Annotated in this window: 112 protein-coding genes, 19 tRNA genes, 3 rRNA genes and 1 riboswitch (2 of these 135 only partly in view); of the genes, 16 read left to right on the top strand and 118 right to left on the bottom strand. The window is 42.4% G+C overall.

From position 1 onward, the window contains the following. The 6 genes from pheT to FD735_RS01405 all read right to left on the bottom strand — a co-directional run. Window positions 1-198 carry the start of a phenylalanine--tRNA ligase subunit beta gene (gene pheT / locus FD735_RS01430; protein ID WP_139658312.1) on the bottom strand. It extends 2,208 nt beyond the left edge of the window, so only the first 198 of its 2,406 coding nucleotides appear in the window; it begins with the start codon at window positions 196-198; its stop codon lies beyond the left edge, outside the window. Between the two features lie 76 nt (window positions 199-274). Next, window positions 275-784, bottom strand: coding sequence for a GNAT family N-acetyltransferase (locus FD735_RS01425; RefSeq protein ID WP_139658311.1), 510 nt, complete (start codon window positions 782-784; stop codon window positions 275-277). Next, window positions 784-1,830, bottom strand: a complete 1,047-nt coding sequence (gene pheS, locus FD735_RS01420) for a phenylalanine--tRNA ligase subunit alpha (RefSeq protein WP_000103743.1) — start codon at window positions 1,828-1,830, stop codon at window positions 784-786. The genes FD735_RS01425 and pheS overlap by 1 nt, the downstream gene beginning before the upstream one ends. 272 nt (window positions 1,831-2,102) lie before the next feature. Next, window positions 2,103-2,753 carry a phosphatase PAP2 family protein gene (locus FD735_RS01415; protein ID WP_139658310.1) on the bottom strand — a complete coding sequence of 217 codons (651 nt, stop codon included), beginning with the start codon at window positions 2,751-2,753 and terminating at the stop codon, window positions 2,103-2,105. Next, entirely contained in the window at window positions 2,743-3,306 is a 564-nt protein-coding gene (locus tag FD735_RS01410) for an ECF transporter S component (RefSeq protein ID WP_139658309.1), read from the bottom strand. The genes FD735_RS01415 and FD735_RS01410 overlap by 11 nt, the downstream gene beginning before the upstream one ends. 153 nt (window positions 3,307-3,459) lie before the next feature. After that, a riboswitch (FMN riboswitch) is annotated at window positions 3,460-3,798 on the bottom strand. 40 nt (window positions 3,799-3,838) lie between these two features. After that, a complete protein-coding gene (locus FD735_RS01405; protein ID WP_000181365.1) occupies window positions 3,839-4,342 on the bottom strand; it encodes a tRNA (cytidine(34)-2'-O)-methyltransferase in 504 nt (167 codons plus the stop codon). A 399-nt stretch (window positions 4,343-4,741) separates the two neighbouring features. Between FD735_RS01405 and trkA the strand changes: the two genes are divergently transcribed. Together trkA and FD735_RS01390 are read left to right on the top strand one after the other, a co-directional pair. After that, window positions 4,742-6,091, top strand: coding sequence for a Trk system potassium transporter TrkA (gene trkA, locus FD735_RS01395; RefSeq protein WP_139658308.1), 1,350 nt, complete (start codon window positions 4,742-4,744; stop codon window positions 6,089-6,091). Window positions 6,092-6,094: 3 nt separating this feature from the next. Beyond that, window positions 6,095-7,534, top strand: a complete 1,440-nt coding sequence (locus FD735_RS01390) for a TrkH family potassium uptake protein (protein ID WP_139658307.1) — start codon at window positions 6,095-6,097, stop codon at window positions 7,532-7,534. Window positions 7,535-7,622: 88 nt separating this feature from the next. Here FD735_RS01390 and FD735_RS01385 read toward each other — a convergent pair whose 3' ends face one another. The 5 genes from FD735_RS01385 to FD735_RS01365 all read right to left on the bottom strand — a co-directional run bounded on the left by FD735_RS01385 (window position 7,623) and on the right by FD735_RS01365 (window position 14,107). Beyond that, window positions 7,623-8,552, bottom strand: coding sequence for an ATP-binding cassette domain-containing protein (locus FD735_RS01385; RefSeq protein WP_001291311.1), 930 nt, complete (start codon window positions 8,550-8,552; stop codon window positions 7,623-7,625). 10 nt (window positions 8,553-8,562) lie between these two features. Further along, entirely contained in the window at window positions 8,563-9,630 is a 1,068-nt protein-coding gene (locus tag FD735_RS01380) for an ABC transporter ATP-binding protein (protein ID WP_139658306.1), read from the bottom strand. Between the two features lie 8 nt (window positions 9,631-9,638). Beyond that, window positions 9,639-10,565: an oligopeptide ABC transporter permease OppC gene (gene oppC, locus FD735_RS01375; RefSeq protein WP_000103692.1), complete on the bottom strand. Its 927-nt coding sequence runs from the start codon at window positions 10,563-10,565 to the stop codon at window positions 9,639-9,641. Then, window positions 10,565-12,061 (bottom strand): ABC transporter permease, encoded by a 1,497-nt coding sequence (locus FD735_RS01370; protein ID WP_000759891.1) that lies wholly within the window; start codon window positions 12,059-12,061, stop codon window positions 10,565-10,567. Before FD735_RS01370 ends, oppC begins: the two co-directional genes overlap by 1 nt. 66 nt (window positions 12,062-12,127) lie before the next feature. Further along, window positions 12,128-14,107 (bottom strand): peptide ABC transporter substrate-binding protein, encoded by a 1,980-nt coding sequence (locus FD735_RS01365; RefSeq protein ID WP_049505183.1) that lies wholly within the window; start codon window positions 14,105-14,107, stop codon window positions 12,128-12,130. Between the two features lie 298 nt (window positions 14,108-14,405). On the opposite strand from FD735_RS01365, the gene FD735_RS01360 reads away from it, so the two are divergent. Then, a tRNA-Cys gene (locus tag FD735_RS01360) sits at window positions 14,406-14,476 on the top strand. Between the two features lie 133 nt (window positions 14,477-14,609). Here FD735_RS01360 and FD735_RS01355 read toward each other — a convergent pair. The 11 genes from FD735_RS01355 to FD735_RS01305 form a co-directional block, all read right to left on the bottom strand. Further along, a complete protein-coding gene (locus tag FD735_RS01355) occupies window positions 14,610-15,941 on the bottom strand; it encodes a hemolysin family protein (protein ID WP_071851874.1) in 1,332 nt (443 codons plus the stop codon). Between the two features lie 140 nt (window positions 15,942-16,081). Further along, on the bottom strand, window positions 16,082-16,906 hold the full coding sequence (locus FD735_RS01350; RefSeq protein ID WP_049505185.1) for a DNA/RNA non-specific endonuclease: 825 nt from the start codon (window positions 16,904-16,906) through the stop codon (window positions 16,082-16,084). A 40-nt stretch (window positions 16,907-16,946) separates the two neighbouring features. Further along, window positions 16,947-17,141 (bottom strand): DNA-directed RNA polymerase subunit beta, encoded by a 195-nt coding sequence (locus tag FD735_RS01345; protein ID WP_000739701.1) that lies wholly within the window; start codon window positions 17,139-17,141, stop codon window positions 16,947-16,949. Then, complete coding sequence (gene murA / locus FD735_RS01340) at window positions 17,128-18,411, bottom strand: UDP-N-acetylglucosamine 1-carboxyvinyltransferase (protein WP_049505186.1); 1,284 nt, start codon at window positions 18,409-18,411, stop codon at window positions 17,128-17,130. Before murA ends, FD735_RS01345 begins: the two co-directional genes overlap by 14 nt. A gap of 23 nt (window positions 18,412-18,434) precedes the next feature. Then, window positions 18,435-18,665, bottom strand: a complete 231-nt coding sequence (locus tag FD735_RS01335) for a DUF1146 family protein (RefSeq protein WP_002892633.1) — start codon at window positions 18,663-18,665, stop codon at window positions 18,435-18,437. 55 nt (window positions 18,666-18,720) lie between these two features. Further along, complete coding sequence (locus FD735_RS01330; protein WP_000730772.1) at window positions 18,721-19,758, bottom strand: SepM family pheromone-processing serine protease; 1,038 nt, start codon at window positions 19,756-19,758, stop codon at window positions 18,721-18,723. Continuing rightward, window positions 19,742-20,230: a pantetheine-phosphate adenylyltransferase gene (gene coaD, locus FD735_RS01325; RefSeq protein ID WP_139658305.1), complete on the bottom strand. Its 489-nt coding sequence runs from the start codon at window positions 20,228-20,230 to the stop codon at window positions 19,742-19,744. Before coaD ends, FD735_RS01330 begins: the two co-directional genes overlap by 17 nt. Next, on the bottom strand, window positions 20,220-20,759 hold the full coding sequence (gene rsmD / locus FD735_RS01320) for a 16S rRNA (guanine(966)-N(2))-methyltransferase RsmD (protein ID WP_000706945.1): 540 nt from the start codon (window positions 20,757-20,759) through the stop codon (window positions 20,220-20,222). The genes coaD and rsmD overlap by 11 nt, the downstream gene beginning before the upstream one ends. A 64-nt stretch (window positions 20,760-20,823) precedes the next feature. After that, the gene (gene asnA / locus FD735_RS01315; RefSeq protein ID WP_139658304.1) at window positions 20,824-21,816 is read right to left on the bottom strand and encodes an aspartate--ammonia ligase; all 993 of its coding nucleotides are present in this window, start codon (window positions 21,814-21,816) and stop codon (window positions 20,824-20,826) included. A 109-nt stretch (window positions 21,817-21,925) separates the two neighbouring features. Further along, the gene (locus FD735_RS01310) at window positions 21,926-22,609 is read right to left on the bottom strand and encodes a Bax inhibitor-1/YccA family protein (protein ID WP_139658303.1); all 684 of its coding nucleotides are present in this window, start codon (window positions 22,607-22,609) and stop codon (window positions 21,926-21,928) included. Window positions 22,610-22,663: 54 nt separating this feature from the next. After that, on the bottom strand, window positions 22,664-23,404 hold the full coding sequence (locus FD735_RS01305; RefSeq protein WP_139658302.1) for an RNA methyltransferase: 741 nt from the start codon (window positions 23,402-23,404) through the stop codon (window positions 22,664-22,666). 33 nt (window positions 23,405-23,437) lie between these two features. Between FD735_RS01305 and FD735_RS01300 the strand changes: the two genes are divergently transcribed. Continuing rightward, window positions 23,438-23,716: an acylphosphatase gene (locus FD735_RS01300; RefSeq protein ID WP_139658301.1), complete on the top strand. Its 279-nt coding sequence runs from the start codon at window positions 23,438-23,440 to the stop codon at window positions 23,714-23,716. 77 nt (window positions 23,717-23,793) lie between these two features. Further along, a complete protein-coding gene (gene yidC, locus FD735_RS01295; protein WP_139659089.1) occupies window positions 23,794-24,723 on the top strand; it encodes a membrane protein insertase YidC in 930 nt (309 codons plus the stop codon). A 72-nt stretch (window positions 24,724-24,795) separates the two neighbouring features. On the opposite strand, the gene pflA is transcribed toward yidC, so the two are convergent. The 20 genes from pflA to FD735_RS01195 form a co-directional block, all read right to left on the bottom strand. Continuing rightward, window positions 24,796-25,590 carry a pyruvate formate-lyase-activating protein gene (pflA, locus tag FD735_RS01290; protein WP_001288281.1) on the bottom strand — a complete coding sequence of 265 codons (795 nt, stop codon included), beginning with the start codon at window positions 25,588-25,590 and terminating at the stop codon, window positions 24,796-24,798. Window positions 25,591-25,714: 124 nt separating this feature from the next. Further along, complete coding sequence (locus tag FD735_RS01285) at window positions 25,715-26,968, bottom strand: diaminopimelate decarboxylase (RefSeq protein ID WP_139658300.1); 1,254 nt, start codon at window positions 26,966-26,968, stop codon at window positions 25,715-25,717. A 66-nt stretch (window positions 26,969-27,034) separates the two neighbouring features. Continuing rightward, window positions 27,035-27,862, bottom strand: coding sequence for a pur operon repressor (purR, locus tag FD735_RS01280; protein ID WP_139658299.1), 828 nt, complete (start codon window positions 27,860-27,862; stop codon window positions 27,035-27,037). Window positions 27,863-27,966: 104 nt separating this feature from the next. Then, entirely contained in the window at window positions 27,967-28,908 is a 942-nt protein-coding gene (locus tag FD735_RS01275; protein WP_000703210.1) for a 3'-5' exoribonuclease YhaM family protein, read from the bottom strand. After that, the gene (gene rmuC / locus FD735_RS01270) at window positions 28,898-30,154 is read right to left on the bottom strand and encodes a DNA recombination protein RmuC (RefSeq protein WP_176553044.1); all 1,257 of its coding nucleotides are present in this window, start codon (window positions 30,152-30,154) and stop codon (window positions 28,898-28,900) included. The genes FD735_RS01275 and rmuC overlap by 11 nt, the downstream gene beginning before the upstream one ends. Before the next feature lies 1 nt (window position 30,155). After that, complete coding sequence (locus FD735_RS01265; protein ID WP_001001255.1) at window positions 30,156-30,818, bottom strand: thiamine diphosphokinase; 663 nt, start codon at window positions 30,816-30,818, stop codon at window positions 30,156-30,158. Next, complete coding sequence (gene rpe / locus FD735_RS01260) at window positions 30,781-31,437, bottom strand: ribulose-phosphate 3-epimerase (protein WP_000084997.1); 657 nt, start codon at window positions 31,435-31,437, stop codon at window positions 30,781-30,783. Before rpe ends, FD735_RS01265 begins: the two co-directional genes overlap by 38 nt. Window positions 31,438-31,447: 10 nt before the next feature. Next, a complete protein-coding gene (rsgA, locus tag FD735_RS01255) occupies window positions 31,448-32,326 on the bottom strand; it encodes a ribosome small subunit-dependent GTPase A (RefSeq protein WP_013670157.1) in 879 nt (292 codons plus the stop codon). A gap of 1 nt (window position 32,327) precedes the next feature. Then, a complete protein-coding gene (gene rsmA, locus FD735_RS01250; RefSeq protein ID WP_001216846.1) occupies window positions 32,328-33,200 on the bottom strand; it encodes a 16S rRNA (adenine(1518)-N(6)/adenine(1519)-N(6))-dimethyltransferase RsmA in 873 nt (290 codons plus the stop codon). Continuing rightward, complete coding sequence (locus FD735_RS01245) at window positions 33,197-33,499, bottom strand: hypothetical protein (protein WP_255296289.1); 303 nt, start codon at window positions 33,497-33,499, stop codon at window positions 33,197-33,199. The genes rsmA and FD735_RS01245 overlap by 4 nt, the downstream gene beginning before the upstream one ends. A gap of 226 nt (window positions 33,500-33,725) precedes the next feature. Next, window positions 33,726-34,580 carry an SDR family NAD(P)-dependent oxidoreductase gene (locus tag FD735_RS01240; RefSeq protein WP_139658296.1) on the bottom strand — a complete coding sequence of 285 codons (855 nt, stop codon included), beginning with the start codon at window positions 34,578-34,580 and terminating at the stop codon, window positions 33,726-33,728. An 11-nt stretch (window positions 34,581-34,591) separates the two neighbouring features. Then, complete coding sequence (gene rnmV / locus FD735_RS01235) at window positions 34,592-35,155, bottom strand: ribonuclease M5 (RefSeq protein ID WP_139658295.1); 564 nt, start codon at window positions 35,153-35,155, stop codon at window positions 34,592-34,594. Next, window positions 35,155-35,925 (bottom strand): TatD family hydrolase, encoded by a 771-nt coding sequence (locus tag FD735_RS01230; protein WP_139659088.1) that lies wholly within the window; start codon window positions 35,923-35,925, stop codon window positions 35,155-35,157. The genes rnmV and FD735_RS01230 overlap by 1 nt, the downstream gene beginning before the upstream one ends. A 139-nt stretch (window positions 35,926-36,064) precedes the next feature. Continuing rightward, entirely contained in the window at window positions 36,065-37,204 is a 1,140-nt protein-coding gene (locus FD735_RS01225) for a site-specific integrase (RefSeq protein ID WP_061426628.1), read from the bottom strand. A gap of 62 nt (window positions 37,205-37,266) precedes the next feature. Then, a complete protein-coding gene (locus FD735_RS01220) occupies window positions 37,267-37,476 on the bottom strand; it encodes a hypothetical protein (RefSeq protein WP_045614723.1) in 210 nt (69 codons plus the stop codon). 52 nt (window positions 37,477-37,528) lie between these two features. Further along, the gene (locus tag FD735_RS01215) at window positions 37,529-38,380 is read right to left on the bottom strand and encodes a hypothetical protein (protein ID WP_061426626.1); all 852 of its coding nucleotides are present in this window, start codon (window positions 38,378-38,380) and stop codon (window positions 37,529-37,531) included. 226 nt (window positions 38,381-38,606) lie between these two features. Further along, window positions 38,607-39,173, bottom strand: coding sequence for a hypothetical protein (locus FD735_RS01210; RefSeq protein ID WP_139658294.1), 567 nt, complete (start codon window positions 39,171-39,173; stop codon window positions 38,607-38,609). An 11-nt stretch (window positions 39,174-39,184) separates the two neighbouring features. After that, window positions 39,185-39,550: a hypothetical protein gene (locus tag FD735_RS01205; protein WP_061426622.1), complete on the bottom strand. Its 366-nt coding sequence runs from the start codon at window positions 39,548-39,550 to the stop codon at window positions 39,185-39,187. Window positions 39,551-39,699: 149 nt separating this feature from the next. Next, window positions 39,700-40,122, bottom strand: a complete 423-nt coding sequence (locus FD735_RS01200) for a sigma factor-like helix-turn-helix DNA-binding protein (protein WP_139658293.1) — start codon at window positions 40,120-40,122, stop codon at window positions 39,700-39,702. Between the two features lie 194 nt (window positions 40,123-40,316). Beyond that, window positions 40,317-41,270 carry a hypothetical protein gene (locus tag FD735_RS01195; protein WP_139658292.1) on the bottom strand — a complete coding sequence of 318 codons (954 nt, stop codon included), beginning with the start codon at window positions 41,268-41,270 and terminating at the stop codon, window positions 40,317-40,319. Between the two features lie 152 nt (window positions 41,271-41,422). Between FD735_RS01195 and FD735_RS01190 the strand changes: the two genes are divergently transcribed. Together FD735_RS01190 and FD735_RS01180 are read left to right on the top strand one after the other, a co-directional pair. Next, the gene (locus FD735_RS01190) at window positions 41,423-41,755 is read left to right on the top strand and encodes a helix-turn-helix domain-containing protein (protein ID WP_139658291.1); all 333 of its coding nucleotides are present in this window, start codon (window positions 41,423-41,425) and stop codon (window positions 41,753-41,755) included. A 294-nt stretch (window positions 41,756-42,049) separates the two neighbouring features. Then, window positions 42,050-43,894, top strand: coding sequence for an APC family permease (locus FD735_RS01180; RefSeq protein WP_139658290.1), 1,845 nt, complete (start codon window positions 42,050-42,052; stop codon window positions 43,892-43,894). Between the two features lie 181 nt (window positions 43,895-44,075). Here FD735_RS01180 and rpmH read toward each other — a convergent pair whose 3' ends face one another. From rpmH to FD735_RS01165, 3 genes are all read right to left on the bottom strand, one after another. Next, a complete protein-coding gene (gene rpmH, locus FD735_RS01175) occupies window positions 44,076-44,210 on the bottom strand; it encodes a 50S ribosomal protein L34 (protein WP_000831905.1) in 135 nt (44 codons plus the stop codon). Window positions 44,211-44,354: 144 nt separating this feature from the next. Next, complete coding sequence (locus FD735_RS01170) at window positions 44,355-45,569, bottom strand: pyridoxal phosphate-dependent aminotransferase (protein WP_000666454.1); 1,215 nt, start codon at window positions 45,567-45,569, stop codon at window positions 44,355-44,357. Window positions 45,570-45,712: 143 nt separating this feature from the next. Then, window positions 45,713-46,012, bottom strand: a complete 300-nt coding sequence (locus FD735_RS01165) for a hypothetical protein (RefSeq protein ID WP_139658289.1) — start codon at window positions 46,010-46,012, stop codon at window positions 45,713-45,715. Between the two features lie 166 nt (window positions 46,013-46,178). On the opposite strand from FD735_RS01165, the gene FD735_RS01160 reads away from it, so the two are divergent. Further along, entirely contained in the window at window positions 46,179-46,631 is a 453-nt protein-coding gene (locus tag FD735_RS01160) for a universal stress protein (protein WP_000079161.1), read from the top strand. A gap of 36 nt (window positions 46,632-46,667) precedes the next feature. Here FD735_RS01160 and FD735_RS01155 read toward each other — a convergent pair whose 3' ends face one another. Next, on the bottom strand, window positions 46,668-48,053 hold the full coding sequence (locus tag FD735_RS01155) for a Cof-type HAD-IIB family hydrolase (RefSeq protein ID WP_139658288.1): 1,386 nt from the start codon (window positions 48,051-48,053) through the stop codon (window positions 46,668-46,670). Between the two features lie 65 nt (window positions 48,054-48,118). Between FD735_RS01155 and FD735_RS01150 the strand changes: the two genes are divergently transcribed. Next, entirely contained in the window at window positions 48,119-49,081 is a 963-nt protein-coding gene (locus FD735_RS01150) for an asparaginase (RefSeq protein ID WP_001124803.1), read from the top strand. Between the two features lie 53 nt (window positions 49,082-49,134). Here FD735_RS01150 and ccpA read toward each other — a convergent pair whose 3' ends face one another. After that, window positions 49,135-50,145, bottom strand: a complete 1,011-nt coding sequence (gene ccpA, locus FD735_RS01145) for a catabolite control protein A (protein WP_139658287.1) — start codon at window positions 50,143-50,145, stop codon at window positions 49,135-49,137. A 204-nt stretch (window positions 50,146-50,349) separates the two neighbouring features. Between ccpA and FD735_RS01140 the strand changes: the two genes are divergently transcribed. Continuing rightward, window positions 50,350-50,667, top strand: a complete 318-nt coding sequence (locus tag FD735_RS01140) for a DUF960 domain-containing protein (protein WP_000886044.1) — start codon at window positions 50,350-50,352, stop codon at window positions 50,665-50,667. Window positions 50,668-50,717: 50 nt separating this feature from the next. On the opposite strand, the gene FD735_RS01135 is transcribed toward FD735_RS01140, so the two are convergent. The 7 genes from FD735_RS01135 to FD735_RS01105 all read right to left on the bottom strand — a co-directional run bounded on the left by FD735_RS01135 (window position 50,718) and on the right by FD735_RS01105 (window position 58,141). Further along, window positions 50,718-52,001, bottom strand: coding sequence for a DUF308 domain-containing protein (locus FD735_RS01135; protein WP_139658286.1), 1,284 nt, complete (start codon window positions 51,999-52,001; stop codon window positions 50,718-50,720). Further along, the gene (gene folK, locus FD735_RS01130) at window positions 51,994-52,815 is read right to left on the bottom strand and encodes a 2-amino-4-hydroxy-6-hydroxymethyldihydropteridine diphosphokinase (protein ID WP_139658285.1); all 822 of its coding nucleotides are present in this window, start codon (window positions 52,813-52,815) and stop codon (window positions 51,994-51,996) included. The genes FD735_RS01135 and folK overlap by 8 nt, the downstream gene beginning before the upstream one ends. Before the next feature lie 240 nt (window positions 52,816-53,055). After that, window positions 53,056-53,610, bottom strand: coding sequence for a GTP cyclohydrolase I FolE (folE, locus tag FD735_RS01125; protein ID WP_000380916.1), 555 nt, complete (start codon window positions 53,608-53,610; stop codon window positions 53,056-53,058). Then, on the bottom strand, window positions 53,591-54,913 hold the full coding sequence (locus tag FD735_RS01120) for a folylpolyglutamate synthase/dihydrofolate synthase family protein (RefSeq protein ID WP_139658284.1): 1,323 nt from the start codon (window positions 54,911-54,913) through the stop codon (window positions 53,591-53,593). Before FD735_RS01120 ends, folE begins: the two co-directional genes overlap by 20 nt. A 1-nt stretch (window position 54,914) precedes the next feature. After that, the gene (folP, locus tag FD735_RS01115) at window positions 54,915-55,859 is read right to left on the bottom strand and encodes a dihydropteroate synthase (RefSeq protein ID WP_139658283.1); all 945 of its coding nucleotides are present in this window, start codon (window positions 55,857-55,859) and stop codon (window positions 54,915-54,917) included. 103 nt (window positions 55,860-55,962) lie between these two features. After that, a complete protein-coding gene (locus tag FD735_RS01110) occupies window positions 55,963-56,670 on the bottom strand; it encodes a CPBP family intramembrane glutamic endopeptidase (RefSeq protein ID WP_139658282.1) in 708 nt (235 codons plus the stop codon). Between the two features lie 52 nt (window positions 56,671-56,722). After that, the gene (locus FD735_RS01105) at window positions 56,723-58,141 is read right to left on the bottom strand and encodes an NCS2 family permease (protein WP_000359242.1); all 1,419 of its coding nucleotides are present in this window, start codon (window positions 58,139-58,141) and stop codon (window positions 56,723-56,725) included. Window positions 58,142-58,329: 188 nt separating this feature from the next. Between FD735_RS01105 and FD735_RS01100 the strand changes: the two genes are divergently transcribed. The 4 genes from FD735_RS01100 (at window position 58,330) to FD735_RS01085 (ending at window position 62,227) form a co-directional block, all read left to right on the top strand. Then, window positions 58,330-59,142 (top strand): Cof-type HAD-IIB family hydrolase, encoded by an 813-nt coding sequence (locus tag FD735_RS01100; protein ID WP_139658281.1) that lies wholly within the window; start codon window positions 58,330-58,332, stop codon window positions 59,140-59,142. A 281-nt stretch (window positions 59,143-59,423) separates the two neighbouring features. Next, entirely contained in the window at window positions 59,424-60,413 is a 990-nt protein-coding gene (locus FD735_RS01095) for a PTS sugar transporter subunit IIB (protein ID WP_042903131.1), read from the top strand. Window positions 60,414-60,488: 75 nt separating this feature from the next. Next, on the top strand, window positions 60,489-61,301 hold the full coding sequence (locus tag FD735_RS01090; protein ID WP_061426591.1) for a PTS mannose/fructose/sorbose transporter subunit IIC: 813 nt from the start codon (window positions 60,489-60,491) through the stop codon (window positions 61,299-61,301). A gap of 14 nt (window positions 61,302-61,315) precedes the next feature. Next, on the top strand, window positions 61,316-62,227 hold the full coding sequence (locus tag FD735_RS01085; protein WP_139658280.1) for a PTS system mannose/fructose/sorbose family transporter subunit IID: 912 nt from the start codon (window positions 61,316-61,318) through the stop codon (window positions 62,225-62,227). A 56-nt stretch (window positions 62,228-62,283) separates the two neighbouring features. Here FD735_RS01085 and FD735_RS01080 read toward each other — a convergent pair whose 3' ends face one another. From FD735_RS01080 to pbp2a, 26 genes are all read right to left on the bottom strand, one after another. Next, a complete protein-coding gene (locus FD735_RS01080) occupies window positions 62,284-64,512 on the bottom strand; it encodes an HAD-IC family P-type ATPase (RefSeq protein ID WP_139658279.1) in 2,229 nt (742 codons plus the stop codon). A 165-nt stretch (window positions 64,513-64,677) separates the two neighbouring features. Next, on the bottom strand, window positions 64,678-66,012 hold the full coding sequence (gene pepC, locus FD735_RS01075) for an aminopeptidase C (protein WP_139658278.1): 1,335 nt from the start codon (window positions 66,010-66,012) through the stop codon (window positions 64,678-64,680). A gap of 111 nt (window positions 66,013-66,123) precedes the next feature. Beyond that, window positions 66,124-66,846, bottom strand: coding sequence for a pseudouridine synthase (locus FD735_RS01065; RefSeq protein WP_139658277.1), 723 nt, complete (start codon window positions 66,844-66,846; stop codon window positions 66,124-66,126). Between the two features lie 224 nt (window positions 66,847-67,070). Further along, window positions 67,071-67,301, bottom strand: coding sequence for a GlsB/YeaQ/YmgE family stress response membrane protein (locus FD735_RS01060; RefSeq protein ID WP_000901578.1), 231 nt, complete (start codon window positions 67,299-67,301; stop codon window positions 67,071-67,073). Window positions 67,302-67,310: 9 nt separating this feature from the next. Continuing rightward, window positions 67,311-68,552: an aminopeptidase gene (locus FD735_RS01055; protein ID WP_139658276.1), complete on the bottom strand. Its 1,242-nt coding sequence runs from the start codon at window positions 68,550-68,552 to the stop codon at window positions 67,311-67,313. A gap of 21 nt (window positions 68,553-68,573) precedes the next feature. Further along, the gene (locus FD735_RS09800) at window positions 68,574-68,726 is read right to left on the bottom strand and encodes a hypothetical protein (RefSeq protein ID WP_000778898.1); all 153 of its coding nucleotides are present in this window, start codon (window positions 68,724-68,726) and stop codon (window positions 68,574-68,576) included. 19 nt (window positions 68,727-68,745) lie between these two features. After that, on the bottom strand, window positions 68,746-73,137 hold the full coding sequence (locus FD735_RS01050; RefSeq protein WP_139658275.1) for a PolC-type DNA polymerase III: 4,392 nt from the start codon (window positions 73,135-73,137) through the stop codon (window positions 68,746-68,748). A gap of 175 nt (window positions 73,138-73,312) precedes the next feature. After that, window positions 73,313-73,386 (bottom strand) — tRNA-Pro (locus tag FD735_RS01045). 15 nt (window positions 73,387-73,401) lie between these two features. Further along, window positions 73,402-73,475, bottom strand: a tRNA-Arg gene (locus FD735_RS01040). A gap of 11 nt (window positions 73,476-73,486) precedes the next feature. Then, a tRNA-Leu gene (locus FD735_RS01035) sits at window positions 73,487-73,572 on the bottom strand. A gap of 7 nt (window positions 73,573-73,579) precedes the next feature. Beyond that, window positions 73,580-73,651: transfer RNA gene (locus FD735_RS01030), tRNA-Gly, on the bottom strand. 27 nt (window positions 73,652-73,678) lie between these two features. Next, a tRNA-Thr gene (locus FD735_RS01025) sits at window positions 73,679-73,751 on the bottom strand. A gap of 12 nt (window positions 73,752-73,763) precedes the next feature. Continuing rightward, window positions 73,764-73,845 (bottom strand) — tRNA-Leu (locus FD735_RS01020). 5 nt (window positions 73,846-73,850) lie between these two features. Next, window positions 73,851-73,923 (bottom strand) — tRNA-Lys (locus FD735_RS01015). A 24-nt stretch (window positions 73,924-73,947) separates the two neighbouring features. Continuing rightward, a tRNA-Asp gene (locus tag FD735_RS01010) sits at window positions 73,948-74,020 on the bottom strand. A gap of 2 nt (window positions 74,021-74,022) precedes the next feature. Further along, window positions 74,023-74,095: transfer RNA gene (locus FD735_RS01005), tRNA-Val, on the bottom strand. Between the two features lie 4 nt (window positions 74,096-74,099). Beyond that, window positions 74,100-74,215 (bottom strand): 5S ribosomal RNA (rrf, locus tag FD735_RS01000). Between the two features lie 76 nt (window positions 74,216-74,291). Further along, window positions 74,292-77,195 (bottom strand): 23S ribosomal RNA (locus FD735_RS00995). Between the two features lie 122 nt (window positions 77,196-77,317). Beyond that, window positions 77,318-77,390: transfer RNA gene (locus tag FD735_RS00990), tRNA-Ala, on the bottom strand. A 51-nt stretch (window positions 77,391-77,441) separates the two neighbouring features. After that, a 16S ribosomal RNA gene (locus FD735_RS00985) occupies window positions 77,442-78,988 on the bottom strand. The 16S, 23S and 5S rRNA genes sit together here with 11 tRNA genes alongside, the layout of an rRNA operon. Before the next feature lie 231 nt (window positions 78,989-79,219). After that, a tRNA-Glu gene (locus tag FD735_RS00975) sits at window positions 79,220-79,291 on the bottom strand. A 65-nt stretch (window positions 79,292-79,356) separates the two neighbouring features. Further along, complete coding sequence (locus tag FD735_RS00970; RefSeq protein ID WP_049478144.1) at window positions 79,357-79,830, bottom strand: hypothetical protein; 474 nt, start codon at window positions 79,828-79,830, stop codon at window positions 79,357-79,359. A 119-nt stretch (window positions 79,831-79,949) separates the two neighbouring features. Further along, complete coding sequence (gene nusG / locus FD735_RS00965) at window positions 79,950-80,486, bottom strand: transcription termination/antitermination protein NusG (protein WP_000376728.1); 537 nt, start codon at window positions 80,484-80,486, stop codon at window positions 79,950-79,952. A gap of 57 nt (window positions 80,487-80,543) precedes the next feature. Next, complete coding sequence (gene secE / locus FD735_RS00960) at window positions 80,544-80,720, bottom strand: preprotein translocase subunit SecE (RefSeq protein WP_000505776.1); 177 nt, start codon at window positions 80,718-80,720, stop codon at window positions 80,544-80,546. A 9-nt stretch (window positions 80,721-80,729) separates the two neighbouring features. Next, window positions 80,730-80,882 carry a 50S ribosomal protein L33 gene (gene rpmG, locus FD735_RS00955; RefSeq protein ID WP_001809375.1) on the bottom strand — a complete coding sequence of 51 codons (153 nt, stop codon included), beginning with the start codon at window positions 80,880-80,882 and terminating at the stop codon, window positions 80,730-80,732. Between the two features lie 52 nt (window positions 80,883-80,934). Further along, window positions 80,935-83,130 carry a penicillin-binding protein PBP2A gene (pbp2a, locus tag FD735_RS00950; RefSeq protein WP_139658274.1) on the bottom strand — a complete coding sequence of 732 codons (2,196 nt, stop codon included), beginning with the start codon at window positions 83,128-83,130 and terminating at the stop codon, window positions 80,935-80,937. Window positions 83,131-83,216: 86 nt separating this feature from the next. On the opposite strand from pbp2a, the gene FD735_RS00945 reads away from it, so the two are divergent. Next, window positions 83,217-84,092 (top strand): RluA family pseudouridine synthase, encoded by an 876-nt coding sequence (locus tag FD735_RS00945; protein WP_139658273.1) that lies wholly within the window; start codon window positions 83,217-83,219, stop codon window positions 84,090-84,092. A gap of 66 nt (window positions 84,093-84,158) precedes the next feature. Here FD735_RS00945 and gap read toward each other — a convergent pair whose 3' ends face one another. The 24 genes from gap to tgt all read right to left on the bottom strand — a co-directional run bounded on the left by gap (window position 84,159) and on the right by tgt (window position 106,418). Then, window positions 84,159-85,166, bottom strand: a complete 1,008-nt coding sequence (gene gap, locus FD735_RS00940) for a type I glyceraldehyde-3-phosphate dehydrogenase (RefSeq protein WP_000260682.1) — start codon at window positions 85,164-85,166, stop codon at window positions 84,159-84,161. 319 nt (window positions 85,167-85,485) lie between these two features. After that, the gene (adhE, locus tag FD735_RS00935; protein ID WP_139658272.1) at window positions 85,486-88,137 is read right to left on the bottom strand and encodes a bifunctional acetaldehyde-CoA/alcohol dehydrogenase; all 2,652 of its coding nucleotides are present in this window, start codon (window positions 88,135-88,137) and stop codon (window positions 85,486-85,488) included. 298 nt (window positions 88,138-88,435) lie between these two features. Then, the gene (locus tag FD735_RS00930; protein WP_139658271.1) at window positions 88,436-88,846 is read right to left on the bottom strand and encodes an MORN repeat-containing protein; all 411 of its coding nucleotides are present in this window, start codon (window positions 88,844-88,846) and stop codon (window positions 88,436-88,438) included. Beyond that, on the bottom strand, window positions 88,833-89,276 hold the full coding sequence (locus FD735_RS00925; RefSeq protein WP_139658270.1) for a low molecular weight protein-tyrosine-phosphatase: 444 nt from the start codon (window positions 89,274-89,276) through the stop codon (window positions 88,833-88,835). The genes FD735_RS00930 and FD735_RS00925 overlap by 14 nt, the downstream gene beginning before the upstream one ends. 47 nt (window positions 89,277-89,323) lie before the next feature. Beyond that, window positions 89,324-89,644, bottom strand: coding sequence for a preprotein translocase subunit YajC (yajC, locus tag FD735_RS00920; RefSeq protein ID WP_025168800.1), 321 nt, complete (start codon window positions 89,642-89,644; stop codon window positions 89,324-89,326). Between the two features lie 128 nt (window positions 89,645-89,772). Next, on the bottom strand, window positions 89,773-91,749 hold the full coding sequence (gene tkt, locus FD735_RS00915; RefSeq protein ID WP_139658269.1) for a transketolase: 1,977 nt from the start codon (window positions 91,747-91,749) through the stop codon (window positions 89,773-89,775). Window positions 91,750-91,867: 118 nt separating this feature from the next. Then, entirely contained in the window at window positions 91,868-92,491 is a 624-nt protein-coding gene (locus FD735_RS00910; protein WP_139658268.1) for a ribonuclease P, read from the bottom strand. Window positions 92,492-92,546: 55 nt separating this feature from the next. Beyond that, the gene (gene jag, locus FD735_RS00905) at window positions 92,547-93,533 is read right to left on the bottom strand and encodes an RNA-binding cell elongation regulator Jag/EloR (protein WP_139658267.1); all 987 of its coding nucleotides are present in this window, start codon (window positions 93,531-93,533) and stop codon (window positions 92,547-92,549) included. 14 nt (window positions 93,534-93,547) lie between these two features. Then, the gene (locus FD735_RS00900) at window positions 93,548-94,375 is read right to left on the bottom strand and encodes a membrane protein insertase YidC (RefSeq protein ID WP_176553043.1); all 828 of its coding nucleotides are present in this window, start codon (window positions 94,373-94,375) and stop codon (window positions 93,548-93,550) included. Next, window positions 94,350-94,721, bottom strand: coding sequence for a ribonuclease P protein component (rnpA, locus tag FD735_RS00895; RefSeq protein WP_000748120.1), 372 nt, complete (start codon window positions 94,719-94,721; stop codon window positions 94,350-94,352). The genes FD735_RS00900 and rnpA overlap by 26 nt, the downstream gene beginning before the upstream one ends. Window positions 94,722-94,870: 149 nt before the next feature. Then, window positions 94,871-96,061: an acetate kinase gene (locus tag FD735_RS00890; RefSeq protein WP_139658265.1), complete on the bottom strand. Its 1,191-nt coding sequence runs from the start codon at window positions 96,059-96,061 to the stop codon at window positions 94,871-94,873. Between the two features lie 50 nt (window positions 96,062-96,111). Continuing rightward, a complete protein-coding gene (locus FD735_RS00885; RefSeq protein ID WP_139658264.1) occupies window positions 96,112-97,065 on the bottom strand; it encodes a class I SAM-dependent methyltransferase in 954 nt (317 codons plus the stop codon). Window positions 97,066-97,123: 58 nt separating this feature from the next. Then, window positions 97,124-97,714 carry a class I SAM-dependent methyltransferase gene (locus tag FD735_RS00880; RefSeq protein ID WP_176553042.1) on the bottom strand — a complete coding sequence of 197 codons (591 nt, stop codon included), beginning with the start codon at window positions 97,712-97,714 and terminating at the stop codon, window positions 97,124-97,126. A 32-nt stretch (window positions 97,715-97,746) separates the two neighbouring features. Continuing rightward, entirely contained in the window at window positions 97,747-98,160 is a 414-nt protein-coding gene (gene comGG / locus FD735_RS00875) for a competence type IV pilus minor pilin ComGG (RefSeq protein ID WP_139658263.1), read from the bottom strand. After that, window positions 98,138-98,599 (bottom strand): competence type IV pilus minor pilin ComGF, encoded by a 462-nt coding sequence (gene comGF, locus FD735_RS00870; protein ID WP_139658262.1) that lies wholly within the window; start codon window positions 98,597-98,599, stop codon window positions 98,138-98,140. The genes comGG and comGF overlap by 23 nt, the downstream gene beginning before the upstream one ends. After that, entirely contained in the window at window positions 98,562-98,864 is a 303-nt protein-coding gene (comGE, locus tag FD735_RS00865) for a competence type IV pilus minor pilin ComGE (protein ID WP_139658261.1), read from the bottom strand. Before comGE ends, comGF begins: the two co-directional genes overlap by 38 nt. Next, window positions 98,827-99,261: a competence type IV pilus minor pilin ComGD gene (gene comGD, locus FD735_RS00860; RefSeq protein ID WP_176553041.1), complete on the bottom strand. Its 435-nt coding sequence runs from the start codon at window positions 99,259-99,261 to the stop codon at window positions 98,827-98,829. The genes comGE and comGD overlap by 38 nt, the downstream gene beginning before the upstream one ends. After that, window positions 99,224-99,547, bottom strand: a complete 324-nt coding sequence (gene comGC, locus FD735_RS00855; protein WP_061421834.1) for a competence type IV pilus major pilin ComGC — start codon at window positions 99,545-99,547, stop codon at window positions 99,224-99,226. The genes comGD and comGC overlap by 38 nt, the downstream gene beginning before the upstream one ends. 1 nt (window position 99,548) lies before the next feature. Then, window positions 99,549-100,565, bottom strand: coding sequence for a competence type IV pilus assembly protein ComGB (comGB, locus tag FD735_RS00850; RefSeq protein WP_081102569.1), 1,017 nt, complete (start codon window positions 100,563-100,565; stop codon window positions 99,549-99,551). Then, a complete protein-coding gene (gene comGA / locus FD735_RS00845) occupies window positions 100,513-101,454 on the bottom strand; it encodes a competence type IV pilus ATPase ComGA (protein WP_061421835.1) in 942 nt (313 codons plus the stop codon). The genes comGB and comGA overlap by 53 nt, the downstream gene beginning before the upstream one ends. Window positions 101,455-101,515: 61 nt before the next feature. Then, window positions 101,516-101,881 carry a DUF1033 family protein gene (locus FD735_RS00840; protein WP_061421836.1) on the bottom strand — a complete coding sequence of 122 codons (366 nt, stop codon included), beginning with the start codon at window positions 101,879-101,881 and terminating at the stop codon, window positions 101,516-101,518. 151 nt (window positions 101,882-102,032) lie between these two features. After that, entirely contained in the window at window positions 102,033-103,184 is a 1,152-nt protein-coding gene (nagA, locus tag FD735_RS00835; RefSeq protein ID WP_001134437.1) for an N-acetylglucosamine-6-phosphate deacetylase, read from the bottom strand. A 140-nt stretch (window positions 103,185-103,324) separates the two neighbouring features. Then, window positions 103,325-105,142 carry an acyltransferase family protein gene (locus FD735_RS00830; protein ID WP_061421837.1) on the bottom strand — a complete coding sequence of 606 codons (1,818 nt, stop codon included), beginning with the start codon at window positions 105,140-105,142 and terminating at the stop codon, window positions 103,325-103,327. Between the two features lie 133 nt (window positions 105,143-105,275). Beyond that, window positions 105,276-106,418 (bottom strand): tRNA guanosine(34) transglycosylase Tgt, encoded by a 1,143-nt coding sequence (gene tgt, locus FD735_RS00825; protein ID WP_139658259.1) that lies wholly within the window; start codon window positions 106,416-106,418, stop codon window positions 105,276-105,278. A 116-nt stretch (window positions 106,419-106,534) separates the two neighbouring features. Between tgt and FD735_RS00820 the strand changes: the two genes are divergently transcribed. Beyond that, window positions 106,535-107,392 (top strand): DUF975 family protein, encoded by an 858-nt coding sequence (locus FD735_RS00820; RefSeq protein ID WP_139658258.1) that lies wholly within the window; start codon window positions 106,535-106,537, stop codon window positions 107,390-107,392. 40 nt (window positions 107,393-107,432) lie between these two features. Here the strand turns inward: FD735_RS00820 and FD735_RS00815 are convergent, their stop codons facing one another. The 14 genes from FD735_RS00815 to FD735_RS00750 all read right to left on the bottom strand — a co-directional run. Then, window positions 107,433-107,795 carry a DUF1304 domain-containing protein gene (locus tag FD735_RS00815; protein ID WP_045616566.1) on the bottom strand — a complete coding sequence of 121 codons (363 nt, stop codon included), beginning with the start codon at window positions 107,793-107,795 and terminating at the stop codon, window positions 107,433-107,435. Window positions 107,796-107,805: 10 nt separating this feature from the next. Next, window positions 107,806-108,231 (bottom strand): MarR family winged helix-turn-helix transcriptional regulator, encoded by a 426-nt coding sequence (locus FD735_RS00810; protein WP_139658257.1) that lies wholly within the window; start codon window positions 108,229-108,231, stop codon window positions 107,806-107,808. Window positions 108,232-108,427: 196 nt separating this feature from the next. Beyond that, complete coding sequence (locus FD735_RS00805; RefSeq protein WP_139658256.1) at window positions 108,428-109,639, bottom strand: LysM domain-containing protein; 1,212 nt, start codon at window positions 109,637-109,639, stop codon at window positions 108,428-108,430. 174 nt (window positions 109,640-109,813) lie between these two features. After that, window positions 109,814-110,425, bottom strand: a complete 612-nt coding sequence (locus tag FD735_RS00800) for an HAD family hydrolase (RefSeq protein WP_139658255.1) — start codon at window positions 110,423-110,425, stop codon at window positions 109,814-109,816. Window positions 110,426-110,428: 3 nt separating this feature from the next. Further along, complete coding sequence (locus FD735_RS00795; protein WP_139658254.1) at window positions 110,429-111,709, bottom strand: MATE family efflux transporter; 1,281 nt, start codon at window positions 111,707-111,709, stop codon at window positions 110,429-110,431. A 60-nt stretch (window positions 111,710-111,769) separates the two neighbouring features. Next, window positions 111,770-113,254 (bottom strand): threonine synthase, encoded by a 1,485-nt coding sequence (thrC, locus tag FD735_RS00790; RefSeq protein WP_139658253.1) that lies wholly within the window; start codon window positions 113,252-113,254, stop codon window positions 111,770-111,772. Between the two features lie 75 nt (window positions 113,255-113,329). Continuing rightward, window positions 113,330-114,607, bottom strand: a complete 1,278-nt coding sequence (locus FD735_RS00785) for a gamma-glutamylcysteine synthetase (RefSeq protein WP_125414851.1) — start codon at window positions 114,605-114,607, stop codon at window positions 113,330-113,332. A 183-nt stretch (window positions 114,608-114,790) separates the two neighbouring features. Beyond that, window positions 114,791-114,874: transfer RNA gene (locus FD735_RS00780), tRNA-Leu, on the bottom strand. A gap of 9 nt (window positions 114,875-114,883) precedes the next feature. Then, window positions 114,884-114,955 (bottom strand) — tRNA-Gln (locus tag FD735_RS00775). 13 nt (window positions 114,956-114,968) lie between these two features. After that, window positions 114,969-115,041 (bottom strand) — tRNA-His (locus tag FD735_RS00770). Window positions 115,042-115,055: 14 nt separating this feature from the next. Further along, a tRNA-Trp gene (locus FD735_RS00765) sits at window positions 115,056-115,126 on the bottom strand. 11 nt (window positions 115,127-115,137) lie between these two features. Continuing rightward, window positions 115,138-115,218: transfer RNA gene (locus FD735_RS00760), tRNA-Tyr, on the bottom strand. 17 nt (window positions 115,219-115,235) lie between these two features. Beyond that, window positions 115,236-115,308, bottom strand: a tRNA-Phe gene (locus tag FD735_RS00755). Window positions 115,309-115,311: 3 nt separating this feature from the next. Next, a tRNA-Met gene (locus FD735_RS00750) sits at window positions 115,312-115,343 on the bottom strand; it runs 42 nt beyond the window's last position.

The following is a 115,343-nucleotide window of genomic DNA, read 5'->3' as shown; positions in this document are numbered from 1 at the left end:
AACCTGACAGACATGCAAGTGTGTTTCTGGCACATCTTCGCAAGACAAAACCTCACCGACGACAATTTTTGAGAGACCAGCAGCCGGTGATTCGACACCTTCGACCTCGATCCCTGTAGTTGACATTTTCTCAGCCAACTCTTGTGATGGCACATCAATGTCCACCAATTCTTTTAACCATTTATAAGATACAAGCATAATTTAGTTCTCCAGAATGACAGTTGCCACTCTAGCTCTTTTCCTTTCCTATCATTTCAATAGAAGAATCCTCTTCTTACCTTAATTTCTTTTTCAGTAACCAATCTGTATCTACTTTTTGACCAACCATAAAACTATGTTGGCTAAATTTCTCAAAACCATATCGGTTATAAAACGCTTGAGCTTTTGTATTATGCTCCCAAACACCCAACCAAGCCCAGGAAAAACTATTTTTGGTAGCAAGTTCAAGAGCGAATTCAAACAGTTGCTTACCTAGTCCAAATCCTTGGAATTTTTGTAGCACATAGAGGCGTTGAATTTCAAAAGCATCCTCTAATTCTCTCTCAGTCTGAGCACTTCCCCAGTTGACTTTGAGAAAACCAGCTATCTCCTCTTCATGCATAATGAAATAGGTTTCGGAATCTGGATTTTCCAACTCAGTTGACAAAACTCTCGGACTATAAGTCTCTTCAAAGTATTCCTGTAACTGCTCTTCCGTATTATCATGAGCAAATGTTTCACGAAAGGTTTGTTTGGCAATTTTGGACAACGCCCCAATATCTGCCTTTTCTACTTTTCTAATCATTATTTAAACTGTTCTGAGAAGCGGACATCTCCTTGATAGAAACCACGAATATCGTTGATTCCGTAACGGAGCATAGCGACACGCTCTTGTCCAAGACCAAAGGCAAAGCCAGAGTAAACAGTCGCATCAATTCCACTCATTTCAAGGACACGTGGGTGAACCATACCGGCACCCATAATCTCGATCCAACCTGTTTTCTTACATACGTTACAGCCTTCTCCACCACACTTGAAGCAAGAAACATCCACTTCAACAGATGGTTCTGTGAATGGGAAATAAGATGGACGCAGACGGATCTGACGCTCTTCACCAAACATTTTTTGGACAATCAACTGAAGCGTTCCTTGAAGGTCTGCCATAGAGATGTTTTTCCCAACAACTAAGCCTTCGATTTGATGGAACTGGTGACTGTGGGTCGCATCGTCCGTATCACGACGGAACACACGCCCTGGTGAGATCATTTTCAAAGGACCTTTTGAAAAATCATGGGCATCCATGGCACGCGCCTGAACTGGAGACGTGTGAGTACGAAGCAAGATTTCTTCTGTGATGTAGAAAGTATCCTGCATATCGCGAGCTGGATGGTCTTTTGGAAGATTCATACGCTCGAAGTTATAGTAGTCTTGCTCCACTTCAAAACCATCCACGACTTGGTAACCCATCCCAATGAAAATATCTTCGATTTCTTCACTGGTTTGTGTCAAAACGTGACGGTGACCAGTCGCAACTGGGCGACCTGGAAGTGTCACATCGATGCTCTCACTTGCTAGTTGAGCTGCAACTTTCTTTTCTTCCAAGAGCTTAGCTGTTTCTTCAAAGGCTGCGGTCAATACATCACGAGCTTCATTGACGTGTTTCCCGATAATTGGACGCATTTCAGCAGAAACATCTTTCATTCCTTTGAGGATTTCAGTAAGGGAACCCTTTTTACCAAGGACAGAGACACGCAAATCTTGCATCTCTTTTTCATTTTCAGCAGTAATCTGCTTCAAGCTAGCCAGCGTTTCTTCACGAAGCGCTTTTAATTGTTCTTCAATAGTTGACATAATTCCTCCATCAGTCTCTCGTAGATAAAAAGAAAACCACATGCCAAAAACTCCACTCGGAGCGTTGACACGCGGTACCATCCGTTTTCATCTGACAAGTCAGACCTTCATTTCTAAATCCATGCGCAAGTGAATTCACCCAGCTTTCATATAGAGAGCTTGCAGTCACGGCTCTCCTCCCTGATATACTTCCCTTGAGTTACTAGTCTTGCGGATTTCTATTCAATTACTACTTAGTTTATCAGATTTTTACCATTCTTGCAAGACCTATCTCACTTCTGCTTGCCTTTAAATCGCCATTGGAAGCGAAGCTTGTCATAGAAAGGAAATTCGATAAACAAGACTCCCAAGCCCACACAGAAACTGGCAAGAACATCTGATGGGTAGTGAACTCCCAGATAGACCCGAGATAGAAGCACACTGACTAGGTAGACCCCAAGGACGATTTGCACAATTTTTCTCCAAACCAGATCTTTAATCCGTTGACTGAGAATGACAATCAAAGTCCCTACCATCAGAGTCACTGCCAGAGAATGGCCACTTGGAAAAGAAAATCCCTTCTCCTCTACCAAGTGTAAAATAGCTGGCCGTGGGCGCTGGTAGATATTTTTAAAGGTCACGATTAAAAGACCGGCTAAGGCTAGATTGCCCGCCATGAAGTAGCTTTCTATCTTCCACTGCTTACGATAAAAGATAAAGGCTGCGATGGCAACCCAGGTGATGATTACTGGAATATCAATCAAATGCGTAAGCGCACGGAACAGAACTGTCAAATAATCTGGCAAGTCTCCACGAAGAGCAGTCTGAAGAGGTTGATCAAAACCGACCAGCGTTTCAGGATAGAACTTAACCATATAGCCAAGAAGGACGAAAAGTAAAAGGGCAAAACTGCCCTTCATTAAAAATGTTTGTTTATCTCTCATAATGTTTTAAGGTTGGTTTCAAGAGGACATATAACAACCAGAATGAAACGGCAAAGATTAAACCTTCAATCAGGTTAAAAGGTAAAACCATGGTCATCAAGTAGTTAGAAAGTCCTATAATTTCTCTAATATCAAAGTTGGCAAACTGCGCGTATAAAGGAACCGCATAGACATAGTTGAGAACCAACATGGCAGAAGTCAACCCAATAGTTCCCGCTAGAGATGCTAGTAGGAAACGAAGGGTGTTGCGTTCCTTTTTCCAAATCAAACCAAAGACGATAACAAAAACTCCCAGAGCTACGATATTCATTGGCAAGCCAATGTAAGTGTTCACTCCTTGGCTATTCAGAAGCAACTTCAAGAGTGAGCGCATCAAGAGAATTCCTAGAGCAGCTGGCAAATCCATCACCACCAAGCCTACAAGGACTGGCAAGATACTAAACTCGATCTTGAGGAAGGTTGCCGCTGGCAAGAGCGGAAAGTCAAAGTACATCAGCACAAATGAAATGGCTGATAAAATCGCAATGGTCGAAATTCGACGTGTGTTTGTCATAACAGGTTCCTCCAATTTTCTATAAAATCAGAAGAAGTTGGAAAGGGTCCCTCTATCTATTCTCACTTTTTATATCCCAAAAGTTCCCCCTCACTCTTTTGAGCAAGCGGTTGCAATTTATCTATAAACTCATCCGAACAGACAAAGCTATTCTTTCGTCTTCTCCCATCCAGACTATACTGTCGGTTGTGGAATCGCACCACATCAGCTTGCGCTCGCGGACTTCTTTAAGAGAATGGAAATTGAGATTTTTCTTTTAGACTAGGCGACAAGCTGTAGGCATAACTTCTGGTTAGGCAAAGCTTGTCAACAAAGTTTTAAAGGAAAAATTTTTCCTAATGATACTCAATGAAAATCAAAGAACAAACTAGGAAGCTAGCCGCAGGCTGTACTTGAGTACGGCAAGGCGAAGCTGACGTGGTTTGAATTGGATTTTCGAAGAGTATTAAAGTCACCGCCGGTCGGGAATCTCACCCAGCCCTGAAGACCTTTTAATCATAACAAAAAACGCTTGCAAGTGCAAGCATTTTGATTATTTCAATTTATCTGCTTCATAGGTGTGAACAAGCTCAAGACCTGCAAAATTCTGCTGACGGAGCGCTTCATAGACAATCATGCATACGGTATTGGAAACATTGAGGCTGCGAACATGCTCATCGTTCATAGGAATACGGAGAGCTTTCTCAGGATGTTCTCGCATAAAGTCCTCAGGCAAGCCCTTGTCTTCACGTCCAAAGAGAAAATAATGATCCCAACCACTTGCCAAATCTGCTTCAGAATAGACCTTTTCCGCAAATTTTGAAATCAGATAGAGTTTACCCTTCATCTGAGACATGAAATCTTCCAAACTGTCATAAAAATAAATCTCAAGCTTATCCCAGTAGTCCAAACCAGCCCGCTTCATCTTCCGATCATCAATCGGAAATCCCATCGGTTTGATGATGTGGAGGGGAGAATTGGTCGCAGCGCAAGTACGCGCAATGTTACCTGTATTTTGTGGAATCTGAGGTTCAAATAATACAATGTGATTTGTCATGACTGGCTTCCTTTTATCATTGCAAAAAAATAGCCACACTGCCCGGAGTCAAGCTCAGCAAACAGCGTGGTTAAGGCATCGTTAACTTACCTCACAACAGGTTTGAAGTAAATCAGCGAAACTACTTCCTTAGTATAACACTTTCAGAATCATTGTCAATAGAAACGACTTGATTTTTTTACTTTTTTTAATGATATTTTCATGTTTGGTCATCCCCTTTCTGAAAAGGTATAGTAAAAGAGCCAAATCACTTCAAATCGGAAACATCGTCATAGAAGTTAAACAAATGTATCTTCAAAACGTGAAAAGGTCTTTCTTCCCTTAAAAATCGCCTTAGTAAGTGCATTTTTTGCTAAAAAAGGGTATGATAGTTACATCATGAAAAAGTAGGTTTTTTATATGAAAATTGTCCTTGTTGGTGGAGGGAAAGTTGGTTTCGCCCTCTGTCGTTCACTGGTTGCAGAAAACCATGACGTTGTCCTCATCGAACAAGATGAGGCTGTCCTCAATCACATTGTCAGTCGCTATGATATCATAGGTCTCCTTGGAAATGGTGCTGACTTTGCCATCTTGGAGCAAGCCAGTGTTCAAGAGTGCGATATCTTTATTGCTCTAACCGAACACGATGAAGTGAATATGATTTCAGCGGTACTTGCTAAAAAAATGGGGGCTAAAGAAACCATCGTTCGGGTACGAAATCCTGAATACTCTAATGCCTATTTTAAAGAGAAAAATATTCTTGGATTTTCACTTATTGTTAATCCAGAGCTCCTGGCAGCGCGTGCGATCTCAAATATCATTGATTTCCCTAACGCCCTCTCTGTCGAACGATTTGCTGGAGGTCGGGTCAGTCTCATGGAATTTGTTGTCAAGGATTCTAGCGGTCTTTGTCAAATGCCAATCTCAGACTTCCGTAAAAAGTTTGGGAATGTCATTGTCTGTGCCATGGAGAGAGATCATCAACTGATGATTCCAAGCGGTGATGTTATTATTCAAGACAAGGATAGGATTTTTGTTACGGGAAATCGTGTAGATATGATGCTTTTCCATAACTATTTTAAATCTCGTGCAGTGAAAAGCTTGCTTATCGTCGGAGCTGGAAAGATTGCTTATTATCTACTCGGCATTTTAAAAGACAGTCGCATTGATACCAAGGTCATCGAGATCAATCCTGAAAGAGCTCGTTTCTTCAGCGAAAAGTTCCCCAATCTCTATATTGTCCAAGGAGATGGAACTGCAAAAGACATTTTACTGGAAGAAAGTGCTCCCCACTATGATGCAGTCGCAACCTTGACTGGGGTTGATGAGGAAAATATCATCACCTCTATGTTTCTTGACCGAGTTGGTGTCCATAAGAATATCACCAAGGTCAACCGAACAAGCCTTTTAGAGATTATCCACGCGCCTGATTTTTCAAGTATTATCACACCAAAAAGCATCGCAGTGGATACCATTATGCACTTTATCCGTGGTCGAGTAAACGCTCAGTATTCAGATCTTCAAGCCATGCACCATCTCGCAAATGGTCAAATTGAAACTCTCCAATTCCAAATCAAGGAAGCTAATAAAATGACTGCCAAACCTCTATCACAGTTGAAATTAAAAAAAGGGGTTCTCATCGCAGCCATTATCCGAAAAGGAAAAACAATTTTCCCTACTGGAGAGGATATGCTTGAGGTGGGAGACAAGTTACTCGTGACGACCTTATTGCCAAATATCACCAAAATTTATGATTTGATTGAGAGGTAAAAAATGAATAAAAGTATGATTCGTTACCTCCTCTCAAAACTTCTCTTGATTGAGGCTGTTCTTCTCCTAGTCCCTGTTAGTGTAGCGATCTATTACCAAGAATCCAGTCAAGTATTTATCGCTCTCTTTTCTACGATTGGAATTTTAGTCCTTCTTGGTGGTCTAGGTGTTTTACGGAAACCGAAAAATCAACGGATTTATGCCAAGGAAGGAGTCTTAATTGTTGCCCTCTGTTGGATTCTATGGTCTTTCTTTGGTGGCCTCCCCTTTGTCTTTTCAGGACAAATCCCCAGCATCATCGATGCCTTCTTTGAAATCAGTTCTGGATTTACAACGACTGGTGCTACTATCCTAACAGATGTTTCCGTTCTCACTCGTTCCCTCCTCTTCTGGAGAAGTTTCACCCACTTAATCGGAGGGATGGGGGTACTCGTCTTTGCACTTGCCATTATGGACAATGCCAAGAATAGTCACTTGGAGGTGATGAAGGCTGAGGTTCCTGGACCTGTCTTTGGTAAGGTCGTATCCAAACTAAAAAACACTGCCCAGATCCTCTATCTGCTTTATCTGGCTCTCTTCTCCCTTTTTGTGCTTATCTACTATCTAGCAGGCATGCCTCTCTATGATAGTTTTGTCATCGCTATGGGAACGGCAGGAACTGGGGGCTTTACCGTCTATAACGACGGAATTGCCCACTATGGTAGCTCACTCATCACCTATCTAGTTAGTATCGGAGTTCTGGTTTTTGGAGTTAACTTCAATCTCTACTACTACCTCATGCTCCGTCGGGTTAAGGCTTTCTTTGGAGATGAAGAACTACGAGCATATATCATCATTGTCCTAGTTTCTACCGGCTTGATTACGCTTAATACGCTCCACCTCTACCAAGGTGTCTCTAAAAGTGTTGAAATGGCCTTCTTCCAAGTTTCCAACATCATCACAACAACAGGTTTTGGTTACGGAGATATTACCAACTGGCCCCTCTTCTCCCAATTTATCCTCCTCTTCCTCATGGGAATCGGTGGATCAGCAGGCTCAACTGCAGGTGGTCTTAAGGTGATCAGAGGACTTATCCTCTCTAAAATCGCAAAAAATCAGATTTTGTCCACTTTATCCCCTCACCGTGTTTTGACTCTACACGTCAATAAAACTGTGATTGATAAGGATACCCAGCACAAAATTCTTAAATATTTTGCTATCTATATGATGATTATTCTCTCTCTCATCTTTATCGTCAGTCTTGATAGCAATGATTTTCTAGTCGTGACCAGTGCGGTCTTCAGCTGTTTTAACAATATCGGACCTATTCTAGGTACAACCTCGAGTTTTGCCATCTTTAGTCCCATCTCTAAAATCCTCCTCTCCTTTGCAATGATTGCAGGTCGCTTAGAGATATACCCTATTTTGCTACTCTTTATGAAACGTACCTGGTCTAAACGTTAATTACAATACAATTCCCCTTTTACAAGCAAGTAAAAGGGGAATTTTTCTATTAAAAATGAGAAGACCTTTCGGTCCTCTCTTAGTCTGTTTATTTTTTAAGAGCTTCTTTGTATCGAGCAACTTCTGCTTGGTTAGCCCAAACATAGTGACCTGGACGAATTTCTACCATAGATGGCTTGTCTGTCTCATAGTCATGTTGGTCAGGATCGTAAACTTTCAAGACCTTCTTGCGTTCCAAGATTGGATCTGGAATTGGTACAGCAGATAGAAGCGCTTGAGTGTATGGGTGGACAGGATTGTTAAACAACTCCTCTGTCTCCGCCACCTCGACGATAACTCCCTTATAGATAACCGCGATACGATCTGAGATAAAGCGAACAACTGACAAGTCATGCGCGATAAAGAGATAGGTCAATCCCAACTCTTTTTGGAACTTCTTGAGTAAGTTCAAGACTTGCGCACGTACTGATACGTCCAAGGCTGAAATTGGCTCATCCGCAATAACGAAATCAGGTTCCATCACAAGGGCACGGGCAATCCCGATACGCTGGCGTTGACCACCAGAAAACTCGTGTGGATAACGGGTTAAGTGTTCTTTCAAAAGTCCAACTTCATGAATCATCTTTTGAACTTTTTCTTTTCGATCTTCTTCGTCTTTGAACAAATGGTAGTTGTAAAGACCTTCAGAGATAATATAGTCAACTGTTGCACGCTCATTCAAGCTAGCTGCAGGGTCCTGGAAAATCATCTGGATACGACGGATCAAGTCTGATGATTCCTTATGAGATTTTTTCCCATTAATTTTATGACCATCAAAGATGATCTCACCTTTACTAGTATTATTTAGACCAATAATGGCACGACCAATCGTTGTTTTCCCACTACCAGACTCACCAACAAGAGAGAAGGTTTCTCCCTTGTTGATAAAGAAGTTGGCGTTTTTAACCGCGACAAACTTCTTACTTCCTTCACCGAAGGAAATTTCTAAATCTTTAATTTCTACTAATTTTTCAGACATTTCCTTCCTCCTAGTCTTCTAGATGAGCAAAGCCCATTTTATCACGAATCTTGTCATGCAAATCTGCAATGACTCCAGGTTTTTCAACTTTAGGAGCATTCTCATGAAGCAACCAAGTCTTAGCCCAGTGGGTATCAGTGACTGAAAACTTAGGTGCTTTCTGTTCAAAGTCAATTTGCATCGCATAATCTGAACGAAGGGCAAAGGCATCACCTTTCAACTCAGTATAAAGAGACGGTGGTGTTCCTGGGATAGAGTACAATTCCCCTTTATCATCAGCAAGCTGTGGCAAGCTAGACAAGAGACTCCAAGTATATGGATGACGTGGATCGTAGAAGACTTCCTCAACAGTACCGTATTCTACAATTTCACCAGCATACATAACCGCTACCTTATCGGCAATACTTGCTACCACACCAAGGTCATGGGTGATGAAGATAATGGTAAAGTGGTACTCATTTTGCAAGGTTTTAAGCAAATCAATGATTTGCGCTTGAATTGTTACATCAAGGGCCGTTGTTGGCTCGTCACAGATCAAGATATCTGGACGACAGGCAAGGGCAATCGCAATAACGATACGTTGGCGCATCCCTCCAGAATATTGGAAAGGATACTCTTCAAAACGTTTTTCAGCATCTGGGATTCCGACCTTGTTCATATAGTCGATTGCCATCTCTTTGGCTTCCTTAGCTGTTTTCCCTTGGTGTTTAACGATCACTTCAGTGATTTGGCTACCGATTGTATTGATTGGGTCCAAACTTGTCATAGGATCTTGGAAGATGGTCGCAATTTTAGCTCCACGAATCTTCTCCCATTCCTTGTTAGAAGTAAGAGCGGTCAAGTCTTGTCCACGATAGTCGATGCTTCCTTGGGCAATACGTCCATTGTCTTCTAACATCCCTGTAAAGGTTTTTGTTAAAACAGATTTACCAGAACCGGACTCACCTACCAAGGCAAGAACTTCTCCTTCAATCAGGTCCAGAGAAACTCCTCGGATAGCCGTCAGAACTTTGTCACGAACGTCAAATTCCACGACAATATCGCGAGCAGTCAAAATTACATTACTTTCTTTTGTCATGTCTACTCCTATCTATGTGTACGTGGATCACTAGCATCCGCTAGGTTTTGACCAACAACAAAAAGAGATAGAGATACCAAAATCAAGGTAGTCAATGGAATCCAGAACAAGTAAGCGTTGGTCGTAACGTTTTGTGAGTAATCTGAGATCAAACGTCCCAAACTTGGCACTGTTACAGGCAGTCCCAATCCAAAGAAGGAAAGGAAGGCTTCATAAGAGATAAAGCTTGGCAACATCAAGGTCATTGTAGAAACAATAACAGATACCAATTGCGGCATGATGTTTTTAACAATGATTTTAAAGGTTGGTGTTCCAAGTGTTTGAGAAGCAAGGTTGTATTCCAAGTCACGGTAACGCATGATTTGGATACGAATCATATAAGCAATCCCAATCCAAGTTGTCACACTCATGGCAAAAATCAAATTCCAGAAACCAGCACCAATTGAGTAAGTCAAGACAATGACAATCAAGAGAGATGGAATGTTTGAAATAATGTTATAAACTTCCATCATGACGCGGTCAACGGATTTTGAAATCCCCCAAATTCCACCAACAATAACCCCGATCACAAGGTTGATAAAAGTGGCAATTACAGAGATAAGAATTGAATTACGCGCACCAAACCAAACCCCATCAAACAAGGATTTACCATTGCTATCTGTACCAAACCAATGTTCAGCATTGGGCTTGATAAAACGAGCAGAGAAGTCATTGACCTTACTTACATCGTTGAAGTCAAAATCTGAGAACATTGGGTAAATAAAGCTCATCAAAATAATGGCAACCAAAATTCCTAGCATAAAGACGGTTGATTTTTTCTTTAGAAATTGTCTAAATACAGAACCCCAGTATGAATAGGCAGGAGCATCAATTGTTTCAGAGGCAAAATCGTCACGTTTTACGAACTGAAATTTTTCTTTATCGATTGTTGACATTATTTGCCTCCTTTCTCTGTCAATTTAATACGTGGGTCAAGCATGGTCATCCAGATGTCTCCTACAAAGAGTGAGAAGATAGAAATACATGTGAAGATGAAGACAAGACCAACTACCATTGAGTTATTTGATGCCTTAACAGAGTCAATCAACATTTTACCCATACCTGGGAAAGCGAAGACTGTTTCTGTCAATGTTGCACCACCGATAACCCCGATTACGGCACCAGGAATACCTGAAACCAAAGGAACCATGGCATTTTTAAAGATGTGTTTATTTGAAATTTCTTTTTCAGACAAACCTTTTGCACGAGCAAAACGAACGAAGTCCTGAGATTGCAAGTCGATCATGTAACGACGAATCCAGATAGCTGTACTTGGCGCACCCAACAAACCTAGAATGACTGCTGGCAAGACATATGAACGCCAATCTCCAGCCCCCAAGATAGGGAATGAATCAGGCAGACCAATAGATGAGCCAATCAAACGCACGATATAAACCAAGGCAATCGTTGGAAGGGCAAGCAAGAAGGTAAGAGCACCTGTCGAGAAGCTATCAATCCAAGTATTCTTGTGGCGAGCCATGGCAGATCCAAGTGGAATCGCAATCGCATACGAAATAATCAAACCGATCAAACCAGCAACCGCTGAGCTTGCAATCATTGATGGATATTGATAATTGCTTTCTGTAGCTGTATATGGATCATCTTTACCATAGTTGGCTACCTCACGCGCATCTGCTTGACTTGGAGATTTGTAGGTACGAGAGTAAATATCTACAGATGAAGTCTTTTTACCTGTAGGGAATTGAACTTCTGATGTCTTAGTTTGTCCCTGACCTTGTGTGATAACTTGAAGCACTGGTGTGTTTGCATAAGTTGGGTAAGAATCTCCCAAGTTAATGTTCACAAAGTTTTGGTGTACAAATGGGAATTGATTGTTGAAATACAAAAGGTATTTATGTTTTGTACCTGAACCAACCAATGACCAACCGATAGCAGGGTCATTTTCAAAACGAAGATAACGTTGCAAGTTTGGATTTTCAGGGTCTTGAATCTTATTTGGATGATCAATATCAATCAAGTTCGCATAGAATTTGAAAACACGTTCAAAAATCGGAATTTCACGCGTAGCATAGAATTGACCACTTTCTGAGAACACACCAAGTGTCCAACCATTTCCTAGTTGGTTGATGTATTTTTCGTAGATTGCCTTATTAGTATCATTGGCATCCACTGTTACGGATGAGTCCATTGTGCTCGCTCTTTCTTGCAACTCTTTGGTATCGTAGTACTCGATATAGCCCATCCGTTCATAAACGGTATTTTCATAATTATCCCGCTTGTCCGGCGTCGTTGCAATCTTGTTATAGTTGGTATCCTGCTTGAAAATCAATTTTCGAGGAACCATCGTATAAATTATTGTGTAGGTCAAGGTTGTCACCAAGAAAATAGACAACAATGAACGCAATACACGCATAAAAATATATTTCTTCATATCGTTTCCTTTTAAAATCCCAAAAGAACCTTCTCCTCATGGAGAGAAAGTTCTCTTGAGAGTTATTTATTTAACGTGATTAGCCAATTCTTTTTGAACTTTTTCGTTTGATTCTTTTTTCTCTTTGAGCCATTTTTCACGAGCTTGTTCATAGTCAGCTTTTGTTACAACCTTATCTTGTAACTGAATATACTTGAAGTATACGTCTGAGCCCTTATCTCCAGATTGGCTGTATGATGCTGTGAATGGTACAACACGAGAAATGAATGGTGCAGCACCACTTGATGACATAGCTGGCAAGAAGAGGGAGCTGTCTGTCAACCAAGCTTGAGCAGCCGCATATTTTTCATAACGCACATTCAAGTCATTGGTTTCTTTTGCAGCTTCATCAACTAACTTATCGTATTCCTTCAAACCAACTTGGGCAGCTGCTGCATTTGCTGGATCATCATAACCCATGTAAGTTTTTGTTTGTTCGCTGTTAGTTGTTTTCAAGATATCAAGGTAAGTTGATGGATCTTCATAGTCTGGGCTCCATCCAACTGCTCCTGAGAGATCCCAATCTTCTGCTGCAGCGTTTGCGGCATAGTATGTGATATTGTGCAACTCATCTTTAGAAATTTGTTGAATATCAATGACTACGTTTCCTTCACCAAGTACTGTTTCAACGGATTGTTTGAAGGATTGAATACGAGCAATAAGACCCTTATTTGTTTGGTCAACTGGAATATCCAAGTGGATAGGGAATTTCACACCTTCTGCTTCCAAAGCAGTCTTAGCTTTGGCAAATTCAGCTTTGGCTTTATCGGCGTTGAAGAGTCCATCTTGACCATCCGCAAAGTTAACATTCTTCCACTCATCACCGTAAGCAGCCATCTTTTCAGTTACCAAGTCACCGAAAGTTTTTTCACCTGCAGAGACAAAACCTGGTTTCACAAAGAGGTTACGAACTGCAAGAGGAGCACCTTCTTTACCATTAATTTGTGCTGAGTAAGAAGTACGCTCAAAGGCGAAGTTCAAAGCCTGACGGAAGTCCTTGTTAAGAAGGGCTTTCTTGGTAGAAGTCTTCTCTTCATCAGTTGTTTTAGAAGTGTATTTGTAACCTTGACGGTCAATATTCACACCCAAACCAGCAATACCAGGTCCTGATGGAGTGTAGTAGATATTGTCTTTGTATGTTTCTTCTACCTTAGAGTAGTTTGAACTTGTTGGGAAGAGACGAGCATAGCTATAAGCTCCACTTGTAAAGTTACGTTCAAGAGACTCTTGGTCTGATCCATCATAGAAAGCAAGGGTTACTTTATCAATGTGAACATTATCTTTGTCCCAGTAGTTTTCATTCTTAGCGAACTCAATAGAAGATTTAGCAGTCAAACCTTTCAGTAAGAACGGACCATTGTAAAGCAATGATGTAGGGTCAGTTGCTTTGGCAAAGTCAGCCCCTTTTGATTTTTCAAAATCTTCGTTCAATGGCCAGAAGATTGAGTAGGCTAGCTTAGAGTTCCAGTATGGTTCTGGTTTGTTCAAAGTGTATTCAAGGGTATAATCATCAACTGCTTTTACACCGACTGAAGCAAAATCTTTATTGTTTCCAGCTTTATAGTCAGCTAGACCTTTAACTGAATCTTCTGCTAGATAAAGTGCTTCAGACTTGTTATCAGTTGCGTGTTTCAAGCCATTTACAAAGTCTTTAGCTGTCACTTCAGCATACTCTTCGCCATCTGATGTCATCCATTTGACACCTTTACGAATCTTGTAGGTATAAGTCAAACCATCTTTTGAAACTGACCAGTCTTCTGCAACTGCAGGGACTAGGTTCCCATACTTGTCGTTTGTGAAAAGACCATCGATACCATTTGAAGTGGCAACCTTAGTACTTTGTTTCCCTGAAATGAGGTAATCCAAAGTTTCTGGGTCAGCTGAATAAATATAGCCATAATTTTTTGGCGCTGTTGAATCAGATGATTTTGAAGAACCGCAAGCAGCTAGTACTCCTGCTGCTAATAAAGCAACTCCTGCTGCAACAAATACTCTACTTTTTTTCATGTTTTTAACTCCTCTTGAAAAATTTAGGCTTATTGGAAATTATAACATATATTTTTTAAAAAGTAAACGAATTTTCAGAATATTTAGGCGCATTTCCTCAAAAAACTTCTATTTGTCAAAATTCTTGCATTCTTTGTTTGTTTCTGCAAGAAATACTTTCTAGTCCAACCCTCTTTAGAACGGGATTTTTACAAGCTTTTTCTCACTTCTTCGATCATCATCTGTTTTCCTAAATTGGATTTTAGAATAAGAAACTATTGACGAGAAATGATTTTCAAGGTATAATAATAAACGTTGAGGCGGTATAGCCAAGTGGTAAGGCACGGCTCTGCAAAAGCTTGATCGTCGGTTCAAATCCGTCTACCGCCTTTCAGTACCTGAATTAACAGGAATTAACCAAATGAAAAGCTCGTAAAACCGGGCTTTTTTATTATTCCTAATAAGTGGGGATAACTGAACCTACCATCTAGATTTACAAAAAGCAGTGACTCAAGTCACTGCTTTATTCTGTTTCTTCTTCAGGTTCTAGTTCTGTGATTTGAACTTTTACCTTGGTAACACGTCCATTTTTCACCTTATCGTTGGTCAGGACGACTTGCTTGTTTTGACTGACCAGTTGGTAACTGATTTTCTCAGTGGTTGGAATCGTACCAACACCCGTCAAATAATAACCGGCGATGGTATCCACATCATCGCTTTCTAGTTCGACACCAAAGTAGTTATTGAAGTCGTTAAGATTCATGGTTCCCTGTGCAATATAGGTGTCCTCACCGATTTGATGGACTTCGATTTCTGCCCTATCGGTCTCGTCATCAATCTCACCGACAATCTCTTCTAAAAGATCTTCCAGAGTTACCAAACCAGCCATACCACCATATTCATCGAGCAAAATGGCCATTTGTCTTTGGGTATTTCGCAATTCTTTTAGCAAGTCATCCACAAAAATGGTTTCAGGAACAAAGAGTGGATCTTGTAAGATCTTCTTCCAGACAATATTTTCAAAGCCATCTGCATAGGCAGCGTTTAGCAAACGCTTGGTATGAATCAAACCAATCACATTGTCCTTATCCCCATCATAAACTGGGATACGGGAAAAGTTTTGTTTTAAAATACTTTGGATAATGGTTTGACTATCATCCTGAATATCCACCATAAAGGCATCTGTCCGAGGAACCATGACTTCTCTCGCCATCAGCTCATCTAGAGAGAAGATCCCTTGTAACATCTCGATTTCGTCTGCATCCAAAGTCTCCTCACTTTTGGTCAACATGTACTCAATTTCATCTCGAGTCATTTTTTCATCCGCATCATCAAAGGTCATTGGCGTTAAACGACTCAAGAGATTGGTTGAAGCAGATAACAACCAGACAAAGGGACTGACAATCTTCCCAAGCCCAATGATAATCGGAACAGAGCGAATGGCTAAGGCATCTTTTAGATTAAGGGCAATCCGTTTAGGATAGAGTTCACCAAAAACAATAGAGATGTAGGTCAAGAATGCCAAAGAGAGGAAACTTGCAATGGCATAAGTTGTTTCTCCATTCCCCATCCAAGAGGCAATTACTTGTCCAAGTGTATCTGCCAATTTTGCCCCTGACAAGATCGTGATCAAGGTGATACCGACTTGAATGGTTGATAAAAAGTGGTTAGGATTTTCAAGTACCTTTAACAAACGGACGTAACGTTTGTCTCCCTCTTCTGCTTTTTGCTCAACTCGGGAACGGTTTAGTGACACCATTGCCATTTCAGTGGCTGAGAAAAAAGCATTTAACAAGGTCAATACAACTAAAAGTACAAATTGCAGTAACAAATCCTGACTGCTCGGGTCTTCCATGGTCTTTCTCCTAAAATAGTATCTTGTGTTCCATTATACCATAAATCGGCCTAGGAATCACATTATTTTCTAATTTATACAATCGCTCCCTTATCAATGACGGACAAGGGAGCAATTTTTATTCCTTTAATAGATTGGCTCTAGTTTGTCACCGTGACCTGACCTGTTCGGTAATCAAGCTGGATACCCTTTTGAACATTTGGAATCAGGACGTTGAATTCCAATTCCCCATCTGAAGACTTGGCTTCAATTTGTGAAGCAGATGGAACCAAATTCTCATTCGTAGCATAGTGGAGAGTTACCCGATAACGGACTCTCTTATTCTGATCTAAGGCTTTCCTAACCAGACTCTCATAGTAGTTCTGCCCTGTCGAATCTTCCGCCTGAGCCTGGTTGGCCCAAGCCGTCTGAACTGCAATGTTCTTGGGATTGCTGGTAGAAGCATCAAAGCCATCTAATCCACCTATCAAGGCATAGCCCAGCAGGTGTCCTCTATCAACTGCATGTGTATAGACTCCCTTTAGATTCTTGACCTGATGCCATCCTGGTGGCGTCCAGGAGGTTGAGCCGTTGCCTGTTTCTTCACGATTTTTATACTGCCGAGTCGCTTTGGATAAGAGAGCATTGGCAACAGTTGGGACTGTTTCTTTTCCAACTATCTTTGTTTTATTATCCGCATAGGGTTTGCTGGAAACCTTGGCATCTAGATTGGTTTTATTGCCATTTACGACAAAGGCACCTGCCCCATTCCACTCGAGTCCCCCCTTGATTTGGTTTTTGAGCGACTCAGTTAAGACACTTTCTGCCAACTCCTGACTAGGAGCTTCTGAAGCTTGTTTTTTCTGACTAACCTTGGTTCTAGGGGTGTTTGGCGCTGTCTGCATCTGCTTGATATAGTAGCTTCCAGCAGCCAAGAGTAAGAATAGAAGTAACCCTATCAGAGCTTGTCTTGTTTTTTTGTCCATTTTTCTCCTTATTTCTTTAGAAAAAGACTGGTCTCCCAGTCTAATTTCCTGTAAATTTGCTAATCAATTCTTGCCATTTCGCTGGAGACAAGATAGCCCATGGATCCTGTCCCTTTCCTAGGATACCATAGCCAACCATCAAGCCGATTCCTAAAGCCAGAAAGCCTAGCAATAGTACGATAAAAATCAACAGTAAACGACGGAGTACATAGCGTAAGTTTTTATTCTTCTTCATCATTTGCCTCGATTCGCTGAATCTTCGCTCCTAGCTGAGCCAATTTCTCATGGAAACGGTAGTAACCTCTATCAAGGTGGACTAATTTACCAACAACTGTTTCTCCTTGCGCCACCAGACCTGTCAAAATCAAGGCAGCACTGGCACGAAGGTCCGTTGATAGAACTTCTGCCCCCTGTAAAGCCTGTCCCCCAACAATACGAGCTGTGTCACGGATAATCTCTGAATGCAAGCCCATACGGCGCATTTCTTCTAAGTGTTGGAAGCGATTCTCAAACACCGTTTCCACCATGGTGGATTCCCCTTTTGCGACTGTCATCAGAGCTGTAAATTGCGCCTGCATATCTGTTGGGAATCCTGGGTGCGGCAAGGTTTTTACATGAACAGCCTTGAGATTTTCCAGTTGAGAACGGACACGAATGCCTTCCGACTCCTCCGTTACCTCAACTCCCATTTCAAGGAGTTTAGCAATCAAGGGACGATTATGCTCCCAGACTGCATCTCGAATGAGGACATCACCGCCAGTCATGGCTGCCGCCACCATAAAGGTTCCAGCTTCGATACGGTCCTGTACCACATTGTGGGTCGTACCATGGAGTTCCTTGACACCAGTCACTGTGATGGTTTCGGTACCAGCTCCCTTGACCTTAGCTCCCATCTCATTAAGGAGAATAGCGAGGTCAACAATTTCCGGCTCACGCGCAGCATTTTCAATGACCGTCACACCGTCAGCTAGAGTTGCCGCCATCATCAGGTTTTGTGTCGCGCCAACACTAGGAAAGTCCATGTAGATATGAGCGCCATGCAGGCGTTCTGCCTTAGCTTCGATGTAACCAGCTGTCTGGGTGATCTTTGCCCCCATAGCTTCCAAACCTTTGAGGTGAAGGTCGATGGGACGACTCCCGATGGTACATCCCCCTGGCATAGAAACTTTGGCATGGCCTACACGAGCAAGGATTGGTCCCAAGACAACGATGGATGCACGCATCTTGCTGACATACTTGTATGGAGCCTCCTCTGTGATGTCACCAGTCGCATCAACCTCGACAACATGTGCTTCCTCATCAAAGTCCACCTTGGCATTCAGACCACGAACTACTTGATTCATGGTGAAAACATCTGACAAGATTGGGACGTTCTGCAAGACTGTCTTACCCTTGCTTGCTAGAATAGTCGCTGCCAACAAAGGCAAGACTGCATTCTTTGCTCCCTCGATCGTCACACTCCCGACCAGACGATTATCCCCGCCTTGAACCACAATTTTTTCCATAGTTGTTTCCTTTACTTTTGATTTTATAATAGTCCTCTAAGTGCTTCTTGCCACAGTTGGTACAAACTGATAAAGAATGAACTCAAGATGTAGCCCATTACAATACTAAAGAAGCCTACCAACAAACGAACTTTTTTTGTGTTAGTAGCGGTCACTTTTAAAACCTTTTCCCATCTTACAAGATCCTTCAAAAGGTAAAAACTCAAATAAATAAAGAGTATATGACTACTTAGAGTGAATAATAATTGAACCATTTGACTATTATACCATCTTATCCGCTTGCGCGCTAGTTTTCAATTTTTTTACAAATTAGGGATTGTTTTTAAGGTAATCAATCGCATCCTGCAAGGTCTTAACCGGAACGATTTTCATCTCTGTTTTGATCGTTTTAGCGGCTTCTAGGGCTGTTTCATAGTTGCTTTTCGCATTGGGATCCGCTTTTTTTGCTTCCTCGGTGACTGGATTGTCAGGAGCAAAAAAGATGTTGGCTCCCTGACGAGAGGCTGCAACCACTTTTTTGTCAATTCCACCGATGTCGCCAACATTTCCATCGCGATCAATAGTTCCCGTTCCCGCAACGATGCGGCCATTACGAAGTCCTGGATCTGCTATCTGGGTGTAAATAGCGAGACTAAACATGAGACCGGCACTTGGCCCGCCTATACCAGCTGTTGAAAAGCGAATCGGAACATCACTGGTCACTTCTGTACGGTCAATCAAACCAATCCCAATCCCGTTTTTCCCGTTTTCGAGAGTGATAATTTTACCTTCTGCAGACTTGACTTTTCCGTCTTCTTCATAGGTTACCTTGACCGTATCCCCTAATTGTTGAGAGTTGACATAGTCGACCAAGTCTTTTGAACTATCAAATGTTTTGTCATTAACAGCCGTCACGGTATCTGCAATGTTCAGAATGCCCTTAAAAGTTGAATTGTCCGTCACGGTCAAGACATAGACTCCCAGATACTTGAGTTCGATATCCTTTCCAGCCGTCTTCAATCCTTGATATTTGGCCATATTTTGAGAAGTTTGCATGTAGAACTGATTGATCCGCATAAACTCTGCATCAGTAGAGCCACCCGTAGTCTCCTTGGCACTTCTAATATCCGTGAAAGGCGTTAACCAAGCATAGACAAGATGCGATAGGGTTGCATGTCGAATGCCGACTGTTACAAACTGGTAAGCTCCTGCTTCTGTGTCTTCTGTTTCATTGACTTTCAAAACGCGACGAATATCTTCCGCTCCACCTGGAACTTCTATGTAGTAAGGTAAAGGTACTACAAAGGCTAAAAAAGTCAATACTAGTGCTAGGATGACATATAAGGGCCATCTAGTTTTTTTCTTCATGTTCTAATTCCTCCACAACACTGTTTGGGACATATTGCTGAATCTCCTGACCAAACTTCAGAAGTTCTCTCATGGCTGAAGAGCTAATATAAAGATGCTCTGGGCGACTATATAGGTAAATGGTTTCGATTTCTGGAGCCAGTTGATGATTGTAGTAATCAAAACTAGACTCGTATTGCAAGTCGGTGGTATTTCGCAAGCCACGGACAAGGGTCTTAGCACCCAGTCTTCTTGCAACATCGACGACTAGTTGGTCATGAGAAGCCAGCACCTCTACATTATCTAAATGCGCCACCGCTTTTTTGACTGCTCGTTTACGGTTTTCAACAGGAAGAAAGCCTTGTTTGTGGGGATTGTAGAACACCCCGACATAGAGCTTATCAAAGAGTTTGCTGGCACGTTCAATGATATCCAGATGTCCATTTGTCATCGGATCAAATGAACCTGTAAATAATCCAATTTTATCTGACATAGACCGTCACCTTACTAATCCCATATATTTTTTCCTTCCAGATGCCTAAGCAGGCGATTTCTTCTGGTAGTTCTACAGACTTATCGGTTTCACAGACAACCATGATCTCTTCGGAGAAAAGGTTTCTTTCTGCCATTTTTTCGATATCTGCAACGATTTGTTCCTTGGCATAGGGAGGGTCTAAAAAGACCAGGTCAAAGGGACCATTAACTTGCTCCAAGGCCCGTTCAGCCTCCATCTTTAATAGCTGAAATTTGGAAACTTCCTTGGTCATTTGGATGTTTTCAGCGATGATAGCTTGCGCCTTTCGATCCCGTTCCACTAAGACAGCATGGGACATCCCACGCGAGACTGCCTCAATGGATAAACCACCACTGCCAGCATAGAGATCCAAGACACGACCACCCTCAAAATAGGGACCTATCATGTTAAAGATAGCTCCTCTCACCTTATCAGATGTCGGCCTCGTCGTCTTGCCTTCTAGCGTCTTGAGAGGACGCCCTCCATAGATTCCTGATACGATTTTCATACCGTTTATTATACCAAATTATGGGAAAAAAGAGAAAGAAAACCGAACCTTACGGTTCGATTTTCTACAAGATATTTTCATAAGTGTCGCGGACTTCTTGCGGCCAAACACTAGTCTGAACCTCTCCGATGTGTTTCTTACGAAGAAGGAACATGGCCATCCGAGACTGTCCAATCCCTCCACCGATTGTCAATGGGAAAAGACCGTTAAGCAAGGCCTTGTGCCATTCCAACTCCAGACGATCTTCGTCTCCTGTAAGGGCAACTTGGCGACGAAGGGTATCTTCATCTACCCGAATCCCCATCGACGAAAGTTCAAAGGCACAGCCAAGAGATTCATTCCAAACCAGAATATCGCCATTCAACCCCTTGTAGCCATTTTCAGACTCTGTTGTCCAGTCATCGTAGTCAGGTGCACGGCCATCATGAGGCTTGCCATCAGGCAACTCGCCACCAATACCAATCAAGAAGACTGCACCGAACTCTTTACAAATCGCATTTTCACGCTCTTTTGGTGTCAAGTCTGGGTAACGTTCTACCAACTCTTCTGTATGGATAAAGGTAATTTGTTTTGGCAAGATTGATTCGATATCGTAGCGAGCTTCTACGGCTAGCTCTGTCAGACGAATAGCCTTGTAAATCTTTTCAACTGTTTCTTTAAGATAAGCGATATTTCGTTTTCCATTTGGAATCACTTTTTCCCAGTCCCACTGGTCTACATAAACAGAGTGGGTCGCATCTAGCGAATCTTCGTCCGGACGAAGGGCTTTCATGTGAACAAACAGACCTTCACCTTCACCGAAACCAAAACGAGCCAAGGTGTGGCGTTTCCATTTGGCAAGTGAGTGAACGACTTCATAGGTTTCATCTGGAATCTGCAAAACCTTGACGGATACTGGGTTTTCGACACCTGACAGGTTGTCCTGCATCCCATCCCCGACCTTACTCAAGATAGGACCTTGAACTTCAACAACTTCTAACTTATCTTTCAAATACTGGGTAAAAGTGTTTTTGACAAAGGAAATTTCTTCTTGTTGATGAATAAAACTTTTCTTCATAAACAGCTCCTCAAAAATTAGTTAAAAGCATTATACACCTATTTTTCAGAAAAGAAAAGAGTAAATAAGAAAAAGTCAGTGCTCTTTTGAACACTGACTCTGTCATTCATTAATCGTTTCGACCAAAGATTCGTAAGATGCTAAGGAAGAGGTTGATAAAGTCTAGATAGATGCTAAGCGCCATTGAGATGACCCATCCTGTCGCTACTTGCCCTCGTGACTGCTCATAAACATAGCGAATCTTTTGGTTGTCCCAAGCAATCAAACCTGAGAAGACCAAGACCATGGCAATACTAATCATGTAGTCAAAGAAGCTATTGGCTAAAAATAGATTCACAACCATGGCTATGATGAGACCAACAAGTGCCGCCATCAAAGCTCGTCCCATTCCACTCAAATCTTTCTTGGTGAAAATTCCGATTGCCGCCATGACAAAGAAAAGAAGAGCACTAGATACAAAGGCTGATAAGACGGTCCCAGGTGTATAGAAGGCTACGACAAAGCTGAGCGTAAATCCATTTAAAACAGAATAAACTAAAAATACTGGGAGAGCTGCTGGGCTATTTTTTGCAGCCATGCTACTTGCAACAAAGACTAGAGCAAGTTCTGCAAAAGTTGCAATCATCAGCCAGAGACGACCATGCATTAAAAAGTAAGTCAATTGAGCTTGGAAGACTGTCAACATCAAAGCTGACACGAGAGCTGATAGACCAATCCCCAGTCCCACAAAGGCGTAAACCTTAGCGTAAAATTGATTGAGACCTGAACGTTCTTGAATAATCGATTGATTCATTTTGATTCTCCTTTTTCTATAAATATGTCTTGATTATAACAAAGATTTTATAAATTAGCTGAAATAAAACATCAAAATGCCTGCTGCAACTGCCACGTTGAGACTTTCTGCTCGGCCTTTCATGCCAATATGAACCAGCTGATCAGCACTCTCAGCCATGACAGAACTAATCCCCTGCCCTTCATTTCCCATGACTAGAGCAAAGTTTTCTAAGGGAGAAAGCTCACGATAGTCCTTGGATTCTTTGGATAAGGTCGTTGCTAGAATGGGCAAATTGCTCTTCTTTGCCTCTTCTATAAAGGTGGCAAGAGACATCCGATAGATGGGCAAATGAAAATGACTTCCTTGCATGGAACGCAGGGTCTTAAGACTGTAGATATCTGCTGACTTGTCTGAGACAATAACCCCTGTAAAACCTGCAGCATCCGCAGTCCGAATCATGGTACCCACATTACCAGGATCTTGGACGTCTTCTAAAAATAGAAACTTACCCTGACTAAAATCAGGCAGTCCCACTTCTTCTTTTTGAATCACTGCAACAATGCCTTGAGGAGTTTGCGTATCTGCCAAGTCCCGCAAAATATCCTCTGAAACCCAGACCGTTTGAGGAAAAGCAGCTAACTGATCTCGGTAACTTTCCAGAGCAAAAATCTTCTCAATCCTCACTCCAGCTTGAACAGCTTCTTCAAATAAGTGCCAACCTTCAATCAAATAGGCAGACTTTCGATATTTTTTTTGATGCAATTTCTTGGCATTTTTTACCACAGAATTGGCTTTTGAGGTTATAATAGTCATAGAAACATTATAACACAATCAAAGGGGTTTAGTATGCAAAAGGTTAGAATGATTGCCCAAGGAAGGGTACAGGGTGTTGGTTTTCGTTGGGGTGTTGTTACTCTAGCGCTTGAAATTGGTGGCATCACTGGTCGTGTATGGAATAACGACGACGGCACAGTGGAAATTCTCGCTCAAACAGAGTCTTCTGCCACTATGGCAAAATTTATCCAAGAAATCCGTAAAGGCCCAACGCCCTTTTCAAAAGTCACCTATCTGGATGTGCAGATGAGCAACTTTTCATCCTATTCAGACTTCAAAGTTGCAAATTAGGTCTCCAGAACTATTGTATATTTTACAAAAAAACAGTAGAATAGAAAGGTACAATTTTTAAAGAAGGAATGAAAACATTGAAATCTATTAAACGTTTTGCCCTCTCTGCTATGGGAGTGGCTATGCTACTCGTCTTGACAGGCTGTGTCCAAGTAGACAAAGCAACAGGTAAGCCAGTTGGTCCCGTTTGGGATTTCTTGGGTGCTCCGATGGGAGAAGCTATCAAGTACTTCGCTACTGATAAAGGACTAGGCTTCGGGGTCGCTATCATTATCGTAACCATTATCGTGCGCTTGATTATCTTGCCACTTGGTATCTACCAATCATGGAAGGCGACACTTCACTCTGAAAAGATGAACGCCCTCAAACACGTGCTTGAACCACACCAAACACGTCTCAAAGAAGCAACAACTCAGGAAGAAAAACTTGAGGCTCAACAAGCTCTCTTTGCTGCTCAGAAAGAACACGGTATTAGCATGTTAGGTGGTGTAGGTTGCTTCCCTATCCTCATTCAAATGCCATTCTTCTCTGCTATCTACTTTGCAGCCCAGCTCACTGATGGGGTAGCTAGCTCTACCTTCTTGGGTATCGATCTTGGTTCACCAAGTATGATCCTCGTAGCCTTTGCTGGTGTCCTCTACTATCTCCAATCAATTCTCTCGCTTCATGGCGTAGAAGACGAGATGCAAAGAGAACAGCTCAAGAAAATGATCTACATGAGCCCACTCATGATTGTGGTCTTCTCCCTCTTCTCACCAGCTAGTGTGACGCTTTACTGGGTTGTCGGTGGTTTCATGATGATTCTTCAACAGTTCATCGTTAACTATGTTGTTCGTCCAAAACTTCGCAAAAAAGTTCGTGAAGAATTTGCCAAAAATCCACCAAAAGCAAGCTCATTTTTAACTGGAGGCGGACGCAAAGATGTCACTCCAAACCAAGCAACTGCGATCATGACTAATAAGAAACATAAAAAACGCAATGCTGGTAAACAACATTCTAGAAAATAAGAAAAAAGCTTAGCTGAAAGGCTAGGCTTTTTATGCATCACAAAAGCCCGATGTCTCCATCAGGCTTCTTTTTTATCCATGAACACGTTTCATGTAGTCTTGGTAGCTTTCTGTATCCATCAATTCCTTGGCATTCTTGACACGGTCTGCTGTTGGAGGTTTGACCCCTTCGAGCGAATAAGGAATTCCAAGTTCACGCCACTTGAACTCACCCATCGTGTGATAAGGCAAGATTTCAAACTTGTCAACGTTTTTAAGGGTTTTGACGAATTTACCAAGTTCGATCAAATCCTCATCTCTGTCTGTCAATCCTGGAACCAGCACATGGCGAATCCAAACAGGCTTCCCAATATCTGATAGGTACTGGGCACAGGCCAAGATGTTTTTATTGGTTTGACTTGTGACAATCTTGTGCTGTTCTTCGTTGATTTCCTTGATATCCAGGAGAACCAAGTCTGTCACTGCCATGAGTTTATTAAACTTTTCGAGATAACGTGGTTTATTACGGAACGGAAGGGCACAGGTATCCAAGGTACAGTGGATTCCTTTTTCCTTGGCCTTGGTGAAGAGGGCAATTAAGAAATCAATCTGTAAAAGAGCTTCTCCTCCACTAACAGTGATTCCTCCCTTGTCTCCCCAGAAACCACGGTAGCGAAGAGCTTCTGTCAAGACATCGTCTACTGTCCGTTCGCGTGATTTATTGGTCTCCATAGCCCATGTATCGGGGTTATGACAGTACTGGCAACGCATGTGACAGCCCTGCAAAAAGACAATAAAACGAATCCCAGGGCCATCTACCGCCCCAAAACTCTCTGTCGAATGCACCATTCCTGTCACTTGTCCATAGTCAATTGTTTCTTCAGACATATCGTCACCTTCCTTGAAACCGTTTTATAGTTTTATTATATCACGAGTAAGGTGAAAAACAAGTTTTTTTTGTCTATTTTTTAGAAAGCAATCTGTTTTTCACTTTCATTTTCAATTTCTTTTACTAATCCGATTCAAAATCAAAACCATACAAGGTTGCGAAATAGTCCTCAGGGCGCTCTGCACGGCGGATTTGACGGGCTTTTCCTTCTTCGGTATAGAGAATTTCTGCTGAGCGTAGTTTGGCATTGTACTGGTAACCCATGGAGAATCCATGTGCACCTGTATCATGAATCATCAGCAAATCACCGATTTCTGTATGAGGCAGTTCGCGATTGACGGCAAATTTATCATTGTTTTCGCAGAGTGAACCGACCACATCTACCACCTCAACTGGTCCGTCTGGATTGGTCAGATTGGTGACATGGTGGTAAGCTCCATACATGGCTGGGCGCATGAGGTTGACTGCTGATGCATCCACGCCCAGATAGGTACGGTAAGTTTTTTTCTTATGAGTGACTCTTGTGACGAGAGCTCCGTGAGGGGCTAACATAAAGCGGCCCAATTCGGTGAAAATTTTAACCTGACCAAGACCTGCTGGCGTAAGGACTTCCTCATAAACCTTACGAACTCCCTCACCAATCACAGCAATGTCATTTGGCTCCTGCTCAGGACGATAGTTGACACCAATACCGCCGGAAAGATTGATGAAATCTAGCGAAATACCCAACTTTTCCTTGATTTCAACGGCTAATTCAAAAAGCTGGCGCGCCAACTCTGGGTAGTAGAGATGGGTGACAGTATTGGATGCTAGGAAAGAGTGAATCCCAAAAGTCTTAGCTCCTTTTTCCTTCAAAATCGCAAAGGCTTCAAAAAGCTGGTCCTTGGTCATCCCAAACTTGGCTTCTCCAGGATTGTCCATGATATCTGTTCCTAGCTCAAAAACGCCACCAGGATTGTAACGACAAGAGATGATTTCTGGAATGCCTGCTGCTCGCTCTAGATGTTCAATGTCTTCAAAGGCATCCAAGTTAATGGTCGCACCTAACTCACGCGCATAGGCATATTCCTTGTCAGGCGTGTTGTTAGAAGAGAACATGATTTCAGAACCGGGAAAATCCAGTTTATGGCTCATTAAAAGTTCCACGTAACTAGAACAGTCCACACCGCAACCTTCCTCTTGGAGGATTTTCAAGATGGCAGGGGTTGGAGTCGCCTTGACTGCAAAATATTCCTTAAAGCCCTTGTTCCAGGAAAAGGCCTTGTTGACGGCTCTTGCTTTTTCACGAATCCCCTTCTCGTCATACAAGTGGAAGGGAGTCGGGAACTCTGCAACAATTGTTTCTAAATCTTCACGGCTGATAAATGGTGTTTTCATAAGCTTCCTTCTATTCTGTTTGCAAAGAAAGGCTGGGACAATCGTTCCAACCTTTAGTTCTATCTCTTATTTGTCTTCGTCAAAGATATTTCCAATCTCAACATCGATGGATTGGTTCTTAACATCAATATTGGTTACTTTCAAGAGTGACTTGTAATCGAACTGATTTTCACGTTCTTCTTGGGCATTGTCTGCAAAGACTGCGACACCAGCTAGTTCAGAATCGAACTCACGCAAAAGACTAATCATACCGTTGACAGTTCCGCCGCCTTTCAAGAAGTCATCCACAATCAAGACACGACTGCCTGCCTTGAGGCTACGTTTTGAAAGGAACATTTTCTCAATGCGGTCACCGCTGGAACCTGATACATAGTTGACGCTAACCGTTGAACCTTCGGTGATTTTCAAGTCACGGCGCACAATGACAAATGGAACATTGAGGACATTGGCAACTGCATTTGCGAGTGGCACACCTTTTGTTGCCACTGTCATAACGGCATCGATTTTTTGGTCCATAAAGCTCTTGGCAATGATGCGCCCAATATTTTTCAAAATAGCAGGTGTACTGAGCAAATCAGATAGGTAGATGTAGCCACCTGGCAAGATACGGTCGCTTTCTGAAAGTTTGTCACGCAAATCTGCGATCATTTCTTTGGCTTCATGACTCGAGATTGATGGTGTAAAGATAACGCCACCACCTGCTCCAGTAACAGTCTGAATATGACCGATTTCGATTTCCTCAAAGGCACGCTTGATAATCACGATGTCCTCTGAAATCGATGATTTAGCAGATTCGTACTTTTCTGCAAAGGTGTTGAGACTTGTTAGTTTGTATGGATTATTAATCAAATAGTTGGAAATGACAACCATCCGATCACTTCTTCTTAATTTCATTTTTATTTACCATTCCATTTAATTTTGATATTTTATCCATTATACCATATTCACATAAAAAAACGAACATTATTGCGTAAAAAATGCTCGTTTTTCTTAAATTATTAATCTAAATCTGGTTTATAGAAGGAACGATTGTCCATAGCGAAGATTTTATTGGTCATCTCTCCTTTGTCTACCAAAGCTAGAGCTGTTGACATCATCATCATGCTAGCATCTAGATTATCAATCATATGGATAATTTCTGCCTCCATAATGCGTGGACGGACTGGACTTCCATACTCCAGTAAGCCATGGTGACTAAGGATGACATGGCGCAGTAGCACCACTTCTTCTCTAGTATCATCGATACCTAGTTCCATGACTGTCTTGGTAATTTCACTATCGATGAGAGCGATATGCCCAAGGAGATTGCCTCGAACTGTGTACTCCGTCTGGTCTGGTCCCGTCAACTCAATAACCTTGGCCAAGTCATGCAACATAATTCCCGCATAGAGGAGGCTCTTGTTGAGCTGAGGATAGATCTCACTAATGGCATCTGCCAAGCGCACCATGGTTGCTGTATGATAGGCTAAACCTGTTTCAAAGGCATGGTGATTGGTCTTGGCAGCCGGATAGGAGTAGAATTCCTTATCATACTTGGTGTAGAGACTACGAACGATACGCTGCCAGACAGGATTTTCAATCTTGAAAATCATTTGCGACATGTAGTCACGAATCTCCTTGACATCAACTGGAGATTTGACCTTGAAATCAGCTGGATCATTGGGTTCCCCGGGCTGAGGCAAGCGGAGAGTAATTTGATTGACTTGAGGAGTGTTGTTATAAACTTCTCGACGTCCCTGCATGTGGACAACTTTCCCTGCGGTAAAGGCCTCAACGTTATGAGGCTGGGCATCCCAGAGCTTTCCTTCAATCTCGCCGCTATCGTCTTGAAAGGTAAAGGCTAGGTAGTTTTTCCCAGCACGCGTCTGTCTCAGGTCAGCTGATTTAATCAGGTAAAAACCTTCAAACAGCTCATCTTTTTTCATGTGACTAATCTTCATATTCTTCCTCATCTTCTTGGAAATGGAGTAGATCAAGCGCAGGCTCACCTTCTGATAACTCAATGTGACGGAGCGTCCGCTCGATAGCTGTAGTGCGACGGTTTAATAATTCATCAATATTGCCAGAGGCATGTTGAAGATGTTTTTGTGCCTTGACCAGAATGCCTCCGAACTTGCCAAACTCGGTCTTGACACTAGCTAAGGTCTTGCTGATATGGTCAGCACTCTTTTGGATATTGAGAGTTTTGAAGCCAACTGATAGAGAGTTAAGCAGGGCTGATAGGGTACTTGGACCTGCGACAATAATCTGCTCTTCCCGTCTCAAACCATCAAAGAAGACCGGATTGCGAACGATCTCTGAATAAAGACCTTCTGTCGGAACAAACAAGACTCCAAAATTGGTTGTTCGAGGCGGCGCTATGTACTTGCTCTTGATATCCTTGGCGAAACGCTTAACGCTTGTCAAGAGAGATTTACGACAGCGTTCAATCTCGTTCTTATCACCGGCTTCATAGGCTTCTTCTAATCGGTAATAATCTGCCAGTGGAAACTTGGAGTCAATCGGTAGATAGACGTATTCCTGGTCGCCTTGGCCAGGCAACTTGATGGCGTATTCCACACGTTCACTGGAGTTTTCAACCGTTGCAAATTCTCGTTCGTACTGGGCTGGTGTCATGATGTCTTCGATGATCTGCCCCAGTTGCAATTCGCCCAGAATTCCTCGCGTCTTGGTTCCAGAGAGAACCTTGTTGAGGGCACCGACATCACGAGCAACCGTCTGCATTTCTCCAAGACCACGATTGACAGACTCTAGTTGCTTGGAGACTGTCTCGAAGGAAGCCTGCAAGCGCGTCTGCAAGGTCTTTTCCAACTTTTCCTCGACTGTCTGGCGCATTTGCTCCAAGCGTTGCTCATTTGATTCCTGCAAAGCTTGAAGGCGTTGGTCGGTCTTGTCCCTAGTTTGCAAAAGATTATCTGTCATTTCTTGACGGACTTGAGTCAGGCCTTGGTGCAACTCCATTCGCACTTCTTGCAAACGGTCGCTGACAGCCACTTCCAAATCTTTTTGATCTAGCTGATTGGTTTGCCTGGCTTGTTCAAAGCGATAATCCAGTTGATCTGAAAGATCATCTGCCTGATCCTCCAAACTCTTGCTTAGGTGTTTCTCCTGCTTATCCTGCCTTTGCCAAATGAGAAAGAGTCCAGCTAGATTGGCAATTAATAATAGTAATAATACAGTCTCCATCCTACCTCCTGTCCTTGCTATGCAACACGACGACATAGCCATCTGGGCAAGTCACCGAAACTTCCCTATCTATATATTCGTTAGAAGCGTATACTTTTTTAAAGAAAAAATTCTCCTCTGTCAACTCATACTTGGCACCAAGAATGGTCAGCTGGCTATCCCGAACTGGCATAAAGGCTAGATAGTCATAGTCCGAGCGGGGTTCTAGCTGACTGGTCCCTTCTGGACAATAGGAAATCACATTTTGCCCATCCTCAATCGCTATCTGGCGCATATAGGGTGCTAACTTGGGATTGCTAGGTAGAAAAACATTGGCCAACATATGGTCAATACGGCCACCCAAAGCACCGAAAATAGTAACTTGAGCCTGAGGATTTTGCTCAAAGACGGTTAAGAGAGCCAATTCCAGATCCGTATCATCCTTTTCTGGCTGGGCTTGAACAAAATGCTGGGCACTTTTTTGAATCACCTGTCGCTCTTCTGCAGTGACAGAATCAAAATCTCCAACTGCTAGAGCCAGAGGAAGGTCTTCTTCCAAGACCCAGAGCGAGCCTCGATCTACACCGACAAAGCAATCAAAATCCGTTCGATAATGACCACGGTCTCCACCTGCAAAAACGGCAACCCTAGTGCAGTTGTTTTCTGAGCGTTTGCACTCGTTCATTGACATCTCCCTTAAAGACATAAGATCCCGCTACAAAAACTGTAGCACCAGCTTCTTTGGCTTGAGCAATGGTTTGGTCATCAATCCCACCATCCACTTCAATCTCAAAGTTCAAGCCTTTTTCCTCACGAAGGGCAACCAACTCACGAATCTTATCCATGGTTTCAGGGAGAAAAGCTTGCCCGCCGAAGCCAGGGTTCACCGTCATCACCAAAACTTGGTCAACTAGGTGAAGTACATATTTGATAGCCTCAACAGGTGTACCAGGATTGATAACGATCGATGGTTTGACGCCTAGTGAACGAATCTTTTGGAGAGCGCCATGGATATGAGGTGTTGCTTCGACATGAATGCTGATGATATCTGCACCTGCACGCGCAAAGTCCTCTAAATGATTCTCTGGATTAGCTACCATCAAGTGGCAGTCAAAGACCATCTTGCTATGGGGACGAAGAGCTTCAACCACACCTGCACCAAAACTGATTTGTGGTACAAAGTGACCATCCATGATATCGATATGGGCATATTCTGCCCCAGTTGCTTCTAGGCGTTTGATTTCACGTTCAAAGTTGGCATAATCTGCTGCCAGAATTGACGGAGCAATCTTGTATTGAGACATAGGTTTCTCCTTATTTTGGAATTTTTTTGCTGACTTTTTTATAGGTTTCTCTGCGATTTTCAATTTCACTGAGGAATTGCAAGTAGTTGTCAAAACGGAAGGTCGCAATGGCACCCTTTTCGACAGCTGGCTTGACCGCACAAGCTGGTTCATGGGTATGGGTACAAGTACGGAATTTACAGTCTCGACTGACACTGGCAATCTCTGGAAAGGCCTGATTGAGGTCTTCAGCCGTTGACACTTCATAATCCAGTGATGAAAAGCCTGGTGTGTCCGCGATTTTACCCCCATTGAGATTGTAAAAACTAACAGCTCGAGTGGTATGGCGACCACGACCTAGACTATCTGAGATTTCTCCTGTCTCGAGATTGAGGTCTGGTGCGATTTTATTGAGAAGGGTTGATTTTCCAACGCCTGTCTGCCCCATAAAGACTGTAGTCTTGCCTGTTAACAAGGGTAGGAGTTCTTCCTTGCTGGTCACAAAGTCATAGCCAATGTCACCATAGGTCTGCTGGTAAAAACTTAATTCTTCCCTATCTTCTAGCAAGTCCATTTTAGAAATATAGACGACAGGATGGATGCCCTTATGTTCTAAGAGTACCAAGAAGCGATCCAGCAAATTGCTATTAAAATCAGGCTCCTTAGCCGACATGATTACCACAGCTTGGTCAATATTGACAATAGGCGGACGAACCAGACTGTTTTTCCGTTCGTGAATCTTGAGAATATAACCTTCAGAATATTCCTCCGCAGAAAAATCTACCCAATCCCCAACATAGGGTGTATGACCTTTTTTACGGAAATTCCCACGCGCGCGTGTTTGATAAACCTGACCGTCACTCTCCACATAGTAGAAGCCCGCCAAGGCTTTAATGATTTGTCCCCGCATCTTAGAGTCCTTGTCCTTTAAGCGCATCTGAAAGGCTAGCAAATTCTTCTAAGCTTAGTGCTTCCCCACGCACACTTGGTGACAAGCCTGCTTGGTCCAAAGCCTTGGTCAGCTTATCCTTGACTTCTTCGGTCTTGCCAAAGTAGCCTGTTAAGTTGTTCCACAAGGTCTTGCGACGATGAGTGAAACTAGCCTTGGAAACCTTAAAGAAGAAATTCTCATCTTCGACTGCTACGGCTGGATCTGGACGGCGCACCATTTTCAAGATGGCCGAATCCACATTTGGTGCTGGCACAAAGACCGTACGAGGCACGATAAAAGCAACCTTGGCTGTCATGTAATACTGAACCGCAATCGACAAGCTACCGTAAGCCTTGGTGTTAGGTTGGGCTGAGATGCGATCCGCCACTTCTTTTTGCATCATGACGACAAACTCACTAAAAGGAATGCCACTCTCAATCAAGTGCATGAGAATAGGCGTTGTGATATAGTAGGGCAAGTTGGCTACTACCTTGATTGGCAGGCCAGGATTTTTAAAATTCTGGATATGCTGGGCCAAGTCAACTTTGAGAATGTCCTCGTTGACTACTGTCACATTGTCAAAATCACGCAGGGTATCTGCCAAGATCGGTACCAAACGGTGGTCAATCTCAAAGGCCATAACCTCTGCCGCACGCTCAGCCAAAAACTCCGTCAAGGCACCAATCCCTGGCCCGATTTCGATAACATTAACCTGATCATCAATTTCAGCTGTATCCACGATTTTTTGAAGGATATTGGTATCCGTCAGGAAATTTTGCCCGAAGGACTTTTTAAAGGTAAAACCGTGACGCTCCAGCACTGCCTTGGTCACGCTATAATCTGCAATTCTCATTTATTCTCTTTTCTAATATAGTATGCTTCCGGGGTATAATGATAGAGCAAAACAAATAAGGGAGTCTCAGTAATTCCTTCCAACATCTCTTTTAAGACCGCATCTGGATGAATAATCTCTCGTGTTTTGGTGAAATAAACACCTTGTTCCCCATTTCGATTACGGAGTTCCCAAGCGACATTGTTTCCTTGAACAGACGGCAAATAACGTTCCTTTTCTAGAAAGTCAAAAAATTCTTTCACCGTCATATCTTCAGGAATCTCAAATTCTATCTCATGAGGCAATACATCGTCCCCCATACATACAGAATCTCTATTAACTCGAATTTTCATTTCGCACTGTCCTTATAAGTTTCTATTTTAACGCTATCAAAATAAATCTAAGTACCTCTATTGTAACACATTCCCTTTGTATTTTTGGGCTATCTGGTTATTGTTATCACTTTTCAGGACTCTCCAAACAGATTTCGATATCTAAATTTCTTTCCACTATTGAAGTAAGCGTAAAATTTATTTTTCTAATTCTTTATAGATTGTCTCTTGAAAAGGTCAGTTGTTCAAGTAAGGAGTAAAGTTTTGCTTGCTCCTCTTCTTCGTAAGCAGATCTATTTGCTTTTACTTCTCTGCATTTCTCGTCATACAAAAAACCGTCATGGCCATCTTCTGTAGATAAGGCTGTATAGACTTTGGCCATTTCTTCAGGACTAATCGAAAATCTTGACTTGATTTTATACAAATTTTTCATAAAAGGGCTGAGGTGATCATAGCGGCGCATATCAACTTTAACATTGGTCACACGGATTGCCTGAACCTTGATACCTTTCCAATGTTTCCGCATATAAAGGGACAGCATCAACAAGGCTAGTTTATTCTGATAATAGGTCTTGGTAGGACTATAATGTTTTTGACCAGATAAATTTTCAAAATCAAGCTTCATGAAAGGATAAAGCACCAGTCCTTGGGAAGAAATATTAATAATTCGACCACGCTCAGATTTTTCCAACAAACCTTTCAACAAGATAGAAAGCAAGAAAGGGGCGGCAACATTGGTCGCAAATTGCTTTTCTAAACCATCCTTAGTCAGGATGGGCTTTTTAACTGACAAATCAAAGTCAGCTGCATTGTTAATTAGAACGTCTAGAAAGTCTTCTTTTTGAATATACTGTTCCGCTGCTTCCCTGACACTCTTCATATCAGATAGATCAACCAAGATATAATCTACATGTCGATTTCCTGTTTGTTGGCAGATTTCCTCACAGGCTTGCTCGGCAGCTTCTTTCCGTCTACAAAAGAGAGTTACCGACCAGCCCTTTTCAGCCAACTGTTTAGCAGACTGGTAGCCAATACCACTATTGCCACCCGTAATAATCACTTTTTTCATTTCTGACTCCGTTAGTCTGAATACTTAGCCATCACTTCTTCCACTTCTGCCAAGGTCACTCCAAACAACTCTAAGCGCTTGAGGAGTTGCTTGCCGTTGGAATAGCCGATGCGGAGCTGTTCGCCTAGATACTCTCTGCGCCTACGACTGTCTGCTCCTGCCAAGAAACCTAGGCGAATCAAGTCACCACGACTGATGTCAAACTCGTTCTCGTTTTCAAATTGCTCTGTCACCTGAACCAGCGCTGTTTTCAGGTCCTCATAGCTAGCATGTTCGATTCCCAGAGAGCGCCCCTTGGTCTTGGATTTGGGAACAGCCTCATCTCGCTTGAGAAAGGCATGTTGTACCGTTGGAATGGCCGTCATAATCATGCGACGAATCCGCTCCCCATTAAAATCTGGATCTGTAAAGACAATGACTCCATGCAGTTCATGCAGGCGACGAATCCGCTCTATATCCTGGTCATTTATGGCGGAACCTCGTGTCTCATAGGTTTCCACGTCAAAGTAACGTTTGAGATTGGCCGTATCATCACGACCTTCGACCACGATGACTTGGGAAATTTTTTCTTTCATCACTTGCTGTCCAATCCAAAGATACGCTCTGCATTTGCAGTCGTTACTGCGGCTAACTCCTCAGTCGTCATCCCACGCAAGTCGGCGATAAAGTCCACCACATAGCGTGTGTAGGCTGTTTTGTTTTCACGGCCACGTTTAGGAACAGGAGCCAGGTAGGGCGCATCCGTTTCTACCAAAATCTTGTCTAACGGAAGTTCCCTAGCAGCCTCTTGGATATCCGTCGCTTTCTTAAAGGTAACCACACCTGAGAAAGAAATGGTCATGCCAAGCCCGACAAACTTCTCAGCCCACTCCAAAGAACCTGAAAATGAATGCATAATCCCACCACGAGGACCAACGCCCTCACTCTTGATAATCTCATAAGTATCTTCTAGCGCATCACGGGTATGGACCACAAAAGGCAAATTCAAGTCCTTAGACAACTGAATCTGACGACGAAAAACCTGCTCCTGCACTTCCTTAGGTGCTGTCATCCAGTGATAGTCCAGACCAATCTCCCCCAAGGCAACGACCTTAGGATGTTTTAGTTTTTCAAGCAAGTAAGCTTCGACCTCATCTGTGTAAGTCCCTGCTTCCGTCGGATGCCAGCCAATAGTTGCGTAGAGTTGCTCATACTCATCTGCCAACTCCAGGGCTCGTTCAATGGTTGGTGTATCAAAACCAACAATATTCATCTGTGTCACACCCATCTCAGCAGCCAAGGCGATTTCTTCTGCCTCACGTCCTGCAAATTCTTCTACATTTAAATGTGTGTGCGTATCAAAAATATCCAAACTATATTTCCTTCTCTTTCCTCAATGTTCCTTAGCTACCAAAAGAAAAGACTTTCTCTCTTCTATACTTCCCTATACTTCCCCTAGTTTCTATTCACTTTGGTTAGTACTTGGTTAGTTCTATGGTTAGCATCTACAGATGAATTTGATTAAGTTTCTCTCTCAATTCATCTTGTATATTTTTTGTTACATGACTATAGATCCTTAAAGTGATAGATTCATCTCTATGTCCAACTCGCTCCATAATAGCCTTTATGGGTATCCCTAGTTCAGCCAATAAACTAATATGCGAATGTCTAAGCATGTGAATATTATAGGATCTGTGCCCACCCAACACTACTTCACAAATATTTTTGATAAATCTATATAATAAAGGCTGTCTCATAATGTTACCTTGCTCAGTCACAAAGATGAACTCCTCATCAAAACAGTTACTACGAAAGTACTCGATAATTTCCAAGCAACGTTCACTTAGTACTATCGTCCTGACAGAACCTACTGTTTTCGTTGTCTGTAAGATTCTCTCATCATATCCATGAGCAACATAATCTATTGTATGATCAATTGTTAAAAGATTCGCTTTGAAGTTTACATCTTGATAGCGAACCCCTATAAACTCTGCAAAACGAAGACCAGTTAAAAAGATAAATTCCATTGCCAAAGCATAACGCTTATCTTTATTGTGACTTTCACAATACGATAAAACCTGTCCTAGTTCCTCTCTACTAATGAAATTATCCTTAGCTTTTTGCAACTTCTCATAGTCCACTTTCTGCTTCGGAATTACCACCCCTTTAACTGGTGAGTCAGAAATATATCCGACCTTTACAGCATAATCAAAGATACCATGCAAGTATATTTTTCGATTTTTTCTTGTTGAATTTTGAACATTCAAATTCATTAGATATGTTTGAACTAGCTGAGTGGTGTAATCTGATATTCTCAAATTTCCTACTGCTCCCATGAAAAGCTCTAAACTTTTCATCTCACTTCTATAACTAGAAGATTTTATCTCACTGGAGCGAATCATTTTCCATTCTTCCAATAGTTGACTAAAAATCATTTCTTCTAGTTGTTTCTTTTCAACTTCCTCTTTTGTAGGGGCGGTTAGAAGTTTTTCGATTTTTAGCGCTAAACGACGTTTTGCTTCTGCTTGAGAAACTCTAGATTTTGATTTTAGAGTCACAGAGACTTGCTTCCACTTTCCCTCTCGTTCATGATAGAATTTCTCATAATAACGGTATTTACCATTATCCAATTTTTTAAAAAACATTTCTTCTCCTTGTACTTTTAAAGCAAAGGAAAGCTATGTAGCATAGCTTAATTATAACATAACTACATAGCTTCCTCATATTTCTTTTGTTTATAAAGCAGAAATTCCTTATAACCTTCAACATTTATATATACTCTCTTATGAGAAGGCTTCAAAATGTATCCTTGGAATTTTTCATTTCTTCGCATTTCTGTTAGATCATTGTTTAAGGTTTTTAACGGAACATCAAATAATTCCGTAATCCCTTTCTTGCTTTTATATATATTTTCCATAAATTTCTCCTATTTTTGATATAATAGGGATGGTAAAAGACATTCTCTTTTATTACCTACTTAGCTTGTCAGTTGCTCCGCCAAAAGTGTCTGACAAGCTTTTTATGTTATCGTAAAACTCGGTAGTATATTCTTTCACACCATAATGAGTTTCATGTTTTGTGGTACGTGAAAAAGTCGGTGGACTGTTAATTTTATAAGTTTTCATAAGTTCAGCCTTTGTTGTTGTAATTTCCAAAGGCTTTTCAATTCCTCTGCTAGTTCGATAAATTCTGATACCCTTGGGATACATATGTAGGCGAGCACCTTTTATAATTGCTTTGTTTTCTGAACCCTCATCACCTATCTGCAAATTAGATAAATAAGCAATCAAATAATTCCCAACCTTATCAGCTCTCCGTAGCCTTTTGGTCTTTGTGAAACCTTTCACCCACATCTTAGCAAGGTCATTGTTAGGAATTGTTAGTTCGGAATCGTTCTTTAATAACACATGCAAATGCCACCTTCCACTAGCTTGTGGCTCAATGACCGTAATATAATCAACATTTCCAAACTGATTACGAATGCGTCGAATGAACGCTTTGAAATCCATGTAAACTATAGCCGGATCGGTAACATGGTCTCGATAAGTCAACGTTATCCATAACTGGTTGATACCTCCCGTAAAATTATGAGATACTAGACGGCGTAGTTTTTTCATAGTCTGTTTAGTAGACTTCAAATTATCGAGTCGTGTACTACTGGAAGTATCCATAGCGTGAATTTCTCCGGTCTCAAGATTTACGTAACGCTTGCCTTCAATCACTTTGATAATTTGTTCTTGTTGGCCGTTAGCTGTAGTCATTTCTACGGTATCACCATAAACATATGCTTTAACCAATTTATTGGGTAAAATTTGATTCATAATGTCTCCTTTCATTGTGCTTTTGTTTGACGCTTATCAAGTTAAGGCGTCGCACTATCGATGATTAAATTCAGATTTATTCCATGATTTATTGACAATAGGGACCCTCAGATTATAAAACTGATTGTGTCGGCACGGCGAACAAAGTTCGACCGCACCGCCCCAACCAGTCTAATCTATCTTAGCCTATTATCAACAACTTTCACGGCATAAAGAATTTAACCATCTAAGACCACGGATGTTTCAATTTGAACAACGCCCCTTTAATCGTTCGTCTATCTGATTCATTACATATGATGAATACTAGATAGCGCAACCCATTCTTTACATATAGATCAGCGATACCATGAAGAGAATATTTGTGCAAATAAAAGATCCAAGTATCTTTTATTCTTAATAGAGCGTCTGGATCTATCTCTCCAAAAATTTGAAACCGAAAAACTACACACCTAGCTCCAAATTCTTGAATTCCCTGGTTATCCATTGTACCTATAGGAACTCTTTCATCTGCTACGTGCACTCTCTGGACCGACTTGCTTCCATCGGCTTGAACAACTTCCTGAGCTTCGTAAATTGGAACTAGTGTATATGCAAACTGATTTTCCTGAATATTTTCTTTCACTAATTCTACCAATACATTTTGAGTAGAATCTAGAAATCTATTCCAGTTTTTTTGATTTTCTTCTATCTGGACTTTCCTCTGGTACTCCTGAAGTTTTCTGCCACAAAGATGACAAACTTCCTTAATACCTTCAAAAATCTTCATAGGTATTTCTTCGATAATCGACGGCATATTGACCTCCTTTAAAGTTCGACAACTTCATTGACTTTTGCAATCAAACTAAGCTGGTTACGGTACTCTCCATATACAACTGCCTTCTCAATGTCTACAATTTCTACAGTTGTGATCATTGGTTGATACGAGTCATAATCCTTCATCGATGCTAGTGGAACTTTTACAGTGAGTTGCTCTCCAATATTATTTTTTTCGTTTGGATAGTCACTGTCATCAGAAAAGATAAGTACGCCCACTTTTACCCCTTTTTCAATTTCTGAACCAGTTTCACTTTTTTCTATCCACATTGTGGCAGAAATAAAGCGTAACTCTTTTTGAGCAAAGAATAACGAAGCGTTGAACTCTGTAAAATATGATAAGTTCTTAAGTGCCATAAGTCAAAACCTTCTTTCTATATGTAAAAGCAAATCGTCTACTTTTAACGAAATAAATACTGTGACGATTACAGATAGCAACATTTTAAAATCACCTCCTTGCTTATAAGGAGAAATTTTAAAAGAGTTCGGAGTAGATTATGAAATTATTAATCTATTAATTCTTTTCGTAGAATCTCTATAATACGCTCATAGTGTCTTTTGACAGTTTTGTCACTAAGCCCAACTTCCTTTGCAAGTTGCGAGAATGATTTATTCTCAAAAACAACTCCAAACAGAATTTCTCTGTCTCTGTTGCTCAGCAAACTCTTAATAGTATCGTTTATAAAGACTGTTCTCTCTTGTTTGATTAAAAGAGTCAATGGGTCGTTATAATCTGCTATTGTATCTAGTAAAGGATCTGTATCACCTGAACCACTATCTAAACTACGAAGACCATAAGAACGATCTTTTCTACATGAATTCTCATAGGGCTGGTTTAATAAGTTATCTACCTTAGCCCAATCACCAGATAATGCAGCTCTTTTAATTGCTTCTTCTCTACGTTGTTCTACTTTTGTTAAATCTACCATAGGTTGGTACCTCCTGCTCGGGTTTACCAACCATACAGAGTTTGTCTTCTCACGCTATCCCCAGTGGAAAAAACTTAGTAGTCATTTTAGATAGAAACAGTCAGATGTATAAAAAAATAGCAGTTATACAAAATCGTATAACTGCTATGCATTTTTTAGATCCAAATCTATATGTTATTTGTTTTTTTATTCAATTATTCTTTTAGTTCTACTTTTTCTAGTTCCATTACTGCGTTATTTTCTTCATTTGAAGTATCATTCTTCAAAAATCCTATGAATACTTTCTTACCATTTTCAACCGGGATATAGAATTGCACTCTATCTAAATCAACATATATTTTTTCTGTATCCTTTATCTTATAACCTCTACTCTCCATGATTTCGATAATTTGTTCTTTTGTTTTCAAAGCCTGAACAGTATTAGTAAATGACTCATATGAAGTTAAATAAATCACCTTATCTCCTGCAATAATTCTATCACTTGAAAATTTAATATTAGGTAATCTATCTATATTTTTTTGATCTTCTTCCACAGAACTTTTAGTTCCATAAACCTTCGTAACACGATAAGTTCCGCTAATTTTTGTGTTTACTAATGGTACTAACTCATATGGTACAGATGTATTCTCACCAATTATATCAAGATATACCATCTTATGTTGATCTATCTTATACAGGATTCTTCCGTAACGTTCTTTGTCTTTATTATCAAGTAATGAAATGAACTTCAAATCTTCTTTTTTGATTTCACTATTTTTTAATATCTCGAAATTTTCCTTAAATGATTTGACGATATCTTCTTCCGAAAGTTTAGTTTTTGTGATATTTTTAAAATCAGAATATGAATCATGAATAGTTACATCATAATTAAATACTTCATTATTTTTAAACATATAGTCAATTTTTAATTTTTCTGAACCTGAAAATTCCCAAACACTAGTTTTAAGTCCTACTGAACCCCACTTCTTATCAAATAAATTATCACTTGATGAATTTTCGGAAAAATAATTAGATATACTTATACCTGCAGCGGCAAAGATTCCCAATATAACAATCGTAAGTAATATGACTCTCACTAAACTAAATTTTTTAGTTTTCTTGTCATTCTTATTATCCTTTTTACCTTCTTCGTTTTTCTGCTTTCTCATATATCTTATTCTCCTTGATTTTTGTATTGTTTTTTATCTATTTTAACACAAAATAGTACGGCGCGCTATACTTTATTGATGTTTTAGACAGTTAATTGTACTTAAAAAATCATATAAAGGATAGTAGAATAGTACAAAAGAGGAAATTACGGATGGAAGCTAATCAATTACAAAAATATATAGCAGAGCGTATAAGAGAATGTAGAAAAGAACAGAATCTCAGCCAAGAACAATTATCCAATCAAGCCGGACTAGGTATTAAAGCAATACAAAACATCGAGAATATGAAATACGATTTTAAAATACACACACTTGAAAAAGTGCTTACTGCTTTAGGCATGACCGTAGAAGACTTCTTTAATTTCCCACTTTCAGATAATTCCGTCCCTATCACTACATTGATTGATAACATCTCAGATTTATCACACACAAAAAAATTAAAAATCATTTCCTTGTTCAATGAAATTGTAAAAAATATAGATTAAAAGAGGAACTCTCAATGGATTCCTCTTTTTGTATGCTACTTTAACTTTCCTTTGGTTAGTTTTATGGTTAATTTATACCTTAATAATGTCAAGAGTCCTTAAACTGTACTCCAAACACTCTAGATATGTGTATCAAAAATCATCTTTTCTAACCTCATTTTCTTCCATCTATTATACCAAAAATAGCATCCCCCGGCTTGTAAAAATATTCTAATACCAATCATTCTCCCTTGACTGCATTTTTTCAAAGCAGTATAATAACACTTATTGAAATTTTCAGCAAAGGAAAAGAAAATGTTTAGAAAATTAAAATATACCTTTATCGGTCGACCACTCAAGTCTCTCACAGACGGCGAAGGGGGATTGCTTGGAAAAATGCAGGCACTTGCAATGTTATCCAGTGATGCCCTGTCTTCTATTGCCTATGGACCTGAACAAGTCATTCTCGTTTTAGTCAGTCTCTCTCCTCTCGCTATTTGGTGGAGCCTCCCTATCGGTATTTTTGTCCTCTTACTGCTCGCTAGTTTAACCATTTCCTATCGTCAAATCATCCACGCCTATCCTCAAGGCGGTGGGGCTTATATGGTCACTCGAGAAAATCTCTCCCCTGAACTAGGCTTGATTGCAGGGGGCAGCCTCCTTGTTGACTATATGCTGACAGTAGCCGTATCCGTTGCTTCTGGAGCTGATGCTATTACTGCAGCCATCCCTGCCCTCCATCCCTACAATCTTCATATCTCTATTTTCCTAGTCTGCCTGCTCATGCTCTTGAATTTAAGAGGCTTGAAAGAATCTGCCAGCTCTCTGATGATTCCCGTCTACCTCTTTATCTTCAGTACCGTCTTTCTCTTGCTTTATGGGTTCTTTCAACTATTCACAGGTTCCCTAAACTATCAGGCGACTTCAACCATTGGGCAAACCGTTCCGAGCCTTTCCATCGTTCTCCTATTGAGAGCCTTTACCAGTGGCTCTGCCTCTCTGACAGGGGTTGAGGCTATTTCAAATGCGGTACCATTTTTCAAAACTCCGAAAGAAAAGAATGCTGCTCAGACCTTGACCATCATGTCCCTCATTTTAGGATTTCTTTTTGCAGGTATCACCTTCCTAAACTACTGGATGGGCATCACACCTCAAAATGGAGAAACCATCCTCTCGCAAATGGCCAAGGGCATTCTTGGTGATTCATTCTTTGGTCATGCTAGCTACTATCTCTTCCAGTTCTCAACAGCCTTGATTCTAGCTGTAGCTGCAAATACTGGCTTTTCAGCCTTCCCTATGCTGGCTTACAATATGGCTAAAAACAAGTACATGCCCCATCTCTTTATGGAAAAGGGGGATCGCCTTGGCTACTCCAACGGTATCTTAACTCTGGCTTTTGGAGCTATGACCCTTCTTCTCATTTTTAACGGGAATACTGAACGCTTGATTCCTCTTTATACTATCGGGGTCTTCGTTCCCTTTGCCCTTTCTCAGACTGGGATGATTCGTCATTGGAAAAAGGAAAAAGGAGCAAACTTCTTAAAACCTGCCTTTGCTAATGTCCTAGGAGCCATCATTTGTTATGCTATCGTTCTCATTTTACTCCTCTTCAGACTGGGTGATATCTGGCCATTCTTCCCAATTATCCTAGTTTTAACCTTCCTCTTTTTGTCCATTCACAGCCATTACCAAAAAGTGGCAAAACAACTACGACTCTACGAAGGAATTGAAAAGTGCACTTACGACGGCAATCTGGTTCTCGTCCTCGTAGGAAATGTTACTCGAGTAAGTGTCGGAGCCATTAACTACGCTCAAAGTATCGGTGACGAAGTGTTAGCCATGCACATTTCTACTAAAGAAACGGCCGATAAAGACCAAGAAATTCTTCAGGAATTTGCCGATTACTTCCCAAATATCACTCTGAAGAATATCAATACCAGCTACCGCGACATCATCACCCCTAGCGTTAAGTATGTCAAACGAATCGCCCAAGAAGCTAAGCAAAAAAACTACACCGTTACAGTTCTTGTACCACAGTTTATCCCTAACAAGCCTTGGCAAAATATCCTGCACAATCAAATGAGCCTTAAACTAAAATACGCTCTCAGATGGCACGAAGACGTCGTTGTCGCTAGCTACTCTTATCACTTAAAAGAATAAACAAAAACTCAAAATCAGTAACTTATATCTGGTTTTGAGTTTTTTGTATGTGACCTTTTAAATGAGCCCTCTATGAGTTTCATCTGAAATGACCGATTTCGTAGACAATGCACCCTTTAAGATAAAAAGAAAAGCCAGTAGACTCGAGTTCCTACTGACTTCTTTGTTGAATTCGTTTGGATTATGCAGCCAAAACTTTGCGTCCTTTACGACGACGAGCTGCCAATACGCGACGACCGTTTTTAGTTGACATACGGTTACGGAATCCGTGTTTACGCGCACGACGAAGTTTACTTGGTTGATAAGTACGTTTCACGATGAATACCTCCTCATAGATTTTGTATTCGTTTAGCCGGCTATAAAGTGATCAGTTACTAAACATACTTTACTATTCTATCTGATTCTTACCTATTTGTCAATAGCTCTAAGGAAATGTTTCCTGCTTTTCCCTATGAAAGCCTTATCTACGATACTGACTCAAGAAACGTGTCATCTTTTCTTGGATTTGCGCCAATTCGTCCACACGAGGAAGGTAAACGATACGGAAATGGTCTGGTTCCTTCCAGTTAAAACCACGACCATGAACCAAGAGAACCTTTTCCTGCTTCAAGAAATCAAGAACGAACTGTTCATCATCATCGATGCGGTACATATTGCGGTCAATTTTAGGGAAGATATAAAGACCCGCCTTCGGCTTGACTGCAGACAAACCTGGGATATCTTGGATAGCATTGTAAATGAAGTTTCTTTGCTCGTAAATCCGTCCACCAGGAAGGAGCAATTCATCTACTGACTGGTGCCCACCTAGTGATGTTTGTACGACTTGCTGGGCCAAAACGTTAGAGCAAAGACGCATATTGGACAGCATATTGAGACCTTCGATATAGCCCTTGACATGGTGCTTAGGACCAGACAAGACCATCCAGCCTACACGAAAACCAGCGATACGGTGAGATTTTGACAGACCATTCATGCTGACACAGAAAACATCAGGTGCCAAGCTCGCCACAGGCGTATGCACATGCCCATCCATCACCATGCGGTCGTAGATTTCATCCGCAAAGATGATCAAATCGTTTTGACGAGCAATCTCAATAATCTCCAACAAGAGTTCCTTAGGATAAAGGGCTCCAGTTGGGTTATTTGGATTGATAAGGACGATTGCCTTGGTATTGGAAGTAATTTTTGACTTAATATCGTCAATATCTGGGTACCATTCTGCAGCTTCATCACAGATATAGTGAACGGCATTTCCCCCAGCTAGGCTGACCGCGGCTGTCCAGAGAGGATAGTCTGGCATAGGCACCAAGACCTCATCGCCATTATCCAAAAGCCCTTGCATGGACATAACAATCAGCTCACTGACACCATTTCCAAGGTAGATATCATCAATGTCTACATTGGGGAATTTCTTCAGTTGGCAATACTGCATGATAGCCTTACGGGCTGAGAAAATCCCTTTAGAATCAGAGTACCCTTCACTATCACGCGCATTCATAATCAAGTCATGAATGACCTCATCTGGTGCTGTAAAGCCAAATTCTGCTGGATTCCCTGTGTTCAGACGTAAAATCTTTTCTCCGTTTGCTCGCATCCTCATAGCTTCTTCCAAAACAGGGCCACGGATATCATAGGCAACGTGCTCTAACTTACTAGACTTGTTATATTCTTTCATCTTGTTTCCTCAATTCATAGAGATAGTAACATTATACCACTAGAAAGGGATTGCGACAAGTTTCCTGAAATGAGCAAGCAAAGAAAAAACTCACAACGACTAGGTTCTCACCGTCTAAGCAACTAGAATACAGAAGTATTTTCTCACATACCAAAAGACAAACCTAGAAAGATCAGCGCTAAAAAGGAGTCATACAAAAGATTAAACATGAGAAAGAGCCCCCACGTGACCAAGTAGTCCAAGCGACCACTTCTCTTTGCAATCACAAATAAAATGATGTTGTAGACTAGGTGAAAGAGAAGAAAGCCAACAAAACCTGGATAGAGAACGGGCATGACTCTTTCCAGCTGCCAAAGCATCACTACTTCACCTACAAGTGACGCAAGGATAATTCCATGATAAAGAAAACTTATTTTTTTAGAAGCTTGAACAAAATCTTTCATACTTTCTCATCCCCTCGCTGTGTTTTCTACTAGCTCGTTTTCTTTTATTTTAACATATCTCCACCAAATCGAATCTCCAATAATATTTATTTAAATATGATTTTTACTTTACTTCTTTAGTGAAAAGGGTTACAATAACAGTAAGAAAATTTCAGGAGGTTTCATTATGGCACAACGTTACCAAAATGTTATGGTCGCAATTGATGGTTCTAAAGAAGCGGACTTGGCTTTCGTCAAAGGTGTTTACACTGCACTACGCAACGAATCCAAGCTCACCATTGCCCATGTTATTGACACACGCGCTCTTCAAAGCGTGTCTACCTTTGATGCTGAAGTTTACGAAGAACTCCAAGTCGATGCTGAAAGTCTGATGAAGGAGTACGAAAAGCGCGCAAGAGATGCTGGTGTGACCGATATTCACATCGTCATCGAAATGGGAAATCCAAAAACCCTCCTTGCCCGTACTATTCCAGACGCAGAAAATGTCGACCTGATTCTCGTTGGTGCAACAGGTCTCAATGCCTTTGAACGCCTCTTGGTTGGTTCTTCATCTGAGTACATTCTCCGCCATGCAAAAGTCGATTTGCTAGTCGTGAGAGAAAGAGAAAAAACATTGTAGTCATTAAAAAAGGGAGCCTTGAGCTCCTTTTTGTTTCTATTTTTTTCCTTCTTTATGTCGCTCATAAGCTTTAAACTGACGTTGTAGTTCCTGTCGGATGGCAGGTTCCGGAGCATATTTTTCTTCCCAGTCATCTGGTTTTAAAATCTTGTGTGTAACTGGGTCAAAATGAGCTTTCCCATCAGGGAAAACCTTTCCCATATTTGCTTCATGGACAATATCAAAAATGCGTTCTGGGTCTACTCCCATCAAAACGAAACTACCGTATGTGAAATACAGTGTGTCAATCAAAGCATCCACTTGACCGACCAGATTTTGCTTAGCAGGCGTCTTTTTCGCCACTTTCTCTGCCGCCTTATCAAGTGCCTCATGCATGCTTGCAAGGGAGTTTTGAAATTCTTCCTCCGAAGAACTTGCTGCGCGAACAAACTCTACTAATTCTTCAATTTTAAAATCTGCGCGGTGGGTTGCACCTTCAGCATCCCATGCCTGTGGCTCTTCTTGAGTTCGTTCATCCATCATGTGGTGGAAGGTTTTGACCTTATTAAAGTGGTAGTCTCGACTGACAAACACTTTTTCTGAAGCCAAAACACCAAAGTGCTCGAGCGCCTTGTGGATACCATCTTGTTGATTACTTGCCGTAATATGCTTGGCAACTTCTTTGACACTGCTACTGCCATTTCCCATAGCGACCGACATACCAACACCCGCCAACATTTCCAGGTCGTTGTCGGAATCACCAAAGGCCATGACTTGATTGAGATCAAAACCATATTCTTTCCCGACTCGGCGAATGCCTTCTAGTTTGGAATTTCCTTGGTTAATGATATCTGCTGCAAAAGGATTGCTTCGAGTTAATTTCAAGTCGTCAAAATCACTTGCAGCTCTCTCAGATTCTTCTGGCGTCATCAGCATCAAAACTTGATAAATGGGTTGATTAATCAAGTTAAGCAAGTCGTCTTCCTTTTGAGGAACTGCCTTGCTGACCATTCGATTAAAGGAACGGCTAACGGTTCTTGTCAGAACAGTCGGAATAAAACGACTAACCAGTTGGGAAAAGGAGCCGAGACCAAATGACATAATTTTCGAACCAACAACGGCATGCTCGGTTCCAAGAGCGATTTCTTTACGCTCCTTTTTAGCGTAAGCAATCAGTTGACGCAGGCTTGACTTAGCAATCGGACTTGCAAAGAGCACCTTTTCTTTATTAAAAATGTATTGGCCATTGTAGGTCACCGCAAAATCCAAGTCCAAGTCTTCCATCAATTCCTTGACAAAAAACGGCCCTCGTCCTGTCGCTACTCCAACAAGTACTCCTTGCTCTTTGACAATCTTAATCGCGTCCTTAGTGGATTTCAAAACACTCTTGCGATCGTTGACTAGCGTTCCATCGATATCAAAAAAAACAGCCTTGACTTCCATCCTATCCCATTCTCCCCTTTTGTGTTACAATGATTATACCACATTTCAGAAAGAGTGAGTAAATCATGCCTAAGAAAATCCTTGTTTTACATACAGGTGGGACTATTTCCATGCAAGCTGACGCCACTGGAGCAGTTGTAACTAGTCAGGACAATCCCATGAACCATGTTTCCAATCCACTTGAAGGGATTGAGGTTCATGCCCTAGACTTTTTTAATCTGCCAAGTCCCCATATCAAACCCAAGCATATGCTTGCACTCTATCATAAAATCAAAGAGGAAGCTAATAACTACGATGGAGTTGTCATCACACATGGTACAGATACCTTAGAAGAAACAGCTTACTTCCTTGATACCATGAAAATCCCACCCATCCCCATCGTTCTAACAGGGGCCATGCGTAGTTCAAACGAACTTGGTAGCGACGGTGTTTACAACTATCTGAGCGCTTTACGAGTCGCCAGCGATGACAAGTCAGCTGATAAGGGGGTTCTGGTCGTCATGAACGATGAAATCCACGCGGCCAAGTACGTAACCAAAACCCATACGACAAACGTCGGGACCTTTCAAACCCCAACACATGGACCACTTGGCCTCATCATGAAGCAAGAAATCCTCTACTTCAAAACGGCTGAACCTCGTGTCCGATTTAATCTTGAGCATATTCAGGGTCTGGTTCCTATCATCTCAGCCTATGCCGGTATGACAGACGAGCTGATCGATATGTTAGATTTGGAACAGCTGGATGGCCTAGTCATTCAGGCCTTCGGAGCAGGTAATATCCCCAAAGAAACAGCTCAAAAGTTGGAAAATCTCCTCCAAAAAGGAATCCCAGTCGCCTTGGTCTCACGTTGTTTTAATGGCATTGCTGAACCTGTTTATGCCTACCAAGGTGGAGGGGTTCAATTGCAAGAGTCTGGCGTTCTCTTTGTCAAAGAACTCAACGCTCAAAAAGCTCGCCTCAAATTATTAATTGCCCTTAATGCTGGACTAAAAGGACAAGCCTTAAAAGACTATATGGAAGGCTAATCCTCTTCTCTAGAATACAAAATCAGGAAATCTTCACGATTCCCTGATTTTTTCTATTTACGTTTTCGTGTAGAGCGGCGTTCTGTCAAACCATGAGGTAGGAGAACTTCACGTTCTTCCAATTCTTCCTTATGCATAATCTTAGTCAACATACGCATGCTGATAGCACCTAAGTCATAAAGAGGTTGGGCAATAGTCGTCAAGTTTGGACGAGTGAATCGTGCAATTTGAGAGTCATCTGTCGTAATGATTTCAAACTCTTCTGGCACAGATATACCATGGTCAGCTAAACCATTTAGGACACCTGCTGCCAATTCATCACCTGTTACAACTGCGGCTGTAGCTTGTGATGAAATCAAGCGTTCTGCCAAGGCATAACCATCATCATAGCTGTATTTTGATTCAAAGACCAATCCCTCGCTATAAGAATGTCCAGCTTTTTTCAAGGCTTCCTTGTAACCAATCAAACGAACCTTGCCATTGATATCATCAACAAGTGGTCCACTAACAAAAGCAATCTTTTCGTTTTCTTTGAGAAGGTAGCTCACGGCATCAATCGTTGCTTGTTTGTAGTCGATATTTACACTTGGAAGTTGGTGTTCTACATCCACAGTACCAGCAAGAACAACCGGTGTCCGTGAACGAGAAAACTCTGAACGAATCTTTTCAGTCAAGTGATAGCCCATAAAGATAATCCCATCAACTTGTTTTGAAAAGAGAGTGTTGACCACTGAAACTTCCTTTTCATCATCCTCATCACTATTCGCTAGGACAATGTTATACTTGTACATTTCAGCAATGTCGTCAATCCCCTTAGCAAGCGTTGAGAAATAACCATTGGTAATGTTAGGAATCACAACTCCGACTGTCGTTGTTTTCTTGCTAGCTAAACCACGGGCTACCGCATTTGGACGATAGTCCAAGCGATCAATCACTTCTAGGACTTTTTTTCGAGTGTTCTCTTTAACATTCTTGTTGCCATTAACGACACGGCTAACTGTTGCCATTGAAACTCCTGCTTCACGGGCGACGTCATAAATCGTTACTGTATCATCTGTGTTCATTCCGTTTCCTTTCTATAATGAAAATTTCGCTTTCACGCATCTACTTACTCCATTTTATCACTTATTGTAAACACTTTCAAGTATTTTTTAGAGAAACTTTGAAAAAATTTCACAGTTTATTCCCATTTTGAAAAAGCAATTACGATTTCTTGATTTTTAAGACATTTTGCTGTATGATAAGGAAAATAAAAGGGGGAGGAAAACATGGCTTTTACAAATACACAAAGACGATCCGCTAGTTTTGGTGTCGTGACCAGCTTGCCTGATGATGTCATTGACTCTTTATGGTATATTATTGATCATTTCCTGAAAAATGTCTTTGAATTAGAAGAAGAACTTGAGTTTCAACTGCTCAACAATAAGGGGACCATCACCTTCCATTTTTCTAGCCAGCACCTTCCGACTAGCATTGATTTTGATTTCAATCATCCTTTCGATCCGCTTTACCCTCCTAGGGTCCTTATTTTAGACTTGGACGGCAGAGAAACCATCCTCCTTCCTGAAGAAAATGACCTATTTTAAAAACTCTAGCTTCTTGGCGTAAACTGCTGAGGAACTAGAGTTTTCTTTTTCTAATAAATGGAGCGACTAACAACTAGACCATTGGGTTTTGTGTACTCTAAATCAAGGTAATCCTGATAAGTCCCTGGCACAATGAAACCTTGGGGACTCAATATATCAGTTCCAGCTTTTCCCACGATAGAGTCTGCCAGCAAAACACAATTGGTACTGAGAACAAAGTAGGTCTTAAACTCAGATGAGCTGAATTTATAGAGGGTCGCATCTGCTTCCTCTTTCAGTTGGTAGGAGTAGGTATGCTTGACCTCTCCCTCTCTTCTTTTCATCAACTGCGAGCTTGGTTCCCAAGGAATTAACAGGTCTTCTATCTCCGCTAAACGCGCTTGGATAGCTGCTTTCTGTTGGTCCGTCAAACTCAGGCCATAAGCAAACAAGGTCTTCTGACTTTCCCTCTTACAGAGCTCGATGTATTTTTCCCGATTGGCTTTAAACAAGACACCGTCTCCAACCATGCCGAATAAGCGCTCCGAGTGAGGATCATACGAGCCATAGGAAATAACCGTCCCTTGATAGCAAATATCCACATGCCCCATGGCAAGGAAGAAAGAGGTTTCTGAGGTATGAACAAAAATTTCTAGATCAACCACCTGATCGTTTTTTCTTTCTGAATGAACTTCTCCTTCTTGGTTTTCATGATTTGACAGCCACTCATTCAGTTTACGCAAGGTGCTGATAGGGATCAGAGCCGTCACAAAGATCGGCAAGGTCATTCGCATACGTCGTTTCAGCTTGGGATTGTTTTCTATCCTTTCAAAAAAGAAACCGTCCCGGAGGCTACTAGCTCCTAGCATGAGCAAGTAAAATCCAAACAAGAGCAATTCAAAATTCGCTGCATCGTGAAAAGGAGAGATGCTATAAAGACCGAATCCTATCATCCATACAGCATCGAAGAGATGATGAAGCCGAGGATGAATAGTATTTTTTCGATAGAGAGACCAAGTGACAAGACTAATGATGCCCGTAAACAGCTGGTAGCTCGCAATGATAAAAACCAGGAGATAGAGGGCAAGGTCTTGCAAGATGATAGAGTCAAACACCAGAGCCGCAACCACCAGCTTGCCCAGGGTTACAAAGATATTTTCCCGACGTTTTTTATCTTGAAACCAGCGAGTCAACAAGTGCCAAACTGCTGACAAGGAAAAGTAACCCATCAGCAACTGGTACCCCATCCTCGGAATAACTTGTCCAAAACGAATCAAGAGAAAGCCTAAAAGAATAGCAAGTAACCCCTCCCCTATACTCTTCCACTTGCTATAGGTCTCGGAAAGTTTAGGCATCTCCTTGCTCCAACTGGTCAACCAAGTATCGAATTGGTTGCTTTAGGATCGGATGGATAAAATGGGGAGCTATTTCCACTAACGGCTCAAGAACAAAGAGGCGTTCTGCTATATAAGGATGAGGCAAGATGAGTTTGTCTGTGTAAATGATCTGGTCCTCCACAAAGAGTAGGTCCAAATCAATCAAACGTGGTCCCCAATGCACTTCTCTCACCCGCCCCATTTCTGACTCGATGGCTAATAATGTTTCTAACAAGACTGGTGCTGGTAACCAGGTTTCTACTTCAATCACCTGATTGGCAAAGCTATCCTGCTCCACACCACCCCAAGGCTCTGTCGCCAAGACACTGGACTCTTTGAGAATATGGATACCTCGAGCTCGCAATTTGTCAATAGCTTGTTCCAAGTTTGCTTGCTTATCTCCCATATTACTTCCCAGAGCGATAAAGGCCCGTTGTTTGCGACGGCGAATGGTCACCGAGCAGGTATCCAATGGTAAATGCACTGGAGCCCACGGTTTTTTTAGTTCCAACTCAATCTCTTGGACAAGAGGATAGGTCTCAAAGGTACGCTCAACGAGTTTGTAAGCTACCGTTTCAATCAAATCCTCAGTGCTTTCCTGAAACCAAGTCGTCCACTGCTGACACAGTTCTCCGTAATGGACAGATGCTGTTAAATCCAATTCTGTAGCCGCCTTGGTCATATCATAGGATAAGCTTGCGGAAATAACAAACTTCTGCCCTAATTCTTTCTCACTAGGGAAAAGACCATGATAGGCAAAAATTTCCAAATCTTTAATCTGCAGTTGATCCATAACTAGTCCTTTCTAGAAAAATCCGCATGAAGCAGATTCTTTTTATACTCAATGAAAATCAAAGTGCAAACTAGGAAGCTCGCCGCAGGTTGCTCAAAGCACTGCTTTGAGGTTGTAGATAAAACTGACGAAGTCAGCTAAAAACACTGTTTTGAGGTTATGGATAGAACTGACGAAGTCAGTAACCGCACCTACGGCAAGGTGAAGCTGACGTGGTTTGAATTTGATTTTCGAAGGGTATTATAGTCCCATTAAACGATAAGCTTGGTCTCGGAGGTCCTTATCTGTTTCAAATAGACCACGAGCTACTGTCGTCAAGGTTGCCGTTCCTGGCTTTCTGACACCACGCATGCTCATACACATATGTTCCGCCTCAATGACAACAAAGGCTCCCTTGGCCCCCAGATAGTCCATCAAGGCATCGGCCACTTCAATATTCAACCGTTCTTGAATCTGTGGTTTTTTAGAATAAACTTCAACCGTACGAGCTAGCTTGGACAAGCCTGCTACACGTCCATCTGGAATGTAGGCAATGTGCGCTCTCCCATAAAATGGCAAGAAGTGGTGCTCACACATAGTATGGAAAAAAATATCCTTTTCCACTACCATATTGTCATCAATAATCTCAAAGGATTTTGACAGGTGTTCCTCAGCAGTTTGGCCAAGACCTGAAAAAATCTCTTGGTACATACGGGCTACACGAGCAGGTGTTTCCTGCAAGCCCTCGCGGTTAGCGTCCTCACCAACAGCCTCAATAATCATTTTTACAGCTGCTTCAATCTTTTGTGTATCCATTCTCGTTCTTCCTCTCCATCAGATAGGCTCTCACTTGGCTCAAGAAATACAAGGAACCTGTGATAATCCTAACTGTTCGTTTCTCTTCATTTTTATCTGTCAATTTCTGCTCTAGAAAATCCTGCCAACCTTGGTAATTGAGATTTCTAGACTTGACTGTCTCTTTCAGCACGCTTTCATCCGTCGCTCGACTATCGTCAAAATGTGTCAGGGTAAGCTCGGTATCTGGCATTTCCCCTAGCAAGTCCAGCATATCATCCAAGGCCTTGGTTTTGATGCAGGTAAAGAGGATTTCCTTATGATAATCCGCAAAGCGTTCTTGCAAGGTTGCTAGTAAAGCCTTGATAGCATGGGGATTGTGGGCCCCATCCAAAATCATCAAGGGGTCGCTAGACACGACCTCCAAACGCCCTGGCCATCTGGTTTCTTTCAAAGCTTGAGCAACCAAGTCATTACTTGCTAATTCTCGCCCAGTCTCCTGACAATAAGTGTCTAAGAGAGCAAGCGCCATTCCCGCATTTTCTATCTGGTGCAAACCAAGCAGATCTGTTTGAAAGCGACCTTGTCTGACAGAACTGGTATAATCAAAGATTTCGCCTGTCACCACACTCTTTTGGTGACTGACCTGATAATCTTTCCCATATCGTATTCTCGGTGCATCTTTCCCTTCCGCAATGCGGTCAATAACAGTCAAGGCTTCAGGAACAATATGACCTGTCACCAAGGGAATACCTTGTTTGATAATACCAGCCTTCTGCTCTGCTATGGCTTCCAAGGTGTCACCAAGTAGGGCCACATGATCCAGTCCAATGGTCGTAATTCCTGTTAAAATTGGCTGGCAGACATTGGTACTATCCAAAAGACCACCCATGCCGACTTCCATGATGGCCACATCTACTAGTTCTGAGGCAAAATAATCATAAGCTAGAGCTGTGATAATCTCAAACTCAGTCGTTCCTTGTAATGCAACGCTCCTCTCCCCCTCAAGCAAAGACTGATAGTCTGCCATGAGAGCTTCTAGTTTCGCTTCGGGAATGGATTCCCCATTGATGCTAATCTGGTCTGTATAATGAATGAGATAGGGCGAGCTGAACACCCCAACTCTCAGGTCTAGCCCTTCCAGCATCTTTTTCAAAAAAGCAATGGTCGAACCCTTGCCATTGGTCCCTCCGATATGGATGACCTTAAGTTTGAGATGGGGATTGCCTCGCAGAGCTAGGAGTTCCACCATTCGTTCCAAACCAAAATGTGGTTGGTCCGTCCGGTAGTGGACAATCCACTGATTGTTTTGAATTTCGTTCATCTTACTTATATTGTTTTAAATCTAGATTTTCTGCATCATCTGCCAAACGAATAGCGGAGGCAATTTCAACTGCCATCCTGTGACTGGCTACATCGTGCACGCGCACCACTTCCACACCCTGTCTCGCAGCGATACTGGTTACATGAGCCGAAGCTGTGTCTCGATTGCGGAAACCAAGTTCGGTCTCAGGATTAACTTCAAAGCCATTTTCCTCCAGGATATTAATGACAAACCGCTTACGCGAAACTCCAAGAAAGATTGGATAGCCTTTCTGATGCAGTTTATCCAGATCACGTAGAAGGAGTAGATTTTCTTTCTTAGTCAGACCAAAGCCAATTCCTGGATCCAGCAGAATATTTTCTCTTGCTATCCCAGCTTCCTCTGCTCTCGCTAGAGCTCGTTCAAAGAAAGTCTTCATCAAGTCTTCGATTGGCACTTTTTCAAAGCCAGCTAACTCTTCTTCTGTAAAAGCTTGTCCAAAACCAAAATGAGGAAATATGAGCGAACTAGGATGCTGAGGACGAGCCATGACTGGATTAAACATGATAACCACTTCCGCTCCAGCCTTAGCAACCACATCCGCCATTTTCTCATCTCCCATGAGACCAGTGATATCATTGACCAGATTGGCACCAGCAGCCAAAGCAGCCTCTGCCACCTGACTTTTCCAAGTATCGATGGAAATGAGAACATCACTTTCCTCACGGATAGCTTTAATCACTGGAACAACACGCTGGATTTCCTCTTCTATCTCAACATAGCTACTGCCTGGCCGAGTCGATTCTCCACCGATATCTAGCATGCTCGCTCCTTCAGCTATCAATTTACGGGCTTGCTGAAGCGCCTGGTCAACAGCAAAAAACTGACCACCATCCGAAAAGGAATCTGGGGTTACATTGATAATTCCGCAAATGGCTGTTTTTGCCTGACTAGCTTTATTGGACATAGGGTCACTCCTCAAGGTTTTTCACCACATTATTTCTCTATTTTACCATAAAAAGAAAAAGATGGATACGCAAGCATTCATCTTTTCCAAGTAGGTCAATGGCTTAGAATGATAGGCCCAGATTTCTACTAATCAATACCAATATAGCTATCAAACAAAAGGCTACACCATTGAGAATCATATGAAGCAGGATGGACATCTCTAAACGTTCTGTCTTATAGGCTGTCCAAGTTAGAACTGTTGACATCCCTCCATAAATAAGTACAGAAGGTAGATTGGTTGGAGTATGGAGTAAGGCAAAGACAATTGCCCCAACAACAAAGCCAAGTTTTTCCTTACCTCGGAAGATTTTTTTAGGAATAATCCCACGACACAAAATTTCCTCACAAATCGGCGCAATCAAGACTAGTATGAAAAAAGTGGCAATCAAGGAACTATTTTCAACCAGACCGTTAATAGTTGATTGATTGCTAGTTGTCGTCTCATTCGTCATGCGAAGCAAAGCTGCACCAAACAAATTGTTAGCAAAAATCACTAGGTAACTCAACACCAAACGAGCCAAGTCTTTGGCCTTAAAAAAGGACAGATTAAAAGTAGCAAGTTGTGTTTTTCTAGCACCTAAAATAAAGACAGCCAAAATAACAATGGATAGAGCACCGACTATGAGCCCTGACTGTAAAAGAGGAAATTGTTTAGAAGCTAGCCAAAAAGATAGCCCTAAAGGAACTTGCGCTAGAATTAAAGCCACTAAAAGGATGAGGACCCACATTCCTCTGTTCAAAACCTCTTGCCAAATTGTCTTATCTTTCATGATGTACCTCCTTATAAGAAAAAGGGGAGACTCCCCTTTTCTATTATACCATTTATAGCGCCATACTGATATAGTTAAGGATAAACAAAGCATCCAAAATCCAAATCATCACGTGCACATCCTTGGCTTGACCTTTGACAACTTTTGTCAAGGTGTATGTCAAGAAACCAACAGCAATCCCTTGTGTGATAGAGTAGCTGAATCCCATAAAGATAGATGTGAAGAAGGCAGGAACCGCTTCAGCCATATCATCCCAAGGGATATTTTTTAAGTTAGAAAGCATCATGATTCCGACGATGATCAAAATTGGTGCTGTTGCAGCTGTCGGAACAATCGCTAGAAGTGGGCTAAAGAAGCTAGATAGAGCAAAACAGATCGCAACCACTAGGGCTGTCAAACCAGTACGTCCACCCGCACCGATACCCGCCGCAGACTCAACATAAGTCGTAACGTTTGAAGTACCAGCAATGGCACCTACTGAAGTTGCCACCAAATCAGAGTATAGAGCCTTGTCCAATTTAACTGACTCATGGTTTTCCCCACTTGTCGCAACGATACCAACTTTTTCACCAGTACCGATAAGAGTCCCAATTGTATCAAAAATATCCGTTAGTGAGAAGGCAAGAATAGCCATTAAGGTTTCTGGTAAACGTGAAGTGTTTGAAATCAAAGATCCTAAACCTTCTGAACCCAGAGCAGCACCAAATAAAGTTCCTAAATCATTAACCGCTGCTGAAAGATTGTTGCTAGCAAAGTCAATCCCTGATAATTTGACAACACCAACAGCAATGGCAAGCACAGTCGTTGTTAAAATAGAAAGAATGATTCCACCCTTGATGCCTTTAACAACAAAGAAAATGGTAATAGCCAAACCTGCAAGCGCCACCAATACGGCTGGAGTATTGAAGTCTACCAATCCTGGAACGGCTGCTGAGTTTGCAGTAAGTGCAGCTTGAGCCTTGTCTGCTCCTTCACCTGCTACCGTATAAGTACCTGGATCGATTGAGAATTTCAAGAGACCAGCATTCTTAATCCCAACATAGGCAAGGAAAACACCAATACCAGCGGAAATAGCTGAACGAAGTGTTGTTGGAATAGATTCGATGATCATTTTACGAACATTTGTTAAGGTAATAATCAGTGAAATAATTCCACAAATGAAGACCATACCAAGAGCTTCTTTCCAAGTATAGCCCATCCCAAATACAACTGTAAATGTGAAGAAGGCATTTAGTCCCATACCTGGTGCTTGTGCGTATGGCAAATTAGCATAGAAAGCCATCATCAAAGTACCGACTACAGAACCGATAATCGTTGCCAAGAACACACCTTGAACAGGCATACCCGTTTGGGAAAGCATTTGAGGGTTTACAAAGAGAATATAACTCATTGCAAAGAATGTTGTTAAACCAGCAAGCACCTCTGTACGGACATCTGTCCCGTGCTCTTTTAGTTTAAATAGTTTGTCCATTTTTAATCTCCTTTTGTTTTTTTACGAACAATATTAGTATTATATCATTTATCATTCACCTTTTCAATATGTTTGTTTGATTTATTTAATAAATCAAAGCAACTGTAGTTTTTGTTCTTATCTGCTTTTCTTCCTTCTTTTTGATATAATAGTAGACATCTTATCTGGAAACGACTAGAAAGGTTTATATGACTAAAAAAATTATCGCAGTAGATTTGGACGGAACCCTGCTGAATAGTGAAAGCAAGCTCTCCGATTTCACCAAAGAGACAATCAAAAAAATTTCAGAAAAAGGACACCATGTCATCATCACGACAGGCCGTCCGTATCGTATGGCAAAAGATTTCTACCGTGAGCTAGAATTGCATACTCCCATGATTAACTTTAATGGTTCTCTTACCCATCTACCAGGACAGGCTTGGGAGCATGAAAAGTGCTTGACCTTGGACAAAAAATATCTCCTAGACATGGTCAAGCGCACGGAGGACATTCAGGCTGATTTTATTGCAGGAGAATATCGAAAAAAATTCTATATCACGACTCCGAATGAGGAAATTGCAGACCCTAAACTATTTGGCGTAGAGAACTTCCGGCCGGAAAATCAATTCAAGCCCGAACGAGTAACCAAAGATCCCAACTGCATCCTCTTACAAACAAGGGCTGAAGACAAATACGCTTTAGCGGACGAGATGAATCGTTTTTATCAACACCAACTATCCATCAATACCTGGGGCGGGCCCCTCAACATCCTCGAGTGTACTCCCAAGGGTGTAAACAAGGCCTTTGCTCTAGAGTACTTGCTCAATGTGATGAATCGTGATAAAAAAGACTTAATCGCCTTTGGCGATGAGCATAATGACACTGAAATGTTGGCATTTGCAGGCAAGGGATATGCTATGAAAAACGCCAATCCTGCTCTTCTTCCATATGCAGACGAACAACTTCCTCTGACCAACGAAGAAGATGGAGTTGCCCACGCTTTACAAAATTTATTCCTATAAAAGGGAAGATTGCATGGTCGCAATCTTTCTTTTTTGTTTTCATTTTATTTTCACTAAAGCGGCTCATTTTCTGTATTTTTATATTAAATTTTCTATTGCCATTTTCACGCATCTTTCAAAAAGTATTGATATATTAATATTTTCAAAAAGTCATTCTATGAAAACTTTTACATCTTTTGAGAAAAAGTAGTTGCTTTTTAAATGAAAACGGTTTATACTTAATTAGGCTTAAAGTTTTCTTAAACACACAGTCAAACATTTTATAAGGAGGAATGACAATAATGAGTATCGGAATCATTATTGCGAGCCACGGCGAATTTGCTGCGGGTATTCATCAATCAGGATCTATGATCTTTGGTGAACAAGAAAAGGTTCAAGTTGTAACCTTTATGCCAAATGAAGGTCCAGATGACCTTTACGCTAAATTCAACAACGCTGTGGCTGCATTTGACGCAGAAGATGAGGTTCTAGTATTGGCTGACCTTTGGAGTGGATCTCCATTCAACCAAGCTAGCCGCGTGATGGGAGAAAATCCAGAACGTAAGTTTGCCATCATCACAGGACTTAACTTGCCGATGTTGATCCAAGCCTACACAGAGCGCCTTATGGACGCGAATGCAGGTGTGGATAAAGTCGCTGCGAATATCATTAAAGAAGCCAAAGATGGCATCAAGGCTCTTCCAGAAGAGCTTAACCCAGTTGAGGAAGTTGCAACTGCTGCAGCTGCTCCTGCCGCACAAGCTGCTATTCCAGAAGGAACTGTTATCGGTGACGGTAAACTGAAAATCAACCTTGCTCGTCTAGACACTCGTCTCCTTCACGGTCAGGTTGCGACTGCTTGGACACCAGATTCAAAAGCAAACCGTATCATCGTTGCTTCAGATAACGTTGCTAACGACGACTTGCGTAAAGAATTGATTAAACAAGCAGCTCCAAACGGAGTAAAAGCCAACGTTGTTCCAATTCAAAAATTGATTGACGTTGCAAAAGACCCACGTTTCGGTGACACTCATGCCCTTATCTTGTTTGAAACACCACAAGATGCACTTCGTGCAATCGAAGGTGGCGTGCCAATCAAGACTCTTAACGTTGGTTCTATGGCTCACTCAACAGGTAAAACAATGATTAACAACGTTTTGTCTATGGACAAAGAAGACGTTGCAACCTTTGAAAAAATGCGTGACCTCGGTGTTGAATTTGACGTACGTAAAGTACCAAACGACACGAAAAAAGATTTGTTTGACTTGATTAAGAAAGCAAACGTTCAATAATTTTAATCTGTTTCGATCATTTTTGAAAACAGGATTAAATACTTTACTAAAACTAAATAGAAAAGGAATAAAACCATGTCAGATATTTCAATCATTTCTGCTATCTTGGTTGTAGTTGTTGCCTTCCTTGCAGGTCTTGAAGGTATCCTCGACCAATTCCAATTCCATCAACCAATCGTCGCATGTACCCTTATCGGACTTGCAACTGGTAACCTCGAAGCAGGTGTTATGCTTGGTGGATCTCTTCAAATGATCGCCCTTGGTTGGGCAAACATCGGAGCTGCCGTAGCTCCTGACGCTGCTCTTGCATCTGTTGCGGCAGCGATCATCTTGATCAAAGGTGGTAACTTTACTACTGATGGTATCGCCGTTGCAACGGCAACAGCTATCCCTCTTGCTGTAGCTGGACTTTTCTTGACAATGATTGTTCGTACAATCTCAGTTGCCTTGGTTCACTCAGCTGATGCTGCCGCTAAAGGCGGAAACTTTGCTGCTGTTGAGCGTGCTCACTTTGTTGCACTTCTTCTTCAAGGTCTTCGTATTGCAATCCCTGCTGCCTTCCTTATCGCTATCCCAGCTTCTGCTGTTCAAGACGCTCTTGGTTTGATGCCAGACTGGTTGAACGGTGGTATGGCTGTCGGTGGTGCTATGGTCGTTGCCGTTGGTTACGCTATGGTTATCAACATGATGGCAACTCGTGAAGTATGGCCATTCTTCGCTATCGGTTTTGCTCTTGCAGCAATCTCTCAATTGACTTTGATTGCCCTTGGTGTCATCGGTGTTGCCCTTGCCTTCATCTACCTTAACCTTACAAAACAAGGTGGAAACGGTGGCGGCGGAGCTGCGACTTCTAACGACCCAATCGGTGATATCCTAGAAGACTACTAGAAAGGGGAACAATCATGGCTGAAAAAATTCAATTATCAAAATCAGATCGTCAAAAAGTTTGGTGGCGTTCACAATTCCTTCAAGGTTCTTGGAACTACGAACGTATGCAAAACTTGGGTTGGGCTTACTCTTTGATCCCAGCTATCAAAAAATTGTACACTAAAAAAGAAGACCAAGCGGCTGCTCTTGAGCGTCACCTTGAGTTCTTCAACACTCACCCATACGTAGCTGCTCCAATCATGGGGGTTACTCTTGCACTTGAAGAAGAGCGCGCTAACGGTGTTGAAATCGACGACGCGGCTATCCAAGGGGTTAAGATCGGTATGATGGGACCTCTTGCTGGTATCGGTGACCCAGTATTCTGGTTTACAGTTCGTCCTATCCTTGGAGCCCTTGGTGCATCACTTGCTGCATCTGGTAACACTGTTGGTCCCCTTCTCTTCTTCTTTGGATGGAATGCTATCCGTATGGCCTTCCTATGGTATACACAAGAGTTCGGTTACAAAGCTGGATCTGAAATCACTAAAGACATGTCTGGTGGTATCTTGAAAGACATCACCAAAGGAGCATCTATCCTTGGTATGTTCATCCTTGCCGTTCTTGTACAACGTTGGGTATCTATCAACTTTACTGTGAACCTTCCAGGTAAACAATTGGCAGAAGGTGCTTATATCAACTTCCCAGAAGGCGCTGTAACAGGTGGAGAATTGAAGGGAATCCTTGGTCAAGCACTCAGCGGATTGAGCTTGGATAGCGTTCAACCACAAACTCTTCAAGGTCAGTTGAACTCATTGATTCCAGGATTGATGGGACTTCTCCTTACTTTCCTCTGCATGTGGTTGCTTAAGAAAAAAGTATCACCAATCGCAATCATCCTTGCTCTCTTTGCAGTAGGTATTGCAGCTCGTTTCTTCGGTATCATGTAAACCATCGAGAATATAAATAAAAAAGAATCAGGTAATAAACCTGATTCTTTTGTGTATCAACTTTTTCTTCTAGTCAGATAATGCAAGCCTCCAATCACCACTGCTAGGATGGCTACATAGACGACTTGGGTGGTTTCTAAAGGCACAAAAGCTCCTTGCAAGATAAAAGTATTGGCAAGTACGCCAACAAGGGCAGCAAGACTCAAAAACGTGAGCAAGAACAACTTGTATCGATTAAAAGGCAAGCTGACCTTGGCAACTAGACACAGACCATTGATCAGGGCAAGGAGGAAGCAAATAAATTTGACCTGACCAGGGACAGTGATAAAGAAGTTCGTCAAGAGTACACTAGCGACTAGAATGCCACCACCAATCGCAGCATTGGTCAAAATATCTCGCATAAAATGTGTGCTGACCTTTTCTTTATTGGACTCAAAAGTTAGGAAGAAGGATGGAATCCCAATCGTAATAGCTGAAATGATTGTAAACTGAATAGGGATAAAGGCGAATTCCAAACCAAATACCACACTCAAAATGGCAAACACGATGGAGAAGAAGGTCTTTGTCAGAAAGAGAGAGGCTACCTTTTGGATGTTATTGATGACCCGGCGACCTTCCATCAAGATATCATAAAATACTGCAAAGTCATCAGTGAGAAAAACAATATTGGATACACTTTTGGCTGCACTCGTAGCTCCCTTCATGGCAAAACTAATATCTGCTTTCTTGAGAGCCAGAACATCATTGACCCCGTCACCGCTCATTGCAACTGTTTTACCAACATTTTGCAAAACGGTCACCATCTTTTCTTTCTGTTCAGGTGTCACACGACCAAATATTTCGTGTTCCAAGACCACTCTTTCAAAGTCTTGTTCACTCACCTGGGTCATATCAATAGCCCGCGCTTCTTCCTTAAAACCTGCCTTACGAGCCACCCCATATACAGCCACATGATTATCACCACTGATAATCTTCACTTCAACACCTTGAGATTCGAAATAGTCAAAGGTTTCCTTGGTATTGTCCTTAATCTCATCTGACAGAACGACATGCCCTAATAGTTCCATTTCGGATGGGCTTGTAATCTGGTCCTTGCTATGGGCAAGCGATAAGATTCGAAAACCTTGCTGTTTGAGATCTTCATAGTAGGCATCCATCGGCTGGGTAAAGCCTAAAAACTCATAGGCTCCGAAGAAATAGGTCCCACCCTCTTTTACTTGGACAAAGGAATACTTGTTTTTACTTGAAAAGGCACCAACTTCTTGAACTTCCCATTTTTTCTCACAGGTTAAGTAAGTTTTCAGAGCCCGCGACGTCGCATTTTCATCTTCGAAATAAGCCAAATAAGAAGACAGTTTCTCTGCTACATTAGCATCCATTTCTTGGACCTTCATATTCCCCGTCGTGATAGTTCCTGTCTTATCAAAACAGAGAACATCTACACGCGCCAAGGTCTCTACACAGTATAGCTCTTGCACCAGAACCTTCTTTTTGGCCAGCTTCATGGCTGCTACCGCTAGGGAGACGCTAACCAGGAGAATCAAGCCCTCCGGAATCATGCCGACCAAGGCACCTGAACTTCCCAAGACGATCTCAACATAAGACCGTCCTAGACTAAAACCTCTGACATAGAGCAGAATGGCAACTGGCACCAGCAAGATGGAGACGATTTTTAAAATCTTATCCATGTAATCGCGCAGTTGAGAAGGGTATTTTTTGAATTCCTTGCTGGATTTTGCGAGTTTGTTGATATAGCTATCTGGACCCACAGCCGTTGCCGTAACCAGACAAGTACCGCTAACGACATTGCTTCCGCTCATCAGCTGGTCACCAACCGTTTTAAAGACAGAATCACTCTCACCAGTCAGCAAAGACTCATCCACTTCAATATTTCCTTCAAGTACTTCTGCATCGACAGGCACCTGATCACCCAGATTGAGATACAGGTACTCACCCAGAACGATGTCCTCTGGATCAATCTCGATTGTTTGGCCATCTCGGTTGACTCTGTACTTATTTTTACCAAGCAAACTTAGCTTTTCCAGAGCATTTTTTGAACGCACTTCTTGGAAAATCCCGATGGCTGTATTGATAGCAATCACACCTAAAAAGAGCATATTCTCAAATCGCAAGGTTGTGGCTACCAGAACTGCCAGAGCCAAGTTCATGGCATTAAAGAAGGTAAAAATATTTGAAACGACAATTTCCTTGGTTGTTTTATAGGGTTTAATGTCGCTGATATTTCGTTGACGATCCTTGATGTCTTGACTGCTTAAATACTTCATTTCTACTCCGATATCCTTTTGTACTACTATAGTAACACATATCTTTTTCTCTGTCACTTAAAGACTCAAAATAAGGAGAACTCCCTTGGCAAGCATCATCTATCGCCACTTTAAGAAGGACTTAAAAAGAAGCTAGGATTTCCCTAACCTCTTTTTTCTATGCTTTTATTCTGCCAAGGCACCCATTGGATCCCATGGTGCAAGTACGATTGGTTCTGCTTCATAAGCAGCTTGTTCTTCTGCTGTCAGCAATTCTTTGCGAACAACGATTTGATAGGTGTATTCGTCCATCCAAGCATCTGAGGCAACAAAGTAACCATCTGTACCGACCTTGTCTCCCCAAGAGTTTTCAACCTTCCACTTAGTTGACTTGCCATTTTCATCCAAATCCACACCTGTCAAGACCATGGCGTGGGTCATCAAGCTTTCGCTGTAGTCCAAACGTCCAGCCTTGTCTTGAGTGAGTTTAATGTCCATACTTGATTCGAAGTCATAAACATCTGTCGCAAGGATTCCAGCTTTGCGGTTGCTGAGCTGGCCGACATCTGAACCAAACCAAACAGTTTCTCCTGTCTGCATTTGGGCAATCGCCAATTCTTTCAAGCGCTCCATTGGAACGTTGATGTAGCGAACTGCACGGCTACCAACCACATTTCCCAACATCTCAACTGTGTAAGATTTGCCGTAAGGCTTGTCAGCAGTTGGAGCATTGATAACCGAAACATAATCTTCTAGAGGAAGGTCAACATATTTCTTGTAAAATTCTTGTGGCGTAATGCCCTTTTCACTTTGGTAATTGTTATCCTTATCGCGATAAGCAAAGTCAAATTTACGCGGTGGAAGTCCTAGTGACATAGCAAGGAAGTTAAAGATTTCTTGCAAGAGGTCTTCTTTCTTAGCTTGAACAGTCACTTGGTCCGCACCAGAAGCGAGCAAGTCACGCAAGATTTGGGCATCTTGGCGAAGCAATTTGTTAAGGATGGCATTGAGCTCACGGCTGCTGCTAGATGAGATAGACTCAGGGTAAACAGACTTGGGCACGACACCGTATTTCTCAAAGAGGGACACTACCATATCCCACTGACCACCGTCTTGTTGAGGTGTTTGGAGTAGAAAGCTAACCTTGCGGCTCGTCAATTCTTGGTCTGCAGTCGCAATGACTTGCTCCAAGAACCAGTTGGATTTCTCGTACTTGTCCCAGAAGAAGGTGTGGGCTTGTGACAGTTCAAAGTTTTCGAGCTTGTATTGAGAGATGAGTTTGTGACGGAAGGTGTTAAGGGCTGCAAACATCCAGCAACGACCAGAGGCTTTCTGGTTAGTAACCTTGTCCTTGGTCAAATCCAATGAGAAAACAGGTGTATTGTTTACATGGCTTTGGCGACGTTCTAGGGCTGCAAAAATTCCGTTATGGCTGACAGCATTTTCAATCGCTTGGTATTTGACATTTGCTTCATAGTTGGCAAATAATTTATCTGTAAATGATTCTTGAATCGCGTTCATAGATTCCTCCTTTTATTCTACTGTCTATTATAACTCTTTTCACAAAGGAAGCAACTGAAAAACGAAAAAAGCAAGGACATTCTCCCTCACCTTTTTCTAATATAAAGCAAATTAAGCAATACTTGCAAAGAGCACTTCTAACTCCTCCTTGGTCAAGCGACGCCATTCTCCTTGTTCTAAGTTCTCATCCAAGACTAGAGTTCCCATCGTCAAACGTTGTAAGTCCACCACTTCCTTGCCACAGAAGGCCACCATACGCTTGACTTGATGGAACTTCCCTTCAGCAATGGTCACACGAACCAGACTTTGATTCTTTACTGAATCTACCGACACAATCTCCAGCTTAGCTGGCTGGCAGGTAAAATCCTTGAGCGGAATGCCCTTGACAAATGTCTCCACATCTTCTTGAGTCATAATTCCCTCGACTTGTGCCAGATAGGTCTTATCCACATGACGTTTTGGTGAAAGCAAAGCATGGGCAAGCTGGCCGTCATTGGTCAAGAGCAGGAGGCCATGCGTATCGATATCCAAGCGCCCTACTGGAAAAACTTCCTTGGTCCGAGCAATATCATCCAACAAGTCTAGAACCGTTCTATGCTTGGAATCCTCAGTAGCTGAAATAACTCCTTGAGGCTTGTTCATCATGTAGTAGACAAACTTTTCATACTCCAGCACTTGGCCATCAAAGCGAATTTCGTCTTTTTCTTCATTTATTTGCAATTTTGCTGATTTTTCTTTCTTGCCATTGACCGTCACGCGCCCAGCCTTGAGCAAGTTTCTGACCTCAGTTCGACTCCCTACAGCGCAGGCAACTAAAAATTTATCTAATCTCATAGAACTATTATATCATACTCAAAAGGAGGCTGGTACAATGACCAACCTCCTTTTCGTTTCATACTCTTCAAAAATCTCTTCAAACCGCGTCAACGTCCGTCTGCAACCTCAAAACAGTGTTTTGAGCTGACTTCGTCAGTTCTATACACAACCTCAAAGCAGTGCTTTGAGCAGCCTGCGGCTAGTTTACTCTTTGATTTTCATTGAGTATCAGATTTAAGAAATTAACTTCCTCGTCTCCAGAAAATAGCTAAGACAACCATAGCACCTAAAACAGCTGGGACAATAGCTATCCCCGCTAGGTTTGGACCCCAAGTTCCAAAGAGCAGGTGCCCCAAAGAAGCACCAATCCAGCCGAGAAACATTTTCCCAAAGCATCCCATGCTTTCTCCGCGATTGGTTAAAGCACCTGCCAAGAGTCCCACTAGGAGACCAACAAACATACTTCCAAGCATAGCTTCTCCTTAAATTGCCCAGTCTCCTTTGCGGAAGAGTGGTACACGTGTCCCATCCTCACGGATACCATCGATATCCATTTGGTTAGAACCAATCATAAAGTCTACGTGAACATCTGAACGGTTAAGTCCTGCAGCTTCAAGCTCTTCTTCGCTCATCTCTGCACCACCAACAACGCTAGTCGCATAGGCAGCACCGATAGCCAAGTGGTTTGACGCATTTTCATCGAAAAGGGTATTAAAGAAGGTAATACCTGACTGAGAAATTGGACTTGGATCTGGTACCAAGGCACATTCACCCAAGGCACGCGCACCCGCATTTTCAAAGACAAGATCTTTCATAACTTGATCGCCTTTTTCAGCAGTGATTTCGATGATTTGGCCGTCCTTGAAGGTTACTTTAATCCCTTCTATGATATTTCCGTTATAGCTAAGTGGTTTTGTAGAGGTTACATAACCATCTGCACGACGGAAGTCAGGAGCTGTAAAGACTTCTTCTGTTGGCATATTTGGCAAGAAACCTTCCCCCTGTGCATTGATAGCACCAGCTGATTCCCAAACGTGGTTTTTCGGCAAACCAAGTGTCAAATCTGTTCCTGGCGCTGTGTAGTGAAGGGCTGAGAATTGTTCTTTATTGAGCATTTCTGCCTTGCTCTTAAGGATAGCAGCATGCTCTTCCCAAGCCTTAACAGGATCTTCTTCGTAGACACGGCAAGTTTTGAAGATTTGATCCCAAAGAAGATCAACTGCTTCTTCATCGCTTGCTGCATTTGGGAAGACCTTCTTAGCCCACTCGAGTCCAGCAGCGGCAGCCACTGTCCAGCTCACCTTGTTGGACTGAGTTGCGATACGCATTGGCTTCATCGCGAGTCCCATAGCTTTGGCAGAAGCTGAAAGCTTATCAGCATCGACTCCGTTCAAGGCACCTGGATCAGATGAGCGAACTCCAAGACGGCTAGCCTTGTTCTCCAAGAGATAGTTCATCTCAGCAATCTTGTATTCCGGTACATTGTCCAAACGCTCTATCGGCGCGTGGAGGAATTTCTCACGGTTGATCACATCATCTGTCCACTGAACGATGACCTCATGCGCACCCAAGGCATAGGCTTCTTTCACGATCAAATGCGCCAACTCGCGTTGCTCAACATCGATAGAGAGAGCCAAGGTGTGACCAGGTTGCACGTTAATTCCGTTCGCAACCAACAATTTCGCATATTTTTCTAGATTTTCTTTAAAATTTGGTAAAACCATTCTATTCTTCCTTTTCTTTTGTTATTTCTCTTTAAACAAGGACAGCAGACTAACTGCTGCCACAGTACCACAAATCAAAGCGGTCATTTTCAAAATCGTATCAGGGTCAAGATCCAGCTGGTAATCAAACACCTTTTGCGCTGGCTTATCCTGAGCGGAAATGGTAAGTTTCATAAAACTCTCTTCCTATATTTTAGAAAAACTCATCAAATAAACTCAACTGGTTATCCTCTGGCATATTGCCGAGAATTCCCATTTCATCCATCTTTTCAACCAAGGTTGATGACAGTCCACCACGCTTGCGCAGTTCTGTCTTAGAGAGGAACTCACCCTCTTCACGCGCACGCACCAACTGCTTAGCAACGTTCTCTCCCAGACCATCCATTGCTACAAATGGTGGGATGAGGGTATCTCCATCAATGATGAATTCAGTCGCATCACTACGATAGAGGTCTAACTTGCCAAACTTAAAGCCACGTTCCCACATTTCATTGACAATCTCAAGAGTTGTATAGAGGTCAATTTCCACATTAGAGGCTTCATTATTCTTCCGTTTTTCAGCGATTTCTTCCATTCTACGCTTGATAGCATCCAAGCCCGCACCCATAGTCTTGATATCAAAGGCCTTGGCGCGGATAGAGAAGTAAGCACAGTAATAATAAATCGGATGGTGAACCTTGAAATAGGCCACGCGCAAGGCCATCATAACGTAGGCTGCCGCATGGGCTTTAGGGAACATATACTTGATTTTTCCACAGGATTCGATATACCACTCTGGCACCTTATTGGCCTTCATGGCTTCGATATAGCCATTTCGTTCTTCTTCGGAAATCTTCAACCACAAGCCCTTACGTACCCGTTCCATGATGGTAAAGGCCATTTTAGGCTCGAGACCCGCATGCATGAGATAAACCATGATATCGTCCCGACAACCGATAACGGTTGATAGATCCGCAATCCCTTGCTTAATCAAATCCTGGGCATTTCCCAACCACACATCAGTACCGTGGGACAGACCTGAGAGCTGAAGCAACTCTGCAAAAGTCGTCGGATGCGTCTCGTCTACCATCCCACGTACAAAGTTGGTTCCAAACTCTGGAATCCCCAGCATCCCCGTCGGTGTACCGATTTGCTCCGGCGTCACCCCAAGCACATCCGTCCCAGAAAAGAGGGCCATGACACCTTCATCATCCATAGGAATTTCATTAGGGTCAATCCCAGACAAGTCCTGCAATTTGCGAATCATGGTCGGATCATCATGACCCAGCACATCGAGTTTGAGGACGTTCTCATCGATATCGTGGAAGTTAAAGTGGGTAGTCTGCCATTCAGCCGTCACGTCATCCGCTGGATACTGAACAGGCGTAAAGTCGTAGACATCCATATAGTTAGGAATAACAACGATTCCTCCCGGGTGTTGTCCTGTAGTCCGCTTGACACCAGCAGCACCTTGAGCAAGGCGTTCCACCTCTGCATCACGATAGAACTTCCCGTAATCACGCTCATATCCCTTGACAAATCCATAGGCAGTCTTGGCAGCCACCGTACCAACTGTTCCTGCACGGAAGGCATATTCCTCCCCAAAGATATCACGCACATCCAAGTGGGCGCTAGGCTGATCTTCTCCCGAGAAGTTCAAGTCAATATCAGGAACCTTGTCTCCATCAAAACCAAGGAAGGTCTCGAAAGGAATATCCTGCCCATTTTTGCTAAGTTTATGACCACAGTTTGGACAGTCCTTATTAGGCATATCAAAACCTGAACCGTAAGAACCATCCGTGATAAACTCGCTGTACTGACACTGACCACAGACATAGTGAGGAGAGAGTGGATTAACCTCCGTAATCCCAATCATGGTCGCAACAAAACTGGACCCAACAGACCCACGAGAACCAACCAAGTAGCCCCGTTCATTGGAACGTTGCACCAGCATCTGCGATGCCAGATAAATCACGGCAAATCCATTCCCCAGAATGGAAGTTAATTCTTTTTCAATCCGCAAATCAACGATATCTGGCAGCGGATTTCCATAAATCTCAAAAGCTTTCTTATAGGTCAACTCAGCAACCGTTTCTTCAGCCTTATCGATAAAAGGTGTGTACAAGTCACCCTTAACAACCTCAACGGGTTCAAAGATATCTGCCAAGGCATTGGTGTTTTCAATAACCAATTTGCGAGCTAGTTTCTCTCCCAAGAAGGCAAAATCATCCAACATCTCATTAGTCGTTCGAAAATGAGCCTTGGGAAGTGGTGCTGGTTGGGCATGCTCCCCATGACCGATGGTTCGGTTAATCATAGCCCCCTGGCCCAAACTACGGACAATAATTTCACGGTAAATCTCTTCTTCCGGTTCGATATAGTGGACATTTCCCGTAGCCAAAACAGGCTTGCCAAGGCGGTCTCCCACTTCTATCAAATTCTTGATAATAGTCTGGAGTTCCTCCATATCCTTAACCTGCTCCTTGGCAATCAAGGGAGCATAGATAGCTGGTGGCATGACCTCGATAAAGTCATAATACTTGGCCACCTCAACCGCCGCATCCACACCTTGGGAAACAACTGCGTCAAAAACTTCGCCTTCCGAGCAAGCCGACCCCAAAATCAAGCCCTCCCGATGGGCGTCTAGAACCGTTCTCGGAATCCGTGGCACCCCTTCAAAATACTTGGTGTTAGACAAAGAAACCAGCTTAAAAATATTTTTTAAACCAACTTGATTCTTGACATAAATAGTCGCATGTTTAATCCGAGCTTTTTTATAAGAGTCTGGACTAATCAAATCAATGTTGAGTCTAGCTAGGTCAGTCACACCATGTTTCTCTGCCACCTCTTTGATAAAGATGAAGAGCAGACGACCAGTAGCTTCCGCATCGTAGTTGGCCATGTGGTGGTGTTCAAGTGCCACACCAAAACGCTTGGTCAAAGGTCCCAAACCATGACGTTTATACTCAGGATAGAGGTTTCTAGCAAACTCCAGCGTATCGATAACTGGCTGGCTAATCTTAGGCAGACCATGACGCTCATAGTTGGCATTCATAAAGCCAACGTCAAAGGTAGCATTGTGAGCAACTAAGACTGTATCCTTGCAAAATTCTTGGAATTCTTGCAAAACTTGTTCCAGTGGTTTAGCATTTTTAACATGATCATCTGTAATACCTGTTAACTCAGTAGTAAAGGCTGACAAGGGATGCCCAGGATTGATAAATTCATCAAATTCGGCAATAACATTCCCCTTGTACATCTTAGAGGCCGCAACCTGAATCAAATCATTATAGATGGCTGAAAGCCCCGTCGTTTCCACGTCAAAAACCACATAGGTCGCTTCTGACAAGTCCATCTCCACTTCGTTATAGACGATAGGGACACGGTCTTCCACAATATTGGCTTCCATTCCATAGATCAGCTGAATTCCAGCTTTCTTAGCTGCCTTGTAGCCATGTGGGAAGGACTGGACATTCCCATGGTCCGTGATGGCAACCGCCTTGTGTCCCCACTTTGCAGCTGTTGCAACGATCTCTTCTACTTCTGGCAGAGCATCCATAGTCGACATATTTGTATGAGCATGAAACTCAACCCGACGCTCACCTTCTGGCATCAAATCCTTCCGCTCATAGTGAACAACTTCCTGTACATCCTGCACGTTCATGGTCAAATCACGTGTGAAGTTATTCATCTCCACATTCCCACGAACTCGGAGCCAAGAATTCTTCTTAATGATGTCAAACTTCTGAGCCTCTTCCTCATTCTTAACCCATTTTTGCATTGAAAAACTTGAAGTGTAGTCTGTCATTTTAAAGTTGATCAAAACGCGACCAGTTCTGGTCACCTTATGCTCCACATCAAAAACGACCCCTTCAAAGACCAGACGATTTTCCTCAGTCGTCACGTCGATCATCTGGGTAACTTCAGCCTTATCTAGTTTAGGCTTGGCCGCAGCCTTTTTAGCCTGAAAATCAAAGACTGGCTTCTCTTCTACTGGAGGAGGAGCCATTTGTTCCAGTTGCTCCATAGCTCGTAAAGCTTCTTCGTTGGCAGCTTGAACAATCTGTTCATTCTCCGTATGGAAGGCTTCCTCCTGCTCTTGTGTAAGAGCATCATTCTTTTCTATTTGGTATATAAAAGCTGGAAAACCAAACTTTTCGAGTTGCTTTGCCAAATTAGGAAGATGATTCTTCTTAAAGTGCTCCTTATCAATCGCCTCTGAACCTTCAATAATGAGTTGATTTCCCTCCGCACGAACGTTTAAATTCTGGTAAAGAGATTTAAACCCCTGACTTGCACATGGGCCTTCAGAAAAAGCCTCTCTATAGTAGGCCTGCAAGAGTTCATTAGAGAATTCTTGAGAAAGAGCCTTGATTTCAAAAACAGCTCGATTCCCTGTCTTAGAAAATTCTTCACTAAGCCCTTTCTTTAACTCCAAAAAGATTTCAATCGGTAAAATATTAGAAAATACAAAATGAAATTCCCAAATCTTACTAATTTTATGAACCACAACACGCTCAATACTGGCATCAACAAGAGCAGGATTCTGTCTCAATTGTTCAGAGATTCCTAGTTGATTCATTAAAATTTCAAACTTACTTGACATTCATTTTCCTCACATTATTCTCTTACTATTTTACCATAATTAAAGAAAATATATGACTAGTACCATTCCTTAAACACTGCTAGTTTACCCAAATTTGTTCAGTAAACAAAAAAGAAGACTCTCAGAATCTCCTTAGTAAATAAAAAAAGATACCCTTAAGTATCCTCGTAATCAATCGGGAAGACAGGATTCGAACCTGCGACACCTTGGTCCCAAACCAAGTACTCTACCAAGCTGAGCTACTTCCCGCGTTAAATAAAAAAATGCACCCTAGAGGAGTCGAACCTCTAACCGCCTGATTCGTAGTCAGGTACTCTATCCAGTTGAGCTAAGGGTGCTCATCATTATATGCCGAGGACCGGAATCGAACCGGTACGATCGTTACCAATCGCAGGATTTTAAGTCCTGTGCGTCTGCCAGTTCCGCCACCCCGGCCTCTCTAAGCGAACGACGGGATTCGAACCCGCGACCCCCACCTTGGCAAGGTGGTGTTCTACCACTGAACTACGTTCGCATCGACCTCTTATTCTATATAAAAAAATGCCGGCTACATGACTTGAACACGCGACCCTCTGATTACAAATCAGATGCTCTACCAACTGAGCTAAGCCGGCTGATTTCTATTATGCGGGTTAAGGGACTTGAACCCCCACGCCGTTAAGCGCCAGATCCTAAATCTGGTGCGTCTGCCAATTCCGCCAAACCCGCAAATATGACCCGTACTGGGCTCGAACCAGTGACCCATTGATTAAAAGTCAATTGCTCTACCAACTGAGCTAACGAGTCTAAAATAACTTCCGTTATCTTAAACGGTCCCGACGGGAATCGAACCCGCGATCTTCGCCGTGACAGGGCGACGTGATAACCGCTACACTACGGGACCTATGGGAGTTAACGGGATCGAACCGCTGACCCTCTGCTTGTAAGGCAGATGCTCTCCCAGCTGAGCTAAACTCCCTCGAGCTAAGCGACTTCCATATCTCACAGGGGGCAACCCCCAACTACTTCCGGCGTTCTAGGGCTTAACTACTGTGTTCGGCATGGGTACAGGTGTATCTCCTAGGCTATCGTCACTTAACTCTGAGTAATACCTACTCAAAATTGAATATCTATCAAATACCAAGAAAACCTCACACTTCGTATTCTCAGTTACTTTGGATAAGTCCTCGAGCTATTAGTATTAGTCCGCTACATGTGTCGCCACACTTCCACTTCTAACCTATCTACCTGATCATCTCTCAGGGCTCTTACTGATATAAAATCATGGGAAATCTCATCTTGAGGTGGGTTTCACACTTAGATGCTTTCAGCGTTTATCCCTTCCCTACATAGCTACCCAGCGATGCCTTTGGCAAGACAACTGGTACACCAGCGGTAAGTCCACTCTGGTCCTCTCGTACTAGGAGCAGATCCTCTCAAATTTCCTACGCCCGCGACGGATAGGGACCGAACTGTCTCACGACGTTCTGAACCCAGCTCGCGTGCCGCTTTAATGGGCGAACAGCCCAACCCTTGGGACCGACTACAGCCCCAGGATGCGACGAGCCGACATCGAGGTGCCAAACCTCCCCGTCGATGTGAACTCTTGGGGGAGATAAGCCTGTTATCCCCAGGGTAGCTTTTATCCGTTGAGCGATGGCCCTTCCATACGGAACCACCGGATCACTAAGCCCGACTTTCGTCCCTGCTCGAGTTGTAGCTCTCGCAGTCAAGCTCCCTTATACCTTTACACTCTGCGAATGATTTCCAACCATTCTGAGGGAACCTTTGGGCGCCTCCGTTACCTTTTAGGAGGCGACCGCCCCAGTCAAACTGCCCGTCAGACACTGTCTCCGATAGGGATAACCTATCCGGGTTAGAGTGGCCATAACACAAGGGTAGTATCCCAACAACGTCTCCTTCGAAACTGGCGTCCCGATCTCATAGACTCCTACCTATCCTGTACATGTGGTACAGACACTCAATATCAAACTGCAGTAAAGCTCCATGGGGTCTTTCCGTCCTGTCGCGGGTAACCTGCATCTTCACAGGTACTAAAATTTCACCGAGTCTCTCGTTGAGACAGTGCCCAAATCATTACGCCTTTCGTGCGGGTCGGAACTTACCCGACAAGGAATTTCGCTACCTTAGGACCGTTATAGTTACGGCCGCCGTTTACTGGGGCTTCAATTCATACCTTCGGATTACTCCTAAGCACTCCTCTTAACCTTCCAGCACCGGGCAGGCGTCACCCCCTATACATCATCTTACGATTTAGCAGAGAGCTGTGTTTTTGATAAACAGTTGCTTGGGCCTATTCACTGCGGCTGACCTAAAGTCAGCACCCCTTCTCCCGAAGTTACGGGGTCATTTTGCCGAGTTCCTTAACGAGAGTTCTCTCGCTCACCTGAGGCTACTCGCCTCGACTACCTGTGTCGGTTTGCGGTACGGGTAGAGTATGTTTAAACGCTAGAAGCTTTTCTTGGCAGTGTGACGTCACTAACTTCGCTACTAAACTTCGCTCCCCATCACAGCTCAATGTTATAGATATAAGCATTTGACTCATATCACACCTCACTGCTTAGACAGACACTTCCATTCGTCTGCTTTAGTTAGCCTACTGCGTCCCTCCATCACTACATACTCTAGTACAGGAATATCAACCTGTTGTCCATCGGATACACCTTTCGGTCTCTCCTTAGGTCCCGACTAACCCAGGGCGGACGAGCCTTCCCCTGGAAACCTTAGTCTTACGGTGGACAGGATTCTCACCTGTCTTTCGCTACTCATACCGGCATTCTCACTTCTATGCGTTCCAGCACTCCTCACGGTATACCTTCATCACACATAGAACGCTCTCCTACCATACCTATAAAGGTATCCACAGCTTCGGTAAATTGTTTTAGCCCCGGTACATTTTCGGCGCAGGGTCACTCGACTAGTGAGCTATTACGCACTCTTTGAATGAATAGCTGCTTCTAAGCTAACATCCTAGTTGTCTGTGCAACCCCACATCCTTTTCCACTTAACAATTATTTTGGGACCTTAGCTGGTGGTCTGGGCTGTTTCCCTTTCGACTACGGATCTTAGCACTCGCAGTCTGACTGCCGACCATAATTCATTGGCATTCGGAGTTTATCTGAGATTGGTAATCCGGGATGGACCCCTCACCCAAACAGTGCTCTACCTCCAAGAATCTCTAATGTCGACGCTAGCCCTAAAGCTATTTCGGAGAGAACCAGCTATCTCCAAGTTCGTTTGGAATTTCTCCGCTACCCACAAGTCATCCAAGCACTTTTCAACGTGCCCTGGTTCGGTCCTCCAGTGCGTCTTACCGCACCTTCAACCTGCTCATGGGTAGGTCACATGGTTTCGGGTCTACGACATGATACTAATGCGCCCTATTCAGACTCGGTTTCCCTGCGGCTCCGTCTCTTCAACTTAACCTCGCATCATATCGTAACTCGCCGGTTCATTCTACAAAAGGCACGCTCTCACCCATTAACGGGCTCGAACTTGTTGTAGGCACACGGTTTCAGGTTCTATTTCACTCCCCTCCCGGGGTGCTTTTCACCTTTCCCTCACGGTACTGGTTCACTATCGGTCACTAGGGAGTATTTAGGGTTGGGAGATGGTCCTCCCAGATTCCGACGGGATTTCACGTGTCCCGCCGTACTCAGGATACTGCTAGGTACAAAGACTATTTTAAATACGAGGCTATTACTCTCTTTGGCTGATCTTCCCAAATCATTCTTCTATAATCTTTGAGTCCACATTGCAGTCCTACAACCCCGAAGAGTAAACTCTTCGGTTTGCCCTCCTGCCGTTTCGCTCGCCGCTACTAAGGCAATCGCTTTTGCTTTCTCTTCCTGCAGCTACTTAGATGTTTCAGTTCACTGCGTCTTCCTCCTCACATCCTTAACAGATGCGGGTAACAGGTAGTACCTGTTGGGTTCCCCCATTCGGAAATCCCTGGATCATCGCTTACTTACAGCTACCCAAGGCATATCGTCGTTTGTCACGTCCTTCTTCGGCTCCTAGTGCCAAGGCATCCACCGTGCGCCCTTATTAACTTAACCTTATTTTTTGACCTTTCAGTCATAAACTCTTTTAATACTACAGCGTTTCGGTTTATTTTCTTGTTACTATTTGATATAGATATTCAATTTTCAATGTGCATTACTTGGTGATCTCTCACCAATGGAGCCTAGCGGGATCGAACCGCTGACCTCCTGCGTGCAAAGCAGGCGCTCTCCCAGCTGAGCTAAGGCCCCACAAGACCTCTCAAGACTAAACAAGACCAATGTGCAGTTCCTTATCCTTAGAAAGGAGGTGATCCAGCCGCACCTTCCGATACGGCTACCTTGTTACGACTTCACCCCAATCATCTATCCCACCTTAGGCGGCTGGCTCCTAAAAGGTTACCTCACCGACTTCGGGTGTTACAAACTCTCGTGGTGTGACGGGCGGTGTGTACAAGGCCCGGGAACGTATTCACCGCGGCGTGCTGATCCGCGATTACTAGCGATTCCGACTTCATGTAGGCGAGTTGCAGCCTACAATCCGAACTGAGACTGGCTTTAAGAGATTAGCTTGCCGTCACCGGCTTGCGACTCGTTGTACCAGCCATTGTAGCACGTGTGTAGCCCAGGTCATAAGGGGCATGATGATTTGACGTCATCCCCACCTTCCTCCGGTTTATTACCGGCAGTCTCGCTAGAGTGCCCAACTGAATGATGGCAACTAACAATAGGGGTTGCGCTCGTTGCGGGACTTAACCCAACATCTCACGACACGAGCTGACGACAACCATGCACCACCTGTCACCTCTGTCCCGAAGGAAAACTCTATCTCTAGAGCGGTCAGAGGGATGTCAAGACCTGGTAAGGTTCTTCGCGTTGCTTCGAATTAAACCACATGCTCCACCGCTTGTGCGGGCCCCCGTCAATTCCTTTGAGTTTCAACCTTGCGGTCGTACTCCCCAGGCGGAGTGCTTAATGCGTTAGCTGCGGCACTAAACCCCGGAAAGGGTCTAACACCTAGCACTCATCGTTTACGGCGTGGACTACCAGGGTATCTAATCCTGTTTGCTCCCCACGCTTTCGAGCCTCAGCGTCAGTTACAAGCCAGAGAGCCGCTTTCGCCACCGGTGTTCCTCCATATATCTACGCATTTCACCGCTACACATGGAATTCCACTCTCCCCTCTTGCACTCAAGTTAAACAGTTTCCAAAGCGTACTATGGTTAAGCCACAGCCTTTAACTTCAGACTTATCTAACCGCCTGCGCTCGCTTTACGCCCAATAAATCCGGACAACGCTCGGGACCTACGTATTACCGCGGCTGCTGGCACGTAGTTAGCCGTCCCTTTCTGGTAAGATACCGTCACAGTGTGAACTTTCCACTCTCACACTCGTTCTTCTCTTACAACAGAGCTTTACGATCCGAAAACCTTCTTCACTCACGCGGCGTTGCTCGGTCAGACTTCCGTCCATTGCCGAAGATTCCCTACTGCTGCCTCCCGTAGGAGTCTGGGCCGTGTCTCAGTCCCAGTGTGGCCGATCACCCTCTCAGGTCGGCTATGTATCGTCGCCTTGGTGAGCCGTTACCTCACCAACTAGCTAATACAACGCAGGTCCATCTGGTAGTGATGCAATTGCACCTTTTAAGCAAATGTCATGCAACATCTACTCTTATGCGGTATTAGCTATCGTTTCCAATAGTTATCCCCCGCTACCAGGCAGGTTACCTACGCGTTACTCACCCGTTCGCAACTCATCCAGAGAAGCAAGCTCCTCCTTCAGCGTTCTACTTGCATGTATTAGGCACGCCGCCAGCGTTCGTCCTGAGCCAGGATCAAACTCTCATTAAAAGTTTGAGTTCTCACTCATTTCTGTCACTGACAGATTTATTGTTTTTTTCATTGTTCAGTACTATAACTTCAGTTATAGTGCCCTGCACATTGGTTCGTCTTGTTCAGTTTTCAAAGGTCTTTGTCACTCATTCTCTCTCGAGCGACAACTATATTAGTATATCACAGCTACCTGCCTCTGTCAACAGATTTTTTAAACTTTTTTCAAGTTTTTTTAGCCGCAATACACCATAGTCCGTACGGGATTCGAACCCGTGTTACCGCCGTGAAAAGGCGGTGTCTTAACCCCTTGACCAACGGACCTTGAGCTTTTCAACTCTTTCTATTATACCTACTTTTTTACCTTTGTCAAGGACTTTTTTCCCTCTTTACCGAAATTCTGAAAAGATTAGGGAAAGTTCTCTCAGGAGAGCTTTACGTCCTCTAAAGACTTCCCCTCCCATGAGACGGTCTATTAATTCTTGTTTTTCCACACTCTGTTTTGATTTGTAATTCTTTAGAAGTTCGTGAAAGAGATAATAATCGTCCAGCCTGAGTCCTTTTTCTCCTAGACGATGGCTAATCTCACTCACCTCTTCATAGGGTTCTTTGTCAAAACGGCGCTTGTGACTTTCCTGTTTACGGATGTAATCTAGAATACGATTTCTAAATTTTGTTTTAAAGCAGACATATAGTTGATGGCGCTCGCCCTCTAGTAACTCTGGGTTGCGACTCACCAGCTCATACAGACATAACATGCCTTCCTGGTCCCAGTCCTCTTTCTCCCACAGATGCAAATGATAATCTTTGCGACACTTATGGACAATTCCCTTACTTTCTTCATATAAGTCTTTTAGATTCATAGACCTCTCCTTTCTGCATTTAGTTTAGCAAAATGCGCGAGGCCCTGGGTCTACTTCCTCTATTCTATACTTCTTTCTCCCTCAACGACACATAAAAGAGAGGCAAAGCCTCTCTGGGGTTATAATTCTGCAATTTGGTTGAGATTCACTTCTGCAATCGTATCATTACCAAACATAGAGATAATCATCTTCACTTTGTTGTTATCAATTTCAGTGATTTTCCCTGTGTAGTCTGCAAAAGCGCCATCAATGATGCGGACTGTCTGGCCAACTTCAACATCAATATCGAACTCTTGAACAGTTTGTCCCATTGAAACCAGAATATCACGGATTTCTTGTTCCAAAAGTGGAGTTGGTTTTGATCTGTTACCGTGTGAGCCGACGAATCCTGTTACGTTAGGTGTGTTTCGAACGACGAACCATGCTTCATCGGTCATGACCATTTCTACAAGGACATAACCTGGAAAGCGATTCTCTTCAATTTCCTTTTTCTTTCCATTTTTCTCAACTTGCACGGTTTGTGTTGGAATCTCAACCCGTAGAATATTATCCAACATGTTATATGTTTGCGCACGTTGCAATAGATTTTCTTTTACCTTATTTTCATAGCCAGAATAAGTTTGTAGAACAAACCATCCCTTGTCAAAACTATCCATGATATTTCCTTTCATACATATATAGAAGAAAGTTAGCAGAACTTCTCCACTTTTCTTCTAAAAAATGTTAATAAATCGAATCAAACCTGATACAATCAACTGGTCAAAAATGTAAATGATGACCACAAAGAAGGCTGTGTATTCCATAATAGAGCGAAAATCTCTCCAGCTTTCTTTGCGAGTTGGCCAAGTTGTTTCTTTAAGAAGTTTAAAAATATCCTTAATAAAGCCCATCGTTCTCTCCTATCTCGTTTCTCTATGTGTCGTATATTTTCCACAATGTTTACAAAATTTATTTACTTCTAGTCGTGTTGGCTTGGGGTTCCCACTAATTTTGATTGAATAATTCCTTGAACCACAAACTGCACAAGCTAGGCTTGCTTTTTTTAGTGCCATAACGCCTCCATCTTATCTATTATAACAAGAAACCTAGGCTTTGACAAGCCTCTTAACGAAATAGATTAAGGATTGAGTCCCATATTGTCTGGGCTTTTTCTTTTATTTTAGCTTCTGAAATCGCACGGCCTGCTTCATCTACAAGATTTTGTGCACGACTACGAATATCTCCTATTGGGTCCTCAGACTGGTTTGTCTCATTTTCAACAACCTGCTTTTTCGTATTTTCTGGTTCAATCCCATTTTGTTTATAAGCATTCTCAACTGTAAAAGTGCTACCTGTAGTGTAAGGTAAAATGGTATTAGCCATACTTCTAAAGACATGGGCTGCTCCATTGGAGGTCGAACCTGCTAGATAATGATTCTCATCTGTTGTTGGGAAGCCGAGCCAGTGGCTGATTACAACATCTGGAGTATAGCCGATCACCCACTGGTCACTGGTATATTCTGGGTTGAAAACAGCTTCAGTCGTACCTGTTTTACCAGCCATAACGTAATCCGCTGGTGATGAACTAATTCCTGTACCATTGGTAAATGTTCCTAGCATCATGCTGGTCATTTTATCAGCTACCGACTTATCAATCACTCGTTTTTGGGAGTTTTTATGACTCTTGATGACCTGACCGCTGGCATTTTCAATACGAGTGATGAAATGTGCTTCAGGCATTAGACCTCCATTGGCAAAGGCTGCATAGGCTTGCGCCATCTGGAGAGGATTCGTCTCCACACCTCCACCAAGAGCAACTCCAAGAACTCGGTCAACTTTTTCCATATTCAGACCAAATCTCTCCCCAGCGTCAAAAGCTTTGTCAATACCTAATTCATTTACAGTCGCAACAGCAGGTAGGTTGAGTGATTCCGCCAAGGCCTGATACATAGGTACTTCTGGAGATGTCTTAATACCCGCATAGTTGTCTACTTGATAACTGTTGTACTGCATCGTATGATTATCCAGTTGCTTGTTCAAGGCCCATCCTGCTTCTACTGCGGGTGTATAAACGACTAAAGGTTTAATGGTTGAGCCTGGGCTACGCTTAGACTGAGTGGCATAGTTGAAATTGCGGAAGCCTGGTTTGTCATCACCAGCTACACGGCCAACAACTCCACGCACTCCACCAGTCTTGGGTTCCAGAGCGACACTACCAGATTCGGCATGCGTTCCGTCTTCTGCTGTTGGAAATAGCGCAGTGTTTTCATAAATAACCTGCATGTTTGCTTGGTAGTTTTGGTCAAGCTCTGTATAGATGCGATAGCCATTGTTGACAATCTCTTCTTCTGTGAGATTGTACTTGGAAACCGCTTCGTTGACAACTGCATCAAAATAGGACGGGTAACGATAATCCGAAACCTTGCCTTCATACTTATCTTGCAGTTGTGAAGCCATATCTACTCCAGCCGCTTCGGTCTCTTGATTTTTATCAATATAGCCCGCTGCAACCATATTTTGCAAAACAGTATCCCTACGGTTGGTCGAAGTTTCAACAGAATTTAATGGATTATACAATTCTGGTCCCTTGAGCATCCCTGCTAGAGTAGCCGCCTGATCAAGCGTTAGTTGCGAAGCGGATACACCGAAATATTTCTTACTTGCATCTTCAACACCCCATACCCCATTTCCAAAGTAGGCGTTATTGAGGTACATAGTAAGGATTTGCTCCTTGGTGTACTTCTTTGTCAACTCTAAGGCAAGGAAAAACTCCTTGGCCTTCCGTTCAACGGTCTGGTCCTGAGAAAGGTAGGCATTTTTTGCCAACTGTTGAGTGATGGTGGACCCCCCTCCAGAACGGCCTGCTGTAAGGATGGCTAGAAAGAAACGACCGTAGTTAATCCCATCATTTTTATAAAAGGAACGGTCCTCTGTCGCGACGACAGCATTCTGTAAATCTTTACTGATATCTGTCAGTTCAACATAGGTTCCCTTTTGACCTGATAGGGCTCCTGCGTCTTTTTCTTCGCGGTCAAAAATCAGAGTTCGCGTTTTCAAGGCATTTTGCAAGTCATTGACATTGGTCGACTTGGCTATCGCAAATAGGTAGGTTCCTACTAGCAAACCTGCACTTAACCCTAAAATGATGACGATTTTTGTCAGATGATAACGGCGCCAAAATTTTCGAATTGGCCCTACTTGGGACAATTTTTTTCTATCGCTCCGTGAACGACGCATGCTAGTCGAATCAGGCTCCGCTGATTCATTCGTTTCTTTTTTAAAGAGAGAAAGAAACTTCTCAAATAATTTATCTAATTTCATGCGTTTATTTTATCATCTTCACCATAGGAACTCAAGAATTTAGCTACTCCCTATCCAAATAGGGCTTTTTTTGTTACAATATCTGTATGCAATTCACATTTACATTACCCGAATCCTTGCCTCAAATGACGGTCAAACAATTCCTAGAGGAACAACTCCTCATCCCTAGAAAAATCCGCCATTTTTTGAGAATAAAGAAGAACATCTTAATCAACCACAAAGAAGTTCACTGGAACGAGATGGTCAAGCCAGGGGACATTTGCCAGTTGACTTTTGACGAGGAAGATTATCCCCCAAAAGAAATCCTTTGGGGCAATTCAGACCTCGTTCAAGAGGTTTATCAAGACCAACATCTCATTATCGTCAACAAGCCCGAAGGCATGAAAACTCACGGAAATCAACCTGGTGAAATTGCCCTTCTCAACCATGTCTCTGCCTACGTTGGCCAAACCTGTTATGTCGTTCATCGTCTGGATATGGAAACAAGTGGTTTAGTGCTTTTTGCTAAAAATCCTTTTATCTTACCCATCCTCAATCGTTTGTTGGAGAAAAAGGAAATCGCTCGTGAGTACTGGGCACTTATAGAAGGGCGAATAGAGAGTAGAGAACTTATCTTTCGAGATAAAATTGGTCGTGATCGACACAATCGCAGAAAAAGAATAGTTGATGCGAAAAATGGACAATATGCTGAAACGCATATCAGTCGATTAAAGCAATTCCCAAACAAGACTACCCTCGTTCGTTGCAAACTAAAGACCGGTCGAACGCATCAAATCCGTGTTCACCTCTCTCACCATAAACACCCTATTATGGGCGATCCTCTCTATAACTCTAGATCAAAAGTAAGCAGGCTCATGCTCCATGCCTTCCGACTTTCCTTTACTCATCCACTCACCTTAGAACAATTGAGTTTTACTGCCCTCTCAGATACTTTCGAAACAGAATTAAAACAAAATGGATGACACTATCATCCATTTTTCTATACAAAAAAGCAAGACCAGAAGGCCTTGCTTTTATCGACTCAAGAATTATTTAGCGATTTTTGCAAAGTATTCAAGAGTACGTACAAGTTGTGCAGTGTATGACATTTCGTTGTCGTACCATGATACAACTTTAACCAATTGTTTACCATCAACGTCAAGAACTTTAGTTTGAGTTGCGTCAAACAATGAACCGTAAGACATACCTACGATATCTGAAGATACGATTGGATCTTCTGTGTAACCGTATGATTCGTTTGAAGCTGCTTTCATAGCTGCGTTTACTTCATCAACAGTAACGTTCTTTTCAAGAACTGCTACCAATTCAGTAACTGATCCAGTTGGAGTTGGAACACGTTGTGCAGATCCGTCAAGTTTACCGTTCAATTCTGGGATTACAAGACCGATAGCTTTAGCAGCACCAGTTGAGTTAGGAACGATGTTTGCAGCACCAGCGCGAGCACGGCGAAGGTCACCACCACGGTGTGGTCCGTCAAGGATCATTTGGTCACCAGTGTAAGCGTGGATAGTAGTCATCAATCCTTCTACAACACCGAAGTTGTCTTGAAGAGCTTTAGCCATTGGAGCCAAGCAGTTTGTAGTACATGAAGCACCTGAGATAACTGTTTCAGTACCGTCAAGAACGTCGTGGTTAGTGTTAAATACAACTGTTTTAACGTCGTTTCCACCAGGAGCAGTGATAACAACTTTCTTAGCTCCACCTTTAAGGTGTTTTTCAGCTGCATCTTTCTTAGCAAAGAAACCAGTTGCTTCAAGAACGATTTCTACACCGTCAGTAGCCCAGTCGATTTGTTCTGGATCACGTTCAGCAGAAACTTTAACGAATTTACCGTTAACTTCGAATCCACCTTCTTTAACTTCTACAGTACCGTCGAAACGACCTTGAGTTGTGTCGTATTTCAACAAGTGTGCAAGCATAACTGGATCTGTAAGGTCGTTGATGCGAGTAACTTCAACACCTTCTACGTTTTGGATACGGCGGAAAGCAAGACGACCGATACGTCCGAAACCGTTAATACCAACTTTAACTACCATTAGTGATTTCCTCCTTATGAAAATCATGAAAATTTTATTGTGAAAAGAGTAACTTGAATCACTACAAATCACCTTTCAACAAACCTATTATATAACTATTTGAGTTTAATTGCAAGTACGGGCGTTGATTTTCTCTCCCGCTTTTCTACTTTTTCTCCCCCTTTTTATTCATCCATTCTTTTATTTCCAAAGCATATCTCTAGAATCTTTTATAATATCTGCATATTCTCTTCATTATCAAGGTGAAACTACAATTTCAACTCTTTCAGAGTTTACAAAAAAGAGACAGGATCACTCCTGCCTCTAGGCTGATAAACGATTATTTACGACGTCCTGGACGTTCTGCATAACCATAGTAAGCATCTGCCATGATTTCTTCCATGTCAGCTACCATTGGCAAGCGAGGGTTAGCAGGTGAACATTGATCTTCATAAGCAAGCAAGGCAATTTCATGCAAGCTGTCTTCCCAAGCTTTTTCATCAATTCCTTGATCCTTGAAGTTCATCTTGATACCTACTGCAACACCAAGTTCGTAAACTGCTTTAGCGTATGCTTCAACTGCTTCTTCTGGAGTTGAGTGAGGCAAGCCAAGCATTTTCGCGATGTCTTGGAATTTCTCATCAGCTTTCCAGTAGTTGTATTTAGGCCATGTAGTAGTCTTAGATGGACGAGTTCCGTTGTAACGGATAACGTATGGAAGCAAGATAGCGTTTGTACGTCCGTGAACAGTATGGTGAACACCACCAATCTTGTGGGCCATTGAGTGGCTCATACCAAGGAAGGCATTGGCGAAAGCCATACCAGCCATTGTAGACGCATTATGCATTTTTTCACGTGCTTCTGGGTCAGCTGTCTTAACAGATTTTTCCAACCATTCAAAGACAAGTTTGATTGTTTGAAGGGCGATACCGTCTGTATAGTCGTTAGCAAAGTTTGAAGTGTAGGCTTCAGTAGCATGAGTCAAGACGTCCATACCTGTATCAGCAGCGATGAAGTCTGGAACTGACTCAACCAAAGCAGGGTCAACAATGGCAATAGTTGGTGTCAATGAGTAGTCAGCCAATGGGTATTTGCGGTTGTTTTTCTTATCAGAGATAACGGCAAATGGTGTTACTTCTGAACCTGTACCTGAAGTTGTTGGGATACCGATGTACTTCGCTTTCTTACCAAGTGATGGGAAGCGGAAGGCACGTTTACGGATGTCCATGAATTTTTGAACCAAGTCACGGAAGTCGATTTCTGGTTGTTCGTAGAAGAGCCACATTACTTTGGCCGCGTCCATTGGAGAACCACCACCAAGAGCGATGATTGTATCTGGTTCAAATGCTTTCATCACTTCAGCACCACGTTCTACAGTTGTGATGTCTGGATCTGGTTCAACATCTGAGAATACTTGGATAGTTACACGATTGCTACGTGCGTTCAATTGATCGATAACACGTTGAACAAAGCCAAGCTTTTCGATAGATTTGTCTGTAACAATCATAACGCGTTCAATATCTTCACATGTTTGAAGGTATTGGATAGAATTGCGTTCGAAGTAAATTTTTGAAGGAACTTTAAACCACTGCATATTATTTCTACGTTTCCCTACTTTCTTGATGTTTAGAAGGTTGATCGCACTCACATTATCACCGACTGAGTTGTGTCCATATGAACCACATCCAAGTGTCAATGATGGAATGAAGGCATTGTATACGTCACCGATACCACCGAAAGTAGATGGAGAGTTCCAGATAATACGCATTGCTTTGATTTCTGTACCAAAGCGTTTAGCAAGAGCTTCGTCTTTTGTATGGATGGCTGCTGAGTGACCAAGTCCGTTAAACTCAACCATTTGACGAGCTTTTGTAAGACCATCTTCTGTATCTTCAGCTTTTAGGACAGCGATAACTGGTGACAATTTTTCACGAGTCAATGGTTCTTTCGGTCCTACTTCTGCACATTCTGCAGCCAAGATGTTTGTTCCTTCTGGAACGCTGAATCCTGCTTGTTCAGCAATCCATGCTGCTTGTTTACCAACGATGTTTGCATTTAGTTTAGCACCTGCACAGTTTTTGCTGTTAGCTTTCACACCGAAACAGAATTCTTCAAGAAGTGCTTTTTCTTTCTTGTTTACAAAGTAAGTGTGATATGATTTGAATTCTTCTATAAATTCATCATACACTTCTTTATCAATGATAACCGCTTGTTCTGATGCACAGACCATCCCATTATCAAATGATTTAGACATAACGATGTCATGAGCCGCTTGACGAAGGTCAGCAGATTTTTCTACATAGGCAGGAACGTTTCCGGCACCTACCCCAAGTGCTGGTTTTCCACATGAGTATGCCGCTTTAACCATAGCATTCCCACCAGTTGCAAGAATAGTTGCAACACCTTCGTGGTTCATTAGCGCTCCAGTTGCTTCCATAGATGGCTTTGTAATCCACTGAACACAGTTTTCAGGAGCACCTGCTGCGATCGCCGCATCACGAACGATTTGTGCTGCATGAGCAGAAGATTCTTGAGCTGATGGGTGGAAGGCGAAAACGATTGGGTTACGTGTTTTCAAAGCAATCAATGATTTGAAAATCGCTGTTGAAGTTGGGTTTGTTGTAGGAGTGACACCACAGATTACCCCGACAGGCTCCGCAATCTTTGTCAAACCTGTAATTGGATCATCTTCGATAACTCCAACTGTTTTAACTCCACGCATATTGTTCACTACGTGTTCACAGGCAAATAGGTTTTTTGTTGCCTTGTCTTCAAATACCCCACGACCAGTTTCTTCAACTGCGTGTTGTGCAAGGATACCGTGCGCGTCAAGTGCTGCAACAGACGCTTTTGCTACGATATAGTCAACTTGCTCTTGGTTCAACTTGCGCATTTCATCAAGCGCAACCAAGGCTTTTTTCACGAGACCATCGACATGCTTTTCAGCAGCAAGTTGTTTTTCCTCTGGTGTTACTGTTTTTTTATCAGCCATATTATCCTCCATAGCCTTTAAGGATGTTATCCTTTGTTAATTTTTTCACAAGTTTATTATAACTCTTTTTTTATGCTTTGTAAACAGTTTCATAAGTATTTCACAAAGAATTTTTCTAAGATTGTGATTTTTTTCTCAATATCCCTATACAATAGAGTTTTGTCTGGACGATTGTGAAATTATGGAAAAAATTTTTTTATTTCACAAAGTTTTTCTAGTTGATAGTTATTTATCGAATTTAAGAAAAGAAAGCGTTTTCTTTCCGGTTTTGAAAAATAGTCTCCTAACTTGGAGACTACTATTTTTGCTGAAAAACGCCTTGTTTAAAGGTCCCTTCATAAACAACTTCTTGCTCTGTAGTCAACTTCCCTTGACCTTCAGCCTGACCATTTACAAAATCACCTTCGTATTTCCAGCCATCTTTTGATTGGAAAGTCCCTTTTCCATTAAAGGCTCCATTATTGAAATCACCTGTATATTGGTCTCCATTTTCAAAGGTCAGGGTTCCTTGACCATTCATTTTCCCTCGTACCAAGGTGCCATCATAAACAAGAGCTCCACCATCAAGTGTCAGGACACCCTTTTTAGGCGTATTTAGCAGAAATACCGAAAGAGCACAGAGTACCATTACAACTACTGCAACGAGCTCTAACCTAGGGCGAGTTAGGTAAACTCTACACTTCTCATAAAATTGTTTAAGCTTTTCCATTGTTACTCTCTTTTTCTAATCGATCTAGCCAGCTTTGACATCCACTTGTGATACGAGCATAGGTTTCCTCAAAATCTCCTGTATACCAAGGATCTGGGACACTTTCAGATGCAAAAGAGTAGATTTTGTACTGTAGTTCCTGAGGACACATGTGACGCAGATCTGAAACGTTTGAAGCATCCATACCGATAATGTAATCAAACAATTCAAAGTCCTCTCTGCCAATCTGAAGCGATGTTTTGTCTTTGTCATACGGGATCTGATACTGCTGGAACATCCTCTGCGTTCCCTTATGAATCGGATTGCCATGTTCCCATGATGACGTTGCCCGACTCTCGACGTGGTAATCGCTCGTCATGGACTTCATCACAAACTCTGCCATGGGGCTTCGGCAGATATTTCCTAGGCAAACAAATACTATTTTTTTCATCCCTTTTCCTCTCGTCTCATAGAAAAACGGGAGTGACAGGTCCCGTTTTATTCTTCGATTGCTCCGCCTTCGTCAACAACTGTTCCTTCTGGTGTCACAGCTTCTTTGAGTGGCAAAACGGTCTTAATTGCAGCCAATTCAAAGGTCAAATAGACCCCATCTACATCCAGTACGATTGTACCTTTCTCAGTATCTACTTCATCCACTGTTCCGTAAAGCCCACCAATTGTAATGACTTCATATCCTTTTTGAAGCTTGTTCAAACTTTCCATACGCTTTTGCGCTTGTTTCTTTTGAGAACGTTGCATAAAGAACATCAAGGCAAACATACCTACAAGCATGATCAAAAATGTTAAATTTGGACTAATATTTTCCATAGTATTTTCTCCTTTGTATTTTACATAGGACTACTATATCAAATTTCAGCTACTTTTACAAGATTGTGCCTTGTTTTTATGGTTATAAAAAATCAGAGTTTTCACTCTGATTTTTGTGATTATTTCAAGTTTTGAACGACTTTGACTAGATTTTCAACTGTAAATCCGTACTCCGCCAATACTTTTGGTGCTGGGGCAGATGCTCCAAAGGTATCAATACCGAGAACGGCACCATCAAGACCAACATACTTGTACCAGTTTTGAGTTGCACCCATTTCGACTGCAACACGACGGCGAACTGCATTTGGAAGAATTTCTTCCTTGTAAGCTGCATCTTGTGCGTCAAAGACATCTGTTGATGGCATGCTGACTACACGAACTTTTGCACCTTGACTAGCTAATTCTTTGGCAGCTGCGACCGCCAAATTCACCTCTGAACCTGTTGCAATCAAAATTGTATCAAAGTCTGCTGCATTTTCATAGACAACATAGGCACCTTTCGCAACTTTATCAAAGTCTGTTCCCTCTTCGACAGTCAAGTTTTGACGTGTCAAGACAAGGGCAGTTGGTGTTTTTTCGCTTGTCACTGCAAGGTACCAAGCTGCTTGAGTTTCACGAGCATCTGCTGGGCGGAAAACATTCAGATTTGGCATAGCACGGAGACCTGCTAAGTGTTCAACTGGTTCGTGAGTTGGACCATCTTCACCAACTGCAATAGAATCGTGGGTAAAGACATAAGTCACAGGAAGTCCTTGCAAGGCTGACAAGCGGACAGCTGCTTTCACATAGTCAGAGAAGACGAAGAAAGTACCACCGTATACACGAAGTCCACCGTGAAGGGCCATCCCGTTCAAGATCGTTCCCATTGCAAATTCACGAACACCAAACTGAATGTTGCGGTTCAAGCGATTAGCATTATCTTGAAGTCCATCCGTTTTGATGTAAGTCATGTTTGAGTGAGCGAGGTCAGCTGAACCACCTAAGAAAGTTGGCAATTTAGCAGCTACAACGTTCAAAGCATCCTGGCTTGAATTACGAGTTGCTTGAGAAAATCCATTTTCTAAGGCTGGGAAGTCTGCTGGAGTCACCTCAACTGGGTCACGGCCGTCGATAATGGCTTCTACTTCTGCAGCCAGTTCTGGATGCGCTTCTTTATAATCTGCAACTAATTTAGTCCAAGCTTGATAAGCTGATGCGCCACGGTCTGCAACATTTTCCTTGAAATCAGCATAAACTTCAGCTGGGATTTCAAATGGTTCATACTCCCAACCTAGCGCTTGGCGAGTTGCTGCAGTTTCATCTGCTCCAAGAGGAGCCCCGTGTACGGCATTAGTTCCTTGTTTGTTTGGAGAACCATATCCAATCACAGTCTTCACTTCAATCAAAGATGGTTTTCCTGAAGCTTTAGCTGCTTCAATAGCCGCATGGATTGCTTCCAAGTCTGTTCCATCTTCAACCAAGGCTGTATGCCAGCCGTAGGCATTGTAGCGATCACGAACACTTTCAGTGAAAGAATCCTTTGTCTCACCATCCAAGTTGATGTCATTTGAATCATAAAGAACCACCAACTTGTCAAGTTTTTGCAAGCCTGCGTATGAAGCTGCCTCACTTGAGACACCTTCCATCAAATCTCCGTCTCCACAGATCACATAAGTATAGTGGTCAAAGATATTGAAACCTTCGCGGTTATATTTGGCTGCTAAGAAGCGTTCTGCTTGGGCAAAACCAGTAGCAGTAGAAATCCCTTGTCCTAGAGGACCAGTTGTCGCGTCAACCCCTGCAGTATGACCAAATTCTGGGTGACCTGGTGTTTTTGAACCCCATTGGCGGAAGTTCTTGACTTCATCCATGCTAACATCTTCAAAACCAGAAAGGTGAAGAAGGGCATAAAGAAGCATTGAACCATGACCTGCTGAAAGAATAAAGCGATCGCGGTTGATCCAGTTTGGTTGAGCTGGATTGATACGAAGTTGCTTTGTAAAGAGGCTATAGGCCATTGGAGCAGCCCCCATAACCACCCCTGGGTGACCTGAGTTTGCTTTGTTGATGGCGTCAATACCTAGAAAACGAATTGCATTAACAGATAGATTTGACATAGAATTTCCTTTCTCTTTGAGGTGATTAATGAATCACACATCCTATTTTACTATTATATGAAAAAATGCATAGAATAGCAATAAAACAATTTGCGTTCATCTAACACATTTGATTTGTCTATTCCCTCGTCACCTCATAGTACGGGAGCAAGCGAGTATAAGCCGCTTCTAGCTTCTCCAATATCGCTTCTACTGACTGATTCTCAATGAGGGAAACATCTGACTTGACCAAAACTTTACGGACTTCCTGACTTCTCGCCTTCTCGCGTAAAGTACGACGATTCTCCTCAGTAGCCTCCACCTTATGACTTTCCCCATTTGAGTAGACTAGATAATAAATTCCTTCTACCACTGGAAGATCTAAAACCTTGGCTTGCTTGTCTAAGGTCTGTTCGTCTTTCTTGCGCTCGATGAAACTGACTTCCAAAGAAATCCCAAAGTCAGCAGGTGTTCCATACAAACGAAGAGCCATCATAGGTTCTGTCACTTGTCCGTCTCTCTGTAGATAGGCCCAGAAATGCGGTCGCAAACGCTGCGCTTGGTTCATCCACTGACTAGTCTGTTGCAGTTGCCATTCTGGATGATTAGCTTGAAAAGTTTTAGCCAGTTCTGTAAAAGACTTCCGGGCCTCTTGACCTTTTTGTCGCAAGTCCAACATCTTTTCTCTTTCATCACCAGCTTTATCAGGATTGCGGTACTGGACCCCTGCAAATGATAGATATTCTCTAACTGCTTTCAGCATATCTGAATCTTTCCTTTCCTAGCAAAAAATCAGGATGAACCTGATTTTCCTTTGCTTATTCTGCATCAACGACAACATAGCGATTTGGCTCGTCACCTTCAGAGTAACTCGTCACGCCATCCATGCGTGAAATAATGCGATGGATTATCTTGCGTTCGCTATTTGACATTGGATCAGTTTGTTGGCTACGCCCTTCCTCTAAAACGCGAGTCGCCAATTTTTGAGCGTAAGTTTGCAAAACTTCTGCACGGTGTTCAACATAATCATTGACATTGATCGTGATGTAGAAGGTTCTTGAATAGCGATTGTAAAGATAATTTTGCGCTAACAACTGAAGAGCTTTCAAGACTTTTCCGTGGTAGCCGATAATACGACCTGGTTCATTAGTGTCAATTTGAAGATTGATGGTGCGGCGATTGTATTCGTTTGAAATCGTCCCTTCAACATCCATATCATCTACAATGGTTTGAACGTAGTTAGCTACTTCAGTTGCCACTTGTTCGATGTCATAACTTGGTTCTACTTTCAAACCTAAATCTTCCAAAGATTGGCTTGTTGCTTCCTGCGTTTCAGTTTCTTTTTCTGGAGCAGAGCCCACTTCCTCGGTAGTATCCTCTGGTTCCAATTCATTTAAAATTGAAATATGGCCTGTTTCTTCCAAAATCGTGCTGGCGTGCTTTTCATTTTTCAAGATTTCAGCCTTGACCTCTTCAGAAACACCTTGACCTTCTTCTTCAATCTTCTTAATCGCTTCCACTACATGACCCAAATCAACAGTTGCTTCACTTACTGTTTTCACGGGTTCATTTTTTTCATTAACTTCTTTGGGAACCCCTTTAATGGCCTGCTGATTGGCTTTGATCACTGTCGTTTCACTAATCGCTTCGATATCAACTTGAGCTGGCTTCTTACCAAACAAGCCTAAGAATCCTTTTTTCTCTTTTGAAACGACCTTGATGTGGGCCTTCATTCTTGGAATGTCTAATTCTTTCAATCCTTTTTGGATTGCTTCTTCAACCGTTGAACCTGTAAATAATACCATTACCAGATTCCTCCTTATTTTTTCTTTTTCTGTGCTTTTTTCAAGGCTCTTCTCTTCTTGCCTTCTAAATCTTTTTCTGCTTGCACCACTGCTTCTCTTTCAGCAATGATCTTGAAAGGATTGTTCAAGAAATAGGTTTGCAGAACTTGGTAAGCATTGGATACAGCCCAGTACAAGGCTACACCACTTGGGGCGGAGATGGCAAAAACAAAGATCAATACGGGCATACCATACATCATCCCTGTCGTAGCTCCACTTTTTTCAGACAAAGCTTTATTCGATAACCAGCTACTCAAGAAGGTAAAGACTGCCGCCAAAATCGGAAGGACAAAACTTGTATCTACTCCTCCCAAATTAATCCATAAAAAGTGACCTGTTTTCAAAAAGTCTACTCGACTCAAGGCTTGAAAGAGTGCCAAGAGAACCGGCATTTGTATTAAAATCGGCCAGAGAGAGGAGGAATGTTTGATCCCTAACTCTTTATAAACCTTACGCATCTCCTGGTCTAGCTTGGTTCTACTTTCCATATCACGACCCGGATATTGCTCTCGCAAAGCCTTGATGCGTGGTTGAGCCTCTTGCATTTTTCTAGAGGCAACCATCTGTGTCTGAAAGACCGGCAATAAAATCGTCCGGATCAAAATCGTGAAGAGGATAATCCCCACTCCGATACTAATGTCAAAGGACAAAAAGCGGATAATTTCAGCAAAAAAATAGACGAATTTGCTCCAAAAGTCTATCGAATCTGCTGTTATATCGCTAGCTGTACCATTTGTTGCACAGGCTGTCATGATAAACAAGGACAAGCCCAACAAACTAGTCAACTGTAGTTTCTTTTTCACTCCCATTTCCTTCCTGGTAAATCTTTGATAACTTTAATACGTGGAGTAGGTTTTTCTCCATCTCTGCATATTCCAAGGTTTCCACCCCTTTTCGGGCAATCACAACAAAATCAACATGCTCTACTAAACTCCCTTTTACACTTTGTAGAATGTGCCGGATTCGTCTTTTAATTTGATTTCTGGTAACTGCATTCCCCAGCTTTTTGCTGACGGACAGTCCTACTCGAAAATGGTTTTGCTGATTTTCCAATTGGTAGACAACAAATTTTCGATTGGCAAAACTTGTTCCGTCCTTGAAAATCGCCTTAAAATCTTTCTCTCTTTTTACACGAAAGCTTTTCTTCAAAACTCAACTCCATCTATTAAATTACTACTATTATACCATATTTTTTGAAAAAGCCAATAACAGCAAGGTTTTAGACATTTTCTACAGAAAAAAAGCTGGAAAATCTCTTTCCCAACTTCTTTTCACAATCAAATTTTATGTGTATTTACTTATTTTTTCAAGCGTTCAACATCGCGTGCAATCACCAATTCTTCATCTGTTGGAATAACCAAGACACGGATTTTCGCTGCGTCAGTTGAGATGTCTCCCGTTACGCCAAAGACGTTCTTTTCTGGATCCACATCACAACCAAACCAAGAGATACCTGAAATGACATCCTCACGAACCAAAGCTGCATTTTCACCGATACCTGCTGTGAAGATAATCGCATCTGCTCCATTTAGGACTGCAAGGTATTGGCCGATATGTTTTTGGATACGATCAACATACATTTCATAAGCTAAAGTCGCATCATGGTCTCCTGCTTCCATGGCAGCAATCACATCACGCATATCGCTTGACTGACCAGAAACTCCCATGAGCCCTGATTCACGATTAAGAACGCGACTAATATCTTCTGGGGTATTGAAATCCTCTGTATATTGCATGAGATAAGGGATGATAGCAGGGTCAATATCTCCTGTACGAGTTCCCATCATCACACCGCCGAGTGGTGTGAATCCCATAGAAGTATCCACAGACTTCCCACCCTTAACAGCTGTGATAGAAGCCCCGTTACCAATATGGCAGGTAATCAATTTCAAATCTTCTAGAGGACGGCCCAAAAGTTTCGCTGCTTCTCCTGCGACAAACTGGTGACTTGTCCCGTGGGCTCCGTATTTACGAACCTTGTTCTCAGTGTAATACTTAGTTGGTAGAGGGTAGCGATAAGCCTTTTCTGGCATGCTTGTGTGGAATGAGGTATCAAATACGACAACACTGGTAATATCTGGCAGCAATTCCTTAAATGCGCGAATTCCAGCTGCGTTAGCTGGATTGTGAAGGGGGGCCAAGAGTCCCAATTCCTCAACTTTTTCTAACACATCTCCCTCAACAACTGTTGATTCCTTGAAATATTCACCACCTGCAACGACGCGGTGGCCGACACCTGTAATTTCGTCGTACCCTTTGATAATGTCAAAACGAATCAAGTCATCCAATAAAATTTTAACGGCTTGTGTATGGTCTTCAATATCAAGAATTTGTTGCTCCGAACGACCGTCAAATTTTACTGTTGAAATGGAATCTTTCAATCCAATACGTTCAATCAAGCCTTTAGCCAAAACTTTTTCCTCAGGCATTTGATAAAGTTGCCATTTCAAGCTTGAGCTTCCTGCATTGATTGCAATTGTTTTTGTCATAAGATGATACCTCTTTTTAAGCGTTTTCATCTATTATAACAAAATCTCTTTTATATTTCAGTACCTTTGCTCCAATTTTGAAAATTTTCTTTAAAGGTCAACAAAACTGACGGATCTTGCAAGCTAGTAAGAGGGTAGACAAAGGGTTCTATTTCCTTGTCTATTTTCTTCTGTAAGACAAAAATACTTTTAGCTTGGCTTGCAGTTGAGAAAATATCCTCTGGCAGAGCGATGATAGCAGCCAGACTCACTTCGTCTTTGAGCCACCCTTTTAATAAATCACTTTGAGGACTGGTCAATAAATCACTCGGAGCTAGAAAAATTGCATAGCCATCTGACTTAAGGTACTTGAGGCCTTGTTCCATTAGCAAATGGTGGGCATAGGTATACTCTTGACTAGAAGCCACTTGATAGCGAGAAGCGATGGCATTGTCTGGGTAATAGCCTACAGGCAAGTCGCTGATGACCACGTCGCTTTCTTTAAGCATTTGCGGACGAACGGCGTCTCCTTGAACAAAACCAGCCTGTAAACCAATCACATCTGACATACTTGCTGCCAAATCAATCAGCAAATCATCCACTTCGATTCCCAAGTAATCTACTTTTTTAGAGAGAGAAGTCAAGAAAGTAGCCCCCAAAATCCCCATACCAGAACCTATTTCGAGGATGCTAATTTCCTCTTGTTCAAACAACTCTTCTACAACAAGTACCAAGAGGAGGGCAATGGCATCTGGTGTAAACTGGTGATTGGCCTGTAAAGGTTCCGTTTGTCCTGCCTTCATCAAGAGAAACTGGTAGGTCTTGAGCCACTCTTCCTTGCGAAGCGCTAAGCGCTTAAGGGCTTGATTGTTCTCCTTGACCTGCTCCAGCTCTGTCTCGCCATCTAGGTAGATACTATTTTGCTCTACTAAGGCATCATAAAAGTTGGTCGCCAAATCACTTTGGATGACTTGGACATTCTCTAGTAAATACGTATAAGCTTGTTCAATTTTTTCAAAATCCATATTCCTATCTTATCAAAATTCCCCTATTTTTTCCATCTGAAGAGAAAAAATCACTGCTTTAGTCAGCGAGTGATTTTTGGGCTACTGTTAAAAAGAGCTCTGCGTAATTTCCTAGGAAAAGACCTTCAGCACTATAGAGAATCTGACTATGCACAGATGAAAAACCCTGCTGAATTAACTTATTTTCCAGTTCAGCTAAATCAAAACCATGATGGTTGGTATCTGTCTTGACAAAATCAGCGATGAGAACTTGTCCATTCTCCCTAAGGTGATGGTAAAACATGGCAAGAGTTGCATCTAGATCAGGCATATGATGAAGAACCCGACTGACAACAATCAGGTCAAATTGTTGCTCTAAGGGATTCACCAGTAAATCCTGCTCCAAGAGTTGAAGATTTCTGATTTCTTGCTGATCTATTTTCAAACGGGCTTGCTCCAGCATTTTCTCTGAAATGTCCACAAGGGTAACCGACTTGGCCTGTTTGGCCAGGGGCAAAGCTAATAGACCCGTCCCTCCACCAAAGTCCAGTATTGCCTTGTCTGATAGAAAATCAATCTGTGCTTCAACTGCTTGACAAACCAAGTTTGCAAGAAAGATATTTTTGGGCGAATCAAAGGTTTCTGCTTTGTGATTAAAATCGTGTTTCATGCTTTTAGTGTAACACAAAGAAGTTGAATTGCCTAGGAATTGGCTTTCTTTTCAGGCTTTTCTTCTGATTTTTTCTTCCCTGCTTGATTGCTTGAATCAGTCGCTACCTCTTCCTTTTTAGCTGTTTTCTTTTCTTGGATTTTCATCAGAGGAAAGAGAAATTCATAGTTGCCCTTATTCATACGAACACTTGTTGCAAAACCTGTTTTCGTATTTTGATACGTGACTTTTCCTAAGTTGAAGACTCGTTCCCCACTTTCTTGCTCAGCCTTATCTTTACTTCGCTTGGCCATGGCAAAAGCAGCAAACTTTTCTTTGTTTAGGGTATAGTCTTTGTGATGGGCGACCTGCCGATGCAAATAAAACTGTAGCAATAGACTAAAGATGGCTGCCATGGTGACTGCATATAAAAGGACACCTGCCTTAACTTTTTGCTTTTTCCACACGATAGATGAACTCCCTTTCTAAGCCCTTTTGAAATTGGAAACGAAAGCGAACCAATTGATTTTCTTCTATAATCTGTGCTGATTTGAGTCCATAAACCATAGGTTGGTAGCCCCGTCCGCTGCTATCGGTTTTCCGAAAATCATCTGATTTGGACTTGCCCATAGCGATATCCTTGCCATCTTGCTTCACATAGAGGTGATTGGCTTCCACCTTTTCAAACTGCGAACGCTCTAACTCAGTCTCTAGCTGGTCCACAAACAAGAGCCACTCCTTTTGCTCGCTTTGCTGCTGGTAACGAACTTCTGAAATGAGGAGCTGACTCATAGCTTGAAAGAGGAGCAAGCCTCCGCTAATGACGATAAGAGCAATCAGAGATTCTAAAAGAGTGAACGCTCTTACCTTACTGCTCTTTAAGGTCGAGTAACTTCTCTGAACCATGATAGACCTCCACTCCTTTTTCACTAGAAAACACCTGAATCTCCACTCCATTTATGTTTACCTGATTTTGCCCTGTTTGCAGAGCCATCTTCGCCACACGCAAGACTTCTTCCTTTTGCAAGATTTCTACCTCTTCCTGCCTATTTTTCTGGATTTGTCCCAAAAGAAGGGTCGCAATGCTGGCAAACACAGCCAAAGCTACTACTGCTTCTAGTAAGATTACTGCCTTAATTTTTTGTTTCCTTAATACGTTTAATTTTTCCATTTCCTAGATATAATTGATAGCGAATCGCTCCTTTGCTGGTCTGAAATTCAACCTTAGCCAGGGACGAATTGCCCCCAGCTCGGTCAAATATAATGCTTTGTCCTGATGGTGCCTGAATTCCTTTTGGAACGATCAAGTTTTGACTGCCGTTACTGATCATCTGCCCATCTAGGTTCAGACTGGTCTTTTGCTGACTAGCTACACTGTGTTTTTGCGTTTCCCGATAGAGTTCTTCAAACTCCATAAAGAAAATCTGCTCCTCCACCGCTGCAAAAGTGGACTGAACAGAACCGGACAAGCCCAAGGCAAGTATACTCACAAGTCCCAAAACAAGGAGACTTTCCAGCATAGTAAAGGCCTTAATCTGCAACAGTTTGACTTGTTTTTTGTTTTGCATGGTAGTCTTTATAAGCTTTAGCTTGCTCAGCTGTGATACGACCGTCCGCTTGTAATTTGCTGAGGCTGGCATCTTCATTCTTGTCCAGACTATAGAGCTCTGCCTGGCTTTCCACAACCTTGACAACAGCAGCTTTTCCTTTGTCATCAACGGCATCCTTTTGCTTGGTCAAATTGGGTACAAAGAGCAAGAGAAGAACGCTGATGATGAGCAAGACGACTAACATCTCTACCAGAGTGAAAGCTTTAACCTTGGCTTTTTTTAATTTTGTCATGAGTTTTTTCATTTTAAAAATTTACCTCCATATTTTGATACATGGGCATAAGCATTGCCGCATAAAGTAAAACGATAATCAGGGCCACAAAGATAAAAACCAGTGGCTGTACTAAGTTCATGGTGCGGTTGACTCGGGTAAAAAAGGCTTCCCAAGTCTTTTCTGCATAGATTTCCAACTCACTCCCTAGCTTGGACTTGACTTCTCCATACTCGATGATGAGACTCAACTCCTTTTTAAAGAAAGGATAGGTTCCTATAGTCTGAGAAAATCCGCGACCATTTTGCAGGGCTTGAGCCAGATCTTGACCGATTTCTTTAAAGAGCTGAGAACCCTGTTCCTGCATGATCTGAAAAATCTGCGTCAGCCCCATCCCCTGTGAAATCATATTGCCCCATTCACGCGCGTAATAGGCCGTCAGATAGGTCTGGACAAAGATTCCTAGAAAGGGAATCCGCGCTAACATCGAGAAGACCCGCATCTTGGAACTTCTTTTGTAAAAAGTGAGGGCTAAAAGTAAAGATAGAGAGCAAACCAGCACTAGTCCCAGAAATATTTGTGGCAGATTGCCGATGATTTGAGTGGCAATATTGCTACTGTCCAGTTGGGGGAGCAAATAATTCCTGAGCCCCAACATGATTAGCAGGAGAAATCCCAGTAAAATCAAAGGATAGGTCGCTACTTCAATTAACTTCTTCTTGACCTTGGACAAATTATCCAGATATTCTTCTATCTTTCCCAAACTCAGGTGAAGATTTCCATGGGCTTCAGCTAGAGATAACTGGGTCACAATAGCACTTGAAAAGCCCAAGCTGTTCATCATTTCTGAGAATGATTTCCCCTGAGCCAAGCCTTGGTGCATCTGGGCCACATAGTCCTTTTCTAGCAGGGCACTTCTTCCCAAGAAAGAAATAATTTCCACCAAATGAAAGCCACTGGAGAAGAGGTTGTTAAACAAGGTGATGATTTTCTTCTGCTTAGCTGTAGCTAATTTTTTCCGTTTCAGCCTGAAGACTTGTGATATGTCCATCTTTAAGAAGCTGATCAATCTGCTCATTCCAGCTAGTTGGCTGGTGTTCTTGATAGTCTTTGTTTGCAAAGTCAACGATTCCTCCTCCCCCGATTAATCTCTGGTAGCAGACTCCTTGCAGAACAACTGCTAGTTCCTCCTCCGTCACACCCAACTCCAGAAGGCGTTCATAAACACCTCGGATACTTTTGGCATGAATGGTTGAAAAGACCGTCGCACCTGTCAAACTAGCTCTGAACACTGCACGCGCCGTCTCGCTGTCACGAATTTCACCGATAATCAGGAGATCCGGACGATGTCGGAGAGACAGTTTGATCAGATTTTCATAGGTCAATCCAATCGCCTCATTCAACTGCAATTGGAGCATGTCTTCCTGCTTGATTTCTACTGGGTCTTCGATAGACATAACTTGCTGCCCCTTAAAGAGGGACTTGGCTAATTCGTGCATCAAGGTCGTCTTGCCACTGCCGACTGGACCTGCAAAGAGATAGAGGCCCCGTTGCCTGTACTGCTCACCCAGTTCGTTCATATCCTGAAACCAGAAATGCAGCTCCTGCTCCTCATCGTGCAACAAACGAATGACCAAACTCTCATGTCCCCGATAATCTCCCACGGTAGACAAACGCAGAGAAGACTTCTTCTCCCCATGCTGATAGTCGCAAGATCCCAGCTGACTACGTCTCTTCTCTCCTACATTCATACCCGCTACAAACTTAAAATGACTAATCACTGCAGCTAAAACCTCAAACTCATAGGAATCAATTAGACACCGTTCGTCTCCAACCCGCATGTGAAGCTCGTAGGACTTTTCCTTGGGGATAAAATAGATATCCTGAGCCTTCTTTTCTTTCGCAGTAGCAATAATTTTCTGTGCAATTTCTTGTACCATACCGCCCTCCTTATCTAACTATTCGCAAAAAAATAAAAAAAGCAACTTAAAAAGTTACTTTTTATCTCCATTTCATACGGCAAGAACGGTGTTTTTCTTGACCTGTTTGTTTTTCGTAGCCTGGACGTAGCTTTTCATCGGGGATGACTTGCTCATCCTGTAAAAGTGCCAAAGAATGGTACTGCTGCAAATACTCATCACACTCATCACACCAGCGTTTATCAGCAGGATCCCAAAAAATAGTCATCAAATCACTCCGACTCTTATAAAGAGGATTCTTCTTTTCCAGCTCAAACCAGCGTGATTTATAATATTTTAGAGCATCATAATACTTGTCAAAAGATTGACTCATGATGACATCTTCTTCCCAACCTTCTATGAACCACCACGGTTCAAAGTCCCCATACATTTCTATAACACGATACATTCTTACTACTTCCTTTGTATCGTATATTATATCTAATTTTTAATTACAAGAAAAGGATTTTGCTTGCCTTTCCCTCTAGGAAGACTTCTTTAAATACCTTTTCAGCCTATCATAAAAATAGGAGTCCTTTATTGACCCCTATTTTATCTTCTTAGGCTTGATAACGTTTCACACCGTCTAGGTAGGTTGCTACCAATTCCAAATCTTTGTCTAGTACGATAAAGTCGGCATCGTAACCTTCACGGATTTGACCACAAACATCATCGATGTGAACAGATTTTGCTGGGTTGAGGCTGGCCATCATGACTGCTTCATGTGGATTCGCAATGCCCCATTCGACCACATTCTTCAAACCGTCCTTAAGTTTGAGTATAGAACCTGCCAAATTGCCTGTCGATTTGAGGCGAGCAGTTCCATTAGCCACGACTACTGGGAATTCTCCCAACATGTAGTCACCGTCTTCCAAGCCACCAGCTGTCATACAGTCTGTGATAAGGGCGATATTTTCAGTTCCTTTTTGCTTGAGCAAAATGTCACAGGCCTTTGGATCTACGTGGTGACCATCACAAATCAATTCAGCGTAAGTATGTGGCAATTCATACATTGCTCCCACCATACCGAGCTCACGGTGAGTCAACCCACGCATCCCATTGTAGGCATGTACCCAAACGCTTGCTCCAGCATCGACTGCTTTTTTAGCTTCATCAAAAGTCGCATTTGAGTGTCCAAGAGCAACGGTCACACCTTCCCCCGTAACCGTACGAACAAAGTCTTCTACACCTTCGCGTTCTGGCGCAAGGGCGATTTTATTGAGCAAGCCATTGGCTGCTTTTTGCCAAGCACGAAACTCATCCATACGAGGGTCTTTCATATAGGCAGGGTTTTGAGCCCCCTTGTATTTCTCTGTGAAATAAGGCCCTTCAAAATAGATTCCACGAATCTTGGCTCCACTGGCTTCCTGGTAACGAGCACCGATATTTTCAGTTACCGCAAGCAACTGCTCGTAAGAGGAAGTCAACGTCGTTGGCAAGAAGCTGGTAACACCCATGCTAAGCAATCCTTCACTCATGGTATGAAGGGTTCCTTCAATGTTATTATCCATGACATCCACACCGCCAAATCCATGAATGTGGGTATCCACAAGTCCTGGGGCAATGCTATAACCTGTATAGTCAATCACCTCAGCTCCTTCAGGAATCTGTTCTACATGTTTACCAAACTTGCCATCCACAAGTTCCAAGTAACCGCCACGACGAACTCCGTGTGGGTAGAAAAACTGATCCGCTTTAATATAATTAGGCATAATGATAACCTCCTTGATAGATTGATTCTAGAATTTATTATGTCAATTACATTATAAACCTTTCTTTTTCATTTGTAAATGGTATAGACCTATTTTTCGTGGATATTTTAAAAGAGCTGGATTTCTCCAACTCTTTAATTTTATTTTGATTTTACAGGTAGTTCTTGAGCAGCCTTAACAGCAGCTGCAATCGTCTCTGCGTAAAGTTTAGCACCTTCTTCAATCATGTTGCTATCATTTCCAAAGTGAACTTGGTCAGTTCCAGCCCAGATTTCAGGGTGTTCCTTAGCAACCTTATTCCAGTCAGCGATGCTCACGTAAGGATTCTTTTCAGCTAATTCCCGTGCATAAGCCGCATACTGCTCCACTGATGTGTAAGTGTCCTTGCTCTTGTCTCCCTCATAAGGTGTCACCAGTATCAGATGGTATCCTTTCGGTAGATTGTTCACGATGCTGTCCAAATCATTCTTATAACCTTCAGGATTGTTGACTCCCGTTGCAATGACGACTGTTTTTAGCAGTGCCTTGTTCTGACTGTTATTGAGCATGATGTCATTGGCTTGCTTGGTCGTTCGACTAACCTGGGCATTGATATTCGCTTCAGGAAGTGCCTCATGTAAGGCTGTATTGGCACGCAAGGCTACCGAATCTCCTATTAGGCTTGTTCCCTCAGAAATTCCTAGACGACTCAGTTCAGCTTGTTCAGCAAGAGTCTTTGTTTGTCCTATATTGGTCTGGGCTTGTTTGAAACCATTGACCATCAAGTCTGTCTCAAAAGCTCCAACTTGAGGAGCCACAGCTATGATAATCAAGGTAATCAAGGTAAGAATGCCAGCAGCACCAGCACTAATTGGTTTAATATGAGGCAATCGACTAATCTTCCGTATTAAAGGATTGGATTTACCGGCAATCAATGGCTCAATAATATAGAAGGATAGGATAGCAAAGAAATAAGAAAAAATGATTGTCAGAATAACAGCAGGCAGATTACTCATCAACTGAGAAAAGATAATATAAAAAGGCCAGTGGAAGAGATAAACCGCGTAGCTGGTATCCGCTAAAAATGTAATGATCCGAGGTTCTTGTATCTCAGGCGTTTTCTCATGCAAGACACGCGCAGCAAAAATCATGGTCACTGCCGCTAAACTTGCTAGCAAGAAGCCAAATAAGTACGCAAACAGGTAGGTGAACTTGACAAAGAAAGTCAAGAGCACTAACACCAAAAGCCCAGCAGCAAACACCAGTAGATTTTGACGAAGGTCCCACATCCGGTCAAACTGCTTGACTAAATCGCTCGTCTGACGAACCCCCACAACTGTCGCCAAAATGCTTCCTAAAAAGAAGGGATAGACATGGGTCAAACTTGAAAAGTAGACAGATGAATAGGAACTCGCCATTAGACTACCAATAAACATGGAGAAAAAGCTAATGATAAAAGCTCCAGCAGAAAGGAGAAAGACCATCCCTCTCAATTGACTACTAGATTTTGAACGTTTCGATAAGAACCAAACCGCTAAGCCCCAAAGGATATAGTAGTGAACCTCAACAGCTAGACTCCAGTTGTGAACAAAGAGATGCGGAATGAACTGGGATTCATAACTTCCCCCTGTTAACATTTCGTAGAAGTTGGTCATAAAACCGAGAACTCCAGCAACCTGGCCACCAATTCCAGCAACATAGTCTTGACGAACCAAGAAAGTAAAAGGCATGGTCACCAAAACCATCAGCACCACAGGTGGCACGATGCGGTAAAACCGTCTCTTAAAAAAGCCCAGCAAATCGATCTGGCGTGCCTTCCCAAATTCTTCTAAAAGGAGGGAGGTGATCAAAAATCCTGAAAAAGTGAAAAAGACATCTACCCCAAAGAATCCTCCAGGAAAGATCGTTTGAAAGAAGTGGTACAAAAGCACCAAAAGTAAACCTGTAATCCTAATCAAGGAAAACCATTTAATACGCATACGAGTCTATTCTCCATTAAATTAGGAAGCAAAACACCACCTAATTTCCATTCCATTATACTCCCTATTCTATCAAAAAAATAGGAAAAATCCTAAGAGAAAACTTAGGATTTTGGCATTCTATTTTTACACTTTAGAAATTGCGCCCTGACTTGTTGTAGCCATATTTTTCTACAAAATACTCACGAAATTCCAAGAGATTGTCATCCATGATGGCTTGGCGGACCTGCTTCATCAGATTGAGCAAGAAGTAGAGATTGTGGTAACTAGTCAAGCGGATACCGAAGGTTTCATCAGCCTTGAGCAAGTGACGAAGGTAGGCGCGTGTGTAGTTCTTACATGTGTAGCAATCACACTCAGGATCCAGTGGCGTAAAGTCTTCAGCGAATTGGGCATTTTTGACAACCAAACGACCTTGGCTGGTCATACAAGTCCCATTACGAGCGATACGAGTTGGCAAGACACAGTCAAACATATCCACACCACGAATAACTCCATCAATCAAGCTATCTGGCGCTCCGACACCCATCAAATAGCGAGGTTTGTTTTCAGGTAGCAGTTGAGTTGTGAAATCCAAGACGGCATTCATCTCTTCATGCGTTTCTCCTACTGCCAAACCACCGATAGAGTATCCAGGGAAATCCATGCTGACAAGGTCGTGAGCCGACTGACGACGAAGGTCTTCAAATCCTGCCCCCTGTACAATTCCAAACAAACCTTGATCCTGTGGACGACGGTGAGCCTTCAAACCACGCTCAGCCCAACGGCTAGTACGCTCGATTGATTTCTTAACGTAGTCATAAGGTTGGTAAAACTGAGGACATTCGTCAAAGGACATCATGATGTCGGAGCCTAGATTATTCTGAATAGAGATGGCCTTTTCTGGTGATAGGAACATCTTGGAACCATTGAGATGGTTTTTAAAGGTTACTCCTTCTTCGGTGATATTTCGGCTATCTGCTAGGGAATAAACCTGGAAGCCACCACTATCTGTCAAAATTGGTTGATCCCAGTTCATAAATTTGTGGAGACCACCTGCGCGTGCGATGAGTTCATCTCCAGGGCGAAGCCAGAGATGATAGGTATTAGAGAGGATAATCCCTGATCCCATCTCCTTCAACTCCTCTGGTGACTGGGTTTTTACAGTAGCTTGGGTCCCAACTGGCATAAATATAGGTGTCGGGAAGGTACCGTGCGGGGTGATGATTTCTCCCAGGCGAGCTCCCGTGTGTTTCTCTTTCTTAATCAAACGGTATTTGATTGGTGAATCTGACATTTTTTACCTCCGAAGCTGGGAAAAACAGTCCCAGTTCATACTTTGTGCCCAAAGGCATACTGTATGATTTTATCAAAAAAACCAGGAACTGTCACGAACTATGGTATAATGAGAGAATGAAATACCCAAAAATTGATTTAAAAACTATTCGTCTGCAGGCTAGGCAATTTCAGGCTGAAAATCCCCGCCTCCTTCTGGTCTATCTCCTTCCTAGTATGTTGGTCATCTTGTCAGGCTTTCTCAACCCCTTGGCTCGTCTCCAAGAAAGTGTTTTAGAGCAATCCTTTTTCAGCATGCTGGCACAAGTACTCCAAGTCTATCTCTTCCCATTAGTGGTTTCTTTTATGAGCACGATTTTTCTAGCAGGTGCTGCCTTTGCGACACTCCGACTCCTCAAGGATCCTGATACGGAACTCTCAGTAAAATCAAGCCTGGCCCTCTTTGCTGAAGAGCGCTTCTCGCAAACCTTCCTAACTCTGCTCCTCAAACGTTTCTACCTCTTTTTATGGAGCATTCCAAACTTAGTAGGCATTTATTTCCTCTTTTATAGCAATCTCTTGGCTAGAAGATTTGTTGCCCTACATCCTGAGTTTCCAAAACTAGACCTCTCATCTATTGAAAACGAGCAATTCCTTATGACCTTTGGGCTCTACTTTTTTGCGAGCCTCATCTTGATGATTGTAGGAAATGCCCTCTATATCCCGCAACATTATGCCTACTCGCAGGTAGAATTCCTCCTCTGCGATACTCTAGATTTAGGGCAGGCTAAACCCCGTCAAATCCTTAAAACCAGCCGTTTCTTGGTGAAAGGTTACAAATTTCAGCGCTTTGTCCTCGACTTACAACTACTTCCTTGGTACTTCCTCAATTGGCTCACCTTTGGAATTGCTAGTTTTTCACTCCTTCCCTATATCCAAAACAATCATATCTTCTTTTACAGAGCCCTACTAGCCCGTAAACGTCGAAATGGATAAGAACCTACAAAAACCAGCGTCCTGAAAGACGCTGGTTTTCTTATTTCAAAAGCAAAATACTCAGTAAAGTCAAAATAGCGGGTCCGCCTTGCTTCAGAATAATCTTCTTGTCTGCTGTTAGAGAACCGTAGGTCGCTGCACCAAGCACAAATAAAACAAAGATGGTCACAATTTCCAAACTTTGCGAGAAATAAATCCCGTACAAGAGAAAGACACCTATCAAAGCATTATAAATCCCCTGATTTTTAAACAATGAACTCACTGACGGACGAGCTAGTTCTTCTTTATCCACATTAAACACGCGACTAGTAGTATCTGATTGCGTAGCCACACTTTCCAAATAAAAAATATAAAAATGCTCCAAAGCAACGATAGTTGCTAAAACAATTGTAAAAATAGACATATTCTTCTCCTTAAATTTTTATCTCTTCTAAGCCAGATATCAACTTTTCTAACAAGCGACTGAACTCTTCTCGCTCTCCTTTTGTAAGTACACTCTCCATCTGATTTTTTACGTTTATATGTTGTTGAGGAGAGTTGGTTACTAGTTGTTCTCTCACAAAGTCTGTGACTTCCACCAAAACCTCCCTCTGGTTTTCAGGATTTCGACGTCGATTAACCAAACCTTCCTTTTCCAAAATTTTAAAGTGCCGTGTCAAGGCAGCCTGATCAATCTTCAATCTATCCTGAACTGCTATTTGATTACACGGTGACTGATCGATTAAGAAACATAAGATTTGATAACGAGTCAGACTAATTCCCAATTGGCGTTCGAATAATTGTGTCATAGACTGATCTGCTAATCGTAGTTGATACAGTAAATCATGGATTTCTACCATAAATCTTTCCCCTTTAAAGTTGATTTATCAACGATTGACTTATCAAGTATAATGTAATCCAAAAAATAAATCAAGTAATATGCTTACATTCTCTTGAAATATTACTCACTTCCTCATATTTATCCCTTTTACCCTAAAGGAATGACACAAAAAAAGAAGCGAGAACTCAATCAGTTCCCAACTTCCATTTTAATGATTAGTTCATTGAAACGTGAACGTGGTCATAGTGGTTTTCGGTTACGCTACCACGGTCTGGCATTGGATTCCACGTATAGGCTGGTCCATATTTACTATCATATGGAGCGTAGAAACGTTGTTTCCAGATGATATAGTTGATACCACGGCTAGCCATATTTTTGACTGCATATTCCGCGATTTGATCACCAAGTGCTGAACTCACTGGAACCATGAAGTCGATGGCCAAACCTTTACCATGGTCCCCACTGTCACCAGGACGGTAGCCACTAAAGGATGTAATCCCAAACAAGTTGGCTACTTCTTCTTTAAAGGCTGCAGTTTGTGATTGAAGACCAGCATTCTCAGACTTAGCTACAGCAAGTCCTGCATAGTCAGGAGCCGCTGGAGCTGAATAAGTTCTTGAAGGAGTTTGGCTTTGCTCTGCTTGATAAGTCGAAGTTGCAGTGTCAGAAGTTGCTGTTGATGCTGCTGTTTCTTCTGCTGCACTTGATCCTGTTGTATCAGCAGGTGTTTCAGTTGTTGGAGCAGCTGCTACTGGTGCTTCTGCTGGAGTTGTTGCTACCGTTTCTTCGGTCGCTGGAGTCGCCACTTTTGGAGCTTCTTCAACTGGACTAGTTGTTTCTGCTACTGGTGCTTCCTCTGGAGTCGCTTCTGCTGTTTCTTCAGCTACTGGTGTTTCTGTAGATGGTGTCTCTTCAGCAACTGTCGCTGTCTCAGAAACTTCTGAACTTGACGCTACTTCTGCTGGTTTTTCAATCTCTGTTGCAGTTGGAGCTTCCTCAATTGGTTGAGAAAGGTCTTCTACTTGAACTGTTTGTTCATCGACTGTTACTTGATTCGTCGTCAAATCAGCTGTCGCAGTCGTCACTTCTTCACTAGCGTCTGCTTGAGGAGTTTGGATTTCAACTTCCGTTACCTCTTCTGCCTCATTGACAGTTGTAGTGAGGACAGTATCTGGGAAAATCAAGTCCATATTGGTGATTTTGTTCAAATTAGCAAGAACGGTCACATCTACTCCCAAAGCTTCTGCAATCGTGCTCAGGGTATCACCATACTGAACTGTATAGCTGTTTTTGTTTTCGTTTTTCGTCACGTCATTTTGGATTTGCTCAACGGTACGAGCTGTCCAAGAGATTTCTTGAGCTTTAGCTCCTAATGCGGGAGCAAGAGATAAGGCTACTGTTGAGGCTAAAATAATTCTTTTCTTCATTCGTTCATATTCCTTTCAAATGAGTACCTGTCTATCATAACACAAAAAAAGCAGAAAAAAAGCCCTCTCGGGCCTATTTAACAGAACTGTCTATTCCCTGTAACAAACTCGATTACTTGAAATAGTTTGTTAGGTTTCTGTCATAAAACTGACACAATCTTCTCGCTCCTAATCCTAGAAAATACGAGGAATATCTGCCAGTGCTTGAATCCTGTGATTCACTTCATAAGAAGACTCTAAAAAGTTGATGCTTTGAAGGCCACTATTCTGGGCAAATTCCACATCCAAAGTCCGGTCCCCTATATAATAGGTGTTATCAGGATCCAGCTGATACTTGTCTAACAGATAGGTAGCCGCTTCTGGACTTGGCTTCCGCTCAAAACCGCTCTGACTGGTTAAAATCTCTGTAAAATAGGATTCCAACCCCAAGTCTCTGAGAATGGCAAAAGCATTGTCCCCCTTATGAGTATAGACAAACTGCTGAATCCCTGCTTGGTCTGCCCAAGCTAGCACTTCACGCACACCTGGCATCAAAACTACCTGAGTATTCTTCTCAGCCAGACTCTGGGCACGCACCTGATTGAGTACTTCCGCATCCAGATTTCTCTCTTCTGCTACCTGCTCCAGCAAATCCTGCACAGAGTACCTGAGGATAAACTCTCTCACTTTTTCCTTATCATAAGGAATAGAAAATTGAGCAAAGGTCTCCTCAATCCCTGACAAAATCGCTTCGTAAGAGTCCAATAAAGTCCCGTCTAAATCCCAAATAAAGGCTATTTTTTGCATCTCCTATCCTTTCAAGCTCATATAACGCTGGTAACGGTAACGTAGAAATAACCAACGGAAACCATTATCCAAGAGAGTCCCTGCCCAAATACCAGGCAAGCCCCAACCAAGAACAATACCCATAAGATAGGCTGTCCCTATACGGATACACCACATCCCAATACTTGTCGCATAAAAGGGGAGGCGAGCATTTCCCAATCCCTGCCACACTGCCGTATATATAACTGTCCCTGTCGCCATGGGAGTTCCTAGTAGAGAGAACAGTGCCACCAAAACGCTCGCTTCAACTGCTATAGGGTCCGTCGTATAGAGATGAGTCAATGGTGTCCCCAAGGCATAGATACTGAGAGTTAAGGGCAACATGAGAAGCAGAGAAAGCCAAAAGGTTTGCTTGCTTACCTCGTCTACTCTTTCCCAGTTATCCTCTCCAACTGCTCGAGCCACCTGCATGACCGTTGCCGTAGCGACACCAAAGACAGGCATGTAGTTAAACTGGGTCAAGACTTCTCCAACTGCATTCCCCGCTACTGCCTCCGTCCCAAAAGAAACAACCAAGGCAATAATCACTACATCTCCAGCCCGCATCATGAGACGTTCTCCTGCTGCTGGCAATGCCAAGGTCAGTAAGTCTTTATCGAGTCCAAAAGTCGGTTTCTCAAAAGGAAGCTTTAATTGCGACCACAAAATCACAAGACCGACTAAGCGAGACAAGATAGTCCCCCAAGCAACACCAGCTATCCCCATATCAAGGACAAAAATAGCTAGACTTGAAAAAAGAATATTCAAGGCATTGGATAACAGACTTACATAGAGAGGTAGACGCGGATTATGCGTTGCACGAATCAAGGCACCTAGACTGGTCATCAAGCCTAAGAGAACAATCGATCCACCCACCAAAGATAGGTAAAGTCCACCACTCTCAGCCACCTCCTGCTCAGTTCCCAAAAATCCTATCATCTCTTGCCCAGCAAAGATGGATAAAGCGCCTAAAAGTGCACTCAGCAATAGAGTTATCTTGAGAGCCTCTGTCACGTGATAAGCCAACTTGGACTGATCTTTCTGCCCCAAACTTTTTGAAATAACACTGGAGATAGCAGCTCCCAGAGCGATAAAAATCGCCTGGTAAATGGTGATAATATTGCCAGCGACTGAAACACCTGAAATAGCGATTAAGCCCAAGTGAGCGACCAAGTAACTATCCACCATGCCCATAAGCATCTGCAAAAAGTTTTCACCCATAGCTGGCAATGCAATATTAAGAATGTCTTTATTTTTCTTAAACAATCCTTCCTCCTGATGAAAAGAAACTCAGTTGGTTTCCCAACCGAGTTTACTCCCTCTGTCTTAAAGTCCTAGATAAGTCTCAACCGCTGCTTGCATGTCAGCAGCTGCCACTGTTGTTTTATGACGAACTGGAGCTGTTTCAAGGCCATCAACCGCTGGTGGCACTGCCACTCCTGAAATGTCATGTAATTGAGCCAAGGCTTCAAAGTCAGTCAAGCCTGCTTTTCCTGTTACCGCTTCTACGGCAACCACTGGGAACTTGTATGGACTAGCTGTTGATGCAATCACTGTCTTAGTCGCATCGCCAGTAGCTGCTTGGTATTTTCTATAAACAGCTGAGGCAACCGCGGTGTGTGGGTCCTCGATGTAAGCATCTGTTTGATAAACACGTTTAATTTCTGCCGCAGTTTCTTCCTCAGTCGCATATTCAGCTGCAAAGAGTTCCAGAATCGCTGCATCAAAGTCTGTCAATTCATATTGTCCTTGTGTACTCAAGGCATTCATGAGTTCAGCTGTCTTAACCGCATCATTCCCCAAAAGATGGAAAATCAAACGCTCCAAGTTTGAAGATACCAAGATATCCATAGATGGACTAGTTGTTACTTTAAACTCACGTTTCTTATCATAAACACGTGTCTTGAAGAAGTCAGTTAAAACATTATTGTCATTTGAAGCACAGATTAATTTGCCAACTGGAAGACCGATTTGTTTAGCATAAAAGGCAGCCAAAATATTTCCAAAGTTTCCTGTTGGTACTGTGAAGTTGACCTTTTCACCAGCCACAATCTCACCAGACTTGACCAACTGAGCGTAGGCATAAACATAATAAACAATCTGTGGTACCAAACGACCAATGTTCATAGAGTTAGCTGATGAAAATTGCAGTTTATTGGCAGCCAACTTTTCACGAAGAGCTACATCGTTGAACATGTGCTTCACATTGGTTTGCGCATCATCAAAGTTTCCATCGATAGCGATAACATGAGTATTGTCGCCAGTCTGAGTAGTCATTTGCAACTCTTGTACCTTGCTGACACCATCCTTTGGATAAAAAACGATAATCTCAGTACCAGGCACATCGGCAAACCCCGCCATAGCAGCTTTCCCAGTATCACCAGATGTCGCTGTCAAAATGACAATCTTGTTCTCCAAACCATGCTTTTTAGCGGCTGTCGTCATAAAGTATGGCAAGATAGACAAGGCCATATCCTTAAAGGCAATCGTTGAACCATGGAACAATTCCAAGTTGTATTGCCCATCCAGTTTCACCAATGGCGCAATAGCTGGAGTATCAAACTTGCTATCGTAGGCATTGTTGATACAGTAGTCCAACTCCTCAGCCGTAAAGTCATCTAAAAATGCTGATAAAACTAATTTAGCCACTTCTTGGTAAGAAGCATCTTTTAATGTGTCAAAGTCCAAATCCACCTTTGGATAAGTAAGCGGAGTAAACAGACCACCGTCCGTCGCCAAACCTTGCAAAATAGCTTGGCTGGCAGTTGCTCTATTATTGGCATCACGCGTTGATTGATAAACTAATGTCATGAATCTCTATCCTTTATCTATAGTCTCTTCCATTATATCACGATTTTTCAGAAAATTCTCCCTTTATAAGAGAAATTATAATCCCAATTCTTTCTTCAAAGGCTCTAAATAAACCATTTCTTGCTTATCTCTTTTCTCCAAACCTTCCTCAGCTAGGATGAGTAAGTCTTTAGAAAACTCGAGAATCGCAGCTTCTTCCTGATCTGTAAGTTTCTTCTTAGAAAATTGTCGTCTTAAAAGCTTATAATCACGACCAGCTGTGGTAAAAAATGGAGCAGTTCGCAAGTAAGCTTCAAGCTTGTCTAAATGAACCAACAAACCCAAATGAAAAGCCGTCGCAGCAAAACTACGATTCAAGGGTTGCGTACAGACACTACGAAACTCAATAGTACCCCGAGTTGTCAAATCTTGGTACTGGTAACTACGATGAGTTTGGAAATCCTCCTCCTGAGGATAAAGAAGGATCTCCCTCCCATCAAGGGCGAAGGCATGAATTTTCGGAGTCCCTAAGTAATCTTTTGCTCGAATTGGATAAAAATAATAGGTTTCGCCATCACGTTCCGCAGTAAAGATTGCAGAATGATCTAGATAATCAAAAAAATCATTCTCGTCTTTGAAGAGTCTGGCATTGACGCCTACATTTTCAGAATAAATCCCGTGCATAGATTCTTCCCAAAAAATATCTCTCGAAATTTTGGTATCCCAATTTGCCCCTGAAAACTCAGAATTGGCAAACAAATAAGCTTTTGCAGCTTCGATCTGAGTAAATGCGTTGATAACACGCAAATAGTTAGACTTTGAAACATCCAATTGAACTTGGCTTCCACAGATAAAAGCACCATATTCCGGGTAATCGTGTAAATCCTCCCCTAGAAAAGTTCTACTCAACTTCAAATAGTTCATTAACATCTGATAGCGTGCATAAGCAACCGGTTGATTCTCATTCTTCTCCCAGTATGGATGGATTCCAGAACCAATAATGGCATGATTTGCCTCACCCAACTTTTTCTGAATCAGATTCATGTAATCTCGAAAACGCACTTCAACCTCTTGGATGGATTCCGCCCTACCAAAGGCAAACTCGATAGTTGTATAGGAAACTTCGAATAAGATAGTATCTTGGCTAACTGGATCAAGTAACTGAATTGGATTTCCAAAATCATCTACTTTTTCGATCGTAAAACCCAGAACTGATGGTAAATACCGAAAGAGATCCTTAACAACTTCACTATCTGTAGCATTACCCTCTAAATTAATAACAGGATACTCTAGCTCAATTCCCACAAATAAATCAGGTTTCTCTTTTATATTTTCTAAGTAGCGCTTCTTAAGCAACTCAATCGAACGAGACATCAAACACCAACACTTTCATAATCAAAACAAATTGTGAATAAGTAATATTATACCAAAAATACACTAAAAATGACTAGAATAAGAATAAAAAGATGATTCATCAGTTATCTGTACTTAAAGAAAAAATATCAAAATCTTCACTAAATCAAAAAACAAGGTCCGAAAACCTTGTCGTTATTACTATACCGGCGGCCGGGGTCGAACCGGCACGTCCTTGCGGACACTGGATTTTGAGTCCAGCGCGTCTGCCAATTCCGCCACGCCGGCAAATAGTAACTGGGGTAGCTGGATTCGAACCAACGCATGAGGGAGTCAAAGTCCCTTGCCTTACCGCTTGGCTATACCCCAATAATATAAAATAGGCGAGTGATGGGGATCGAACCCACGCATGCCAGAGCCACAATCTGGTGTGTTAACCACTTCACCACACCCGCCATAATCATATTAACACGGGCAGTAGGAATTGAACCCACACTGAAGGTTTTGGAGACCTTAGTTCTACCTTTAAACTATGCCCGTAACTAAAGTAATGGAAGGGGAGGGATTCGAACCCCCGAACCCGAAGGAGCGGATTTACAGTCCGCCGCGTTTAGCCTCTTCGCTACCCTTCCAAGTTATAAATAAAATATGGCGCGAGACGGAATCGAACCGCCGACACATGGAGCTTCAATCCATTGCTCTACCAACTGAGCTACCGAGCCAAATTGCGGGAGCAGGATTTGAACCTACGACCTTC

Origin of the sequence: Streptococcus sp. 1643 (assembly GCF_006228325.1) — a bacterium.
In the GTDB taxonomy this organism is placed as follows: Bacteria; Bacillota; Bacilli; order Lactobacillales; family Streptococcaceae; genus Streptococcus.
Note: the sequence above shows the minus strand (reverse complement) of the source record. Positions and strands in the feature narration are given on the sequence as shown.

Coding starts and splice junctions, on each gene's coding strand:
- FD735_RS01370 (WP_000759891.1), bottom strand. CDS start 12,061: ATGAAGAAATATATTTTTATGCGTGTATTGCGTTCATTGTTGTCTATT.
- ccpA (WP_139658287.1), bottom strand. CDS start 50,145: ATGAACACAGATGATACAGTAACGATTTATGACGTCGCCCGTGAAGCA.
- gap (WP_000260682.1), bottom strand. CDS start 85,166: ATGGTAGTTAAAGTTGGTATTAACGGTTTCGGACGTATCGGTCGTCTT.
- comGC (WP_061421834.1), bottom strand. CDS start 99,547: ATGAAAAAACTCATGACAAAATTAAAAAAAGCCAAGGTTAAAGCTTTC.
- FD735_RS01215 (WP_061426626.1), bottom strand. CDS start 38,380: ATGAATCAAATTTTACCCAATAAATTGGTTAAAGCATATGTTTATGGT.
- rnmV (WP_139658295.1), bottom strand. CDS start 35,155: ATGAAAGAAAAAATTTCCCAAGTCATCGTGGTCGAAGGTCGTGATGAT.
- FD735_RS01350 (WP_049505185.1), bottom strand. CDS start 16,906: ATGGACAAAAAAACAAGACAAGCTCTGATAGGGTTACTTCTATTCTTA.
- FD735_RS01155 (WP_139658288.1), bottom strand. CDS start 48,053: ATGGAAGTCAAGGCTGTTTTTTTTGATATCGATGGAACGCTAGTCAAC.
- purR (WP_139658299.1), bottom strand. CDS start 27,862: ATGAAATTAAGAAGAAGTGATCGGATGGTTGTCATTTCCAACTATTTG.
- asnA (WP_139658304.1), bottom strand. CDS start 21,816: ATGAAGAAAAGTTTTATTCATCAACAAGAAGAAATTTCCTTTGTCAAA.
- pflA (WP_001288281.1), bottom strand. CDS start 25,590: ATGTCTGAAGAAACAATTGACTATGGACAAGTGACAGGAATGGTGCAT.
- FD735_RS01225 (WP_061426628.1), bottom strand. CDS start 37,204: ATGTTTTTTAAAAAATTGGATAATGGTAAATACCGTTATTATGAGAAA.
- FD735_RS01165 (WP_139658289.1), bottom strand. CDS start 46,012: ATGAAAGATTTTGTTCAAGCTTCTAAAAAAATAAGTTTTCTTTATCAT.
- FD735_RS01390 (WP_139658307.1), top strand. CDS start 6,095: ATGAATAAAAGTATGATTCGTTACCTCCTCTCAAAACTTCTCTTGATT.
- FD735_RS01120 (WP_139658284.1), bottom strand. CDS start 54,913: ATGAACGAAATTCAAAACAATCAGTGGATTGTCCACTACCGGACGGAC.
- FD735_RS00810 (WP_139658257.1), bottom strand. CDS start 108,231: ATGGTAGAAATCCATGATTTACTGTATCAACTACGATTAGCAGATCAG.
- FD735_RS01135 (WP_139658286.1), bottom strand. CDS start 52,001: ATGCCTAAACTTTCCGAGACCTATAGCAAGTGGAAGAGTATAGGGGAG.
- FD735_RS01150 (WP_001124803.1), top strand. CDS start 48,119: ATGCCTAAGAAAATCCTTGTTTTACATACAGGTGGGACTATTTCCATG.
- FD735_RS00925 (WP_139658270.1), bottom strand. CDS start 89,276: ATGAAAAAAATAGTATTTGTTTGCCTAGGAAATATCTGCCGAAGCCCC.
- murA (WP_049505186.1), bottom strand. CDS start 18,411: ATGGAAAAAATTGTGGTTCAAGGCGGGGATAATCGTCTGGTCGGGAGT.
- rpe (WP_000084997.1), bottom strand. CDS start 31,437: ATGTCTCAATACAAGATTGCTCCGTCAATTCTGGCAGCAGATTATGCC.
- FD735_RS01355 (WP_071851874.1), bottom strand. CDS start 15,941: ATGGAAGACCCGAGCAGTCAGGATTTGTTACTGCAATTTGTACTTTTA.
- FD735_RS00820 (WP_139658258.1), top strand. CDS start 106,535: ATGAAATACCCAAAAATTGATTTAAAAACTATTCGTCTGCAGGCTAGG.
- FD735_RS01210 (WP_139658294.1), bottom strand. CDS start 39,173: ATGCCGTCGATTATCGAAGAAATACCTATGAAGATTTTTGAAGGTATT.
- FD735_RS01195 (WP_139658292.1), bottom strand. CDS start 41,270: ATGAGAAAGCAGAAAAACGAAGAAGGTAAAAAGGATAATAAGAATGAC.
- FD735_RS01345 (WP_000739701.1), bottom strand. CDS start 17,141: ATGAAGAAGAATAAAAACTTACGCTATGTACTCCGTCGTTTACTGTTG.
- FD735_RS01245 (WP_255296289.1), bottom strand. CDS start 33,499: ATGGGGGACGATGTATTGCCTCATGAGATAGAATTTGAGATTCCTGAA.
- FD735_RS01335 (WP_002892633.1), bottom strand. CDS start 18,665: ATGGTTCAATTATTATTCACTCTAAGTAGTCATATACTCTTTATTTAT.
- FD735_RS01205 (WP_061426622.1), bottom strand. CDS start 39,550: ATGGCACTTAAGAACTTATCATATTTTACAGAGTTCAACGCTTCGTTA.
- FD735_RS01285 (WP_139658300.1), bottom strand. CDS start 26,968: ATGAAAACACCATTTATCAGCCGTGAAGATTTAGAAACAATTGTTGCA.
- FD735_RS01100 (WP_139658281.1), top strand. CDS start 58,330: ATGACTAAAAAAATTATCGCAGTAGATTTGGACGGAACCCTGCTGAAT.
- FD735_RS01190 (WP_139658291.1), top strand. CDS start 41,423: ATGGAAGCTAATCAATTACAAAAATATATAGCAGAGCGTATAAGAGAA.
- FD735_RS01160 (WP_000079161.1), top strand. CDS start 46,179: ATGGCACAACGTTACCAAAATGTTATGGTCGCAATTGATGGTTCTAAA.
- FD735_RS01240 (WP_139658296.1), bottom strand. CDS start 34,580: ATGAAAAAAGTGATTATTACGGGTGGCAATAGTGGTATTGGCTACCAG.
- FD735_RS01385 (WP_001291311.1), bottom strand. CDS start 8,552: ATGTCTGAAAAATTAGTAGAAATTAAAGATTTAGAAATTTCCTTCGGT.
- FD735_RS01300 (WP_139658301.1), top strand. CDS start 23,438: ATGCAAAAGGTTAGAATGATTGCCCAAGGAAGGGTACAGGGTGTTGGT.
- FD735_RS01065 (WP_139658277.1), bottom strand. CDS start 66,846: ATGAGATTAGATAAATTTTTAGTTGCCTGCGCTGTAGGGAGTCGAACT.
- FD735_RS01275 (WP_000703210.1), bottom strand. CDS start 28,908: ATGAAGATTAGTCACATGAAAAAAGATGAGCTGTTTGAAGGTTTTTAC.
- FD735_RS01410 (WP_139658309.1), bottom strand. CDS start 3,306: ATGACAAACACACGTCGAATTTCGACCATTGCGATTTTATCAGCCATT.
- FD735_RS01310 (WP_139658303.1), bottom strand. CDS start 22,609: ATGAATCAATCGATTATTCAAGAACGTTCAGGTCTCAATCAATTTTAC.
- rmuC (WP_176553044.1), bottom strand. CDS start 30,154: ATGGAGACTGTATTATTACTATTATTAATTGCCAATCTAGCTGGACTC.
- FD735_RS00910 (WP_139658268.1), bottom strand. CDS start 92,491: ATGCTGAAAGCAGTTAGAGAATATCTATCATTTGCAGGGGTCCAGTAC.
- comGD (WP_176553041.1), bottom strand. CDS start 99,261: ATGCAAAACAAAAAACAAGTCAAACTGTTGCAGATTAAGGCCTTTACT.
- folE (WP_000380916.1), bottom strand. CDS start 53,610: ATGGATACACAAAAGATTGAAGCAGCTGTAAAAATGATTATTGAGGCT.
- FD735_RS00840 (WP_061421836.1), bottom strand. CDS start 101,881: ATGTATCGTGTTATAGAAATGTATGGGGACTTTGAACCGTGGTGGTTC.
- FD735_RS01330 (WP_000730772.1), bottom strand. CDS start 19,758: ATGAAGAAAAAAACTAGATGGCCCTTATATGTCATCCTAGCACTAGTA.
- FD735_RS01170 (WP_000666454.1), bottom strand. CDS start 45,569: ATGAAAGAATATAACAAGTCTAGTAAGTTAGAGCACGTTGCCTATGAT.
- FD735_RS00945 (WP_139658273.1), top strand. CDS start 83,217: ATGCAATTCACATTTACATTACCCGAATCCTTGCCTCAAATGACGGTC.
- adhE (WP_139658272.1), bottom strand. CDS start 88,137: ATGGCTGATAAAAAAACAGTAACACCAGAGGAAAAACAACTTGCTGCT.
- FD735_RS01265 (WP_001001255.1), bottom strand. CDS start 30,818: ATGAACGAGTGCAAACGCTCAGAAAACAACTGCACTAGGGTTGCCGTT.
- FD735_RS01110 (WP_139658282.1), bottom strand. CDS start 56,670: ATGAAAGATAAGACAATTTGGCAAGAGGTTTTGAACAGAGGAATGTGG.
- tgt (WP_139658259.1), bottom strand. CDS start 106,418: ATGTCAGATTCACCAATCAAATACCGTTTGATTAAGAAAGAGAAACAC.
- FD735_RS01085 (WP_139658280.1), top strand. CDS start 61,316: ATGGCTGAAAAAATTCAATTATCAAAATCAGATCGTCAAAAAGTTTGG.
- FD735_RS01105 (WP_000359242.1), bottom strand. CDS start 58,141: ATGGACAAACTATTTAAACTAAAAGAGCACGGGACAGATGTCCGTACA.
- FD735_RS01060 (WP_000901578.1), bottom strand. CDS start 67,301: ATGCTTGGAAGTATGTTTGTTGGTCTCCTAGTGGGACTCTTGGCAGGT.
- FD735_RS01365 (WP_049505183.1), bottom strand. CDS start 14,107: ATGAAAAAAAGTAGAGTATTTGTTGCAGCAGGAGTTGCTTTATTAGCA.
- FD735_RS01200 (WP_139658293.1), bottom strand. CDS start 40,122: ATGGTAGATTTAACAAAAGTAGAACAACGTAGAGAAGAAGCAATTAAA.
- tkt (WP_139658269.1), bottom strand. CDS start 91,749: ATGTCAAATCTATCTGTTAATGCAATTCGTTTTCTAGGTATTGACGCC.
- FD735_RS01080 (WP_139658279.1), bottom strand. CDS start 64,512: ATGAAGTATTTAAGCAGTCAAGACATCAAGGATCGTCAACGAAATATC.
- rpmG (WP_001809375.1), bottom strand. CDS start 80,882: ATGGCACTAAAAAAAGCAAGCCTAGCTTGTGCAGTTTGTGGTTCAAGG.
- FD735_RS00970 (WP_049478144.1), bottom strand. CDS start 79,830: ATGAATCTAAAAGACTTATATGAAGAAAGTAAGGGAATTGTCCATAAG.
- FD735_RS00890 (WP_139658265.1), bottom strand. CDS start 96,061: ATGACAAAAACAATTGCAATCAATGCAGGAAGCTCAAGCTTGAAATGG.
- oppC (WP_000103692.1), bottom strand. CDS start 10,565: ATGTCAACAATCGATAAAGAAAAATTTCAGTTCGTAAAACGTGACGAT.
- rsmD (WP_000706945.1), bottom strand. CDS start 20,759: ATGAAAATCGTATCAGGAATCTATGGAGGGCGTCCTCTCAAGACGCTA.
- pepC (WP_139658278.1), bottom strand. CDS start 66,012: ATGAACGCGATTCAAGAATCATTTACAGATAAATTATTTGCCAACTAT.
- pbp2a (WP_139658274.1), bottom strand. CDS start 83,130: ATGAAATTAGATAAATTATTTGAGAAGTTTCTTTCTCTCTTTAAAAAA.
- thrC (WP_139658253.1), bottom strand. CDS start 113,254: ATGACATTAGTTTATCAATCAACGCGTGATGCCAATAATAGAGCAACT.
- FD735_RS00805 (WP_139658256.1), bottom strand. CDS start 109,639: ATGAAGAAAAGAATTATTTTAGCCTCAACAGTAGCCTTATCTCTTGCT.
- jag (WP_139658267.1), bottom strand. CDS start 93,533: ATGGTATTATTTACAGGTTCAACGGTTGAAGAAGCAATCCAAAAAGGA.
- FD735_RS01415 (WP_139658310.1), bottom strand. CDS start 2,753: ATGAGAGATAAACAAACATTTTTAATGAAGGGCAGTTTTGCCCTTTTA.
- FD735_RS01140 (WP_000886044.1), top strand. CDS start 50,350: ATGGCTTTTACAAATACACAAAGACGATCCGCTAGTTTTGGTGTCGTG.
- rsmA (WP_001216846.1), bottom strand. CDS start 33,200: ATGAGAATTGCAGATTATAGCGTGACCAAGGCAGTGCTGGAGCGTCAC.
- FD735_RS00885 (WP_139658264.1), bottom strand. CDS start 97,065: ATGGATTTTGAAAAAATTGAACAAGCTTATACGTATTTACTAGAGAAT.
- FD735_RS00785 (WP_125414851.1), bottom strand. CDS start 114,607: ATGTCTCGTTCGATTGAGTTGCTTAAGAAGCGCTACTTAGAAAATATA.
- FD735_RS01090 (WP_061426591.1), top strand. CDS start 60,489: ATGTCAGATATTTCAATCATTTCTGCTATCTTGGTTGTAGTTGTTGCC.
- comGB (WP_081102569.1), bottom strand. CDS start 100,565: ATGGACATATCACAAGTCTTCAGGCTGAAACGGAAAAAATTAGCTACA.
- pheS (WP_000103743.1), bottom strand. CDS start 1,830: ATGTCAACTATTGAAGAACAATTAAAAGCGCTTCGTGAAGAAACGCTG.
- FD735_RS00830 (WP_061421837.1), bottom strand. CDS start 105,142: ATGCGTATTAAATGGTTTTCCTTGATTAGGATTACAGGTTTACTTTTG.
- FD735_RS01425 (WP_139658311.1), bottom strand. CDS start 784: ATGATTAGAAAAGTAGAAAAGGCAGATATTGGGGCGTTGTCCAAAATT.
- coaD (WP_139658305.1), bottom strand. CDS start 20,230: ATGTCAGATAAAATTGGATTATTTACAGGTTCATTTGATCCGATGACA.
- rsgA (WP_013670157.1), bottom strand. CDS start 32,326: ATGCGGGGACAAATCATTAAAGCCTTGGCGGGCTTCTACTATGTGGAG.
- folP (WP_139658283.1), bottom strand. CDS start 55,859: ATGTCCAATAAAGCTAGTCAGGCAAAAACAGCCATTTGCGGAATTATC.
- FD735_RS01095 (WP_042903131.1), top strand. CDS start 59,424: ATGAGTATCGGAATCATTATTGCGAGCCACGGCGAATTTGCTGCGGGT.
- folK (WP_139658285.1), bottom strand. CDS start 52,815: ATGGATCAACTGCAGATTAAAGATTTGGAAATTTTTGCCTATCATGGT.
- FD735_RS00930 (WP_139658271.1), bottom strand. CDS start 88,846: ATGGAAAAGCTTAAACAATTTTATGAGAAGTGTAGAGTTTACCTAACT.
- FD735_RS01055 (WP_139658276.1), bottom strand. CDS start 68,552: ATGGTTTTACCAAATTTTAAAGAAAATCTAGAAAAATATGCGAAATTG.
- nagA (WP_001134437.1), bottom strand. CDS start 103,184: ATGCCTAATTATATTAAAGCGGATCAGTTTTTCTACCCACACGGAGTT.
- trkA (WP_139658308.1), top strand. CDS start 4,742: ATGAAAATTGTCCTTGTTGGTGGAGGGAAAGTTGGTTTCGCCCTCTGT.
- comGA (WP_061421835.1), bottom strand. CDS start 101,454: ATGGTACAAGAAATTGCACAGAAAATTATTGCTACTGCGAAAGAAAAG.
- nusG (WP_000376728.1), bottom strand. CDS start 80,486: ATGGATAGTTTTGACAAGGGATGGTTTGTTCTACAAACTTATTCTGGC.
- secE (WP_000505776.1), bottom strand. CDS start 80,720: ATGGGCTTTATTAAGGATATTTTTAAACTTCTTAAAGAAACAACTTGG.
- FD735_RS01050 (WP_139658275.1), bottom strand. CDS start 73,137: ATGTCAAGTAAGTTTGAAATTTTAATGAATCAACTAGGAATCTCTGAA.
- FD735_RS01180 (WP_139658290.1), top strand. CDS start 42,050: ATGTTTAGAAAATTAAAATATACCTTTATCGGTCGACCACTCAAGTCT.
- FD735_RS00815 (WP_045616566.1), bottom strand. CDS start 107,795: ATGTCTATTTTTACAATTGTTTTAGCAACTATCGTTGCTTTGGAGCAT.
- FD735_RS01220 (WP_045614723.1), bottom strand. CDS start 37,476: ATGGAAAATATATATAAAAGCAAGAAAGGGATTACGGAATTATTTGAT.
- comGF (WP_139658262.1), bottom strand. CDS start 98,599: ATGGTTCAGAGAAGTTACTCGACCTTAAAGAGCAGTAAGGTAAGAGCG.
- FD735_RS01305 (WP_139658302.1), bottom strand. CDS start 23,404: ATGACTATTATAACCTCAAAAGCCAATTCTGTGGTAAAAAATGCCAAG.
- FD735_RS00800 (WP_139658255.1), bottom strand. CDS start 110,425: ATGCAAAAAATAGCCTTTATTTGGGATTTAGACGGGACTTTATTGGAC.
- FD735_RS01405 (WP_000181365.1), bottom strand. CDS start 4,342: ATGACAAATCACATTGTATTATTTGAACCTCAGATTCCACAAAATACA.
- FD735_RS09800 (WP_000778898.1), bottom strand. CDS start 68,726: ATGAAACTTACCATTTCCGCTCAGGATAAGCCAGCGCAAAAGGTGTTT.
- comGE (WP_139658261.1), bottom strand. CDS start 98,864: ATGGAAAAATTAAACGTATTAAGGAAACAAAAAATTAAGGCAGTAATC.
- FD735_RS00880 (WP_176553042.1), bottom strand. CDS start 97,714: ATGAAACACGATTTTAATCACAAAGCAGAAACCTTTGATTCGCCCAAA.
- FD735_RS01380 (WP_139658306.1), bottom strand. CDS start 9,630: ATGACAAAAGAAAGTAATGTAATTTTGACTGCTCGCGATATTGTCGTG.